103 protein-coding genes, 1 tRNA gene and 1 pseudogene (1 of these 105 cut by a window edge) are annotated in these 114,847 nt (G+C 60.4%); 40 read left to right on the top strand and 65 right to left on the bottom strand.

What is annotated here, in order from left to right; translation table 11 throughout:
• The 11 genes from rpsA to ccoN all read right to left on the bottom strand — a co-directional run.
• Positions 1–1,336: the 5' portion of a 30S ribosomal protein S1 gene (gene rpsA / locus UF78_RS07325; RefSeq protein WP_019339331.1), read on the bottom strand. It extends 350 nt beyond the left edge of the window; the window shows 1,336 of its 1,686 coding nt (coding positions 1–1,336); it begins with the start codon at positions 1,334–1,336; the stop codon falls past the left edge of the window.
• 173 nt (positions 1,337–1,509) lie between these two features.
• Positions 1,510–2,196: a (d)CMP kinase gene (cmk, locus tag UF78_RS07320; RefSeq protein ID WP_045161430.1), complete on the bottom strand. Its 687-nt coding sequence runs from the start codon at positions 2,194–2,196 to the stop codon at positions 1,510–1,512.
• Positions 2,193–4,439, bottom strand: coding sequence for a bifunctional prephenate dehydrogenase/3-phosphoshikimate 1-carboxyvinyltransferase (locus UF78_RS07315; protein ID WP_045161429.1), 2,247 nt, complete (start codon positions 4,437–4,439; stop codon positions 2,193–2,195). The genes cmk and UF78_RS07315 overlap by 4 nt, the downstream gene beginning before the upstream one ends.
• A complete protein-coding gene (hisC, locus tag UF78_RS07310) occupies positions 4,436–5,545 on the bottom strand; it encodes a histidinol-phosphate transaminase (RefSeq protein WP_045161428.1) in 1,110 nt (369 codons plus the stop codon). The genes UF78_RS07315 and hisC overlap by 4 nt, the downstream gene beginning before the upstream one ends.
• A gap of 104 nt (positions 5,546–5,649) precedes the next feature.
• Complete coding sequence (pheA, locus tag UF78_RS07305; protein WP_045161427.1) at positions 5,650–6,747, bottom strand: prephenate dehydratase; 1,098 nt, start codon at positions 6,745–6,747, stop codon at positions 5,650–5,652.
• Positions 6,747–7,832, bottom strand: a complete 1,086-nt coding sequence (gene serC, locus UF78_RS07300) for a 3-phosphoserine/phosphohydroxythreonine transaminase (RefSeq protein ID WP_045161735.1) — start codon at positions 7,830–7,832, stop codon at positions 6,747–6,749. The genes pheA and serC overlap by 1 nt, the downstream gene beginning before the upstream one ends.
• Before the next feature lie 146 nt (positions 7,833–7,978).
• Complete coding sequence (gene gyrA / locus UF78_RS07295) at positions 7,979–10,786, bottom strand: DNA gyrase subunit A (protein WP_045161426.1); 2,808 nt, start codon at positions 10,784–10,786, stop codon at positions 7,979–7,981.
• 123 nt (positions 10,787–10,909) lie between these two features.
• Positions 10,910–11,986, bottom strand: coding sequence for an S-methyl-5-thioribose-1-phosphate isomerase (gene mtnA, locus UF78_RS07290; protein WP_045161425.1), 1,077 nt, complete (start codon positions 11,984–11,986; stop codon positions 10,910–10,912).
• A gap of 237 nt (positions 11,987–12,223) precedes the next feature.
• Complete coding sequence (locus tag UF78_RS07285) at positions 12,224–12,865, bottom strand: peroxiredoxin (RefSeq protein WP_045161424.1); 642 nt, start codon at positions 12,863–12,865, stop codon at positions 12,224–12,226.
• Positions 12,866–12,933: 68 nt separating this feature from the next.
• Positions 12,934–13,515 (bottom strand): RBBP9/YdeN family alpha/beta hydrolase, encoded by a 582-nt coding sequence (locus tag UF78_RS07280; protein ID WP_045161423.1) that lies wholly within the window; start codon positions 13,513–13,515, stop codon positions 12,934–12,936.
• A 141-nt stretch (positions 13,516–13,656) separates the two neighbouring features.
• Positions 13,657–15,093 carry a cytochrome-c oxidase, cbb3-type subunit I gene (gene ccoN / locus UF78_RS07275; protein ID WP_045161421.1) on the bottom strand — a complete coding sequence of 479 codons (1,437 nt, stop codon included), beginning with the start codon at positions 15,091–15,093 and terminating at the stop codon, positions 13,657–13,659.
• Positions 15,094–15,436: 343 nt separating this feature from the next.
• Between ccoN and imuA the strand changes: the two genes are divergently transcribed.
• The 4 genes and pseudogenes from imuA to UF78_RS22555 all read left to right on the top strand — a co-directional run.
• Complete coding sequence (gene imuA / locus UF78_RS07270) at positions 15,437–16,054, top strand: translesion DNA synthesis-associated protein ImuA (RefSeq protein WP_045161420.1); 618 nt, start codon at positions 15,437–15,439, stop codon at positions 16,052–16,054.
• Between the two features lie 7 nt (positions 16,055–16,061).
• Positions 16,062–17,474 (top strand): Y-family DNA polymerase, encoded by a 1,413-nt coding sequence (locus UF78_RS07265; RefSeq protein ID WP_045161734.1) that lies wholly within the window; start codon positions 16,062–16,064, stop codon positions 17,472–17,474.
• The gene (locus UF78_RS07260; protein ID WP_045161419.1) at positions 17,471–20,554 is read left to right on the top strand and encodes an error-prone DNA polymerase; all 3,084 of its coding nucleotides are present in this window, start codon (positions 17,471–17,473) and stop codon (positions 20,552–20,554) included. The genes UF78_RS07265 and UF78_RS07260 overlap by 4 nt, the downstream gene beginning before the upstream one ends.
• A 30-nt stretch (positions 20,555–20,584) precedes the next feature.
• A pseudogene (locus UF78_RS22555) lies at positions 20,585–20,757 on the top strand (Rieske 2Fe-2S domain-containing protein); the annotation flags it as partial.
• Positions 20,758–20,768: 11 nt separating this feature from the next.
• On the opposite strand, the gene UF78_RS07255 reads toward UF78_RS22555, so the two are convergent.
• Entirely contained in the window at positions 20,769–22,919 is a 2,151-nt protein-coding gene (locus tag UF78_RS07255; RefSeq protein WP_045161417.1) for an FAD-dependent oxidoreductase, read from the bottom strand.
• 490 nt (positions 22,920–23,409) lie between these two features.
• Between UF78_RS07255 and dusA the strand changes: the two genes are divergently transcribed.
• Both dusA and tal read left to right on the top strand, forming a co-directional pair.
• Positions 23,410–24,420 carry a tRNA dihydrouridine(20/20a) synthase DusA gene (gene dusA, locus UF78_RS07250; RefSeq protein WP_045161416.1) on the top strand — a complete coding sequence of 337 codons (1,011 nt, stop codon included), beginning with the start codon at positions 23,410–23,412 and terminating at the stop codon, positions 24,418–24,420.
• Between the two features lie 124 nt (positions 24,421–24,544).
• Positions 24,545–25,471: a transaldolase gene (gene tal, locus UF78_RS07245; RefSeq protein WP_045161415.1), complete on the top strand. Its 927-nt coding sequence runs from the start codon at positions 24,545–24,547 to the stop codon at positions 25,469–25,471.
• On the opposite strand, the gene rssC is transcribed toward tal, so the two are convergent.
• Both rssC and rssB read right to left on the bottom strand, forming a co-directional pair.
• Complete coding sequence (rssC, locus tag UF78_RS07240) at positions 25,472–25,954, bottom strand: anti-sigma factor antagonist RssC (protein ID WP_025241276.1); 483 nt, start codon at positions 25,952–25,954, stop codon at positions 25,472–25,474. It lies immediately after the preceding gene.
• Positions 25,951–27,135 (bottom strand): two-component system response regulator RssB, encoded by a 1,185-nt coding sequence (gene rssB / locus UF78_RS07235; protein WP_045161414.1) that lies wholly within the window; start codon positions 27,133–27,135, stop codon positions 25,951–25,953. Before rssB ends, rssC begins: the two co-directional genes overlap by 4 nt.
• Before the next feature lie 204 nt (positions 27,136–27,339).
• On the opposite strand from rssB, the gene UF78_RS07230 reads away from it, so the two are divergent.
• Positions 27,340–27,639 (top strand): PilZ domain-containing protein, encoded by a 300-nt coding sequence (locus tag UF78_RS07230; protein ID WP_045161413.1) that lies wholly within the window; start codon positions 27,340–27,342, stop codon positions 27,637–27,639.
• 79 nt (positions 27,640–27,718) lie between these two features.
• On the opposite strand, the gene UF78_RS07225 is transcribed toward UF78_RS07230, so the two are convergent.
• Entirely contained in the window at positions 27,719–28,420 is a 702-nt protein-coding gene (locus UF78_RS07225; protein ID WP_045161412.1) for an MlaA family lipoprotein, read from the bottom strand.
• 218 nt (positions 28,421–28,638) lie between these two features.
• On the opposite strand from UF78_RS07225, the gene UF78_RS07220 reads away from it, so the two are divergent.
• Positions 28,639–28,905, top strand: coding sequence for a DUF4404 family protein (locus tag UF78_RS07220; protein ID WP_045161410.1), 267 nt, complete (start codon positions 28,639–28,641; stop codon positions 28,903–28,905).
• Between the two features lie 68 nt (positions 28,906–28,973).
• Here the strand turns inward: UF78_RS07220 and queF are convergent, their stop codons facing one another.
• The 3 genes from queF to UF78_RS07205 form a co-directional block, all read right to left on the bottom strand.
• Positions 28,974–29,804 carry an NADPH-dependent 7-cyano-7-deazaguanine reductase QueF gene (gene queF / locus UF78_RS07215; protein ID WP_045161409.1) on the bottom strand — a complete coding sequence of 277 codons (831 nt, stop codon included), beginning with the start codon at positions 29,802–29,804 and terminating at the stop codon, positions 28,974–28,976.
• Positions 29,805–29,918: 114 nt separating this feature from the next.
• Entirely contained in the window at positions 29,919–30,698 is a 780-nt protein-coding gene (locus UF78_RS07210; protein ID WP_045161408.1) for an ABC transporter permease, read from the bottom strand.
• Positions 30,695–31,627 (bottom strand): ABC transporter ATP-binding protein, encoded by a 933-nt coding sequence (locus UF78_RS07205; protein WP_045161407.1) that lies wholly within the window; start codon positions 31,625–31,627, stop codon positions 30,695–30,697. The genes UF78_RS07210 and UF78_RS07205 overlap by 4 nt, the downstream gene beginning before the upstream one ends.
• A 273-nt stretch (positions 31,628–31,900) precedes the next feature.
• On the opposite strand from UF78_RS07205, the gene UF78_RS07200 reads away from it, so the two are divergent.
• A complete protein-coding gene (locus tag UF78_RS07200; RefSeq protein WP_045161406.1) occupies positions 31,901–34,348 on the top strand; it encodes an acyl-CoA dehydrogenase in 2,448 nt (815 codons plus the stop codon).
• Between the two features lie 186 nt (positions 34,349–34,534).
• A complete protein-coding gene (locus UF78_RS07195) occupies positions 34,535–34,942 on the top strand; it encodes a PA2817 family protein (RefSeq protein WP_045161405.1) in 408 nt (135 codons plus the stop codon).
• Positions 34,943–35,061: 119 nt separating this feature from the next.
• Here the strand turns inward: UF78_RS07195 and UF78_RS07190 are convergent, their stop codons facing one another.
• The 7 genes from UF78_RS07190 to UF78_RS07160 all read right to left on the bottom strand — a co-directional run bounded on the left by UF78_RS07190 (position 35,062) and on the right by UF78_RS07160 (position 42,315).
• Positions 35,062–36,051: a TRAP transporter substrate-binding protein gene (locus tag UF78_RS07190; protein ID WP_045161404.1), complete on the bottom strand. Its 990-nt coding sequence runs from the start codon at positions 36,049–36,051 to the stop codon at positions 35,062–35,064.
• Between the two features lie 57 nt (positions 36,052–36,108).
• A complete protein-coding gene (locus UF78_RS07185) occupies positions 36,109–36,936 on the bottom strand; it encodes an HpcH/HpaI aldolase/citrate lyase family protein (RefSeq protein WP_045161403.1) in 828 nt (275 codons plus the stop codon).
• A gap of 44 nt (positions 36,937–36,980) precedes the next feature.
• Entirely contained in the window at positions 36,981–38,186 is a 1,206-nt protein-coding gene (locus UF78_RS07180; RefSeq protein WP_045161402.1) for a CaiB/BaiF CoA transferase family protein, read from the bottom strand.
• 125 nt (positions 38,187–38,311) lie between these two features.
• Entirely contained in the window at positions 38,312–39,664 is a 1,353-nt protein-coding gene (locus UF78_RS07175) for an MmgE/PrpD family protein (RefSeq protein WP_045161400.1), read from the bottom strand.
• Positions 39,661–40,077: a VOC family protein gene (locus UF78_RS07170; protein ID WP_045161399.1), complete on the bottom strand. Its 417-nt coding sequence runs from the start codon at positions 40,075–40,077 to the stop codon at positions 39,661–39,663. Before UF78_RS07170 ends, UF78_RS07175 begins: the two co-directional genes overlap by 4 nt.
• 120 nt (positions 40,078–40,197) lie before the next feature.
• Positions 40,198–41,361, bottom strand: a complete 1,164-nt coding sequence (locus tag UF78_RS07165; protein WP_045161398.1) for an acyl-CoA dehydrogenase family protein — start codon at positions 41,359–41,361, stop codon at positions 40,198–40,200.
• 132 nt (positions 41,362–41,493) lie between these two features.
• Positions 41,494–42,315 carry an FAS1-like dehydratase domain-containing protein gene (locus tag UF78_RS07160; RefSeq protein WP_045161397.1) on the bottom strand — a complete coding sequence of 274 codons (822 nt, stop codon included), beginning with the start codon at positions 42,313–42,315 and terminating at the stop codon, positions 41,494–41,496.
• 122 nt (positions 42,316–42,437) lie between these two features.
• Here UF78_RS07160 and UF78_RS07155 point away from each other — a divergent pair, with 122 nt between their 5' ends.
• The gene (locus tag UF78_RS07155) at positions 42,438–43,328 is read left to right on the top strand and encodes a LysR family transcriptional regulator (protein ID WP_045161396.1); all 891 of its coding nucleotides are present in this window, start codon (positions 42,438–42,440) and stop codon (positions 43,326–43,328) included.
• Between the two features lie 281 nt (positions 43,329–43,609).
• Positions 43,610–44,920 carry an MFS transporter gene (locus UF78_RS07150; protein WP_045161395.1) on the top strand — a complete coding sequence of 437 codons (1,311 nt, stop codon included), beginning with the start codon at positions 43,610–43,612 and terminating at the stop codon, positions 44,918–44,920.
• A gap of 109 nt (positions 44,921–45,029) precedes the next feature.
• Here the strand turns inward: UF78_RS07150 and arfB are convergent, their stop codons facing one another.
• Positions 45,030–45,443: an alternative ribosome rescue aminoacyl-tRNA hydrolase ArfB gene (gene arfB / locus UF78_RS07145; RefSeq protein WP_045161394.1), complete on the bottom strand. Its 414-nt coding sequence runs from the start codon at positions 45,441–45,443 to the stop codon at positions 45,030–45,032.
• A 135-nt stretch (positions 45,444–45,578) separates the two neighbouring features.
• Between arfB and UF78_RS07140 the strand changes: the two genes are divergently transcribed.
• Positions 45,579–46,619, top strand: a complete 1,041-nt coding sequence (locus UF78_RS07140; RefSeq protein ID WP_045161393.1) for a metal-dependent hydrolase — start codon at positions 45,579–45,581, stop codon at positions 46,617–46,619.
• Here UF78_RS07140 and UF78_RS07135 read toward each other — a convergent pair whose 3' ends face one another.
• The 7 genes from UF78_RS07135 to UF78_RS07105 all read right to left on the bottom strand — a co-directional run bounded on the left by UF78_RS07135 (position 46,620) and on the right by UF78_RS07105 (position 54,622).
• A complete protein-coding gene (locus UF78_RS07135) occupies positions 46,620–47,936 on the bottom strand; it encodes an APC family permease (RefSeq protein ID WP_045161733.1) in 1,317 nt (438 codons plus the stop codon).
• Between the two features lie 182 nt (positions 47,937–48,118).
• The gene (locus UF78_RS07130) at positions 48,119–50,068 is read right to left on the bottom strand and encodes a methyl-accepting chemotaxis protein (RefSeq protein WP_045161392.1); all 1,950 of its coding nucleotides are present in this window, start codon (positions 50,066–50,068) and stop codon (positions 48,119–48,121) included.
• Between the two features lie 160 nt (positions 50,069–50,228).
• On the bottom strand, positions 50,229–52,010 hold the full coding sequence (locus UF78_RS07125; RefSeq protein ID WP_045161390.1) for an ABC transporter ATP-binding protein: 1,782 nt from the start codon (positions 52,008–52,010) through the stop codon (positions 50,229–50,231).
• Positions 52,003–52,635: a DsbA family protein gene (locus tag UF78_RS07120; protein ID WP_045161389.1), complete on the bottom strand. Its 633-nt coding sequence runs from the start codon at positions 52,633–52,635 to the stop codon at positions 52,003–52,005. The genes UF78_RS07125 and UF78_RS07120 overlap by 8 nt, the downstream gene beginning before the upstream one ends.
• A gap of 65 nt (positions 52,636–52,700) precedes the next feature.
• Positions 52,701–53,636, bottom strand: a complete 936-nt coding sequence (locus tag UF78_RS07115) for a rhodanese-related sulfurtransferase (RefSeq protein WP_045161388.1) — start codon at positions 53,634–53,636, stop codon at positions 52,701–52,703.
• 146 nt (positions 53,637–53,782) lie between these two features.
• On the bottom strand, positions 53,783–54,082 hold the full coding sequence (locus tag UF78_RS07110) for a BolA family protein (RefSeq protein ID WP_045161387.1): 300 nt from the start codon (positions 54,080–54,082) through the stop codon (positions 53,783–53,785).
• A gap of 15 nt (positions 54,083–54,097) precedes the next feature.
• Positions 54,098–54,622: a DUF2059 domain-containing protein gene (locus UF78_RS07105; protein ID WP_045161386.1), complete on the bottom strand. Its 525-nt coding sequence runs from the start codon at positions 54,620–54,622 to the stop codon at positions 54,098–54,100.
• A gap of 147 nt (positions 54,623–54,769) precedes the next feature.
• On the opposite strand from UF78_RS07105, the gene UF78_RS07100 reads away from it, so the two are divergent.
• A complete protein-coding gene (locus UF78_RS07100) occupies positions 54,770–56,161 on the top strand; it encodes a class II fumarate hydratase (RefSeq protein ID WP_045161732.1) in 1,392 nt (463 codons plus the stop codon).
• Positions 56,162–56,242: 81 nt separating this feature from the next.
• On the opposite strand, the gene UF78_RS07095 is transcribed toward UF78_RS07100, so the two are convergent.
• Both UF78_RS07095 and pap read right to left on the bottom strand, forming a co-directional pair.
• Positions 56,243–57,427: a thiolase family protein gene (locus UF78_RS07095; RefSeq protein WP_045161731.1), complete on the bottom strand. Its 1,185-nt coding sequence runs from the start codon at positions 57,425–57,427 to the stop codon at positions 56,243–56,245.
• Positions 57,428–57,572: 145 nt separating this feature from the next.
• On the bottom strand, positions 57,573–59,054 hold the full coding sequence (gene pap / locus UF78_RS07090) for a polyphosphate:AMP phosphotransferase (RefSeq protein ID WP_045161385.1): 1,482 nt from the start codon (positions 59,052–59,054) through the stop codon (positions 57,573–57,575).
• Between the two features lie 178 nt (positions 59,055–59,232).
• Between pap and mnmC the strand changes: the two genes are divergently transcribed.
• Positions 59,233–61,206: a bifunctional tRNA (5-methylaminomethyl-2-thiouridine)(34)-methyltransferase MnmD/FAD-dependent 5-carboxymethylaminomethyl-2-thiouridine(34) oxidoreductase MnmC gene (mnmC, locus tag UF78_RS07085; protein ID WP_045161384.1), complete on the top strand. Its 1,974-nt coding sequence runs from the start codon at positions 59,233–59,235 to the stop codon at positions 61,204–61,206.
• A 57-nt stretch (positions 61,207–61,263) separates the two neighbouring features.
• On the opposite strand, the gene UF78_RS07080 is transcribed toward mnmC, so the two are convergent.
• The gene (locus UF78_RS07080) at positions 61,264–61,500 is read right to left on the bottom strand and encodes a DUF1127 domain-containing protein (RefSeq protein ID WP_045161382.1); all 237 of its coding nucleotides are present in this window, start codon (positions 61,498–61,500) and stop codon (positions 61,264–61,266) included.
• A 93-nt stretch (positions 61,501–61,593) separates the two neighbouring features.
• Here UF78_RS07080 and UF78_RS07075 point away from each other — a divergent pair, with 93 nt between their 5' ends.
• From UF78_RS07075 to UF78_RS07050, 6 genes are all read left to right on the top strand, one after another.
• Positions 61,594–62,448 (top strand): LysR substrate-binding domain-containing protein, encoded by an 855-nt coding sequence (locus UF78_RS07075; protein WP_045161381.1) that lies wholly within the window; start codon positions 61,594–61,596, stop codon positions 62,446–62,448.
• 323 nt (positions 62,449–62,771) lie between these two features.
• Entirely contained in the window at positions 62,772–64,544 is a 1,773-nt protein-coding gene (locus UF78_RS07070) for an N-acetylglutaminylglutamine amidotransferase (protein ID WP_045161380.1), read from the top strand.
• Between the two features lie 89 nt (positions 64,545–64,633).
• A complete protein-coding gene (ngg, locus tag UF78_RS07065) occupies positions 64,634–66,376 on the top strand; it encodes an N-acetylglutaminylglutamine synthetase (RefSeq protein WP_045161379.1) in 1,743 nt (580 codons plus the stop codon).
• A 111-nt stretch (positions 66,377–66,487) separates the two neighbouring features.
• Complete coding sequence (locus tag UF78_RS07060) at positions 66,488–67,687, top strand: osmoprotectant NAGGN system M42 family peptidase (RefSeq protein ID WP_045161378.1); 1,200 nt, start codon at positions 66,488–66,490, stop codon at positions 67,685–67,687.
• A gap of 210 nt (positions 67,688–67,897) precedes the next feature.
• Entirely contained in the window at positions 67,898–70,657 is a 2,760-nt protein-coding gene (locus tag UF78_RS07055; protein ID WP_045161376.1) for a hybrid sensor histidine kinase/response regulator, read from the top strand.
• Positions 70,658–70,666: 9 nt separating this feature from the next.
• Positions 70,667–70,897, top strand: coding sequence for a YheU family protein (locus tag UF78_RS07050; RefSeq protein WP_045161374.1), 231 nt, complete (start codon positions 70,667–70,669; stop codon positions 70,895–70,897).
• A 3-nt stretch (positions 70,898–70,900) separates the two neighbouring features.
• On the opposite strand, the gene UF78_RS07045 is transcribed toward UF78_RS07050, so the two are convergent.
• From UF78_RS07045 to UF78_RS07025, 5 genes are all read right to left on the bottom strand, one after another.
• The gene (locus tag UF78_RS07045; protein WP_045161373.1) at positions 70,901–71,323 is read right to left on the bottom strand and encodes a hypothetical protein; all 423 of its coding nucleotides are present in this window, start codon (positions 71,321–71,323) and stop codon (positions 70,901–70,903) included.
• 126 nt (positions 71,324–71,449) lie between these two features.
• Entirely contained in the window at positions 71,450–72,595 is a 1,146-nt protein-coding gene (locus UF78_RS07040) for an MFS transporter (protein WP_045161372.1), read from the bottom strand.
• A 110-nt stretch (positions 72,596–72,705) separates the two neighbouring features.
• Complete coding sequence (locus UF78_RS07035; protein ID WP_045161370.1) at positions 72,706–73,512, bottom strand: SDR family oxidoreductase; 807 nt, start codon at positions 73,510–73,512, stop codon at positions 72,706–72,708.
• 180 nt (positions 73,513–73,692) lie between these two features.
• Entirely contained in the window at positions 73,693–75,348 is a 1,656-nt protein-coding gene (locus UF78_RS07030; RefSeq protein ID WP_045161369.1) for a cation acetate symporter, read from the bottom strand.
• Positions 75,348–75,662, bottom strand: a complete 315-nt coding sequence (locus tag UF78_RS07025) for a DUF485 domain-containing protein (protein ID WP_045161368.1) — start codon at positions 75,660–75,662, stop codon at positions 75,348–75,350. The genes UF78_RS07030 and UF78_RS07025 overlap by 1 nt, the downstream gene beginning before the upstream one ends.
• A gap of 255 nt (positions 75,663–75,917) precedes the next feature.
• On the opposite strand from UF78_RS07025, the gene UF78_RS07020 reads away from it, so the two are divergent.
• The 4 genes from UF78_RS07020 to UF78_RS07005 all read left to right on the top strand — a co-directional run bounded on the left by UF78_RS07020 (position 75,918) and on the right by UF78_RS07005 (position 79,659).
• On the top strand, positions 75,918–76,142 hold the full coding sequence (locus UF78_RS07020) for a DUF2061 domain-containing protein (protein ID WP_045161367.1): 225 nt from the start codon (positions 75,918–75,920) through the stop codon (positions 76,140–76,142).
• A 521-nt stretch (positions 76,143–76,663) separates the two neighbouring features.
• Positions 76,664–77,956 carry a serine/threonine protein kinase gene (locus tag UF78_RS07015; protein ID WP_045161366.1) on the top strand — a complete coding sequence of 431 codons (1,293 nt, stop codon included), beginning with the start codon at positions 76,664–76,666 and terminating at the stop codon, positions 77,954–77,956.
• 7 nt (positions 77,957–77,963) lie between these two features.
• On the top strand, positions 77,964–78,719 hold the full coding sequence (locus tag UF78_RS07010) for an MlaA family lipoprotein (protein WP_045161730.1): 756 nt from the start codon (positions 77,964–77,966) through the stop codon (positions 78,717–78,719).
• 94 nt (positions 78,720–78,813) lie between these two features.
• Positions 78,814–79,659: a pirin family protein gene (locus tag UF78_RS07005; protein WP_045161365.1), complete on the top strand. Its 846-nt coding sequence runs from the start codon at positions 78,814–78,816 to the stop codon at positions 79,657–79,659.
• Here UF78_RS07005 and UF78_RS07000 read toward each other — a convergent pair.
• Positions 79,649–80,599 carry a lipid A biosynthesis lauroyl acyltransferase gene (locus UF78_RS07000; RefSeq protein WP_045161364.1) on the bottom strand — a complete coding sequence of 317 codons (951 nt, stop codon included), beginning with the start codon at positions 80,597–80,599 and terminating at the stop codon, positions 79,649–79,651. The genes UF78_RS07005 and UF78_RS07000 overlap by 11 nt on opposite strands.
• A gap of 160 nt (positions 80,600–80,759) precedes the next feature.
• On the opposite strand from UF78_RS07000, the gene minC reads away from it, so the two are divergent.
• From minC to UF78_RS06965, 7 genes are all read left to right on the top strand, one after another.
• The gene (gene minC / locus UF78_RS06995; protein WP_045161363.1) at positions 80,760–81,491 is read left to right on the top strand and encodes a septum site-determining protein MinC; all 732 of its coding nucleotides are present in this window, start codon (positions 80,760–80,762) and stop codon (positions 81,489–81,491) included.
• 92 nt (positions 81,492–81,583) lie between these two features.
• Complete coding sequence (minD, locus tag UF78_RS06990) at positions 81,584–82,399, top strand: septum site-determining protein MinD (RefSeq protein ID WP_045161362.1); 816 nt, start codon at positions 81,584–81,586, stop codon at positions 82,397–82,399.
• A complete protein-coding gene (minE, locus tag UF78_RS06985) occupies positions 82,396–82,653 on the top strand; it encodes a cell division topological specificity factor MinE (protein WP_019341568.1) in 258 nt (85 codons plus the stop codon). The genes minD and minE overlap by 4 nt, the downstream gene beginning before the upstream one ends.
• An 82-nt stretch (positions 82,654–82,735) precedes the next feature.
• On the top strand, positions 82,736–83,371 hold the full coding sequence (locus tag UF78_RS06980) for an RluA family pseudouridine synthase (RefSeq protein WP_045161361.1): 636 nt from the start codon (positions 82,736–82,738) through the stop codon (positions 83,369–83,371).
• Between the two features lie 91 nt (positions 83,372–83,462).
• Positions 83,463–84,752, top strand: coding sequence for a M18 family aminopeptidase (locus tag UF78_RS06975; RefSeq protein ID WP_045161360.1), 1,290 nt, complete (start codon positions 83,463–83,465; stop codon positions 84,750–84,752).
• 446 nt (positions 84,753–85,198) lie between these two features.
• Positions 85,199–87,295, top strand: a complete 2,097-nt coding sequence (locus tag UF78_RS06970) for a carboxy terminal-processing peptidase (RefSeq protein WP_045161729.1) — start codon at positions 85,199–85,201, stop codon at positions 87,293–87,295.
• 97 nt (positions 87,296–87,392) lie between these two features.
• On the top strand, positions 87,393–89,189 hold the full coding sequence (locus UF78_RS06965) for a bifunctional diguanylate cyclase/phosphodiesterase (RefSeq protein WP_045161728.1): 1,797 nt from the start codon (positions 87,393–87,395) through the stop codon (positions 89,187–89,189).
• Here the strand turns inward: UF78_RS06965 and UF78_RS06960 are convergent.
• The 18 genes from UF78_RS06960 to UF78_RS06875 all read right to left on the bottom strand — a co-directional run bounded on the left by UF78_RS06960 (position 89,156) and on the right by UF78_RS06875 (position 104,826).
• Positions 89,156–89,623: a tetratricopeptide repeat protein gene (locus tag UF78_RS06960; RefSeq protein ID WP_045161359.1), complete on the bottom strand. Its 468-nt coding sequence runs from the start codon at positions 89,621–89,623 to the stop codon at positions 89,156–89,158. The genes UF78_RS06965 and UF78_RS06960 overlap by 34 nt on opposite strands.
• Positions 89,623–90,018: a hypothetical protein gene (locus UF78_RS06955; RefSeq protein WP_045161358.1), complete on the bottom strand. Its 396-nt coding sequence runs from the start codon at positions 90,016–90,018 to the stop codon at positions 89,623–89,625. The genes UF78_RS06960 and UF78_RS06955 overlap by 1 nt, the downstream gene beginning before the upstream one ends.
• Positions 90,000–90,326: a helix-turn-helix domain-containing protein gene (locus UF78_RS06950; RefSeq protein WP_045161357.1), complete on the bottom strand. Its 327-nt coding sequence runs from the start codon at positions 90,324–90,326 to the stop codon at positions 90,000–90,002. Before UF78_RS06950 ends, UF78_RS06955 begins: the two co-directional genes overlap by 19 nt.
• A 142-nt stretch (positions 90,327–90,468) precedes the next feature.
• A complete protein-coding gene (locus tag UF78_RS06945) occupies positions 90,469–90,936 on the bottom strand; it encodes a YkvA family protein (RefSeq protein WP_045161727.1) in 468 nt (155 codons plus the stop codon).
• Between the two features lie 486 nt (positions 90,937–91,422).
• Positions 91,423–91,737 (bottom strand): ComEA family DNA-binding protein, encoded by a 315-nt coding sequence (locus UF78_RS06940; RefSeq protein ID WP_045161355.1) that lies wholly within the window; start codon positions 91,735–91,737, stop codon positions 91,423–91,425.
• Positions 91,738–91,866: 129 nt separating this feature from the next.
• Positions 91,867–93,132, bottom strand: a complete 1,266-nt coding sequence (gene flgL / locus UF78_RS06935; protein WP_045161354.1) for a flagellar hook-associated protein FlgL — start codon at positions 93,130–93,132, stop codon at positions 91,867–91,869.
• 11 nt (positions 93,133–93,143) lie between these two features.
• The gene (gene flgK, locus UF78_RS06930) at positions 93,144–95,132 is read right to left on the bottom strand and encodes a flagellar hook-associated protein FlgK (protein ID WP_045161353.1); all 1,989 of its coding nucleotides are present in this window, start codon (positions 95,130–95,132) and stop codon (positions 93,144–93,146) included.
• Between the two features lie 2 nt (positions 95,133–95,134).
• Positions 95,135–96,328, bottom strand: coding sequence for a flagellar assembly peptidoglycan hydrolase FlgJ (flgJ, locus tag UF78_RS06925; protein ID WP_045161352.1), 1,194 nt, complete (start codon positions 96,326–96,328; stop codon positions 95,135–95,137).
• A 10-nt stretch (positions 96,329–96,338) separates the two neighbouring features.
• A complete protein-coding gene (locus UF78_RS06920) occupies positions 96,339–97,442 on the bottom strand; it encodes a flagellar basal body P-ring protein FlgI (protein ID WP_045161351.1) in 1,104 nt (367 codons plus the stop codon).
• Between the two features lie 13 nt (positions 97,443–97,455).
• The gene (flgH, locus tag UF78_RS06915) at positions 97,456–98,151 is read right to left on the bottom strand and encodes a flagellar basal body L-ring protein FlgH (RefSeq protein WP_045161350.1); all 696 of its coding nucleotides are present in this window, start codon (positions 98,149–98,151) and stop codon (positions 97,456–97,458) included.
• A gap of 29 nt (positions 98,152–98,180) precedes the next feature.
• The gene (gene flgG / locus UF78_RS06910) at positions 98,181–98,966 is read right to left on the bottom strand and encodes a flagellar basal-body rod protein FlgG (RefSeq protein ID WP_045161349.1); all 786 of its coding nucleotides are present in this window, start codon (positions 98,964–98,966) and stop codon (positions 98,181–98,183) included.
• 45 nt (positions 98,967–99,011) lie between these two features.
• Entirely contained in the window at positions 99,012–99,752 is a 741-nt protein-coding gene (flgF, locus tag UF78_RS06905) for a flagellar basal-body rod protein FlgF (RefSeq protein WP_045161348.1), read from the bottom strand.
• Between the two features lie 192 nt (positions 99,753–99,944).
• On the bottom strand, positions 99,945–101,225 hold the full coding sequence (flgE, locus tag UF78_RS06900; protein WP_045161347.1) for a flagellar hook protein FlgE: 1,281 nt from the start codon (positions 101,223–101,225) through the stop codon (positions 99,945–99,947).
• Positions 101,226–101,256: 31 nt separating this feature from the next.
• Complete coding sequence (gene flgD / locus UF78_RS06895; RefSeq protein ID WP_045161346.1) at positions 101,257–101,937, bottom strand: flagellar hook assembly protein FlgD; 681 nt, start codon at positions 101,935–101,937, stop codon at positions 101,257–101,259.
• Between the two features lie 18 nt (positions 101,938–101,955).
• The gene (flgC, locus tag UF78_RS06890) at positions 101,956–102,399 is read right to left on the bottom strand and encodes a flagellar basal body rod protein FlgC (protein WP_045161344.1); all 444 of its coding nucleotides are present in this window, start codon (positions 102,397–102,399) and stop codon (positions 101,956–101,958) included.
• A gap of 14 nt (positions 102,400–102,413) precedes the next feature.
• Positions 102,414–102,818, bottom strand: a complete 405-nt coding sequence (gene flgB, locus UF78_RS06885) for a flagellar basal body rod protein FlgB (protein WP_045161343.1) — start codon at positions 102,816–102,818, stop codon at positions 102,414–102,416.
• 213 nt (positions 102,819–103,031) lie between these two features.
• Positions 103,032–103,856, bottom strand: coding sequence for a protein-glutamate O-methyltransferase CheR (gene cheR / locus UF78_RS06880; protein ID WP_045161342.1), 825 nt, complete (start codon positions 103,854–103,856; stop codon positions 103,032–103,034).
• A gap of 37 nt (positions 103,857–103,893) precedes the next feature.
• Positions 103,894–104,826, bottom strand: coding sequence for a chemotaxis protein CheV (locus UF78_RS06875; RefSeq protein WP_045161341.1), 933 nt, complete (start codon positions 104,824–104,826; stop codon positions 103,894–103,896).
• Between the two features lie 96 nt (positions 104,827–104,922).
• On the opposite strand from UF78_RS06875, the gene flgA reads away from it, so the two are divergent.
• The 4 genes from flgA (at position 104,923) to UF78_RS06855 (ending at position 107,436) form a co-directional block, all read left to right on the top strand.
• A complete protein-coding gene (flgA, locus tag UF78_RS06870; RefSeq protein WP_045161340.1) occupies positions 104,923–105,663 on the top strand; it encodes a flagellar basal body P-ring formation chaperone FlgA in 741 nt (246 codons plus the stop codon).
• Between the two features lie 103 nt (positions 105,664–105,766).
• A complete protein-coding gene (gene flgM / locus UF78_RS06865; protein ID WP_045161339.1) occupies positions 105,767–106,096 on the top strand; it encodes a flagellar biosynthesis anti-sigma factor FlgM in 330 nt (109 codons plus the stop codon).
• A 46-nt stretch (positions 106,097–106,142) separates the two neighbouring features.
• On the top strand, positions 106,143–106,613 hold the full coding sequence (locus UF78_RS06860; RefSeq protein WP_045161338.1) for a flagella synthesis protein FlgN: 471 nt from the start codon (positions 106,143–106,145) through the stop codon (positions 106,611–106,613).
• A gap of 73 nt (positions 106,614–106,686) precedes the next feature.
• Entirely contained in the window at positions 106,687–107,436 is a 750-nt protein-coding gene (locus UF78_RS06855; protein WP_045161337.1) for a flagellar brake protein, read from the top strand.
• Between the two features lie 176 nt (positions 107,437–107,612).
• Here the strand turns inward: UF78_RS06855 and UF78_RS06850 are convergent.
• Positions 107,613–107,689: transfer RNA gene (locus UF78_RS06850), tRNA-Arg, on the bottom strand.
• Here UF78_RS06850 and UF78_RS22550 point away from each other — a divergent pair.
• From UF78_RS22550 to UF78_RS06835, 3 genes are all read left to right on the top strand, one after another.
• Positions 107,662–107,850 (top strand): hypothetical protein, encoded by a 189-nt coding sequence (locus tag UF78_RS22550; protein WP_080890565.1) that lies wholly within the window; start codon positions 107,662–107,664, stop codon positions 107,848–107,850. The two genes, UF78_RS06850 and UF78_RS22550, sit on opposite strands and share 28 nt — an antisense overlap.
• Before the next feature lie 353 nt (positions 107,851–108,203).
• On the top strand, positions 108,204–108,386 hold the full coding sequence (locus UF78_RS23230) for a PA3371 family protein (RefSeq protein WP_045161335.1): 183 nt from the start codon (positions 108,204–108,206) through the stop codon (positions 108,384–108,386).
• 220 nt (positions 108,387–108,606) lie between these two features.
• On the top strand, positions 108,607–108,933 hold the full coding sequence (locus UF78_RS06835; RefSeq protein ID WP_045161334.1) for an Arc family DNA-binding protein: 327 nt from the start codon (positions 108,607–108,609) through the stop codon (positions 108,931–108,933).
• Between the two features lie 215 nt (positions 108,934–109,148).
• Here the strand turns inward: UF78_RS06835 and UF78_RS06830 are convergent, their stop codons facing one another.
• The 4 genes from UF78_RS06830 to mgtE all read right to left on the bottom strand — a co-directional run bounded on the left by UF78_RS06830 (position 109,149) and on the right by mgtE (position 113,934).
• A complete protein-coding gene (locus tag UF78_RS06830; protein WP_045161333.1) occupies positions 109,149–110,285 on the bottom strand; it encodes a sodium ion-translocating decarboxylase subunit beta in 1,137 nt (378 codons plus the stop codon).
• Positions 110,286–110,295: 10 nt separating this feature from the next.
• Positions 110,296–112,077 carry a sodium-extruding oxaloacetate decarboxylase subunit alpha gene (gene oadA / locus UF78_RS06825; RefSeq protein ID WP_045161332.1) on the bottom strand — a complete coding sequence of 594 codons (1,782 nt, stop codon included), beginning with the start codon at positions 112,075–112,077 and terminating at the stop codon, positions 110,296–110,298.
• Between the two features lie 22 nt (positions 112,078–112,099).
• Positions 112,100–112,348, bottom strand: a complete 249-nt coding sequence (locus UF78_RS06820; RefSeq protein WP_045161331.1) for an OadG family protein — start codon at positions 112,346–112,348, stop codon at positions 112,100–112,102.
• Between the two features lie 137 nt (positions 112,349–112,485).
• Positions 112,486–113,934 carry a magnesium transporter gene (gene mgtE / locus UF78_RS06815; RefSeq protein WP_045161329.1) on the bottom strand — a complete coding sequence of 483 codons (1,449 nt, stop codon included), beginning with the start codon at positions 113,932–113,934 and terminating at the stop codon, positions 112,486–112,488.
• A gap of 315 nt (positions 113,935–114,249) precedes the next feature.
• Between mgtE and UF78_RS06810 the strand changes: the two genes are divergently transcribed.
• The gene (locus UF78_RS06810) at positions 114,250–114,738 is read left to right on the top strand and encodes a DUF4124 domain-containing protein (protein WP_045161327.1); all 489 of its coding nucleotides are present in this window, start codon (positions 114,250–114,252) and stop codon (positions 114,736–114,738) included.
• Positions 114,739–114,847: the final 109 nt, after the last annotated feature.

The following is a 114,847-nucleotide window of genomic DNA, read 5'->3' as shown; positions in this document are numbered from 1 at the left end:
CGGCGTAGTTGGAGAACGGATCGTCTTCCAGCTGCTTGATGCCCAGGGAGATGCGCTCACGCTCTGGATCGACCGACAGGATGACGGTGTCCAGCTCGTCGCCCTTCTTGAAGCGACGCACGGCTTCTTCGCCAGCTTCGTTCCAAGAGATGTCGGACAGATGAACCAGACCGTCGATGCCGCCGTCCAGACCAATGAAGATACCGAAATCGGTGATCGACTTGATGGTGCCGGAGATGCGGTCGCCCTTGTTGAACTGGCCAGAGAAGTCTTCCCACGGGTTGGACTTGCACTGCTTGATGCCCAGGGAGATACGACGACGCTCTTCGTCGATGTCCAGAACCATGACTTCCACTTCGTCGCCGACCTGTACGACCTTCGACGGGTGAATGTTCTTGTTGGTCCAGTCCATTTCGGAAACGTGTACCAGGCCTTCGACACCCTCTTCCAGCTCGGCGAAGCAGCCGTAGTCGGTGAGGTTGGTAACGCGGGCCATGACACGGGTGTTTTCCGGGTAACGGGCCTTGATGGCAACCCATGGGTCTTCGCCCAGCTGCTTCAGACCCAGCGATACGCGGTTACGCTCGCGGTCGAACTTCAGCACCTTGACGTCGATCTCATCGCCAACATTGACGATTTCCGACGGATGCTTGATGCGCTTCCAGGCCATGTCGGTGATGTGCAGCAGGCCATCGACGCCGCCCAGATCGACGAATGCGCCGTAATCCGTGAGGTTCTTGACGATACCCTTGACCTGCTGGCCTTCCTGCAGCGATTCCAGCAGCGCTTCGCGCTCGGCGCTGTTCTCGGCTTCCAGGACGCTACGACGGGAAACGACAACGTTGTTGCGCTTCTGGTCGAGCTTGATGACCTTGAACTCGAGTTCCTTGCCTTCCAGGTGGGTGGTATCACGCACTGGACGAACATCAACCAGGGAACCTGGCAGGAACGCACGGATGCCGTTAACGTCGACAGTGAAGCCGCCCTTAACCTTACCGTTGATAACGCCCTTGACCACTTCCTCAGCTGCGAAAGCCGCTTCCAGAACAATCCAGCACTCTGCACGCTTGGCTTTTTCGCGGGACAGCTTGGTTTCGCCAAAGCCATCTTCAACCGCGTCCAGCGCAACGTGAACTTCGTCACCCACGCTGATGGTCAGCTCGCCCTGCTCGTTGTAGAACTGCTCGACCGGGATGACGCCCTCTGACTTCAGACCGGCATGGACAGTGACCCAGTCACCATCGATGTCGACCACGATGCCGGTGATGATCGCACCCGGCTGCATGTCGAGGGTTTTTAGGCTTTCTTCAAAAAGTTCTGCAAAGCTTTCGCTCATGTTTATTCCTGCTGTTTTCGGGCGAGGATCCGCCCAATCTCCACATCCCAGATAGAAGTGGGTTCATTCATATAAAAAAAGGCCTGCGGGACTAGATCTGGTCTCCCACATGCCTCCTTGTTAACAGCCCTGAACCTCAGGAACCGTCATGGCCGCCTCGCGGCGGCCGATCATCAGGCGAAATCGCGCTTGGCGACTTCGCTCAGAATCTGTCCTAACACCTGCTCGATGGAAAGATCCGTGGAATCCAGCTGTACCGCATCGTCTGCTGGCTTCAGCGGAGCCACTTCACGCTGGGTGTCGCGCTCATCGCGAACCCGTATCTCATCAAGAAGACTCGCGAGATTAACATCATCACCCTTGTCCTTCAACTGCAGGAAACGGCGACGAGCTCTTTCCTCCGCACTGGCAGTGAGAAATATCTTCAAGGGTGCGTCAGGAAAAACCACGGTCCCCATGTCTCGGCCGTCCGCGACCAGCCCGGGCGGTTCGCGGAACGCCTTCTGGCGCTGCAACAGCGCCTCACGCACCACCGGTAATGCAGCGACCTGCGAGGCTCCGGCGCCGACCTGCTCGTTGCGAATCGCGAGGGTGACGTCTTCGCCCTCGAGAATGATCTGCATGCCATGGCCGCTTTTGGCTGCACCGAACTGCACATCCAGGTGAGCTGCCAGCAGCTTGAGCGCCTCCTCGTTGGTCAGGTCGACACCATGATTACGGGCAGCAAAAGCCAGCAAACGGTAAAGCGCACCGGAATCGAGAAAGTTCCACCCCAGTTTCGCCGCCAACAACGCCGCAACCGTACCCTTGCCGGACCCGCTCGGGCCGTCGATGGTGATGACTGGGATCTGGCTGATCATGAATTACCCTCCACACCCACCCGCATTCCGGCCCGCTCGGCCAGCGCAAGGAAGTTCGGGAACGAAGTCGCCACGTTAGCGCAGTCATGAATGCGGATCGGTGCGCTGGCCCGAAGCGCAGCAACGCTGAAGGACATTGCTATCCGATGATCACCGTGCGCCCAGACTTCGCCACCCGCGATGGGGCCGCCGCCCTCAATGATAATCCCATCCGGCGTCGGTGTGGCCTTCACGCCCAGCGCCAGCAGACCATCGGCCATTACCTGAATACGGTCGGACTCCTTGACCCGCAACTCTTCGGCACCCCGCAAGGTGGTCCGACCCTCTGCGCAGGCGGCAGCTACGAACAGCACCGGGAATTCGTCAATCGCCAGCGGGACGAGACTTTCCGGAATGTCGATACCCTTGAGCTGCGCCGCACGCACACGGATATCGGCAACCGGCTCACCGCCCACTTCACGCAGATTGGTCAGCTCGATGCTGGCACCCATCAGCTTGAGAATATCGATAACGCCGGTACGCGTCGGGTTGATCCCGACATGTTCCAGGGTAATGTCCGAACCCGGCGCGATGCTGGCTGCCACCATAAAAAAGGCCGAGGAGGAAATATCGGCTGGCACCTCGATATGAGTCGAACGCAACGTATGACCCGATTCGACCGTAGCGGTATTGCCTTCTACCTGTACCGGATAACCGAAACCTCGCAACATCCGCTCGGTATGGTCCCGCGTCGGTGCTGGCTCGGTGACCGAGGTTTTTTCTGCCGCATACAAACCTGCCAGGAGCAGGCAGGATTTGACCTGAGCGCTGGCCATCGGCATTACGTACTGCATTCCTGAAAGTTTCTGGCCGCCACGGATGGTCACCGGTGGGCGCCCCTCGGCTGCGGTCTCGATCACCGCGCCCATTTCGCGCAGCGGCTTGGCCACACGATTCATTGGTCGCTTGGATAGCGAAGCGTCACCGGTCAGGGTGGTGTCGAACGACTGGGCGGCGAGCAAGCCGGACAGCAGACGCATCGAGGTCCCGGAATTGCCGAGGTAGATCGGGCCTGGCGGCGGCTTCAAACCATGCAGGCCAACGCCATGGACCGTCACGCGCCCCTGATTCGGCCCTTCGATGACCACGCCCATGTCGCGGAATGCCTGGATGGTTGCGAGGGCATCTTCACCCTCGAGAAACCCCTCTACCTCGGTGGTGCCTTCAGCAAGCGAGCCGAGCATGATCGAACGGTGGGATATGGATTTGTCGCCCGGCACACGCAGTTGACCGCTGAGGCTGCCGCCAGGGTTGGCAAGGAAGATCAGATCTTTGGAATGCATAACGTCCACATAGGCTCTGCGAGCCAGTATTTTGCTGAAATGTTCTCGGGCTGCCCTGGCGCGCGTAAACACGCCCAACAAGGTATGCCCGTCTCCTTCATCGACCGCAGCGCGCAGCGCATCGAGGTCGGCACGAAAATCGTCCAGCGTATGCAGCACCGCCTCACGATTGGCGAGAAAGATGTCATGCCACATCACCGGATCACTACCCGCTATTCGGGTGAAATCACGAAATCCACCCGCCGCGTAGCGGAATATTTCGAGATTCTCGTTGCGTTTCGCCAGCGAATCCACCAGCCCAAATGCCAGCAGGTGCGGCAGATGGCTGGTAGCCGCCAAAACTTCATCGTGATATCGAACCTCCATGTGTTCGACATCAGCCCCCAGTGCACGCCACAGACTGTCGACAAGTTTCAGCGCAGCTGGATCGGTTTCCGCCACAGGTGTCAGGATCACCTTGTGACGTCGAAAAAGCGTGCTTTGGGCAGCCGTGACACCGCTCTGTTCCGAGCCGGCTATCGGATGGCCCGGCACGAAGCGCGGCGGCATCCGTCCGAACTGCTCGCGGGCACAGCGCACCACATTACCCTTGGCGCTGCCGACGTCGGTCAGCACTGCATCTCCGAGATCGAGCGCCGCAAGCTCCGTGAGTAGACGTTCCATTGCCAGGATCGGGACTGCGAGCTGAATGACGTCCGCCCCCTGGCAGGCATCAACGAGGTTGGCTGCACAGCGATCCACCACACCGAGCTCGACAGCCAACGCCCGGGAGCGGGGATCGAGATCGAAGCCAACCACTTCAGCGCAGTGGCCGGCTTCACGTAGCCCCTTGGCGAACGAGCCTCCGATCAGCCCCAACCCGATCACGACCAGACGCCGTACCTTTGGCGCATCGGAGAGCCGCTCGACATTTCGGCTCAACGTCCGAGCGCCTTGCGCAGGGCATCTAGAAAACGGGTATTTTCCGCTTCGGTGCCGATGGAAACCCGCAGAAATGTCGGCATTCCGTAGCTTGCAACCGGCCGCACGATGACGCCGTCGCGCAACAAAGCCTGGTTGATCGGCGCTGCATCGCGTCCGAAATCGACCGCGATGAAATTGCCTTTCGAGGGAATCCAGTCCAGCCCCAGCTGCCTGAAGCCCGCTTCGAGCTGGAGCATGCCAGCCGTGTTGCAAGCCCTGCTCTGGGCCAGATAGCGATCATCGTCGAGCGCGGCACAGGCGGCCGCAATCGCCAGGCTGTTGACATTGAACGGCTGACGCACGCGATTGAGCACATCGGCGATCCGCGCCGAACAGATCGCATAGCCTACCCGCAGCGCCGCCAGCCCAAAGGCCTTTGAGAAGGTTCGTGAAACCAGCAAGTTGGGATGCGAGGCCAAAAACGTCAATCCATCCGGCAGTTCACCGCCGTCGGCGTACTCGATATACGCCTCGTCCAGCACGACCAGAACGCGCTCGGGAACGCAGGCAAGAAAGCTACCCAACGCATCCGCGTCGAACCAGGTACCGGTGGGGTTGTTGGGGTTGGCGATGAATACGACACCTGTATTTTCGTCGATAGCCGCCAGCATGGCCTCGAGATCGTGTCCCCATTGACGGGCCGGAACAGCCTTCGCTCGTGCACCCACGGCCTGTGTAGCAATCGGATAGACCGCAAACGCATGTTCACTGAAGACCGCATTGAGGCCAGGCGCCAGATAGGCGCGCGCGACCAGCTCGAGAATGTCATTGGAACCGTTGCCGAGCGTCACCTGCTCGATGCCGACGCCATATCGCTCGGCCAGCTTTTGCTTCAGTACGAAGCCGTTGCCGTCGGGATAGCGGGTCAGCTCGCCGAGCTGCGCCTTGATCGCCTCGATGACCTTGGGGCTGGGGCCCAGCGGGTTTTCGTTGCTGGCCAGCTTGACGATCGTTGCAGGATCAAGATCGAGCTCGCGCGCCAGTTCGTCCACCGGCTTGCCCGGCACGTAAGGCGACAGCTTTTGTACACCTGGCTGAGCCAGGGCGAGGAAATCACAGGACATGTTCAGCTCCGCTGGAGCTGAAAGCCTGAGCCTGAACTCGAAACCTGAAGCACTCGGCGTTGCTCACGGCTTCCAGCTTTCGGCATCCGGCTTCCAGCTGCTTTTTAAAGTACCGCCTTCGGATAAGAGCCCAGCACCTTCAATGCCACCGCTTCGCGCCCGATCTTCTCCAGCACATCCTTGATCAGCGGATCCTGGTGATGACCGATGCAGTCAATGAAGAATACATAGGTCCATTTGCCGCTGCGTGAAGGGCGAGTTTCGATCCGCGTGAGATCGATGCCATTGGAATGGAACGGCATCAGCAGCTCATGCAGCGCACCCGGTTTGTTGCGCATGGAAACGATGATCGAAGTCTTGTCGTCGCCGGTGGGCGGCACTTCCTGGTTGCCAATGATCAGGAAACGCGTGGAGTTATCCGGGCGGTCCTCGATCTTCTCGGCAATCTTGCTCAAGCCGTAAAGCTGAGCGGCCATGTCCCCCGCGATCGCAGCGGAGTTCCACTCGCTCTTGACGCGCTTGGCTGCATCGGCATTGCTGGAAACCGCGACACGCTCGACGTTCGGATAATGCGCATCCAGCCATTTGCGGCACTGCGCCAGCGACTGGGCGTGCGAGTAGATGCGAGTGATGCGGTCGGTCTTGGTCGTCTCACCCACCAGCAGGTGATGATGGATTCGCAGCTCGACTTCACCGCAGATGACGATGTCATGCTCGAGGAAGCTGTCGAGGGTGTGGTTGACGGCGCCCTCGGTGGAGTTTTCCACCGGCACCACGCCGAAATTGACCGCACCGGCCACCACTTCACGAAACACCTCGTCGATCGCCGCCATCGGTTTGCTGATCACCGAATGCCCGAAGTGCTTGAGCGCTGCCGCTTGCGAAAAGGTGCCTTCCGGGCCGAGATAAGCGACCCGCAGCGGCTGCTCCAGCGCCAGGCAGGACGACATGATTTCGCGAAAAAGGCGCGCCATCTCCTCGTTGTCCAGCGGTCCCTTGTTCAGCTCCATGATGTGCTTGAGCACCCAGGCTTCACGCTCGGGACGATAGAACACTGCCTCCTCGCCTTCGGCCAGGGAGGCAGTCTTGACCCGAGCCACGTCCTGAGCGCAGCGGGCACGCTCGCTGATCAGCTCGAGAATTTTCTCGTCGAGACTGTCGATGCGTACACGCAGCGCCTTCAGTCGGTCGGCATCGCTCATCAGCCGTGCTCCTTCTCGAACTCACGCATGTAGGCCACCAGCGCCTCGACGGCATCCAGGCCAACCGCGTTATAGATCGAAGCACGCATGCCGCCCACCGAGCGATGGCCTTTCAGGTTGAGCAGTCCACGGGCATCGGCACCGGCCAGGAAAACCTTGTCTAACTGCTCATCGGCCAGCCTGAACGGCACATTCATCCACGAGCGGGCATTCGTGGCGATCGGGTTGGAATAGAAATCACTGGCGTCGATAGCACCATAGAGCAGGTCTTTCTTGGCGCGATTGATCCGCTCCATCGCCTCGACACCGCCCTGCTCCTTCAGCCACTCGAACACCAGCCCAGAGAGGTACCAAGAGAAGGTTGCCGGCGTGTTGTACATGGAGCCGTTGTCGGCGGCGATCTTGTAATCGAGCATGGTCGGGCAGCTGGAACGCGCACGACCCAGCAAGTCCTCGCGAACGATGACCACCACCAACCCCGACGGGCCGATATTCTTCTGCGCGCCAGCGTAGATCAGACCGAATCGCGACACGTCCAGCGGACGCGAAAGGATGTCCGAAGACATGTCGACCACCAGCGGAGTGTCGCCAAGTTCCGGTATCCAGTCGAACTGCAGCCCACCGATGGTTTCGTTGCTGGCGTAGTGCACATAGGCCGCATCGGCGCGCAGATTCCACTCGTTCTGCCCGGGGATGGCGAAGTAATCGTAGGATCTGGCGCTGGCAGCCACATTGATATGCCCGAAGCGCTTGGCCTCTTCGATACTCTTGCGCGACCAGATGCCCGTATCGATGTAATCGGCAACGCCGTCTTCAGGTAGCAGATTCAGCGGGATCTCGGCGAACTGCTGGCTGGCACCGCCCTGGAGGAACAGCACCTTGTAATTCGACGGAATGCTCAGCAGGTCGCGCAGGTCCTGCTCGGCCTTTTCGGCAATCGCCGTGTATTCATCGCTGCGATGGCTCATTTCCATCACAGACAGGCCCCGCCCCTGCCAATCCAGGAGTTCGGCCTGGGCGCGCTGCAGCACGACCTCAGGGAGCGCGGCGGGACCTGCGCAGAAGTTAAAGGCGCGTTTGCTCATCTTCGTACTCTCAAAAACGGTCGATACCATGCTCGCTCCGCCCGTCGCCAAGGCGCTCAGGTACAGCGCTTGCAATCCCTTCACCCGCAGCGGGTTTCCGTTCGATACCGACATGCGAAGACCGAAGGCTTCGCATGTCGTCCGAATCAGTTTTCGTCGTCGGTAGGCACCACGTCCGGCGGTACGTCTCCGCCTCCGCCAAGCAGCTCGTCCTCGCTGGGCTCGGTGCTGACGACAGGCATTTCCTTGTCCAGCGCCTCGTCATCGAGAACCGCCTCGATGTCTTCCAGTACGTCTTCCTCGGAGGGCTCCTGAACCCTTTCGAGGCCAACCAGATGCTCGTTCTTGCCCAGTTTGATCAGCGTCACGCCCTGGGTATTACGGCCCAGCGACGACACCTCATCGACACGGGTACGCACCAGCGTGCCCTGGTCGGAAATCAGCATGATCTCCTCGCCCTGCTGCACCTGAACGGCGCCGACCAGCGGGCCGTTGCGCTCGTTGGTCACCATGGCGATTACGCCCTGACCACCGCGACCGCGGCGCGGGAACTCATCGATCACAGTGCGCTTGCCGTAGCCGTTGAGGCTGGCGGTGAGAATTTGCGCATTAGGCTCAGGGATTAGCATGGAGATCAGACGCTGCCCTTCAGGCAGACGCATGCCTCGAACGCCACGAGCAGTACGGCCCATGGTGCGGACATGCTTCTCCTTGAAGCGAATCACCTTTCCGCCATCGGAGAACAGCATGACTTCACGCGCCCCGTCGGTAACCGCAGCAGCGATGAGGGTATCGCCCTCCTCCAGGCCGAGCGCGATCAGACCGACACTGCGCGGACGGCTGAACTGGGAAAGCGGAGTCTTCTTCACTGTGCCCTTGGCTGTCGCCATGAAGATGTAGGTGCCGGTCGGCTCGTCTATCGACTCGTCGGATTCTTCGCCGTCGAGCGACTCTTCCGCCTCATCGGCTTCGCTGATGATTTCCGCATCCTCGACATCGTCCTCGCCATTCAGCTGCTGCTGACGTGCAGCCTCAATGTCGACTTGGAGCATAGCGGTGATGTGCTCGCCTTCGGAAAGCGGCAGCAGGTTGACCAGCGGACGTCCGCGCGAGGTGCGCGAGGCTTCCGGAATCTCATAGGTCTTGAGCCAATAGACCTTGCCCTTGCTGGAAAACAGCAGCAGGGTCGTGTGGCTGTTGGCAACCAACAGATGCTCGACGTAATCCTCTTCCTTGACGCCGGTCGCCGCCTTGCCGCGTCCGCCGCGGCGCTGCGCCTGATAGGCGGCCAGCGGCTGGGACTTGGCATAGCCGCCGTGGGAAATGGTGACGACGCGCTCTTCCTCGGTGATCAGATCGGCCAGGGTCAGATCCAGTCGCGCCTCGAGAATTTCGGTGCGACGCGCATCGCCGAAATCGCGCTTGACGCCTTCGAGCTCCTCGCGGATGACCTCCATCAGGCGCACGGGATCGGTAAGGATACGGATCAGCTCACCGATCTGGGTCAGGATCTCCTGATACTCGCTGAGCAGCTTCTCGTGCTCCAGCCCCGTCAGACGGTGCAGGCGCAGATCAAGAATGGCCTGAGCCTGTTCCGGCGACAGGTAGTACTTGCCATCACGCAGACCGTACTGCGGATCAAGCCCCTCTGGGCGGCAGGAGTCGGCACCAGCACGCTCGACCATCGACTCGACGGCGCTCGATTCCCAGGCCTCGGCAATCAACGCTTCCTTCGCCTCGGCCGGGGTCGGCGAGGCCTTGATCAGGGCGATCACCGGGTCGATGTTGGACAGCGCGACCGCCTGACCTTCGAGGATATGCCCACGCTCGCGCGCCTTGCGCAGCTCGTAGACGGTCCGGCGGGTGACCACTTCGCGGCGATGGCGAACGAAGGCCTCGAGCAGTTCCTTGAGATTCAGCGTGCGCGGCTGGCCGTCGATCAGTGCCACCACGTTGATGCCGAACACGCTCTGCAGCTGGGTCTGGGCGTAGAGATTGTTGAGGATGACCTCAGGCACTTCACCGCGACGCAGCTCGATCACCACGCGCATGCCGTCTTTGTCGGACTCGTCGCGCAACTCGGTGATGCCTTCGAGCTTCTTCTCTTTAACCAGCTCGGCGATCTTCTCGATCAGACGCGCCTTGTTCAGCTGATAAGGCAGCTCGGTGATGACGATCTGCTGACGCCCACCGACCTTGTCGATGTCTTCGATGATCGAGCGCGCCCGCATGTAGATGCGTCCGCGACCGGTGCGGTAGGCCTCGACGATACCGGCGCGGCCGTTGATGATGCCGGCGGTGGGGAAGTCAGGACCCGGGATGAACTGCATCAGTTCGTCGATGGTGATGTCGGCGTTCCCGATCAGCGCTAGGCAGCCATCGATGACTTCGCCGAGGTTATGCGGCGGAATATTGGTCGCCATACCCACGGCGATACCGCTGGAACCGTTAACCAGCAGGTTCGGGATCTTGGTCGGCATGACCGCCGGAATCTGCTCGGTGCCGTCGTAGTTGGGCACCCAATCGACGGTTTCCTTGTCCAGATCGGCCAGCAGTTCGTGCGCCAGCTTGGCCATCCGCACTTCGGTGTAACGCATGGCGGCGGCATTATCGCCGTCCACCGAACCGAAGTTGCCTTGGCCATCGACCAGCATGTAGCGCAACGAGAAAGGCTGCGCCATCCGCACGATGGTGTCGTATACCGCCGAGTCGCCGTGAGGATGGTATTTACCGATCACATCACCGACCACACGGGCGGATTTCTTGTATGGCTTGTTCCAGTCGTTACCCAGTTCGCTCATGGCAAAAAGCACACGGCGATGTACGGGCTTCAATCCGTCGCGCGCATCCGGCAGCGCCCGTCCGACGATTACGCTCATGGCGTAGTCGAGATAGGACTGCTTGAGTTCGTCTTCGATATTGACCGGGAGGATTTCTTTGGCCAGTTCGCCCATGGAAGCCTGGTTCCTTGTAGTCAGCAGGGTCCTGCGATTAAGCGCGGGATGGTATCACAGCTGGCGAGCCAGAGGCTCCAGGATGCACACCCGAGAAGAGATCCCCGGGTTTGCCTAAAGTAATCAATGGAGTCGTTTGCGGCTCATCAAAGCGGCGAGCTTGGCCGCATTCGGTCGTTCGACCACACCCTTTTCGGTCACGATGGCGTCGATGAGGTCCGCCGGCGTCACATCGAATACCGGATTGAACGCATCGACTTCCGCCGCGAACCGCTGGCCGTTGACTTCCAGCAACTCGCTGCCGGCACGTTCCTCGATGGGAATGTCGTCGCCGGCTTCCAGCTCCATGTCAATGGTCGAACTGGGCGCCACCACCATGAACCGCACGCCATGATGCATGGCGAGCACGGCGAGCTGATAGGTGCCGATCTTGTTGGCAACGTCGCCGTTGGCCGTGATTCGGTCGGCCCCCACGATTACCCAGGTAATGCCACGCGTCTTCATAAGATGCGCAGCGGCCGAGTCGGCATTCAATGTGACCGGCACGCCCTCTCCAGCAAGCTCCCAGGCGGTCAGACGCGAGCCTTGCAACCAGGGACGGGTTTCATCGGCATAAACGCACTCGACAAGCCCCTCCAGATGCGCCGCACGGATCACACCGAGCGCGGTTCCGAAGCCACCAGTAGCCAGTGCACCGGTATTGCAGTGAGTGAGTAGGTTTTGCGGATTGCCCTGATGCTTGCGGATCAGATCGACACCGAATTGCGCCATGGTTAGATTGGCTTCGCGATCGCTGTCGTGAATGGAGACGGCTTGTGCCTCGGCAGCTGTCAGCGGATCCTCGCCCGGCTTCAAACGGTCGAGTCGCTCGCGCATCTGATTCAGCGCCCAGAATAGATTGACAGCAGTCGGACGCGAATCTGCAAGCACTTCAAAGTCCGCTTCCAACGCCGTACGCCAGTCGCCGCCTTCGGTGAGCCGAGCCTTGAGCCCCATTACCAAGCCATACGCCGCGCTGATGCCGATCGCCGGAGCGCCCCGCACGACCATCTCGCGGATGGCCGTGGCTACAGCAGCAGCGCAATCGTAGGAATGCCATATCTCTTCCAGCGGCAACTTGCGCTGGTCGAGCAAACGTAACTGCCCGTTCTGCCACTCGATAGCCTTCACTTTTTCCGCGGCCAGCAAGCGTTCGCGCATGGCAATCCCCTCATTGTTCACTGATCCCCTGACATTCAGGGGCGGAACCGGTCCGTACAGATTGCGGGCCGGCACAAAAAAGCCCGGTCGTCTCCGAACCGGGCTTCAACATTCGAAAGGGTCATGCGGAGTGATATGACACTCACGCCCCATACCCGGGCGCGAATCCTAATCGACTGATTTTTCCAGCACAAGCAAAGGCCGATCGAGGCAGCCGATTGCTGTGATGTGGCGTACCTATTCGCGATTCGGTTGTGGGGTGAGACGTAGATAAGGCTTCACCGCGCGGTAGCCCTTCGGGAAGCGCTGCTTGAGCTCTTCCTCGTCCTGCAGCGAAGGCACGATGACCACCTCGTCGCCGTCCTGCCAGTTGGCCGGCGTCGCGACCTTGTGGTTATCAGTCAGTTGTAGGGAGTCGATCACACGCAGAATTTCGTTGAAGTTGCGCCCAGTGCTAGCCGGGTAGGTAATGGTCAATCGCACCTTTTTATTCGGATCGATGACGAACAGCGAACGAACCGTCAACGTGTCGTTGGCATTGGGGTGAATCAGGTCGTACAGCTCGGACACCTTGCGGTCGGCATCAGCCAGGATCGGAAAGTTGACTCGCGTGTTCTGGGTTTCGTTGATGTCATCGATCCACTTCACATGCGAATCGACCGGATCCACTGAAAGCGCAATGGCTTTGACGTTGCGCTTGGCGAACTCGTCTTTAAGCTTGGCGGTGAAACCCAGCTCGGTGGTGCAGACTGGCGTAAAGTCGGCCGGATGAGAAAACAGCACGCCCCAACTGCTGCCAAGCCATTCATGAAAGCGAATGCGGCCTTCGCTGGAATCCTGTTCGAAGTCGGGGGCGATGTCGCCGAGACGGATGCTCATGTCTTTTTTCCTCGTATGCATGCTACTGATGGCGGTCGCAATGGGCGACCGGGTTCCTGCTACCAGCGTCAGGCCGTTTTGCGGGCCTGCTGAGCGATTCGATTTTGCAGGCGGTACAGGTAGGCGAAACCCGACGTCCAATGGGTATGGCCCGATTGCGTATTGATGTGCCCGACGCCACGGAGAATGACGGTATCACTTGCCCAATTCTGGCCCAGCTCGATGGCTCGGTCGGCTGTCGCTGCGGCATCGCTGTCGGAGCCGACCAGCAGGCTGGGAAATGGCAATGCTTGACGGGAAATCGGCGCGAAATCGCGCAGGGCGTCGGGGCATCCCTCACGCTGCACATCCGCTGGCGCGACCAGCAACGCGCCACGAACCCGCTGCAATGTATCCATCGAAGCTTGTGCGGCCCAGTGGGCGACGGTAACGCAACCCAGACTATGCGCGATGAGGATGATCGGCTGCGTGCTCATTGCCACGCTGCGATCCAGCTCGGCGATCCAGTCTTCGCGGCGAGGGTGTAGCCAATCGGACTGCTCCACCCTGGCGCTGTTTGGAAGGCTGCGTTGCCAATGGCTTTGCCAGTGAGCGGCGGGCGAGCCTTTCCAGCCCGGCACTATCAGATAACGGATCGATTCGCTGCGCATCGAGGTGTGCCTCCGAAATGATGGAAGCCAGTCTAGCCACTCGCGCAGCTCACATAAAAGAATAAGAAATTATTTATTTATAACCTAATTAAATTTCTTCTCAAGCAACGTCAATGATCGATCAACGGAAGAAGCTGCCCATTAGACGACCTGCATGACAGTTACCTCGACTGCACGCCGGTCCGCTACGCGCACTGTGCGCCAGGCGTTATAGGCCATCAGCAGCATGCCCAGAACGAAGGTGCCGCCGCCAATCAGTCGCACCACATAGCCGGGATGGCTGGCCTCCAGCGCCTCGACGAAGGAATACGTCAGCGTGCCGTCTTCATTGATCGCACGCCACATCAGACCCTGAGTGATGCCATTGACCCACATCGAGGCGATGTAGAGCACGGTGCCGATGGTGGCCAGCCAGAAGTGCGCATTGATCAGCCCGACGCTGTGCATCTGCTCGCGGCCCCAGAGTTTTGGAATCATGTGGTAGAGCGTGCCGATGGAGATCATCGCGACCCAGCCCAGCGCACCGGCATGCACGTGGCCGATGGTCCAGTCCGTATAGTGCGACAATGCGTTGACCGTCTTGATGGCCATCATCGGCCCCTCGAAGGTCGACATGCCGTAGAACGCCAGGGAAACCACCAGAAAGCGCAGGATCGGATCAGTGCGCAATTTATGCCAGGCACCGGAGAGCGTCATCATGCCGTTGATCATGCCGCCCCAGCTGGGCGCCAGCAGCACCACCGACATCGCCATACCGAGGCTCTGCGCCCAATCCGGCAATGCGGTGTAGTGCAGATGGTGCGGGCCGGCCCAGATGTACAGGCTGATGATCGCCCAGAAATGCACGATGGACAGCCGATAGGAATACACCGGCCGCTCGGCCTGCTTCGGCACGAAGTAGTACATCATCCCGAGAAAGCCCACCGAGAGGATGAAGCCCACCACGCTATGCCCGTACCACCACTGGATCATGGCATCCGTGGCGCCGGAGTAGGCCGAGTAGGATTTGAACAGGGTCACCGGGATGGCAATGTGGTTGATCACATGGACCATCGCCGTCACGACGATGAAGGCGCCATAGAACCAATTGGCAACATAGATGTGCTGGGTTCGCCGCCGCGCGATCGTGCCGATGAACAGATAGGCATAGGCCACCCAGACCAGCGTCACCCAGAACGCAATCGGCCATTCCATCTCAGCGTATTCCTTCGAAGAGGTAATACCCAACGGATAGCTGACCAGCATTGCAATGATCGCCGCCTGCCAGCCCCAGAACACGAAGTTGGCCAGCCCGTCGGAGATCAGTCGCACCTTGCAGGTCCGCTGCACCACATAGAAGGAGGTCGCGAACAGCGCGCCGCCGCCGAACGCGAAGATCACTAGATTGGTGTGCACCGGGCGCAGGCGCCCGAAAGTGGTCCAAGGCAACCCGAAATTGAGTTCTGGCCAGACCAATTGGGCGGCGATGAACGCACCCATCCCCATTCCAACCACACCCCAGAACAGGGTCATCAAGGTGAAGCGACGGACGACTTCGTAGTTGTAATCGGGTGTATCGAGCACTGCAGCATCAGCCATGACATTTCCTGGAGACAGATGAATAAAGCTCGTCCATCAGCGGCGGGCGTCGCCGGCCAGAGCGAGCGACAAACAGTGTGTCGCATCGATTTAAATACTTATAACGAATATTCATCATCGTTAAGTGCATTTATATTTATACAAATAGAAGCACGTGTCGCGCACACCAAGCCGCGCATTCGTCTTGCGCGATCCACGTCGTTTCTCTGGCCATTGATGCAACCTCGACACTGACAACAGACGCCGATGCCTGGCGCTGCGCTTTTCATCGCCCGCAACTTGACCGGCATTTGGCGAACCCAAATACTGTATCCATATACAGTATTTGGAAGATCCCATCGTCATGGCATCTGTGGTTGCCCTCAATCATCTGCTCGATGCGCGCCGCCTATGGCGCGGCCAGTCCAGCTTCGTCTCGACCAGCAGTCAGCCGACCGGACATGCCGCGCTGGATGCCGCCCTGCCCGGCGGCGGCTGGCCGGAATCGGCACTGAGCGAGCTGTTGATTGCCACGAGCGGTATCGGCGAATTGCGCCTGCTCTGGCCGACCCTGGCGCGATTGACCATGGCCGGTGAACGCGTGGTGCTGGTGGCGCCCCCATATGTGCCCTATCCCCAGGCCTGGATGGCAGCCGGTGTCGACCTGCGCCAGCTGACGATCGTCAATACTCAAGGCCGTGACGCCTTATGGGCTGCCGAGCAATGCCTGCGTTCGGGTAGCTGCGGCGCAGTATTGTGTTGGCCGCAACAGGCCGAAGACCGCGCCCTGCGTCGCCTGCAGGTGGCCGCCGAGACCGGTCAGACACTGGCTTTCGCCTACCGTCCACTGCGCGAGGCGATCAACCCCTCGCCAGCGGCACTGCGCTTGGCGGTCGAGGCTCAGCCAGCGCAGTTACGGATACTCAAGTGCCGTGGCGGTCTGGCTCCGGCACGCCCGATTCCTGCCACAGCGTGGCATTGAAATGGTCATGCTCTGGGCCTGCATATTGCTGCCGCAACTGGCCATAGATGGCGTGCTACGCAACCGTAGCGATGCCGACGCACCGCTGGCCCTGTTGAGCGGAACGCCGCAGCGTCGAGTGCTGCAGGCAGTCAATCCGATGGCGCGGTCGCTCGGCCTCAAACCGGGTCAATCGCTGATTGCCGCCCAGGCGCTGACCCGCGACTTCACCACGGCTGAATATGACCTGGCTTCGATCGAGCGCTGGCAGCAATTCCTCGCTGCCTGGGCCTACGGCTTCAGCTCCCAGGTGAGCCTGCATTATCCGCGCTGTCTGCTCCTGGAAGTGCACTCCAGCCTTGCTTTGTTCGGTCCCTGGCCGCGTCTGGAAGCGCGCCTGCGCGAGGAACTGCATGCCTTGGGCTTTCAGCACCGTATTACGCTGGCACCGAACCCCGCCGCTGCGCGGGTACTGGCCAACGCACATGATGGCCTGGCCGTGACGGATACCGAGACGCTGCAGAGCGTGCTGGCCCCATTGCCGGTCGAGCGTATCGGTCTGCCGCGCGAAGTGACGACCGCCTTTGCGCGCATGGGCCTGCGGACTCTGAGGCAGGTGCTCGCGCTACCACGAGCGGGTCTGGCGCGACGCTTTCCGGCAGAAGTGCTGAAGCACCTCGATACCCTGCTCGATCATCGTCCCTTGGCGCTGGACTTCTACCGGCCGCCAGACCGCTTCGATGCCCGGATCGAGTTGAACTTCGAAGTCGAGTCCCACCAGGCATTGCTATTCCCGCTGCGTCGCCTGACCGCCGATCTTGCCGCCTACCTAGCCGGTCGCGACAGTGGAGTGCAACGCTTCACCCTGCATCTGGAGCACCGCAGCCTGACCGATAGCCAGATACCGGTTGGCCTGCTCAGTGCCGAGCGCGATCCGGCCATGCTGTTCGAGTTGACGCGTGGTCGGCTGGAACATATGCAACTGCCGGCGCCGACACTGGCGATACGCCTGGTCGCGCATGAATTGCCAGCGTTCGTCCCTGAGCACCGCCAGTTATTCGAAGAACGACCGCAGCAGTCGCTGCCTTGGGAGCAGCTACGCGAGCGCCTGCGGGCCCGCCTGGGAGACGACGCCGTGCAAGGGCTCTGCACGCGTGCCGACCATCGCCCCGAATGCGCCTGGCAACCGCAACACACCACTCGGAATGAGTTGCCATCAGACATCGGCCCGCGCCCCAGCTGGCTATTGGCCGAACCGAAGCCATTGTATGAGGCATCCCTGCGCCTTCTCGCCGGCCCCGAACGCATCGAGTCGGGCTGGTGGGATGGCGGCGATGTGCGCCGCGACTATTACCTGGTGGAAACCCGCACCGGCCAGCGCGGCTGGGCCTTCCGCTCAACGGATGGAGGGCCGTTGCTGTTGCACGGCTGGTTCGCATGATGACCGCTTACGTCGAGCTGCATTGCCTATCCAACTTCAGCTTCCAGCGAGGTGCCTCCAGTGCCCGCGAACTCTTCGAGCGCGCCGCCCGCCTCGGCTATCGAGCGTTGGCCATCACCGACGAATGCACCCTGGCCGGCATCGTACGGGCCTGGCAGGCTTCGAAGGATATCGGTCTGCCATTGATCATCGGCAGTGAGATTCAGATCGAAGACGGGCCCAAGCTGGTTTTGCTGGTGGAAAACATCACCGGTTATCAGGCCTTGTGCCGCTTGATCACCCGCGCCCGCCGTCGCGCCGAAAAAGGTCGCTACCGGCTTCTAGCCGAAGACCTGAGCGAGCCACTGGATGGACTACTGGCCATCTGGATTGCCGGTCAACCCGAGGCTGATCTCGAGGGCCGCTGGCTACGCGAACGATTTCCGGAGCGCCTCTGGCTGGGCATCGGACTGCACCGTGGGCCAGACGACATGCTACGCCTGCGCCAATGGAAGGCACTGGCCACCCGCCTGAACCTGCCTGCGGTAGCCTGCGGCGACGTGCATATGCATGCCCGAGGACGCCGTGCGCTGCAGGACTGCATGACCGCGGTCCGTCATCACTTGCCGGTAGTTGAGGCCGGCCGCTACTTGTTCCCTAACGGCGAACGCCATCTACGCCGATACGAGGAACTGCTTGAGCTGTATCCGCCAGAGCTGCTCACAGAAACGTTGCGCATCGCTGAGCGCTGTCAGTTCGATCTCAGCCAATTGGAATACCGATACCCACATGAGCTGGTGCCTGCGAGCCATAACGCTACTTCCTGGCTGCGCAAACTGGTCGAAGATGGCGCGCGCTGGCGCTGGCCAGATGGCGTAACGCCGAAGAACCGTGCGCAAATCGAGCATGAGCTGAAACTGATCGCCGAACTGAAGTACGAAAATTACTTCTTAACCGTGCATGACCTCGTCCGGTGGGCCCGTAAACAAGGAATCCTCTGCCAAGGCCGTGGCTCGGCAGCCAATTCCACTGTGTGCTTCGCGTTGGGTATCACCGAACTCGACCCCGCACGCGCAGGCAGCCGGCTACTGTTTGAACGCTTCCTATCTCGTGAGCGCAAGGAGCCACCGGACATCGACGTCGATTTCGAGCACGAACGCCGCGAGGAAGTCATTCAGTATGTATTTCGCCGCTATGGCCGTGAGCGGGCCGCGCTCACCGCCGTCGTCAGCACCTACCACGCCACCGGCGCCTTGCGCGACGTTGCCAAGGCGCTCTGCCTGCCACCGGATCAGATCAACGCGCTGGCCGATTGCTGCGGACGCTGGAGCGACCGGATTCCTGACGACGCGCGTTTGCGTGAAGCAGGCTTCGACCCGCGCAGTCCGGTGCTGCACCGGGTATTGGTGCTGACTGGCGAATTGATCGGTTTCCCCCGCCACCTTTCACAGCACCCGGGAGGGTTCGTCATTTCCGAGCACGCGCTGGAAACCTTGGTGCCGGTGGAAAATGCCAGCATGGCCGAGCGCACCGTGATTCAGTGGGACAAAGACGATCTGGATGCCGTAGGTCTGCTCAAGGTCGATGTCCTCGCCCTCGGCATGCTCAGTGCGCTGCGCCGCTGTTTCAATCTGATCGAACGCTATCGCGGCACATGCTGGACGATTGCCAGCCTGCCGCAGGAAGACCGTGCGACCTACGACATGATTAGCCGTGCCGATACTGTCGGCGTGTTCCAGATCGAATCACGGGCCCAGATGGCCATGCTTCCGCGCCTGCGCCCCAGGGAGTTCTACGATCTGGTAATCCAGGTCGCTATTGTGCGCCCAGGGCCGATTCAGGGCGATATGGTTCATCCCTACCTGCGTCGACGTAATGATGAAGAAGAGGTGAAATACCCTTCCGATGAATTGAAACCGGTCTTCGAGCGCACACTCGGTGTGCCGCTGTTCCAGGAACAGGTGATGGAGCTGGCAATCGTTGCCGCCGAATATACGCCCGGCGAAGCCGACGAGTTGCGCCGATCCATGGCCGCCTGGAAGCGTCATGGCGGCCTGGAGCCCCATCGCCAGCGACTGACCGAACGCATGCTCGCCAAGGGCTACGAGGCAGACTTCATCGCACGAATCTTCGAACAGATCAAAGGGTTCGGCAGCTATGGCTTTCCCGAATCCCATGCCGCCAGCTTCGCCCTGCTCACCTACGCCAGCTGTTGGCTCAAATGCCACGAACCGGCCGCCTACGCCTGCGCCTTGATCAATAGTTGGCCGATGGGCTTCTACAATCCCGACCAGATACTGCAAGACGCCCGCCGTCACGGTCTGGAAATTCGCCCGGTTGACGTCCAGCACAGTGGCTGGGATTGCAGCCTCGAACCGACTGCCAACGAGCAACCGGCGATCCGCCTGGGCCTGCGACTGGTGCGCGGCTTTCGTGAAGCGGATGCGCGGCGTATCGAGGCAGCACGACAGGTTGAACCATTCGCCGCTGTCGATGACCTGTGTCTGCGCGCCGAGCTGGATGCCCGCGCCCGCGAACGACTGGCCGATGCCAGCGCCCTGCGCGGCCTCGCTGGACATCGTCACCGGGCACGCTGGGCAGTAGCCGGGGTCGAGCCACAGCTGCCACTGTTCGCTGGCCAGGGCGCGCAACAGGAAGCGCCGATCCCCCTCCCATTGCCTACGGTCGGCGAGGACCTGCTGACCGACTACGCCACCCTCGGCACCACGCTCGGCCCGCACCCGCTGGCCTTGCTACGCGAACAGCTCCGAAGCCGGCGCTGTCGCAGTTCACGCGAGCTGGCAGACATTGAGCATGGCCGTTTGGTCAGCGTGGCCGGTCTGGTGATAGGCCGTCAACGTCCGCAAACCGCCAGCGGCGTGATCTTCGTCACCCTGGAAGACGAGTTCGGCATGATCAACGTGGTGGTTTGGCACGATCTGGCCGAGCGCCAACGGCGAGCCCTGATCCATTCGCAGCTGCTGCGAATCGACGGTCATCTGGAGTCGGCGAGCGGCGTACGCCACGTCATCGCTGGGCGCCTGAGCGACCTCACGCCACTGCTGACCGGCCTGGATGTACGCAGTCGGGATTTCCAATAATCCGACGTTTCTCGACACCCGCCGATAAGGCTGCACGGTGTATCCGCGGCCTGCACGCACATGGGCTGTACCGTGACCTGGAACAATGCCGACCGCACCTGGGACTGTCCCTGCCATGGCTCGATTTCCAGCTCGACGGCGAAGTGATTCACGGCTCAGCCCATGAGCCCCTGAGCAAACGACAGATCTGGTGTTCTCACTAAGCTGGCGCCGTTCAACGCCGACTGCCTCCGAGTCGCCATCGATTAAAACGCTCGGCCCAGCCGAGTGTACGTGCCGGCCGGCGCTGCTGCCGCCAGGCTTCGGCCACTACCCGGCTGGCCTCACCCAAGGTGGCCCCGAGCTGTACGGTATCGGCAAGCTTGTTCAGCCCGAGCTTGTGCTTCATCGCCACGACGAATCCGGCCAGAGTCTCGCTGGCCTGCTCGCCAACGATGGTGACCCCAAGGATGCGATCCTCGCCCGGTTCGGTGAGCACCTTGACGAAGCCTTCACCGGTGCCTTCGGCGACTGCACCAGCCAGCGATCCCAGGTTCAGCCGGATCACGTCGAACTCTATCCCAAGCGTTCGGGCCTCGGCCTCGGTCAGCCCCACCGACGCAATCTCAGGGGCGGTGAAGACAGCATGCGGTATGACCCGCTCGCTAACCGCGAACCGCCTGAGTCCGCCGAACAAAGCATTGACCGCGGCGTACCAGGCCTGATGCTCAGCCACATGAGGCGCACCATACGGCCCAGCAACGCTGCCTACCGCATAGATGTTCGGATAGCGGGTCGCCAGGTATTCATCGACCTCGAGACTGCCATCATCTCCGCAGCGCAGACCCAACGCGTCCAGCCCTAGCCCCTCGACATCGGCGCTTTGCCCCAGCGCCAGCAACACGCGATCGAACGGCAGCGCCAGCTCGCCCTCGTCTCTCGCACCGCAAATCAGGCGGCGCTCGCCCTCGACCACCTCGACGCGCAGCGGCGACAAGCCGAGCCGCAACTCGACACCATCGGCATTCAGTGCGGCGGTCACGGCCTGTGCCGCTTCCGTATCCTCCTGTTCGAGCAAAGCCTCGCGCTCGCTGGCCAAAGTGACCTGGCAACCTAGCCGCTGGAAAGCCTGGGCGAACTCGCAGGCGCCAGCCCCGTTGCCCAGTATCAGCAGCCTCTCGGGGCGCTCGTGCAGACTCCAGAGAGTATCGCAGGTCAGCGGCTCCACCGCGTCAAGGCCGGGAATCGGCGGGGTCCACGGCCGGCTGCCGGTGGCGATGACAATGGCGCGGCTGGTCAGGGTGCGGCCTTCCACGTCGACCGCCCATGGCGAGCTCAACCTGGCCTCGGCCATGACAACTTCCACTCCCAGGCGAGTGTAATGTTCGACCGAAGGGCATCCCATCGCCTTATCGGCGAGCCGCCTCACCCGACCCATTACCTCAGCGAAATCCGCCGCCTCGACTCGTTGTCCGCTCTCCTGCCGCTGACCTTGGCGTAGCGCGTGGGTGAGATTTGCCGAGCGACTCAACGCCCTGGCCGGCACGCTGCCTTCGTGCACCGCCACGCCACCCAGACGCTGCCGCTCGAACAGACTCACTCGCGCTTTCATGGAAGCGGCGATCCGCGCCGTCGCCAGCCCGCCGGTACCGCCACCGATCACGACCAGATTGCGCTCGAAGCATTTCGGCTTGTGCCAGCCGCGGTACGCCTGGCGCGCCTTGTACAGCGTCAGCAGCCGAGTGGCCAGCAACGGAAACACAGCCAGCAGCACGAGCGTACCGATCATGCTCGGCGACAGAATGCCGGACAGCGATTGCAGCCGGACCAACTGCTGCCCGGCGTTCACGTAGATGGCATTGCCCGGCAACATACCCAGCTGGGTGGTCCACCAGAACGTCCAGATGCTTACCCGGGTCAGGCCTAGCGCCGGGTTCAACAGCACAAAAGGCACCAGGGGAATCAGCCGCAGCGAGACCAGATAGAAGGTGCCCTCACGCGCCAGCCCCTTGTTGATCCCAGTGATCTGCGAGCCGAAGCGTTTCTGTATCCAGTCGCGCAGCATGAAGCGGCTGATCAGCATCGCCATTACCGCACCGACATTCGACGCGAAGGACACCAGCAGTGTGCCTTCCAACAGCCCGAACAGGGCACCGGCGAGCAACGTCAGCACTACCGTGCCTGGAAACGACAGTGCAGTCAGCGCGACGTAGACAGCGAAGAACGTCCCACGGGCCCACCACGGATGGGCCTGCACCTGCCCATGCAAGGCACCGCTGTGCGATTTGATCGATTCGAGGGTGAGATATTCGCCGAGATCGAAGATGAAAAAGCACGCCACCGCCGCGATGAGCATGGCCAGGATTATGAGTCGACTGACTTTCATCCGCGCCCGGTCCTCGACGGAGCAGACGCGAATTGAGACAGGGCGTAATGGAGACTGGCGGTACTGCTGAAGAAATGCATCGATGAAGCGCTCTCATGGCTCACGCATTGGAGCTTTGACGCGCCTAGACGTTCCGATAGGGGTCAGCATGCGAGCACAACGGCCTAACAGACGATGCGGTCCTGGCGAGACAGTGCCAGCCGGAGTTGCATGCATTGATCAAATGCGCTGCGAGATCCCGATGCCGCATTGCCGGCCGTCTGGTCGTTGGCGGCCAGAGCGACGTCTGCCAATGCAATGAGACTTTCTTGATAAACTAGCCGACCCTCGCGCTTGACCTGATCGGCGCGATGTATCCGATACCGCCGCCTTTAAGCGGCCGTGCCGTCATGGGTCCCCATCACAGCTCCGTTGCGACACAGCCGCACCACAGTGCACGAGAGGCAACAACGGGCGAAACAGGCCGACAGGCCGACTAAAGACATCGACTATGCTGCTGACATCTGCACCAAACCTGGCAACCATGCGCCCCTCACCGTCCCGTCGCTTCTCCGTGGCACCGATGATGGATTGGACAGACAGACATTGCCGGTATTTTCTGAGGCAGCTTTCCCGCAATGCCCTGCTCTACACCGAAATGGTTACCACCGGCGCGCTGATCAATGGCGATGCCGAGCGCTTTCTGCGTCACGACGAGGTGGAGTACCCCCTCGCGCTACAGCTCGGCGGGAGTGTACCGGCGGAACTGGCGGCCTGCGCGAAAATGGCCGAAGCGGCGAATTACGACGAAGTGAACCTCAACGTCGGCTGCCCCAGTGACCGCGTGCAAAACAATCTGATCGGTGCCTGCCTCATGGGGCATCCGGCATTGGTCGCCGACTGCGTAAAGGCGATGCGAGATGCCGTCGGGATCGAGGTAACGGTCAAGCACCGAATCGGCATCAACGGACGCGACAGCTATGCCGAGCTCTGCGATTTCGTTGGTCAGGTACGCGAGGCTGGCTGCCGCAGCTTTACCGTGCATGCGCGAATTGCCATTCTCGAAGGGCTGTCGCCAAAGGAAAATCGCGAAGTCCCGCCCCTGCGTTATGACGTCGCGGGCCAGCTCAAAGAGGATTTCCCGGATCTGGAAATCATCCTCAACGGCGGGATCAAAACACTGGATGAATGCGAAGCGCATCTGCAACGCTTCGATGGCGTGATGCTCGGCCGCGAGGCATATCACAACCCCTATCTGCTGGCGCAGGTGGACGCCCGGTTATTCAACAGCCAGGAACCTGTCATCAGCCGCGCCGATGCGCTGCGGCGGATGCGACCCTATATTCAGCGGCATCTAGATGCTGGCGGTTCGATGCATCACATCACTCGTCATGTATTGGGCCTCGGCCAAGGCTTCCCCGGCGCACGGCGTTTTCGCCAACTGCTCTCAGTCGATATCCACAAAGCCAAAGAGCCTTTGGCCCTGCTGGATCAGGCGACCAGCCTGCTCGAAGGCCACTGATAATATTCAAGGAACACCCGGGTACATTTTCAATCCAAGTGCAGTCCGCCCGAACCATCCGCTTATTGAGCGGCTCGGTGGCCTCGGGTTAAGGTCATGCCAACTCAGAGGATAGAGCGCCCCCATGACATCCAAGCTGGAACACCTCAAGCAGTTCACCACCGTTGTCGCCGACACTGGCGATCTCGATGCCATTGCCCGTCTGCAACCGGTAGACGCCACCACCAACCCATCGCTGCTGCTCAAGGCCGCTGCCCTGCCCCGCTACGCCGAACATCTGCACTCAGCAATGTCGCGCTGCGCTGGCGATATCGGTCTGGGCTGCGACCTGTTTGCCGTTGCGGTCGGCCAGGAAGTGCTCAAGCTGATTCCCGGGCGCATTTCCACCGAGGTCGATGCACGGCTTTCCTTCGATACCGAGGCGATGGTCCAGCGCGGCGAGCGCCTGATCGGTCTGTATGAGCAGGCGGGCGTATCCCGTGATCGCGTACTGATCAAGCTGGCCTCTACCTGGGAAGGTATCCGTGCCGCCGAACACCTGGAAAAGTCCGGCATCCAGACCAATCTGACCCTGCTGTTCTGCTTTACCCAGGCCGTGGCCTGCGCCGAAGCCGGTGTGTTTCTCATCTCGCCGTTCGTGGGTCGCATCTACGACTGGTACAAGAAGAACGAAGGTCGAGACTACACAGGCAATGAAGACCCAGGCGTGCAGTCAGTCAGCCGTATCTACGACTATTACAAGGCGCACGGCTACAAGACCGTGGTGATGGGGGCGAGCTTCCGTAATACCGGTCAAATCGAAGCCTTGGCGGGCTGCGACCGCCTGACGATCAGCCCCGAACTGCTCAGCCAGCTGGCTCAGGACGAAGGGCCGCTGGAGCGCAAGCTCTCGCCGGATCGCGCATCGGAGCCGCGCATCGCATTGGATGAAAACGGCTTCCGCTGGGGATTGAATGAGGATCCGATGGCGACAGAGAAACTAGCCGAGGGTATTCGCCAGTTCGCGCGCGATCAGGAGAAGCTCGAGGCGCTGCTGAAGGCAAAGCGCTGATCAGGAGCGTTCCAGCGCCGTCACGAGGTCGCGAAACGCCTCGCGATTGGATTCATTGAGGCTCATCAGGATGCGGTGAGCCTCAAGTACCTTGTTCTTCACCACTTCTTCCGACTGGTCCTGGCTCGGCAGATCAGCGAGCTGTTCAGGCGATGGCAGCGGCTGGTCGACGATATTGAATACCTGATCGAAGCCCATCGACTGCAACAGACGGGTGATGTCGGCGTGCGTGGTTACCAGCGTCGGCAACATGCCGACCTTCTGTCGCGAGAGAATCGAGAGTTTGGCCAGCAGTCCAAGCGTCGTGCTGTCGATGCTACGGCTCTCGGTGAGATCGATAACAATCGATGAGAAATCCAGCGACGAAAAAATCTTCTCGATCGTTGCATCCAACGCCGAGCAGAGTGTCAGGCGGATTTCGCCGACGAACTTGAGAACGAACGTACCGTCCTGCTCAGCGAACTGGATTTTACCAGTGCTCATGCAAGGTTCCTGCTCAATACCAGCAACGCGATGTCATCAGGCATATCCTCTAGATCGGCCAAGCCAAATACTCGCTGAAGTCCTTCCAGCGTACCGCCTGCTTCGCAAATCAGGCCGGGCAATCCTGCTTCCTTATCTTTGAGGGCGTCGCCCGGCAAAAGGTCCAGGATGCCATCGGAAAGCAGCGTCAGGCTGAACGACTCCGGGAGTTCGATTTCATAATTATCGTAGGTCGCCTCGACGAACAGGCCAACCGGCAAGCCCCGCCCTTCGAGATATTTAGCCTTTTCGCCGGTGTAGAGCACCGGCATCGGAAGGTGCCCACCGATGCTGTAATGCAACACGTTGCGCTCTTGGTCGATCACTCCACCCAGCATCGTCACGTGCTTGCCAAGCTTGCAGTTGATCAGCCCACGGTTGATGTGATCGAGCACCTCGGACGGCTTGAACGCACGCAGAGTTCCGCCCCGCCGAGACTCGTACAGCAAGCGCGTGGTCATGAACTTCAGCAGGACCGTGACGAATGCCGAAGAGGCTCCATGGCCAGAAACGTCGGCCAGATAGAAGCCGATGCGGTGCTCGTCGACGCGAAAGTAGTCGACGAAATCACCGGAAAGGTAAAGCGACGGAATGATCTGATGGGCGAAGTTGAAATCGTCGAGGCTGCACGGCGTCACCGGCAGCATGTTCATCTGTACCTGGCGACCAGCATCCTGATCTTCCTGTAACAGGTGCAAGCTGGCCTGCAGATCGCGATTGGCCGTTTCCAGCTGCTCACGATAGCGTCGGTTCTCCAGGCGCAAGCGTGAGCGATCGAGCGCCCGGCGAACCGAATGTTCCAGCATCGCCAGGTCTTCGAGAGGCTTGATCAGGTAATCGGCCGCACCCAGACGCAGGGCTTCCACCGCATCGCTCATCACACCGGCGCCGGACACGACGATAACCGGAAGGTCGACCTGACGCTCGCTGATCAGCCGGATCAGCTCCAGGCCATCCATCTGCGGCATACGCAGATCGCAGATCACCAAGTCAGGACGCTCGGCGTCAAACAGCTCCATGCCCCGCCGCCCATTGGGCGCCTGCAGGACCTTGAAACCACTGTCATCCAGATAGGCGGCCAAACTGGCTCGTACCACATCGTCGTCATCTATGATCAGCAGGGTCGCGCTTGGGTTGTGCATGTTCCTACCAGGCGGTATCGCCAGGATGATTGGCGAAAGCATCGGCCCCGCGCGGGCGCTGGGCAAGGGATCTTTTCAAGGCGCAGACGGTACTCCCATACGAACTGCGTTTCAAGCCGAGCACCGCCGCTCCGTCTGTGCTTTACAGGCCGAATTGGCGGGCGTTATAAGAACGAGCGCAAGCAGAACTCAGAGGACGAAACAATGACCCAGAGTGATCGGGACTACAGCGAAAAACGCGATTTCATCCGCATGCAGATCGAGACCGCGATCACCCTCACCCATAACGGGCACCACTACGACGCGATCGGCCAGGATCTTTCAAGCACCGGCATGCAGGTGCTTGCAGCGACACACCTGCAAATCGGCGACAAGGTTCAGGTGCACATCCCTTCCGAACACAAGGAGCTGAAGGGTCTGGAGGCGGAAACCGAGGTGGTACGGGTCGACACCCACGAAGACGGGCGGCAGAGCCTGGGGCTGGCCATCCTTTCGATGAGCTAAGCGGGTCACGAATTGTATGATTCAGGCCCCACAGCCCAATGCGTGGGGCTGGCAGAGCGGGCCAGGATGCCCGCCTCGATCAGAAGTCGTCTTCGACCTGGCCGTCCATTGTGCGGAATTCACGGTTCTGCAAATAAGCATTGCGGACGAAGACGTATTTGTCGCCAGTAATCATCTTCTCGGCCGAGAGCAGACCGGCGCGCAGGTCAACCACGTTCACCGCGCGCGTCACGTTGCGGGTCGGGATGTGATCCATGTAGGGATAGGGCTGCAGGAAAGAATCGGGTACACGCCCCGCCGCGTCGCGCACAGTGCTCGGCCCAAGCAGTGGCAGCACGACGTAGGGGCCGCTGCCCAGCCCCCAGGCGCCCAGGGTCTGGCCGAAGTCCTCGTCGTTCTTCTGCAGGCCCATGCGGGTCGCGACGTCAAAGAAGCCCAGCACGCCGAAGGTGCTATTGAACAGGATGCGGCTCGTGTCGATGCCGGCATCACGGACTTTGCCTTGCAGCAAATCGTTGGTCAGCACCACCACGTCGCCAAGGTTGCTGAACACGTTGCCTATACCGTCTTCGAGAAAGTTCGGCGTGACCTTCTGGTAGCCCTGCGCAAGCGGCTTGAGGGTATAGGTGTCGAGCGTGTCGTTGAACCTGAACACCACACGGTTGACGCCCTCCCAGGGATCTTCCTCAGCTGCCTGGAGAGACGAAGCGCCAACCAGCGTCAGCGCCGCAACGAGGGTCATTCTGAAATATCCGATCCAGTCCTTATCGATCAGTCGCATCACGGCCTTCCCCTTATTCGAATGGTGGCGTCTGCCCATCAAAGCGCAGCAGTATAAATCCTTTCCATCCGTTTCCGGCAGCGCCCGGACATGCGGAACGGCAACGAACTTCACGGCTTTGTGTGTCATCAAAGAAAAGACAATGCCAAACCGCTGGTTTACCCTTCATTTATCGATTGCTGGCGACTCGTCGCCCCGAAACCACAGAGGGATGCAATATGCCGGAACATGATCTGCAGTCGCAGCTTGCCGAGTTGCGTAGTCAGCTGGCCCAGGACACACCGCTGACCGAAGACGAGCGCGCATCGCTACAGGCGATCGCCCACGACATCGAGCTTCGCCTGGCGAACCAGGGCGTAGTGGACCAGAACGACTCGCTGGTCGATGGCGTCAACCTGGCGGTGGAGCGTTTCGAGGTCAGCCATCCCAATACCGCCATGACATTGCGCAACATCATGCAGACGTTGGCCAATATGGGAATCTGAGCGGAAACGCAGCCAACCACCCCGAAGCCATCGAGGAGCGTGGAGAACCACGCTCAAGCGTTCGCCTGTTATTGCCGGACCAGCCGTCCATTGCTCGGCGCGTCGAAATCGGTGCTGCGGTAGGGGTTGATATCCAGCCCACCGCGGCGGACATAGCGGGCATGGACGCTCAGCTGTTCCGGCGTCAGCAACCGCTGCAAGTCGAGGAAGATGCGCTCCACGCATTGTTCATGAAAGTCCGCGTGTTGGCGGAAGCTCACCAGATATGCAAGCAAACTGCCGTGATCCAGCGCCGCGCCACGGTACTGGATGACCACCGTCCCCCAATCTGGCTGACCGGTAACAGGGCAGTTGGATTTCAACAAATGGCTGAAGACGCACTCCTCGACCCGGCGGCCCGGGTCACAGCTCAACAGATCGGCTCGTGGCGAGTCGTAATGTTCGATGGCGATATCCAACTCATCGATGCAGCGCCCCGCCGGCGATGCAATCCCCTCCCGGGCAACCTCCTCCAACGTCCGCAAGCGCACGCCGACCGGCTTGCCGGCCGCGGCCGACAGATCCCTCGTCATGACCTCCACAAGGGCCTCTCGGCTGTCGAACACCGACTGGTTCAGTGAATTCAGATAGAGCTTGAACGACTTGGATTCGATGATATTCGGCGAGTCCGCTGGAATGCTGAACTCACCGATGGCGACCACGGGCTTGCCGGACGGCAGCAGCCAGGACAGCTCGTAGCAATTCCAGATGTCCACGCCGCGATAGGGCAAGGTGTCGGCTGTCAGCCCCAATTCAGCCCACTTGGGCGCGCGGGGAATCGGAAATAGCTGCTCCGGGCTGTAAGTCGCGACATAAGCGCTGGACTTGCCCAGCGGCGAGAGTTCGGCGGGGTGCTGCATGAAAGGAACCTGTACGAAAAATGACCGCAAGTGTATCGGTTCCCGCCACGTTTATCACCGCGCAATCCCCCCGCTGGCATCGTCACGGGCCAGGCGGGAGCCCAGCCTCATGAGTTATTGACGCATTCCACGGCCGCTGTTGAGCAAGCGGATGCACCACAGGTACATCACTACCGCAGCCACCGCCATAAAGCTGATCGCGATCCCAATGCGGATGTCCGATACCCCGAGAATGCCGTAGCGGAACGCATTGACCATATGCAGGATGGGGTTGGCCAGCGACAAGGTCTGCCAGAACGGCGACAGCAGCGTGATCGAATAGAAGACACCACCCAGGTAGGTCAAGGGCGTCAGCACAAAGGTCGGAATGATCGAGATGTCATCGAAATTGCGCGCAAACACCGCGTTGATGAAACCGCCCAGAGCGAAGATCGTCGAGGTCAGCGTGATCACCAGCAGCGTCACGCCCAGATGATGGACCTGCAGGTCAGTGAAGAACATCGATAGCAACGTGACGATCAACGCAACCGCTAGCCCGCGGGTGATCCCGCCCAGCGCAAAACCGATGAGAATCACATGCGGCGACACCGGCGAAACCAGCAGTTCTTCGATAGAGCGTTGGAATTTACTGCTGAAAAAGCTCGACACCACATTGCTGTAGGAATTGGTGATCACCGACATCATGATCAGCCCCGGCACGATGTATTCCATGTAGGTGAAACCGCCCATCTCACCGATCCGTTCGCCGATCAGATTTCCGAAGATGACGAAGTACAACACCATGGTGATCGCGGGAGGCAGCAAGGTCTGCGGCCAGATGCGCGTGTAACGACGAATCTCGCGATGGACGATGGTTTGCAGAGCAACCAGATTGGGCCGGAATTCCGCGTTCATTTGGCCACCTTGGGCAGGTTGTTTTCCACCATCGAAACGAACAACTCCTCCAGCCGATTGGTCTTGTTGCGCAAGCTCAGCACCTCGATGCCCTGGGCCGAGAGCATTCGAAACAGGTCGGTAACGCCTTGGCTTTTATCCACCTGTACCTCAAGCGTATGGTGATCGACCAACCTCGCCGGGTAATGGCCCAGCTCCGGCGGCACGAGCTGCGATTCCTTGAGATCCAGCAGGAAGGTCTCGACGTGCAGCTGCTTGAGCAGCTCGCGCATGCTGGTGTTCTTGACGATCTGGCCGTGGTCGATGATGCCGATATTGCGGCACAGCTGCTCGGCCTCTTCCAGATAATGCGTGGTGAGAATGATGGTGATGCCTTCGCGGTTGAGCTCGGTGAGGAACGACCACATCGAACGGCGCAACTCAATATCCACGCCAGCGGTGGGCTCGTCGAGGATCAGCAGACGCGGCCGGTGAATCAGCGCACGGGCGATCATCAAACGCCGCTTCATACCACCGGATAGCATGCGCGAAGACACATCGCGCTTGTCCCACAGGCCCAGCTGGTTGAGGTATTGCTCGGCACGCTCCTTGGCCACCTTGGATGGAATGCCGTAGTAGCCGGCCTGCGTGACGAGGATGTCGAACGCCTTTTCGAACTGGTTGAAATTGAATTCCTGCGGCACCACGCCCAGGCAACGCTTGAGCCCGGAGGGATCGCGATCCAGATCATGGCCAAACACGTTGACCGTTCCGCCCGTCTTGTTCACCAGCGTGGAAAGGATGCCGATGGTGGTGGACTTTCCGGCGCCATTGGGGCCCAACAATGCAAAGAAATCGCCTTCAGCCACATCCAGGTCGATACCCTTGAGGGCCTCGAAGCCATTTCCGTAAATCTTGGTCAACTGCCGAATGGACAGAGCAGTACTCATAAAAAATGCACACAACGCGGAGAGATTCAGATTAGATAAGGGCACCGCGGCGCAATTGCAACCGATGGATCACTCCAACCAGAACGAACGAGAGCAATCACCGCCAGCACAGAGGCTGATATCCTGATCGCCGTGCCCCACTCCAGTCATTCCGAACTCGCCTTGTCCGCTCCGGTCATTATCTGATACCCATCGCGTCAACCGGTCTCTTTTCCGGGTTACATCCAGAGCCTATGCTCAAGTAAGACGCCATTCGCTGAACAAGGAAACCACATGACCCTGCTCTGGTTGCTCGTGTTACTGCTCGGCATCGCCGTGATCGCCCATCTGCGTGTCTCACCCGTCCCCGCGTTGGCCATCGTTGCGGCGTATTTGGTGCTCATGGGCGCAGCCGACGAAACCCCAACCTGGCTGATGTTGATCCTCTGGCTCATGCTGATCGCCGTCGCGGTGCCGCTGCTGGTCACCGACCTGCGCATCAAATATTTCAGCGGTCCGATGTTCGACTGGTTCAAGAAGGTCCTACCGCCGATTTCCGACACCGAACGCGATGCCATCGACGCCGGTAGCGTTTGGTGGGACGGTGAGCTATTCAGCGGTCGGCCCAACTGGGACACCCTGCTCCGCTATCCCAAGGCGACGCTCACCGAGGAAGAACAGGCCTTCATCGACGGGCCCACGGAAACGCTGTGCGCCATGGTCAATGACTGGGACATCGGCCAGCGTCTGGACCTTCCGCAAGAAGCCTGGGACTACATCAAGGCCGAAGGCTTCTTCGCCCTGATCATTCCCAAGGAATACGGTGGCAAGGGCTTTTCAGCCTTTGCCCACTCGCAGGTCGTGATGAAGCTGGCCACCCGCAGCGGCGATCTCGCCAGTACCGTGATGGTGCCCAATTCGCTCGGCCCGGCCGAGCTGCTGCTGCACTACGGTACCGAGGAGCAGCGCAACCATTACCTGCCGCGCCTGGCCAACGGCACGGACATCCCCTGCTTCGCGCTGACTGGCCCCTATGCCGGTTCAGATGCCGGAGCGATGAACGACAGCGGCGTGATCTGCAAAGGCCTATGGCAAGGTGAAGAAGTCATCGGCCTGCGCCTGAATTGGGAAAAACGCTACATCACCCTCGGCCCGGTCGCGACGCTGCTGGGCGTCGCCTTCAAGACCTACGATCCCGAGCATCTACTCGGCGATGAGGAAGAACTCGGCATCAGCCTGGCGTTGATTCCAACCGACACCGGCGGCGTCGAGATCGGCCGCCGTCATCTCCCGCTGGGCGCGGCCTTCATGAACGGGCCGAACTGGGGCAAGGACGTATTCGTACCGCTGGAAGCCATCATCGGTGGACGCGACATGATCGGCAAAGGCTGGATGATGCTGATGAACTGCCTGTCCGTCGGTCGTTCCATCTCGCTGCCGGCGACCGGTGCCAGTGCCGCCAAGACGTGCAGTTACGTCTGTGGCCGCTATGCGCAGATTCGCGAGCAGTTCAACGTGCCGCTGGCGGCATTCGAAGGTATTCAGGAACCCCTCGCCCGCATTGGCGGCAACGCCTGGCTGATGGACAGCGCCCGGATCCTGACGGCCAATGCGGTCGACCTGGGCGAAAAGCCGTCAGTGCTCTCGGCCATCCTCAAATACCACCTGACCGAACGTGGCCGCGAGTGCGTCACCGACGCCATGGATATTCACGGCGGCAAGGGCATCATCATGGGACCGAGCAACTACCTCGGCCGCCTGTGGCTTTCGGCACCGATCTCCATCACCGTCGAAGGCGCGAACATCCTATCGCGCAACCTGATGATCTTCGGCCAGGGCGCGATCCGCTGCCATCCCTTCGTGCTGCGCGAGATGGAGCTGGTTCACGAACCCGATCGTGACGCCGCGGTGAAGAAATTCGACAGCCTGCTGATGCAACACATCGGCTTCGCCGTCAGTAACACGGCCAGCACGTTGGTGCTCGGGCTGACCTTCGGCCTGTTCGGCAAAGCACCGGGCACCGACCTGACCCGGCCGTATTTCCGCGCGCTGGACCGTATTGCAGCCGCTTTCGCCATGCTCGCCGACCTTTCCATGATGCTCCTGGGCGGTGAACTCAAGCGCCGCGAACGCCTGTCGGCACGACTCGGCGACGTGCTCAGCCATCTGTATCTGGCCTCCGCCGCGCTCAAGCGCTATCACGACCTAGGCCATCCATCCGAGCAAGCACCGCTGCTGCGTTGGGCATTGGAGGATTGCTTGTGCAAAGCGGAGCAGGCGTTGGCCGGCACATTGGCCAACTTCCCCAACCGTTTGCTCGGCGGTGTGCTGCAGGTCCTGATCTTCCCGTTCGGCGCGCGGCACAAAGGCCCTTCCGATGCGCTGGCAGCCGAGGTGGCGGCTATCCTCGGACGTCCCGAAGGCGACCCGGCTCTCGAGCAGATCCTCGAAGGGGTCTACCGCCCGCAGGGCACCGATCAGGCCCTCGGCGCGCTGCGGGACGCCTTCGACACACTGGCTAGCGCGCAACCGCTGCAGAAGAAGCTGCATGCGGCGCTCAAGAAAGGCGAATTCAAGCCCACCGCCGGACAAGACCCGATCAGCGCGGCCCTGGCAGCCGGAGTGCTCGACGAGCAGGAAACACAGCTACTGACCCGCGCCGAAGCGGCGCGGCGCAAGGTCATCAGCGTCGACGACTTCGCCAAGGAGGAGCTGGAGCCGAGCCCCGGAAAAATCCGCTGAGCCATCACCGCACGGGGAGCCTAATCTCCCCGTAACACCGCAGCGGACCGCACCGTAGACACCTTGCAAGGCAGCCATTCCATCGCCTGCACCGAACCCAGCCGATGCTGTCGAGTCAATTGGACAGGCCCCCAATAACTCGCGCGGCGCCTTATAATCCCGCGCCCAACCCGACACAGGTGAACCATGGCCAACCCCTATCACGATCACAACCTGGCACTGCTGGCCCATCTGCGTGGCATTTTGCTTGCCATGGGTGAAACCGAGCAGGTATCGGAAGAAAGCCATGCGCTGTTCCTCGAGCGCTTCGACGAGCTGATCATGAACCTACAGAACGTGCCGGAAGAACGGCACATGGGCCAGGACATGATCTGCCAGGTGTTCCACCGTTACCCACAGATCGCCCATCTGGTCCCACGCGATCTGCTGTGGTACTTCGGCGGCGATTGCCTGCACTTCATGCCGGACGAGGAGATCGAAATCTTCCAGAAGCTGGAAGAGCGCCGTTACGACGCCGAGCAGAACGACGAGCCGTTCGACTGGAACATGGAAAAACAGCTGCTGAGCATGCCGGAAGAGAGTCCACGGCACTGAGTTATCCGCCATCGCCGCTCGGCGCGACCTCGACGCACATTGGGCGGACCGCACGAACGTCAAGCCATCTGTCGACCCGAATCGGAGCCGCATGTCTCAGCATGCGGCTCCGATTCGATTTACGGCTGGTTGGCCGCCTCGGCTGCCTTGATCAAATCGGCACCGATTTCGTTTTCGAACTTCTTCCACACCGGTCGCATCGCCTCGCGCCACTGGCCGCGCTCTTCCGGGGTCAGTTGGATGATTTCGCTCTTGCCTGATGCGGCAATGGTGCGTTTGGCCTTCTGGTTGAGTTCATCCGCCTGACGATTCACCTCGGCGGTAACCTCGACCATGACCTGCTCCAGTTCGCTGCGCACGTCATCCGGTAGACCTTTCCAGAACTGCGTATTGGTAATGACCATGTAATCGATCAGGCCGTGATCGGACTCGGTGATGTACTTCTGTACTTCATGCACCTTCTGGCTCTCGTAGTTCGACCAGGTGTTCTCAGTGCCATTCACGACCCCTGTCTGCAAGCCTTGATACACCTCAGCGAAGCTCATCTTGCGCGGGTTGGCGCGCACCGCCTTGAACTGCTCCTCCAGCACCTGCGACGCCTGCACGCGGAATTTGAGTCCGCGTGCATCGCTCGGTTCGCGCAGCGGTTTGTTCGCCGACATCTGTTTGGTTCCGTTATGCCAATAGGCTAGGCCCGTGATGTTTTTGTCCTCCATCGCGGTCAGCAGCGCCCGGCCCTGCGGACTGCTCTGGAAGCGGTCGGCAGCGGCCAGGTCATCGAACAGGAACGGCAGATCGAAGATCTGGATTGCCTTGGCGTAATGCTCGAACTTGGCCAGCGACGGCGCCAGCATGTGCACGTCGCCGAGCAGCAACGCCTCCATCTCCTTGCCGTCGCCGAACAGCGACGAGTTGGGGTAGACCTCGACCTTCACCTGGCCCGGCAGGCGTTCTTCGGCGAGCTTCTTGAACAGCAGGGCGCCCTGCCCCTTGGGCGTATTGTCCGCTACGACATGAGAAAACTTGATGGTGATCGGCTCCGCCTGAACAAGGCCGACGAAAGAGACGGAAAGCGCGCATACGAGCGCCTTGAGACTGATTTTCAACATTTTGCGAGTACCCCTTTTGTTTTTGTCGGTTGGTACGTTTGCAGGCGATGGCGACGGTCAGGGAACCGCCCGCCCGGCACGTTGCAGCAGGCAGCGGGCACGGCCGACCACCGGAGCATCGACCATCTGCCCGTCCACCACGAAGACCCCGCCGTCGGACGCACCGGCCGCGAGGACGCGTTGAGCCCAGGCCAGTTCGTCGGCGCCGGGCATCAGCGTGTCGTGCACCACAGCCACCTGGCTGGGGTGGATGCACAGCAGCCCGCCGAAGCCCATGTCGCGGGCGTCGGCGACAGCCTGGGCGAGGCCGTGCAGGTTCTTGATATCCGGAAATACGCTGTCCAGCGGTGGCGCCAGATTCGCCAGACGTGAATGCAGCAGCAGCGCATAGCGCGCCTGATCGAGGATGCGCTCAGCGGCCGGCGTGCCGCTGGCAAGACCAAGGTCCAGCGCCAGATCCAGCGCCCCGAAAGACAAACGCTCGACACCGGCGGCCGCCGCTATTTCAGCCAGCCCAGCCAGCCCACGGGCACTTTCGACGATCGGCCAGACCGGCTTACCAGCGGCCGCAATCGCCGCGACCTGATCAGCGCTCTCTACCTTGGGCAGGAGCATGCCGATAACACCTGGGTGCGCGGCGCATAGCTTCAGATCCTCGGCTTGCTGCACATGTCCCGGCGCGTTGATGCGGACCAGCACCCGCGCAGACGGATCGGTCGCGAGAAAAGCCTCCAGATCGGCCCGCGCCTGAGCCTTCAGACCTTCAGCGACGGCGTCCTCAAGATCGACGATCACCGCATCGGCCCCCGTCGCCAGCGCCTTGGGGATTCGATCCGGGCGAGTGGCCGGGACGAACAATGCGGAACGGATGATGCCTGGGTTCATGGAAAGGTCTCGTAGTCTGAAAGTTCTGACGGCTATACGCAGCGCTACACCGCACCCTGCTCATGGAGTCGCTGGATATCGGCTGGCGCATAGCCGAGTTCGGCGAGCAGTGCATCGGTGTGCTGGCCGAGCGCGGGAATCGGATCCATGCGCGGCGTGAATGCGGTATTGCGACCCGGCGGCAGGAGCGCCGGCAACCGCCCGGACGGGCTTTCCACCTCGCTCCAACGCTGACGGGCCTTGAGCTGCGGATGCGCCCAGACGCTCGCCATGTCATTGACGTGGGCGTTGGCGATGGAAGCCGCTTCGAGGCGCTCGATCACCTGTTCGGCACTCAAGGACGAGAACGTCTCGACAATGATCGTGCGCAGCGCCGAGCGGTTTTCCGAACGCTTGAAATTGGCGGAAAAGCGCTCGTCGACGGCCAGTTCAGGGCGCAGCAGTACCTTGTCGCAGAACATCTGCCATTCGCGCTCGTTCTGCAGGCCAAGCATCACGGTACCGCCATCCCCGGCGGGGAACGGTCCGTAGGGATAGATGGTGGCGTGGGCGGCACCGGCACGCGGTGGCGGCGGTGCGCCGTCGTAGGCGTAGTACAACGGGTAGCCCATCCATTCCACTAGGCTTTCCAGCATGCTCACATCCACCCGGCTGCCCTCGCCCGTCTTGTCACGCAGCATCAATGCCGACAGCACCCCGGTGTAGGCATACATGCCGGCGGCGATGTCGGCGATTGAACAACCGGCCTTGGCCATCTCGGTCTCGCCTGGGCCACCCGTGACCGAGAGAAATCCCCCCTCACTCTGGATCAGCAGGTCGTAGGCCTTCTTCTGTTCGTAAGGGCCGCCTTCGCCGTAGCCGGAGATGTCGCAGACGATCAGCCGTGGAAAGCGCTCGTGCAAGGATTCGAACGACAGTCCCATGCGCGCCGCAGCGCCAGGTGCGAGGTTTTGCACCAACACATCAGCATTGTTCAACAGTTGTTCGAGAACCTCGCCGGCAGCATCCTGTTTCACATCGAGCGTTAGGCTTTCCTTGGAGCGGTTGGTCCAGACGAAATGTGAGGCCAGGCCATCGACGCGTTCGTCGTAACCACGGGCGAAATCTCCAGCCCCTGGACGCTCGATCTTGATCACCCGAGCACCCAGGTCCGCCAATTGACGCGTACAGAACGGCGCGGCAATGGCGTGCTCGAGGCTAACCACGGTGATGCCATCGAGTGGGCGGGGTTTGGCTTGGGTGTCGTTCATGTTCGGTTCCTGCAAATTCGGCGTAGGGTGGAAAACGGCGAAGCCTTTTCCACGCGTCGGTTCAATTCTCTGCGAAGCTGGCGCTGCACTGGTGGGTGAGGCCTCGCCATCACCCACCCTACGATTCAGGCCAGCGCGTCCAGCCGCTGCAGCTCGCGCAGCCGCCAGACCTTGTCGATCAGCACGCCCGCCTCGTCATCGCTTCGCGCACCGGAGAACTGCACCAGGCGGCGAAACTTGTCTTCCAGCTCGTCGCGGCTGAGGGTGTTTCCCGGATCGCCCTTGGGTTCGTCGATCGCCCCGTTCAGGGTGCGGCCGTCCGTGGTCTGCACCGTCACGCGGCCTAGCCAGCGCGACGGATAGGCACCATCGACTTCGGGATCGAGCAGCATCGAAACCTTCTCGCGAAACTCGCCGACACGCGTGTCGCTGAGCGCGTGAGTATGGAATTCGGTCAGCCCGGCCTTGCCGTACAGGGCAATCAATCCGAGCACGGTGCCCATGCTGAACTTGGCCTGGTGCACCGTCTGCGGCACCACCACCCGGCCGAGCACGTCGATAGCACCCTGATGCACGCGGGTGGTGACGCTGGCGATGTCCTCTGCCTTGAGCCCTTCTCGCTGCATCAGCTCTAGCAAAGCATCGGCGGCCGGATGGGTATGACGGCACGAGGCGTGATATTTGAAGGAGGTTTCCGCCAGCGCCCAGCGCGTGCCGAGGCGGTCCGACAGCTTGCTCGGGTCGGCATCGCTGGACATTCCGGCCCCCATTCCCTGCTCGCCTTCGAGGATGTCCTGCGCCCCCGTCAGGCCGTCGGCGGTCAGGTAGGCGGCCAGCAGACCGTCAGCGGCCGCCTTGGCCGTATGCAGCTGTTTGGAGTCGGCAGCATCACGGAGGAACTCCCAGAGCCCGGCGGCCAGGGTGCCGGCGCTTCCTAGCAGGTGGTTGAACTGTCGCTGATCGAAATTCAGCAGCTTGCCCACTGCCACGGCCGCCGCAAGGGTGCCGACGGTCGCGGTGGTGTGGAAGATCCGGTAGTGCGAGCGACCGAGGAACTCACCGATGCGAATACCGGCTTCGTAGCCTGCGATCGACGCCAGCAGCAGCTCGCGGCCGGACTTGCCGAGATCCTGGGCGGCGGCCAGTGCAGCGGGAAACACCACCGTTGCCGGGTGCAGCACCGAGCTGTTGTGCAGGTCGTCCTGCTCGACGAGGTGCGAGCTGGCCCCGTTGACCAGTGCGGCGAAATAGGCAGAACTGCCGCGGCGATTGACGAAGATCCGTGCCGGGCCATCAGCCGGGCCCATGCAGGCAGCATAACTCTCGAACAACGGAATCGGATGCGAGCCCGCGCTGGCCAGTGCTGAACCGAACCAGTCGAGGAATAGGTCTTCGGTGCGCGCCAGCACCGCATCGGGAATTTGCTCGTAGCGCAGCCCGGCAAGGAATTCGGTGAGCGCCTGGGTATGCTGACTCATGACGCAGCCTCCAGTGGGTTGGTCGAGGAATTGGCCAGTCGGTTGGATAGCTCGATGAGATTGAGATCGGGATCGCGCACATATACCGAGCGGATAGGCCCGGTTGCGCCGGTGCGCTGCACCGGACCCTCGACGATCGTTACGCCCTGGCGTTCGAGGTGAGCAACAACTGCATCCACCGGCGTGGCGACGATGAAACAGAGATCCGCTGATCCAGGGGTGGGCCGTTCCGCCTTGGGTTCGAACTCGCGCCCGGCCTGGTGAAGGTTGATCTTCTGCTGACCGAACGAGAGTGCTTTGCGGCCTTCGCCGAAAATCACCACCTGCATGCCGAGCACGCGGGTGTAGAAGTCCAGCGTGGCCTCGATATCGGCGACGGTCAGGACCAGATGGTCGAGGTGGTCGATTTGCATGGCATGACTCCTTCGCGTGCCCTCTGGCGGAAATGGTCGTAAGGCCTTTTCCGCCACCGTGTCGCCTGTTCGAAACGCGTGGAAAAGGCTTCGCCGTTTTCCACGCTACGTTCGGCTCGGTTAAAACGAGCGTGGCAGTTCGAGCAGATGCTCGGCCACGTAAGACAGGATCAGATTGGTGGAAATCGGCGCCACCTGGTACAGCCGGGTCTCGCGAAACTTGCGCTCGACGTCGTATTCATTGGCAAAGCCGAATCCACCGTGGGTCTGCAGGCAGGCGTTGGCCGCCTCCCAGCTGGCTTTCGCCGCCAGGTACTTGGCCATGTTCGCCGCCGCTCCGGCGTTGAGCCCGGCGTCATATTCCTCGCAGGCGCGCCAGCGCATCAGGTCAGCGGCCTCGATCTCGATATGCGCCTCGGCGATGGGGAACTGCACGCCCTGGTTCTGCCCGATAGGCCGGCCGAAGACCACCCGATCGCGAGCGTAAGCGGCGGATTTCTCGATGAACCAACGACCGTCACCGATGCACTCAGCGGCGATCAGGGTGCGCTCGGCGTTGAGCCCGTCGAGGATATAGCGGAAGCCCTTGCCCTCTTCGCCAATCAGGCTGCTGGCGGGAATCTCCAGATTGTCGAAGAACAGCTCGTTGGTCTCATGGTTGACCATGTTGGCGATCGGCTGGACGGTCAGGCCGTTGCCGATGGCCTCGCGCAGATCGACCAGGAAGATCGACATGCCCTCGGATTTCTTCTTCACCTCGGCCAGCGGCGTAGTGCGCGCCAGCAGGATCATCAGATCCGAATGCTGTACGCGTGAGATCCAGACCTTCTGGCCGTTGATCACGTACTTGTCGCCTTGGCGCACCGCGGTGGTCTTGATCTTGGTGGTGTCGGTACCGGTGGTGGGTTCGGTGACGCCCATCGACTGCAGGCGCAGCTCGCCGCTGGCCAGCTTGGGCAGGTAGTAACGCCTCTGCTCATCGCTGCCGTTTCGTAGCAGAGTGAACATGTTGTACATCTGCCCATGCACGGTGCCGGAGTTGCCGCCGCAACGGTTCACTTCTTCAAGGATGACCGAGGCTTCGGCCAGGCCAAGCCCCGAGCCACCATATTCTTCCGGGATCATCGCCGACAGCCAGCCTGCTTCGGTCAGGGCGCTGACGAAGGCTTCCGGGAAGCCCTTCTGCTCGTCGATCTTGCGCCAGTATTCAACCGTGAACTCGGCGCAGAGTGCGCGTACGCCTTCACGGATGAAATTCAGTTCTTCGCTCTTGTTCGGCGTCATCTCGGTTCTCACTACTTCTGGTTGTCGCGGCAGACGGAGGGTGGATCACGCTTTACCGATCCACTGCCCAGGGCCTTCGGTGGATGTAAAAAGCGACGACTGCGCGTCCCGATCCACCCTACGATTCGTTACTCAGTCGAATTCCACGTCGGCTTTTTGCGCCAGGCCCTTGTGATCGCCGGCCCAGAGTTCGGCCTTGCCCGGCGCGACGATGCGCCCGCCCACTTCGAAAGGATGTGGTGCGATCAACGGACGCAGACCGCGATAGGAAAAGCGCTTGAGACGTGCCTCTGGATGAGCGCGACAGAACGCACGCAAGCTAAGTGTGGCGATCAGCGGGCCATGCACGACCAGCCCCGAATAACCTTCGGCTTCGGTGACATAAGGCCAGTCGTAATGAATGCGGTGGCCGTTGAAGGTAACGGCCGAATAGCGGAACAGCAGCGTCGGCGTCGGCGTCACCGCCTCACGCCAATCGCCGGCTACCATCGGCTCGCCGCTGCGGGTCTTCGGCGGACTGGGTTCGCGGTAGACGATGTCCTGCTCTTCCCGGATTGCCAGCCGCCCGTCCTGTAGATAGTCGTGCTGCACAGTGACGAACAGCAGCGCGCCGGTGCGACCCTGCTTCTCCTCGACCTGTTTGATGGTGGATACACGCGTGGCTTCGGCACCCGCCGCGAGTGGTTCGATGAACTCGACACGGCCACCGGCCCACATGCGATTGCGGTTGTCAGCCGGCGGCAGGAAGCCCCCTCTTGCCGGATGACCGTCCTCGCCAAGGCCGCTTTCAACAACCGGTTCCTGAAAAAAACACCATTGCCACAGCGCCGGCAGCGGCTCGCCATGGGCCGGAGTCGGCTCTCCCAGAGTCGCGGCAATGCGCATCAGCAGATTGCGGCTGAGTTGGTCATGCACTTCTTCGGTACGGCCTACCCAGGCATTTACATCGGTCATTACCGGCTCCGGCTGTCTTGTTTCGCCGTAGCATGCAACTCAGCTGGCGTTCCGAGAATCTGCATTTAACAAAACCACCGTTCGGCTATGCTGAACGCCGAACTTTCGCCGAGTCCCTCAAAATGCACTTCGATCTGGCCGATCTTCGCCTGTTTATCCATATCGCCGAGTCGCCTAGCCTGACTCAGGGCGCGCGGCGCGCACACCTGTCACCGGCGGCCGCCAGCGCGCGTATCAAAGCGTTGGAAGGTCAGCTGGAAAGCCGTCTGCTCTATCGCGACAGCCGGGGCGTCGAACTGACGCCAGCCGGACACAAGCTGCTGCAACACGCCCGGCTGATCATGCGCCAGGTGGAGTACCTCAAGAGCGAATTCACCGAGTACAGCACCGATTCGACTGGGCATATCCGTATCTTCGCCAATACCACGGCGGTCACCGAGTTTCTACCCGAGATACTGGCCGGTTTTCTCTCGCAGCGCCCCGGTGTAACCGTCGACCTGCAGGAACGGCTGAGCCGTGACATCGTGCGTGGCGTGCTCGATGGCAGCACGGACATGGGCATCATTGCCGGGCCGGTACAGGCTGAAGGCTTACAGATTCTGCATTTCAGCACTGACCGTCTGCTGCTGGCGGTGCCACTCGGACATCCGCTGGCGGTGGAAAAACGGGTCACGCTGCGACAGACGCTGAGCTATCAGCACATTGGGCTTCATGAAGGCAGCACATTACTGGCCTTTCTTCGGGATCAGGTAGAGAAGCTCGGCGGCACCCTTTCACTGCGCATCCAGCTCTCCAGTTTCGAGGCTGTGTGCCGGATGATCGAGGCGGGAGTCGGTGTCGGTATCATTCCGGAATCGTCCGCGCGCCGTCACAGCCGCACCATGCAACTGGCGCTGATCGAGCTCGACGAACCCTGGGCCATCCGCGAGCGCAGCATTCTGGTTCGCGATCTAGACGCCCTGCCGGGAAACGTTCGTGCGCTAATCGCAACGCTTCTACCAGGACAAAGCTGAAAGTTTGAGCCAAGCTTTACGCATCAACGGCGAGTCTGGACCTGCACCCAGCCGCAATTGCGACCGTGGGACAGCAAGCTGGACGCGATCGACGTAACGGTTTGAGGCGCTTCGCTGGAAAATGCGCCTCGTGTTGAATCCTCGGACAAAAGCGCTGCCCAAGCTGCATGCGTTGAAACCATCAATGATGGATTAGCCGAGGTTTTTCAGAAGCTTATAACGGCAAGCTGCCCTGGCCGGGCCGCCTGCCCTCACGGATTTTTTGCTTAGGGTTGTTTGCCATGACGTCCTTGTTTGCCCCCATCAGCTCGCTGCTGGGCGGCGTTGCATTACTACTGCTCGGCCACGGACTGCTGAACACGCTGCTAACGCTGCGCGGCATCGCCGAGGGTTATTCCACCGGAATGATTGGTCTGCTGATGTCGGGGTACTTCGCCGGCTTCCTCGTCGGCACCTGGCTCGCACCGTCGTTGATCCGCCGCGTCGGCCACATTCGTACCTTCGCCTTCTACGCGGCCCTGGCATCGGTCGCCGTGCTGATGCACGTGCTGATCGTCAATCCTTGGGTGTGGCTGGTGTTGCGCCTGCTCTATGGCGTAGCCCTGGTCACGCTGTACATGGTCATCGAGAGCTGGCTCAACGCCCAGGTCAGTGGCGAAAAACGCGGCCAGGTATTCGCCTTGTACATGGCCGTCAACCTCGGTGCGCTGGCTGCCGCCCAGCAGCTGTTGAGCCTCGACAGCCCGATGAATTTCACCCTGTTCGCGCTGGCGGCCATCCTCATTTGCGCTGCGTTGATGCCGATCACCCTGACCCGCCAGGCGCAACCCGCGCAACCGGACATGCCGGCTACCGACCTGCTGCAACTGGCACGAATCGCCCCACTCCCCCTAATGGCTGCCGGGGTCTCGGGACTGACCCTGGGCGGCTTCTGGGGACTGGCACCGGTCTATGCATCGCAAAGCGGTTTCGATGCATCCGGAGTGGGCCTGCTGATGAGCGTGACCATCCTCGGGGGCGCCGTGCTGCAATGGCCGATCGGGCTGTTTTCCGACAAACATGACCGTCGCCTGGTGCTGCTCTGGGTCGTGGCCATCGCCGCGATCCTCGGCGGCCTGATCACACCTCTGACGTCCGGCCCGTTGCTGTTGGGGATGATGTTTCTCTGGGGCGGCCTGGCTTTTTCGATCTATTCCATTGCCGTGGCGCAGATGGTCGACCAGTTGCACCCGGACGAAATTCTCTCCGGCTCCAGTGGCTTGCTGCTGGCCAACGGCTTCGGTGCCGCCTTCGGTCCGGTGGTCGCTGGTGGCTTGATGAGCGTCTTCGGGCCCAAGGCGCTGCCGGTATTCTTCGCCGTGACCCTGGCATTCCTGGCTATCTATTCCTACTTCCGCTCACGCCGGGTGTTCGACCTGGTAACCGAGCCGCACGGTCACTTCACACCGATGCTGCGTACCAGCCACACGGTGTTGGAGCTGATGCCGGACACGCCGGAGGGCGATACCACCGAGACCGCAGCCACCGAGTCGGACATCGACGACGACCTGCCCGAGGAAACCATCGTCGAGCCACGCACCGGCACCCATTGAATGACGGCGAGGCCAGCGCCAGCCGGTACCCGGACGGTTAGCGCCAGGCCACCATCCTGGCAAACCGCAGGTACCCACACGCCGCGCCTGCCCACAATGCCGGCTCCTTTTAGAAATCCACCTTGCCGCGCCCGGCCTTGATCGCGCCGCGCTTGCTCTTGCCTTCGAGACGGCGCTTTTTCGAGCCCAGCGTCGGCCGCGTCGGGCGCCGCGCCTTTTCGACTTTCGCCACGCTGCGGATCAGTTCCGCGAGGCGCTCCAAGGCATCGGCGCGGTTCTGCTCCTGGGTGCGGTACTGCTGCGCCTTGATGACGATGACGCCGTCCCCGGTTATCCGGCTGTCACGCAACGCCAGCAGGCGTTCCTTATAGAAATCGGGCAACGAGGACGCGTTGATATCGAAGCGCAGGTGCAATGCGCTGGAGACTTTGTTGACGTTTTGCCCACCCGCGCCTTGGGCGCGAATGGCGGTCAGTTCGATCTCGCTGTCGGCTAGCTGCACGCTGTTGGATATCTCGAGCATCGGCCCATCGCTGGTTGAGGTGAGCGGGTATTGTCCATCAGCCAAGCCGCACGGACATGTTTTTATAAGATTTTGAGCCGCTGCAAGTGGGCCGGTTCGGCTACTGTAGCGTGCTCGCAGCCGATGGAAACCCGCATGGACTCGATTACCCAGGCCCTTCTCGGTGCCACCGTTCAAGCGTCGTTGCTTGGCCGTTGGCAGGGCCGCAAGGCACTGCTGTATGGCGCAGTACTGGGCACGCTGCCCGATCTGGACGTGGTGATCGACTACGGTGATGCCGTCGCCGACATGACCTATCACCGGGGCTTCAGCCACTCGATGTTCGTTCTCAGCCTGCTCGCCGTCGCATTAACCTGGCTGGCCCGGCGAATACGACCCGACCCGGGCTACAGCGGCATGCGCCTGTTTCTAACGGTCTGGCTGGTGCTGGTGACCCATGTCCTGCTCGATGCCTTCACCAGCTACGGCACCCAGCTGTTCTGGCCGTTGACCACGCCGCCGGTGGCCTGGTCCAGCGTGTTCATCATCGATCCGATGTACAGCGTGCCCCTGCTGCTGGCGGTGCTGGCCGGGGCGATCGTCGGCTTGAAGGGCCACAGTCCTCGCGTGCCTGTCCTGGCCTTGGTCGTGACGTCGCTGTATCTGGCCTTCACGCTAGCCGGCAAACAGATGGCCGAGCAGCGCGTGGAAAAGACGATGGCCAGTCACGGTCTCCAGGCGAACCAGCTGTACAGCGCGCCCACGCCGTTCAACAGCCTGCTCTGGCGCGTGATCATCATCCAGGATGACGACTACTACGAAGCGCTGGTGAGCTGGTTCGACGACCAGCCGCCAGAGCTGGTGCGCATCGACCGTGACGCGCGGCTCGCCGACGTCCTGCGCGATTCGCCGCAACATGCCCGGCTGCAGTGGTTCACTGGCGGCGTACTGCGTTACGACGAGATCGACGGTCAGTTGCTGGTGACCGATCTACGGCTCGGCATGACCGGCTTTCACCCCTTTCGCTTCGCCCTTGCCGAGCGCAGCGGCGAAGACTGGCAGTTGATCCCCTTCGTCGAGCGGCTGCCCGCCGAGCGCGGCGATATGAGCCGGCTCGAGCTGATCTGGCAACGTATATGGCAGCAGCAACCCGCCCTGCCGTTAGCCGAGTGGGCCGCGGAACTGAATCGGCATTAACTAGCGTCGACGCCGCTTCTGCCAGTGGCCGATCCCGTAGAGCGAGGCGCCAAGCGCCATCAACAGCCCAGCACGCAGCCAGGTACCCGCGCTTTGCTGGGACAACAGCAGCACACAGGAAAGGATCGCCAACAGGGGCAGGACGGTCGGGGTGCGAAAATGCGGCTCGGCGATCTTGTCCTTGCGCAGCACCAGCACCGCCACATTGGTGCTCATGAAGACGAACAGCAGCAACAGCACCACGGTCTCGGCGAGTGCCGTCAGCGTACCGGTCACGGTGAGAAGCATGGCCAGCAAGGTCGTTCCCATTATCGCCAGCCAGGGCGTGCGCCGCTTTGGCAGAACGCGGGTCAGCGGCGCAGGCAGCAGCCCTTCGTCGGCCATACCATAGGCCAACCGGCTGGACATGATCATGGTCAGCAGCGCGCCGTTGGCAACGGCCACCAGCGCCACGGCCGCGAAGAGCCAATCCGGCACGGCATAACCGGTGGCTCGTACCACGTCCAGCAAAGGCGCGGATGAATCGGCCAGCGTTGCCGGAGAAAGCACTGCCGTCGCGGCCATGCCGACGCCCATGTAGACCAGCCCGGCCGCCAGGAGCGCGCCGAACAAGGCACGAGGATAGTTGCGCCGAACGTCTTTGACCTCTTCGGCGACATTGGCGGACACCTCGAAACCGACGAACGAATAGAACGCGATCAGCGCCGCCCCCAGTACGGCAATGGCAGGCGAAACACCGGGCGTAAATTCCAGTACGCGCGACGGCTCACCTTGCCCGCCCAAAAGGAAACGGCCGGCCAGTACCACGACGAACAACAGGCCCGACACCTCGATGACGGTCATAACCGCGTTGGCCCCCAACGACTCCTTGATGCCACGCGCATTGAGCAACGCGACGATGGCCAGGAACGCCAGTGCGGTGGGCACCGCCGGTGTATCGACGAAGGCACCCAGATAATCGCCAGCAAACGCCAGAGACAACCCGGCGGCGCTGGTCACCCCAGCCGCGAGCATGCAGAAACCCACGAGAAAGGACAGCAGCGGCTTGCCGAATGCGCGCTCCACGAACACCGCTGCGCCACCGGCTTTCGGGTATTTGCTGACCAGTTCTGCGTAAGACGCCGCGGTCAGCATCGCGAACCCCAAGGCGACCAGCAATGGCACCCAGACCGCGCCCCCCGCTTCGCCGGCAATCTTGCCCACCAGCGCGTAGACGCCAGCGCCCAAGACATCCCCGAGAATGAACAGAAACAGCGCCGGCCCGGTGATCGCCTGTTTCAGACGAGACTCGCCAGCGGCCCGTGCAGTGATTTTCATGGGCTGATCGCTCCGGCGCCGGAACGGACAGCGAGGAATGACGCGACCTTCATCGAGCATCTCCACAGCGTGCGACCAGGGCCGCGTTCCTGTTCTAGATAGGTGGAGCCTCGAAGGAGTTCAGCGCCATAAACGACGAAGCCCCGACATGATCGGGGCCTCGCTGCAACAAGACGCGGATATCAGGTGCGGAAACGCGCCACCATTCCCTGCAGTTCGACACCGAGACGCGCCAGCTCGGCGCTGGCGCCAGCGGTCTGCTCGCTACCGCTGGCACTCTGCTCACCAATATCGCGCACACGGGTTACGCTCTCGGTGATGTTTTCGGCCACCGCACTCTGCTCCTCGGACGCCGCGGCGATCTGCTGGTTCATCTGCTCGATGGTGGACACCGAGTCGGTGATACGACCGAGTGCGATACCGGCTTCGCTGGCCAATTCAACAGTACGCTGGGTCAGCTCACGGCTGGTCTGCATCTGCTCCACGGCCTTCTGCGCGACCCGCTGCAGATTGCCGATCAGGCCTTCGATCTCTTCGGTGGAGTCATGCGTACGACGGGCCAAGGCGCGCACCTCGTCGGCCACCACGGCGAAGCCGCGGCCTTGCTCACCTGCGCGGGCGGCTTCGATCGCCGCGTTCAACGCCAGCAAGTTGGTCTGTTCGGCAACCGCGCGAATCACCTCGAGCACACTGCCGATGCGCCCACTCTCGGTGTTCAACTCTTCGATGGCATGCGCGGAATGCTCCACTTCGCCGGACAGGCTGTCGATCTGGCCGATGGCTTCCTTGACGACCAGATCTCCCTGGCGAGCCTGTTGATCAGCCTGACGTGCCGCCAACGACGCCTGCTCGGCATTTTGTGCCACTTCCTGCACGGTCGCGGCCATTTGATGCATCGCCGTCGCGACCTGATCCGTCTCTTCACGCTGCTTCTGTACACCGACACTGGTTTGCGCCGTGACCGCCGACAGCTGCTCGGCGGCGGAGGCGATCTGCCCTACGCTACCGCCGATGCGGCCGATCAAGGTACGCAGACTTTCCGTCATGGCGTACATGGTTTGCTGCAGCTGCCCAAGCTCATCGCGGCGCGTGACCTTAGCCGACTGCGTGAGATCGCCGTCGGCGACCCGTTGCGCCAGCTGCACGGTGTAGCGTAGCGGCAGGACGATCATGCGGGAGATGGCGATAGCCGCTCCCAGCCCGAGAATCACGGCCAAGGCAGTGATCACTGCAAGCAGCAAGTAAGCGCTGGTGCGCTGAGCCTGCATCGCTTCGTTGGCACCCGCCAAAGCCTGGTCGGCGGTATCCAGCACACGCTGCGCCTGAGCGACCATGGTGCCTTCCAGGGCGATCCTCTCGGAGCGGTTGCGACGGAACTCGGCAAAGGCCCGTTCGTAGGCGGCGAGCGCTGCGAGTGCGCCATCCATGGTGGCTTTCTGATCGTCGTTGAGCCACGTCTTCAGCCCTTCGCCGGTCCTGGTCACATCGCCGTAGGTCTCGTTCCAGCTATCGACGGCCTCCTGGGCGTTATTGCTGAGGAAAACGTTCTCGAATGTGCGCAGATCGAGGATGCGCTTGGTCAAGCCGGAAGCGGCTTCAGCAAGGGTCAACGGGTCGCTGCCCTTCAGATGATCGCCTTCAAGGCGCAGCACCCGGACCGCGTCGTACATGTCCAGCTCGATGTATTCGAACTCCTCGCGACTCTTCTGCGCGGCATCGCCCATGCTCCCGCGCAACTCGACGCCCTTGCCGATCAGCGCGCGATAGTTGTCGAATTGCTGAGCGTAGTCTGCTGCATCGCTTCGAATCCGCTGCAGCAACGCCTGCTCGTCAGTATCAGAAATCGCGGAAAGCCCATCCAACCGTTGATTGAGCTGGTCCAGCGTGGCGCGCAGCGCCGCAGCGGATGCGTCACTGCGGGTCAGGGCGTAATCACGCTCCTGACCGCGCGCAGCGAGGATCGCGGCGTTGATGGCGGCGAGCTGATTCGTCTGAGAAGAGCGGATCAGAATCGAATCCACGGCGAAGAAACCGGTACCGGCGACGCCCAGGGTCAGCAGCAGCACCATGGCAAAGCCGAACAGCAACTTTTTGCCCACGGAAAGGTTGGTGAATATATCGACAGACTGCATCAGAGAATTCCCTTGAAAATACGCGCACGTCATGAAGTCGGCCGTGATCGACCAAAGTTGAGCGCGAAAACAGCGCGATTTAACCAGGCGTCGATAGCCAATAGCCAGCTATGAGGCCATCTAATCGCCAGAACGTGCAGTGGTTTTCAGGAACACCCATTCAGTGCTGTTGCAGATGCCCATAAAGCTTGGCGTAAAGCCCGCCGTCGGCGATCAGCTGCAGATGGTCGCCCTGCTCGGCGATGCGGCCACCATCGAACACCAAGACGCGGTCGGCCTGCTTCACCGCAGATAGGCGATGGGCGATGATCAAAGTGGTGCGCCCTTGCAGAAAACGGTTCAGCTCCTGATGCAGCGCATATTCGGTGGCGGCATCCAGGGCGGAGGTCGCCTCGTCGAGAATCACCACTTTGGGCTCAGCCAACACCATCCGCGCCACCGCCAGCCGTTGCCGCTGGCCACCTGACAGGCGCACCCCGGAACGACCGACAATGCTGTCGAGCCCCGCCGGCAACTGACGGATGGTTTCGGCCAGTTGCGCGATCTCCAGCGCCTGCCAGCAAGCCTGATCGTCGCGTTCGCGCCCCATCAGCAGATTGGCGCGCACCGTGTCGTTGAACAGCGCAGGGTGCTGCAGCACCACCGCAACATTGTCGCGTACCGTGCCCAGGCCGATGTGCTTGATATCGATTCCAGCAAAACAGATCTGTCCCGCTTGCGGCTGATACAGGCCCAGCAGCAGCTGCACCAAGGTGCTTTTTCCGCCACCGCTGGCGCCGACGATGGCGACCTTTTCACCCGCGGCGATCGAAAGGTCCAGACCTTCGAGTACCGGTTCGTCCTGATAGGAGAAGCGCAGCCCACGAACATCGATGTCAACGGTGTCCCGCCCCACGAACGGGTCCTGTCCGCCGACATATTGGGGTTCATCGGCACGTGCCAGCAGCTGATTGATGCGGCTGAGCGCGCCGCCGGCGGCATAGAAGGCGTATTGCAGATTGAGCAACTGTTCCACCGGCCCGATCATGAACCAGAGGTAGCTGAACACCGCCAGCATCTGGCCGATCGACAGGTCGGAAAACAACACGGTGAGCATCGCCGCGGCACGGAAAATGTCGATGCCGAACTGGAACAGCAGGCCACTGGCGCGGTTGGAGGCGTCGGTCTTCCATTGCGAGGCCACGGCGTAGTCGCGCACTTCACGCGCGCGCAGCCCAAGCCGACCAAGAAAGAAACCCTGGCGATTACCGGCCCGCACTTCCTGGATTGCATCCAGGGTTTCGGTGAGCGCTTGGGTAAACAGTGAGGTGCTGTCGTTCTCCAGCTTCTTCAGGTGTTTGACGCGTTTACCCAGTTGCACCGTGGCGTAGATCACCAGCGGATTGAACAGCAGGATCAGCAGCGCCAGTTGCCAGTGCATCCAGAGCAGGATCGCCGCCGTACCGGCAATTGAAAGCAGCGCTACCAGCAGCCGGCTGAGGGTCTCGCCGATGAATTTGTCGATGGTCTCCAGATCGGTGACCAGATGCGCGGCGACCGTCCCGCCGCCAAGGCTTTCATACTCGCTCAGCGCGATACGTTTGAGCCGTTCGATCAACCGCACCCGAATGCGGTAGACCAGGTCCTTCGACAGCCGCGCGAATAATCGCGCCTGCAGCACGTTGAAAATCAACGCCGAGGCGCGCAGCAGCAGCGTCGCGCAGAGCATCAGGCCGATATAGCCAATCGCCGTCTGCCAGCCCGTCGGCAGAAACCTGTCCATTATCTGCAGCGCCGTATCGCCCTGCCCCAGCAGCACCTCGTCGACCAGCAGCGGCAACAGCAAGGGAATCGGCACACTGCACAGCGTTGCCAACACAGCAACTAGATTGGCGAGGATCAGCGCCTTGCGATGATGCAGCGCGAGACGGCGGATCTCCGCCCAGCTGAGCTGATCAGGCATGGGCGTTATGGTCCAGCCAACGCGCCAGCAGAGGTGACAGCACGTCGAGCGGCTGGAAGCCATTGGTCAACAGCGCCAGCTGACCGTTGTGCTCGGCAAGCAAGGTCGGGAAGCCGGCGATGCCGAGGTTCCGCGCCCAGTCGAAGTCAGCCGCCGTGGCATCGCGCACCGCCTGAGAGTCGAAACGGTCGGCGAACTCGATACGGGGTATGCCTGCCGCCTCAGCCAGATCAACCAATTCCGGCGGCATCGTGACGTTGCGCCCGTCGACATAAAACGCCCGCTGAATCAGCCCAACGAGTGGCCAGACCAGCTGCCGATCGAGACTGCGCGCCGCCACAAGCGCTCGGCAGGCGGGCTCGGTGTCGTAGACCAGACCGTCCGGCAGCCCCGCATCGAAGTTGAACGGCTGCCCGCTCGCTTCGTGCACCGCCTGCCAATAGGACAGGGTGCGTTCACGGCCGGCCTGATCCATGGCGATGCGCTCCTGGCGCAGGCCGCCGACCACCAGATCGGCACCCACACCCTGAGCCTGCGCCTGGGCAATCAACGCCTGCACCACCGGCGCGAAGCCCCAGCACCAGGAGCACATCGGGTCCATCACATAGATCAGTCGGGTGCGCATAGGGGCTCCGGTTCTATCGGGTGGAGCGCAAACTGCGCACCGTCATCTGGCCCAAGCGGCTTTAGCTACGCGCCTTGTTTGCGGTAGTTGTGGCCGATCGGGTGCGGCTGATTGCGCTTGAGCGCCAGTTCGATCTGCTTCTGCCGCTCGCGCGCGCTGGTGCGCGTCTTCTCGCTGAGCGTATTCCAGCAATGCGGGCAGCTGATACCTGGAGCGTAGTGCTCCGATTGCCGGTCCTCCAGCGATATCGGTGTGCGACAGGCATGGCACTGGTCGAAATCCCCCTCGCTGAGGTCGTGGCGCACGGTCACGCGGTTATCGAACACGAAGCAGTCGCCACGCCAGCGCGTCTCCTCCTGCGGCACTTCTTCGAGGTATTTAAGGATGCCGCCCTTGAGGTGATAAACCTCCTCGAACCCCTCGCCCAGCATGTAGCTGGAGGCCTTCTCGCAGCGAATGCCGCCAGTGCAGAACATCGCGACCTTTTTGTGCTTGGTCGGGTCGTAGTGCGCCTTGATGTAGTCGGGGAATTCACGGAAGGATTTGGTCTGTGGATCGATCGCGCCTTCGAACGTGCCGATGGCCACTTCGTAGTCATTGCGAGTGTCGATCAGCAGCACTTCGGGGTCGTCGATCAGTGCGTTCCAGTCCCGCGGCTCGACGTAGGTGCCAACACGCTGATTGGGGTCGACGCCCTCCACGCCGAGGGTGACGATTTCCTTCTTCAGCTTGACCTTGGTGCGATAGAACGGCTGTTCGTCGCAATAGGATTCCTTGTGGTCGATGTCAGCCAGGCGCACATCGGTGCGAAACCAGGCGAGTAGCGCATCGATACCTTCGCGGGTACCGGAAACCGTGCCGTTGATGCCTTCTTCGGCGAGCAGCAAAGTACCCTTGATGCCATTGGCATTGAGGGTTTCGAGCAAGGGCTCACGCAACGCGACGTAGTCCGGCAGGGAGACGAACTTGTACAGCGCCGCGACGACGATGTTCTGGGTCATGCGGGGAATTTCCTCCAGTGGTCACCCACGTAAAGGGCGGACCGGGAATGCGAAAACGACAACGCCGGCGTGAGCCGGCGCGGCGCGCATTCTATCAATAAACACGCATCAGGCACCAAGCGAAAGCCAGGTGGGTTGCTCAGCGCTTATTTGTGTCCACCGGCGCAGACCGGAGAGTCCGGTGCTGCGCCCTGCTTCGCCCACTCCTCGGGGGTATAGGTGTGCAGCGCGAGCGCGTGGATCTGCTGCATCAGTTCGCCCATGGCGGCGTACGCCTTCTGATGGCGCTTGACCGCATTGAGGCCGGCGAATTGCTCGCTGACGATCACCGCCTTGTAGTGCGTCTCCTGCCCACGGCTGTGCATGTGGCTTTCATCCAGCACCTGCAGATACATGGGCTGCAGGGCTGCCTGCAGGGTATTTTCAATGACGAATAGTTTGGACATGCCTGACAGGCTCCCTCAAGGCTTCTTCTGGGTATCGAGTTCGGCTGTCATTTCAGCCAGCAATTTGTTCACTTGGGGCACGGCATTCTGCAGCTTGGTCTGGGTCACCTGCGCCGAACGCGCGTTGAGCTGCGGCAGCTGCGTAAGCATCTTCTTGCCCAGTTCGGATTCGTAGAATTCATTCAATCGAGTGAGCTCCGGCTCGCTGAACGTCTCGGTGTACAGTGCCACCAGATCAGGCTTGACCTCTTCCCAGCCGATCGCCTTATCCAGCGCCGCGTCGGCCTTGGACTGGTAACTTTCCAGCAACCCTCGCTTGCTTTCCGGCGCCTGGGTCTGGGCGAACCGCTCGGCGAACATCTGCTGAACCTGGGCGTATACCGGTACCGCGATGCGATCGGCATTGACCAGTTCGAGAAAGCGCTCAGCCTGAGCCGCATGGCTGCGGCTGTCAGCGCTGGCATGCCCCGCGAGCAGTGTGATCGACAGGACGCCACAAAGGCCGAAGGCACGAAGCCCGGAAGTATGAAGAGCGCGCATTGGATGATCCTTGCCGAACGATGGATGAGCTCAATGGACACATTCTGCGCGCGGAGTTCCAATCGCTCAAGGAACAGTCAGGCTACCCATTGAACCAGTGCCATCAGCTGACGACCTAACAGGAAGACCTCATAGATGGAGTACGGCATGACACGCACCGAAACCGATAGCCTAGGTCCTGTAGAAGTACCGGAACAGGCTTACTGGGGCGCACAGACACAGCGTTCACTGATCAACTTCGCCATCGGTGATCAGCGAATGCCACTTGCCGTATGCCACGCGCTGGCATTGATCAAGAAGGCTGCGGCGCGGGTCAACGACCGTATCGGTGATCTGCCGCCGGATATCGCACGCCTGATCGAGCAGGCGGCCGATGAGGTGCTCCATGGCCAGCACGACGACCAGTTTCCACTGGTGGTCTGGCAGACCGGCAGCGGTACCCAGAGCAACATGAACGTCAATGAGGTGATCGCCGGACGCGCCAATGAGCTCGCCGGCGGAGCGCGTGGAGGCAAGAGCCCGGTGCATCCCAACGACCACGTCAATCGCGCGCAGAGCTCCAACGACTGTTTCCCGACCGCCATGCACATCGCCATCGCGCGGGCCGTCCATCACGACCTGCTGCCGGCCATCGCCGAGCTGTCTGGCGGTATCGCCGAGCAGGCGGCGCGGCACGGCCAGTTGGTCAAGACCGGCCGCACGCACATGATGGACGCGACACCGGTGACCTTCGGTCAAGAGCTGTCGGCCTTCGTCGCCCAGCTGGATATCGCCGAGCAGGCGATTCGCCACGCCCTGCCCGCAGTGTTCGAGCTAGCCCAGGGCGGCACGGCTGTCGGCACCGGGCTTAACGCGCCGCACGGGTTTGCCGAAGCGATCGCCGCCGAGCTGGCCGCACTGTCGGGCCTGCCCTTCGTCTCAGCGCCAAACAAGTTCGCCGCGTTGGCCGGGCATGAACCGCTGGTCGCTCTCTCCGGCGCGCTGAAAACCTTGGCCACCGCGTTGATGAAGATCGCCAACGACCTGCGGTTGCTGGGCTCGGGCCCACGCGGCGGTTTCGCTGAAGTGCGGCTGCCCGCCAACGAGCCGGGCAGCTCGATCATGCCGGGCAAAGTCAATCCGACCCAGTGCGAAGCGTTGTCGATGCTCGCCTGTCAGGTGATGGGCAATGACGTGACGGTGGGCTTCGCCGCCAGCCAGGGGCATCTGCAGCTCAATGTGTTCAAACCGGTGATCGTGCACAACCTGCTCGAGTCGATCCGGCTGCTGGCCGACGGCTGCCGCAACTTCAATACGCACTGCATCGTCGGAATGGAGCCGGACGCCGCGCGCATGGCCGAGCATCTGGAGCGTGGGCTGATGCTGGTGACCGCGCTGAACCCGCATATCGGTTACGACAAGGCAGCCGAGATTGCCAAAAAGGCTTACGGTGAAGGGACCACGTTGCGCGAAGCTGCGTTGGCGCTAGGCTATCTCACAGACGAAGAGTTCGATCAGTGGGTGCGCCCGGAAACCATGCTGGAATCCAGTCGCAGCTAGACGCTGACCAGCGAGCCGATCAGCCATAAAAAAACCCGCGCTATCTGGCGCGGGTTTTTTGTTGGCGCTTGCGGAGAAGACTCAGCGCACCGCTTCGAACAGCCCCGCGGCGCCCATGCCACCGCCAACGCACATGGTCACCACGCCGTAACGCAGGTTGCGGCGCTGCAGTTCGCGCACGAGGTGCCCCGCTGTGCGCGAGCCGGTCATGCCGAACGGGTGGCCGATGGAGATCGAGCCGCCGTTGACGTTGAACTTCGCGTTGTCGATTTCCAGCGTGTCGCGGCAATACAGGCACTGCGAGGCGAAGGCTTCGTTGAGCTCCCAAAGGTCGATATCGCTGACTTGCAGGCCGCGCGCCTTGAGCAGACGCGGCACCGAGAAGACCGGGCCGATGCCCATTTCTTCCGGCTCGCAGCCGGCCACGGTGAAGCCGCGGAAGAACGCGCGGGGTTTGAGGCCGAGTTCGAGGGCCTTGTCCAGGCTCATCACCAGCGTCATCGATGCGCCATCCGACAGTTGCGAGGCGTTGCCAGCCGTCACCGATCCGTCGTCAGCAAACACCGGCTTGAGGCCTGACAGGCTTTCCAATGTGGTATCCGGGCGGTTGCAGTCATCGCGATCGACCACACCCTCATGCTCGGTGCGCTCGCCTGTGTTCTTGTCTTCGGTGTAGTAACGGACGTTCATCGGCACGATTTCGTCCTGGAACAGCCCTTCGGCCTGAGCGCGTGCAGTGCGCTGCTGGCTCTGCAGCGAATAGAGGTCTTGCTGCTCGCGGGTCACGTTGTAGCGGCGCGCCACCAGTTCCGCGGTCTGGCCCATGCTGTGATACAGGCCAGGTACCCGCTCCTGCAGGATAGGGTTGTACAGGTTGTCGGTGTTCTTGCTCTTGGCCGTCATGGTGATCGATTCGACCCCGCCGGCAACGATGATGTCGCTGCAGCCGGAGGCGATCTGGTTGGCGGCGATGGCGATCGATTGCAGGCCGGACGAGCAGAACCGGTTGAGCGTCATACCGGCGCATTGAATGCCCAGATTCGACAGAACCGCGACGTTGCGGCCGATGTTGTAGCCCTGCGCGCCTTCGTTGGAGCCGGCCCCGACGATGCAGTCCTCGACCAGCTTGGGATCCAGGCCGTTGCGCGACAGCAGCGCGTTGACGCAATGCGCCGCCATGTCATCAGGGCGGGTCATGTTGAACTTGCCGCGGAAGGACTTGGCCAGGCCGGTCCGTACGCTGTCGACGATCACTACTTCACGCATGGCATACCTCGAATGGTTGGGCGGACCGCGACGACGGCGGCCGGCCTGTTGACGATGGCCCGAGCATAGTTCCAGCCATTTGCCGAAGGCGACGACCATTCAGCGGGGATATGGTCGACCATCGTGCGCCCCGCTCGCCGCCCGCTCAGCGGATCGCGGCGTCCAGCGCGTCATTGAGGGTGCGCAATACCTTGACCCGGGCGAAGCGCTTGTCGTTGGCCTCCACCAGGGTCCAAGGCGCGATTTCGGTACTGGTGCGGTCGACCATGTCCGCCACCGCATGACCGTAGTCGTCCCATTTGTCCCGATTGCGCCAGTCCTCCTCGGTGATCTTGAAGCGTTTGTGCGGGGTCTTCTCGCGCGCCTTGAAACGCTCCAGCTGCGTCTCCTTGTCGATCGACAGCCAGAACTTCACCACCACCACGCCAGCCTCCACCAGTTGCTCTTCGAAATCGTTGATTTCGCTGTAGGCACGCAACCATTCGTCCGGCGAGCAAAAGCCTTCGACCCGCTCGACCAATACCCTGCCGTACCAGGACCGGTCGAAGATGGTGAATTGCCCGCGCGCCGGCACGTTACGCCAGAATCGCCACAACCACGGCTGGGCACGCTCATCCTCGCTGGGCGCCGCGATCTGCACCGTGCGATACAGGCGCGGATCCAACGCGCCGGTGACACGCCGGATGGCGCTGCCCTTGCCCGCAGCATCGTGGCCCTCGAACAGTGCCAGCACGCCGCGCTTGCGCAGGCGATGATCGCGTAGCAGCCGGGAAAGGCGTGCCTGTTCTTCTACCAGCTGTTCCTTGTACGCCTCCTTGTCGAGCTTCTGATCGAGATCGAGACTACGGAGCAGGCCCAACCGATCGATGTTCAACTCGACCGGCGCGGTGTGTGGCTGCACGGGCTGCTGAGCGGCCGCATCCAGCGCGGCATTGAGGCCTTCGAGCAGCAACCGCCCAGCGGTCAGGCTACGATAACGCTCGTCGCTGCCCTCGATGACGTACCAGGGTGCAAAGTCCCGACTGCTACGGCGCAGGATCAGCTCACCGTATTTGACGAACCGGTCGTAGGTCTTCGATTGTTGCCAATCCAACGGGCTGATTCGCCAGCTATGCAAGGGGTCGTCCTTGAGCGAGTCGAGGCGCTGACGCATGCGGTCCTTGGACAGGTGAAACCAGAACTTGAAGATCAGCATGCCCTCTTTGCAGAGCATGCGTTCAAAACGCTGGGCCCGGTCGATCGCCAGTTCGAGATCGGGCTTCTTGATCCGACCGTGAACCCGATCCTCGATCATCTTGCTATACCAGTTACCGAAGAAAATGCCGGTTTGTCCCTTCGGCGGCAAACGGCGCCAATAACGCCAAGCTGGCGGATGCGAGAGTTCTTCATCGGTCGGCACGTCGAAGCTGTCGACGCGGATCAAGCGCGGGTCCATCCATTCATTGAGCAGCTTGATCGTCTCACCCTTGCCCGCCCCTTCGATGCCGTTGATCAGGATCAGCACTGGAAAGCGCGCCTGCTCCCGCAGCCGATATTGGGCTTCGAGCAATGCTTCGCGCAGGGCGGGCACTTCCGCGTTATAGGTCGCCTTGTCGATGGTGTGGCCGATTTCCGCGGACTCGAACATCGTGTTCTCCAAAATGACTGCAGCAACCCCGAAGGGCTCCGTTCGGAAGACGCAGCCAAGCGACTTACAGCCCGTCATCCAATAAAGCATCGTATATCGATGCGACAAAGCGTACCCGCAATGGGTTTCCCGCCACTGCTAGAATCGCGCCTTTCGCATCCTTCCTAGGAACCGCCTGATGCCCGCCCCTGACACTCCCGGCTTCCAGCCCGCCGAGCTCGATTGGGATGAGAACGGCCAGCCGCAATCGCGCCTGTATGGCGATGTGTACTTTTCACGCACCTCCGGCATGGCAGAAACCACCCATGTATTCCTGCAGCCAAACCGACTTGCCGAGCGTTTCGCCGCGCTGCAGGCCGGGGAAGGATTCGTCATCGGCGAAACAGGTTTTGGCACAGGACTGAATTTTCTCTGTGCCTGGGCGCTGTTCGAGCGTACCGCGCCAGCGGGAACCAAGCTGCATTTCGTCAGCGCCGAAAAGCACCCTCTCGCACCCGACGACCTTCAGCGCGCCCTGGGCCTGTGGCCCGAGCTGCAGACGCAGGCGCGGCAACTACTGGATCAGTACGTGGCGATCAACCCGGGCTTTCAGCAGTTTCGCTTCGGCCGGGTGGTGCTGACCTTGCTGGTGGGCGATGCACTCGAGTGCCTGAGCGCGTTGGATGCGCAGATCGACGCCTGGTTTCTCGATGGCTTCGCCCCGGCCAAAAACCCGGACATGTGGCAACCCCCGCTATTTACCCAACTGGCGCGGCTGTCGGCCCCGGGCGCGACCTTAGCGACCTTCACCAGCGCCGGTAGCGTGCGTCGGGCGTTGAAGGATGCCGGCTTCGAGATCGAGCGAATCCCCGGTTTCGGCCAAAAATGGGAAAGCCTGCAAGGCCACGTCATCGCGGTATCGCAAGAATCGGACAAGCCCTGGTTCGCGCGCCCCTCGTACAAACCGGCACAACGCAGGGCTCTGGTCATCGGTGCCGGACTGGCTGGCTGCGCGAGCGCCGCCAGTCTGGCGGCCCGGGGTTGGCAGGTCACGGTGCTGGAGCGACACGGCGATATCGCCCAGGAGGGTTCTGGCAATCCTCAGGGGGTGCTCTATCTCAAGCTATCGGCTCACGGCACGGCGCTTTCGCAATTGGTGGTCAGCGGTTTCGGCTATACACGCCGGCTATTACGCAACCTGCAACGAGGGCAGGATTGGGACGCCTGTGGCGTATTGCAGATCGCTTTCGACGACAAGGAAGCCGCGCGACAAATCGCACTCTCCGACGCCTTTTCGCCCAGCCTGCTGCACGCCGTCGAGCGCTCGGAAGCCGAGCGGCTGGCCGGAGTGGCACTGGATCATGGCGGCCTGTTCTACCCCGAAGCTGGCTGGGCGCACCCGCCGGCATTGTGCCGGTGGATGCTCGATCAACCCGCCATCGAACTGCTGCGGCATCGACACCCCGTCGAACTACGCCGCGCAGAGGATTGCTGGCAGGCATTGGATGGCGAACAGATACTGGCCGAAGCGCCGGTGGTGGTGCTGGCCGGCGCAGCTGACGTGGCGCGCTTCAGCCAGAGCGCCTGGCTACCGCTCAAGCGCATCCGCGGTCAGATCACCGGACTGCCGGCGACCGAGCAAAGCGCTGAATTGCAAACTGTGCTCTGCGCCAAGGGCTATGTCGCCCCGCCGCGCAACGGCATGCACACCCTGGGCGCGAGCTTCAATTTCGCCGACAGCGATCCCGCGCCAAGCGAAGCGGAACATCGCGCCAATCTGGAGATGCTCGAGGAAATTTCAGCCGATCTGTGTCAGCGCCTGCAGGCCGGTGCCAGGCCGATCGATCAGTTGCACGGCCGCGTAGCCTTCCGCTGCACCAGCCCGGACTATCTGCCGATCGTCGGCCCTTTGGCCGATCCCGCACCATTCGCCGATGCCTACGCGGTACTGGGCAAGGATGCTCGCCAGGTGCCCGACACGCCTTGTCCTTGGCTGGACGGCCTTTACGTCAACACCGCCCATGGCTCCCGCGGCGTGATCACCACGCCGCTGGCCGGCGAACTGCTGGCCGCCTGGCTCGATGGCGAACCACTGCCCGTGCCACGCGCCATCGCCGAGGCCTGCCATCCGAACCGATTTCTGCTGCGCAAACTCATCCGCCGGACGGAGTGAACAGGCCTGAGCGGGCGCGCGCTCGAGCGTGCGATCAAAGTCGAGGGATCAGCTGCATCACCGCTGATAGGGTTCGTCCCAGAACGGACGGTTCGCTTCCGTTTCGATGTCGGCACGGCTCAGCCCGATGTCCTTGAGCATATCGTCGCTGAGCGCGGCGAGTTGCTGCCGCTGCCGATACAGCGCATGCCAGCGGCTTACTCGCTGCCAGACCGCACGCAGCAGCGCGGTAAGCGATACGCTGCGGCTGGCAGATAGATGAGCGGTTTTATCGAACTCGACATGGCTTTTCATGATGTACCTCCTGGTGGATGGCATCAGTGTCCAGCCAGCGTTATGATCAATCCAACGAATGTTGATGATGACATCCATCTCGGAGATTGATGAATGGCCAACTATCCCAGTATCGACGCCGAGCTGTTGCGCAGCTTCGTCGCCATCGCTGATCACGGGGGGTTCACCCGCGCGGCCGACGCTGTCAATCGCACCCAGTCGGCCATCAGCATGCAGATGAAACGGCTCGAAGAGGATGTCCTGCAACGCGCGCTTTTCGAGCGCGATGGTCGACAGGTTCGGTTGACTGCCGAGGGCCAGGTTCTGCTCGGTTACGCCCGGCAGATACTCAAGCTGCACGGCGAAGTACTGACCACTTTTCGTGAGCCGCATATGGTTGGGTCGGTGCGCATCGGCACCCCGGACGACTACGTGATGCGTTTTCTGCCCGGCATCCTTTCGCGCTTCGCGCAGGCCTATCCGCTGGTCCAAGTGGAGGTGCATTGCGAACCGTCGTTCCAGTTGCTGCAACGCAGCGATCTGGATCTGACCATCGTCACCCGCGAGCCAGGGTCCGAGATCGGTCAGTTGCTGCGGCGCGAACGGGTGGTCTGGGCCGAGGCGGCCGGCTTCAACGCCCACGAGCAACGGCCGATTCCGCTGGCGGTGTTCAATAGCGAGTGTTTCTGCCGCGCCTGGGCCTGCAATGCGCTGGACAGCCTGCGTATTCCGTTCCGAATCGCCTACACCAGCCCGAGCCTATCGGCATTGATGGCCGTGGTCGGCGCAGGCCTGGCCGTCACCGCGCAGATGCAGAGCCTGCTGACTCCGGATATGCGCCTGCTGGGCCCGGCCGAAGGGTTTCCGGAACTGCCGATCAGCAGCACGGTGCTGCTGCGCAACGATCGTAGCCAGTCGCAGGTCAGTGAAACATTGGCCGAGCATATCGTTGAAGGTTTCCGTCTCTAGTCGCACCGCCGCGACATCGAAGCGCAAACGGGCCTGGATCGCGAGCAACGGGCATCGCTGTCTCGGCCTGATCGATTGTCATCACGGCATGTTTTTCTCTCCTAAGCCGCGGTTTGCGCAAGCTTCGGGGTTTGACCTCACCGCATTTGTTTGTTTTGGTGTAAAGCCAAACTGACCGGACAGAACTCGATTCAGGCGGCGTCTGCAGCGCACCTGTTGTGCTGCAGACAGCGATCCAGAGCGGTACGCGCTGGTCTGAAAACCTGAACTTCAGGTTCCGTGCGTCAGTCACACTCCCCAACGGCAAAACCGGTAAGGACCTTATGTGCGGCATAGCTGGCGAACTTCGCTTCGACAATCAACCGGCCGATCTGGCCGCGGTTGAACGTATCACCCATCACCTGACGTCACGTGGACCCGACGCGTGCGGTTTCAACAGCCAGGGCCCTCTGGCGCTCGGCCATCGCCGTCTGAAAATCATGGATCTGTGCGAGGCGTCTGGCCAACCAATGATCGATTCGGCGCTGGGCCTTTCGATGGTCTTCAACGGCGCCATCTACAACTACCCCGAATTGCGCGCCGAGCTCGAGGCGCTGGGTTACAGCTTCTTTTCCGAAGGCGATACCGAGGTGCTGCTCAAGGGCTTCCATGCCTGGGGGGACGCTCTGCTGCCGCGGCTCAATGGCATGTTCGCCTTCGCCATCTGGCAACGCGACAAGCAAGAACTCTTCATCGCCCGCGACCGCCTGGGCATCAAGCCGCTCTATTTGTCGAAAACCGGCGACCGCCTGCGTTTCGCCTCCGCCTTGCCGGCATTGCTCAAAGGCGGCGATATCGCCGGTGTGCTGAATCCGGTGGCGCTCAACCACTACATGAGTTTTCACGCGGTGGTGCCGGCGCCGGACACGCTGATCGCCGGCATCGAGAAGCTGCCTCCGGGCACCTTCATGCGCGTCGATGCCACTGGCAAAACCAGCCAGCATCGCTGGTGGCAGTTGCAGTTCGGCGCGACGGAGGAGGAACAGCAATACAGTTTCGAGGACTGGCAGGAGCGGACGCTGACGACATTGCGCCAGTCCGTGGCGCTTCGCCAGCGGGCCGCCGTCGACGTCGGTGTGCTGCTGTCCGGTGGCGTCGACTCCAGCCTGCTGGTCGGCCTGCTGCGTGAGGCGGGCGCGGCGGACAATCTGCTGACATTCTCCATCGGCTTCGAGGATGCCGGCGGCGAGCGCGGCGACGAATTCAAATATTCCGATCTGATCGCCGAGCATTACCAGACGCGCCATCATCAACTGCGCATCCAGGAGAAAGAGATTCTCGAACGCCTGCCTGCCGCCTTCCAGGCGATGAGCGAGCCCATGGTCAGCCACGATTGCATCGCCTTCTACTTACTGTCGCGTGAGGTCTCCAAGCATTGCAAGGTGGTGCAGAGCGGCCAGGGTGCCGATGAGCTGTTCGCTGGTTATCACTGGTATCCGCAGGTCGACGGCGCGCAGGACCCGGTCGCCGCCTATCTGGAAGCGTTTCGCGATCGCAGTTACGAGGAATACGCCGAGACCATGCAGGAAAAATGGGTCAAGGGCGACTTCTCCGGCGATTTCGTGCGCCAACACTTTGCACAACCGGGCGCCGACGCCGCGGTCGACAAAGCCCTGCGGATCGACAGCACCGTGATGCTGGTGGACGATCCGGTCAAGCGCGTCGACAACATGACCATGGCCTGGGGCCTGGAGGCGCGGGTGCCGTTCCTCGATCACAACGTCGCCGAGCTGTCGGCGCGCATTCCTGCCAAGTACAAGCTGCCCGACGGCGGCAAATATGTGCTCAAGGAGGCGGCACGCAAGGTCATCCCAGCCGCCGTAATCGATCGACCGAAGGGCTATTTCCCGGTGCCCGGGCTCAAGCATCTGCAGGGCGAAACCCTGAACTGGGTGCGCGAGCTGCTGACCGATCCGAGCCAGGATCGCGGCCTGTACAACCCGGCGATGCTCGAAAAGCTGTTCAGCGATCCCGAGGGTCAGTTGACTCCGCTACGCGGATCGAAACTGTGGCAACTGGCGGCAGTCAACCTATGGTTGACCGAGCAAGGCTTATAAATTCCCAATCGTGACGGCGCGCGTCCTGTGCAGGTTTTTATTGTTTCGCCTGCGTTGCGCGACGTCACGGCAGCTTCAAGGAAAGCACCATGCAGAAGTCTCAAGCCTACGGACAGCGGCTGTTACGCGGCCAGACGCCGACCTATGAGCGCTTGCAGCAACGCCTCGCCGAGGACGGCCAGGAAGAGCCACAGGCGCCCGTCACGCTGCACTGTGGTTGGGGGCGGATCCTGATCGGCAACACCTATTCGGACCCAGCGGACCTGGCCGCCGACCTGCTTCATGAGCAGGCCGGCGAACGCGACATCGCACTGTATGTGGCGGCACCGCACCAGGTGCTGGCCCACGCGCCGCAGCAGCTGTTTCTCGACCCGTCCGACACCTCGCGTATCTGGTTCACCGACTACCGCCCCGCCCGCCGCAGTTTCCGTGGTTTCGCGATCCGCCGCGCGCAGAGCGAAGCGGACTGGAACGCGATCAACTGCCTGTACCAGTCGCGCGGCATGCTGCCGGTCAACCCTGAGCTGTGCACACCGCGTGAACAGGGCGGTCCGGTGTACTGGCTGGCCGAGGACGACGACTCCGGGCAAGTCATCGGCAGCGTCATGGGCATCAACCACCACAAGGCGTTCAACGATCCCGAGAATGGCTCCAGTCTCTGGTGCCTGGCGGTCGCACCCAGTTGTACCCGCCCAGGCGTGGGCGAGGCGCTGGTTCGCCATCTGATCGAGCACTACAAGGGACGGGGATTGGCATATCTGGACCTGTCGGTGTTGCACGACAACAAGCAGGCCAAGGCGCTGTACGCCAAGCTCGGCTTCCGTGACCTGCAAACCTTCACCGTCAAGCGCAAGAACACCTTCAACCAGTCCTTGTTTCTAGGTCCCGGCCCGGAAGCGGAGCTGAACCCCTACGCCAGAATCATCGTCGACGAGGCACGCCGGCGTGGCATCGAGATCAGTGTCGATGACGCCGAGGCCGGCCTGTTCACCCTCACCCAGGGGGGGCGAAAGGTGCGCTGTCGCGAGTCGCTGTCTGACCTGACCTCTGCCGTCAGCATGACGCTGTGCCAGGACAAATGCCTCACCCACCGTACCCTGGCAAGGGCTGGGCTCAAGCTTCCGGCCCAGCAGCTGGCGGGGTCGGCAGAAAGCAACGCGGCGTTTCTCGAGGAGCACGGCAGCGTGGTGGTCAAGCCGGTCGACGGCGAACAGGGCCACGGCGTATCGGTGGACCTGCGCAACGTCGAGGATCTGGAGGACGCGATTACCCAGGCACGACAGTTCGATCAACGGGTGCTGATCGAGAGCTACCACGCGGGGCTCGATCTGCGCATCGTGGTTATCGGCTACGAAGTGGTCGCGGCCGCCATCCGCCGCCCCGCCGAAGTGGTGGGCGACGGCAGCCATAGCATCCGTGAGCTGATCGAAGCCCAGAGCCGCCGCCGCCAGGCCGCCACCAGTGGCGAAAGCCGCATCCCGCTCGACAAGGAAACCCAGCGTTGCATCGAAGATGCCGGTTTCGACTACGAAAGCGTCCTGCCGCGCGGGCAGCATCTCGTGGTGCGTCGCACGGCGAACCTGCATACCGGTGGCATCCTCGAGGACGTCACTGACCAGTTGCACCCCGAACTGATCGACGCCGCCGTTCGCGCGGCGCGGGCGTTGGACATCCCAGTGGTCGGGCTGGACCTGCTGGTGCCCGCTGCGGATCAACCGGACTATGTATTCATCGAGGCCAACGAGCGTGTCGGTCTGGCCAACCATCACCCTCAGCCAACCGCGGAGCGATTCATCGATTTGCTGTTTCCGCTAAGCCACAACACCCTCTAGACAGAAGGCAGTAAGGACTTGGCGGCCATCGCCGCCTCCTTCGTGACAGGCCTCACTCGCATTCATTCAACCGCATGGCGGCATCCATCCATTGCCCCACAAGGATCGATCATGACTGCAAAGCTTCCCGAACCCGATCTCAATTACCTGCAACGCGTGTTGTTGGAAACGCTGGCGATCCCCAGCCCTACCGGCTTCACCGACACCATCGTGCGTTACGTTGCCGAACGCTTGAAGGAATTGGGTATCCCCTTCGAGCTAACCCGCCGCGGCACGATCCGCGCAACGCTGAAAGGCCGTCGGGACAGCCCCGATCGAGCGATCGCCGCGCACCTGGATACCATCGGCGCCAGCGTTCGTGAAATCCACGAAACCGGCCGACTGGGGCTGTCGCCGGTCGGCTGCTGGTCCAGCCGTTTTGCCGAAGGCAGCCGCGTCAGCGTGTTCACCGACACCGGAGTGATTCGCGGCAGCGTGCTGCCGTTGCTCGCCTCTGGGCACGCGTTCAATACCGCAATCGATGAAATGCCGATCAGCTGGGACCATGTCGAGCTACGCCTGGATGCCCTTACTACCTGCCGTGCCGACACCGTTGCGCTGGGTGTCCACGTCGGCGACTTCGTCGCGTTCGATCCGATGCCGGAGTTCACCGACAGCGGCTACATCAGCGCCCGTCACCTGGACGACAAGGCTGGCGTGGCTGCGCTGCTGGCGGCCCTGAAGGCCGTGGTCGAGAGCGGCCAGGAGCTGCCGATCGACTGCCACCCGTTGTTCACCATCACCGAAGAAACCGGCTCCGGTGCAGCGGGCGCGCTGCCATGGGATGTGAGCGAGTTCGTCGGCATCGATATCGCGCCGACCGCCAAAGGCCAGGAATCCAGTGAACACGCCGTCACGGTTGCCATGCAGGATTCCGGCGGCCCATACGATTTCCATCTGTCGCGACACCTGATCAAGTTGGCCGAAGGCCACGACATCCCGGTGCGCCGCGACCTGTTCCGCTACTACCACAGCGATGCCCAGTCGGCGATCGCCGCCGGGCACGATATCCGCACCGCCCTGGTCGCGTTCGGTTGCGACGCAACCCATGGCTATGAGCGCACCCATATCGACAGCCTTGCCGCGATGAGCCGCCTGGTCTGCAGCTACCTGCTCAGTCCGCCAGTCTTCGCCAGCGACGCACACACGGGCCAGGATTCCCTGGAAAACTTCAGTCATCAGCTCGAGCACGACGCTCAGATGGAGAACGACACCCGCGTGCCACCAGTCGATTCGATCTTCGACAAGCGATCTGACGATTCGTCCGATTGAGCTTCGTGTTTCATGATGCGCCGCCAAGTTGAGGCAATTGCCGATTGCGAGGCGGCTTCGATCCGGGCAAAGTCGCAAGTGTCTGAAATATATGGATTGCCTCAGGCGAACCTGGCTTGCCATTCGCGTTACTGAAAACTGCGCGCAGTCGCGTGATCTGGCTACCGCGCCTGATCCGCCTGCGACTTTTGCACGATTCCGGGTCTCAACATGTTGCCGCGTCTTTGCCTGGCCTTCTTCCTCCTTTGCCTGTCTGTTCAGAGCTGGGCATTTGCTCCCGTCCCGGTGGACTCGGAGGATTTCCGTCAATCCCTGGGCAGCTGGACCTATTTTCTGCGCGACCCCGCCGCCGAACTGGGCGTAACCGAGGTGTTCGACCTGCCGGAGAAGACGTTCGAGCCGGTTACCGACAAGCACGTCAATAAGGGCAAGAACAGCGACACATGGTGGTTTCGCGTCGACCTGGACAACCAGCTGAGCAAGGCCATCGGCGGTTTCGTCGAGATCAACTACCCACTGCTCGACCACATCGAACTGTATGTGCGCCATCCGGACGGCCGTATAAGCCGACAGGAGTCAGGCGACAGCCAACCGTTCAGCGAACGCTCGGTCAAAGTCAGTAATCTCTGGTTTCCGATCGACCTGGAACCTGGCAACTCGACACTGCTCCTGCGCGTACAAAGCACCAGCACGCTGTACGTGCCCTTGTATTTCAGTAGCTACGCTGCGAATGCGGCGGCGGCCGAAGAGTCGATGGGCTTCGTTGGCGCCTTCTACGGCGTGCTGTTCGCGATGTTCTGCTACAACCTGTTCCTGTTTGTGTCGCTGCGCGAGCCGGCCTATTTCTGGTATCTGGTCTACAACCTCAACGTGGGCCTGTTTGCGCTGAGCTTCGATGGCCTGCTGGTCAAATGGCTGAACGATGACGGCGGCTTTGTCGCGTTGGGCATTTATGCCCTGATGCTCAGCCACTGCCTGGTCTCGATCCAGTTCAGTCGCCACTTTCTACACACTCGCGAGCATTTTCCACGGCTCGATTTCGCGTTGCTGGTGGCATTCCTTGTGTCGTTTGGCGCACTGCTGTCCGGATTGGTCCTCGATCTGCAAACCTGGAGCATTCTGGCCAGCGTCATGGTGATCAGCACGTCCATCGGCCTATTGCTAACCGGTGCGTTCGTCTGGCGCCGTGGTGTTCGGTACGGCCTCTACTACACCCTGGCGTGGGGTGTGCTGTTGATAACCTTCGTCATCGTCACGGCTGGCTCCTTGGGCTTCAACCTGCTCGGTCTGTACGGCTCGTCGATCGTCAAAGTCGGTATCGCGTTTGAGCTGATCACGCTTTCCATTGGCCTTGCCGACCGTATCAACCTGCTCAAGGAGGAAGGTTTCCGCTCGCGCCAGGCTGCCGAGCGAGCGGAAAGCGAGAACCAGGCCAAAAGCCGCTTCCTGGCGAAAATGAGCCATGAGATCCGCACGCCGCTCAACGGCGTGCTCGGAATGCTTCAGTTGCTGCGCGAAACTTCGCTGGACCGTAACCAGCGCTTCTATCTCGACACCATTTCCAGCTCCAGCGCCTCGTTGATGTCGGTGATCAATGACATCCTTGACTACGCCCGAATCGGTGCCGGCAAACTGGTTCTGGAAGATATCGAATATGACCTCGAAGCACTGGTTTCCGAGACCATCAGTCTGTTCACCGCCCAGGCCCTGGAAAAGGAGCTCCGCCTGCATGTGAGCCTCGCGACGGGCGTGCCACGGCGACAACGGGGCGATCCGACCCGGCTCAAGCAGGTGCTGCTGAACCTGCTGAGCAATGCCCTGAAGTTCACCGAGCGCGGCTGCGTCATGCTGGAAGTCACGACTCAAGGGCCGGCCGATGCCCGGAGGCTGGCCTTCTCGGTAACCGATAGCGGCATCGGCATGCGCGCCGAGGTGCTCGCACAGTTGTTCGTCTCCTTCGCCCAAGGCGACTCCAGTACCAATCGCCGCTACGGCGGCAGTGGCCTGGGACTCGTGATCAGCAAGGAGCTGGTGGAAATGATGGGCGGCCAGATTGACGTCCAGAGCACACCGGGCCAGGGCAGCCGCTTCAGTTTCTCCATTCCGCTGCACGACGCGTGCGGCAACCATGATCCGCTCACCGCACTGCTCGAAGGCCGTACTGCGGTGATGGCCTCTCAAGACGTCCATGCGCTCGACGCCATGGGTAATCTGCTGATGCGCTGGGGCATGCGGGTGGTGCGCTGCGAAGAGCCACAACGACTGCCGCGCTACCTGGACGATCACGCCACGACACCCTTGCTGGTTCTGATGTCGCCGTGGCCCGGAAGGCCTCAGGACTGGCTGGCATCGCTGAGCAACCAGCTCCAGCCGAATCAGCGCGTGCTGCTACTGTGCCCCCCGCAAACCGAATCATTGGTCCTGGCGCCAACGCTGCGGCTGGTCAATCTGCCACTACCGCTTTTGCTTGGCCCACTGCGTGATGCGCTACATCGGCTCTATCAGCCGATGGGCCGTACACCAGTCGATGCGGCCAGGCTAGACCACAACGCGGCGACATCACGTTCACGCATTCTCGTTGCCGAAGACAATCCGGTCAGTCAGATGGTGGTCACCAGCCTGTTGCGCAAGCGTGGCTACGAAGTGATGATCGCAGAGAATGGTCGCCGTGCCGTGACGGCCTATCGCGATGATCCCTCCGCCGCGCAGTTGATCCTGATGGACTGCGAGATGCCGGAGCTCGACGGCTTTGAGGCAAGCCGGCAGATTCGCCGCATTGAAGCTGAACAGGGTCTCGCACCCGTGCCAATCATTGCGCTCACAGCGCATGTCCTCGACGATCATCGCGAGCAGGGCCGCGAGGCCGGTATGGACGACTTCATCGGCAAGCCATTGGACACCGAGCAGCTGTATGCTTGTCTGGATCGCTTTTTAAGCTCCCCGATTACCGAACCCAACCATCCCACCTGAGCCGACTCCATGCTCATTCCCCATGACCAGCTCGAACCCGATACCCTCACCCGCCTTATCGAGGATTTCGTGACTCGCGAGGGCACCGACAACGGCGACGAGACGCCGCTGCAAACCCGTGTCGAACGGGTACGTCAGGCGTTGAGCAAGGGTACGGCGGTAATCGTCTTCGATGCGGATCACCAGCAATGTCAGCTGGCGCTCAGGCGCGACGTGCCGAAGGAATGGCTGCTGGACTGAGCCTCAACCCAGCACGCCGCCGTCACGCTCCCAGGCGCAGCGCATGCGCAGATCACGCTGATGCGGGCTGTGCGAACCGCTTTCGGTTTCCCAGCGAAACGTGTGCGTGCCGTTGAGCTCGGTTTCCAGATGGACCACCGCACTGGTCCAGTAGAGCTCGTCGAGCAGGGCTTCGAAGTTGCGCACCCACAGCGCCCATTCGTATTCGACTGCGCGGTAGCTGGCGCCGAAATGAATCACCTGCGTCTGATACAACCCATCGCCGGCACAGCAGGAGAACATCTCACGGCCGATGAAGGGCCAACCCTCGCCTTGCGGCAGACTGTTCAGTGCACGGCGATTGACCGTACGGCGCAGCCGGCATTGCTCGACATCGGCCGAGGGCCAGTCGCGGATGCTGCCGTAAACGATGGATTCCGGCTCCACAGGGACACTCCAGAAGAAAGCCCGACATGTTCAACCAAATCCGCTTGGCGTTCCAGGGTCTACTGCGGCTCTCGCGACTTCGCGTTATCCAGGCGGTGACGCAGGCCACACCTCGTCTCGATGACTTCAGGCGGCAGCTGCTGCCGTTTGGTCACGCCGCGGAGCCAGACGCAAGGCGAGCACCGACATTACTGCCGCCATGCTCGCGAGCACCAGGAACGGCCCGCGATAGTCGCCCGCAATATCACGACCCAGACCGGTCAGTACCGGCGTGAAGCACGCCAGGCAATAGCCGGTGCAGAGCATCATTGCGGTAAGGCGACTCACTGCCAGCGGTGTGCTTGCTTCATACATCGGCAGCACCAGCGACATGGAGAAAGTGCCGTTCAAGGCCACGCCCAACAGCATGCAGACCCCTAGCGGCTGGACCTGCGGAACCCAGGCGATGACCAGCAGACAGGCCGTAGCCAGCACTCCGCAGCAAGCCATCAGCAGGTGCCGTTTACCGAAGCGCTGGGCCAACCAGGGCATGGCGAATGCGCTGGGCAGACCGATCAGCATGAAGCCGCTGAAGAAGGCGTTGCTCTGCAACAGGCTGAAGCCGACCTCGTGGTAACGCGCAACCAACCAGGTCGCCAAGGCGTAGAACAACCCGGCCTGAAGGGCGAAGTAGATGCTCACCAGCCAGGCGCGCGGCTCGCCCCAGGGTAGCCCGGCGCGCCGCTCTACAGCGGCCTCCGGCTGATTGGGTAATTGCCACCAGAACGTCAGCGCCAGGAGCGCCGGTATTGCCCAGAGCGCAAGCCCCCAGGTCCAGCGCTCATCCAACCATTGCGTCGCGGGTGCCGTCAGCACCACACCGATGGTGCCGCCAACGGCCATGCTCAACGAATAGAAAGCAGCGGTTTTGCCCATGCGATCGAGAAAATAGCGCTTGATGAAGCCCGACAGCAGCGGCCCTGCGACCGCGATCCCGGCACCAACCATGGCGGCCGTGCCGATCAGCACCGCCGCACTTTCGCCCCACAGTCGCAGCACCAGCGCCACACCGATAAGGCCCAGGCACAGGCTTATGGTCCGCTCCAGACCGAAACGCACGGCCAGCCGCGGTGCCAGCGGTGCCAGCAAGCCCATCAGCAGCACAGGCAACGCCGTGGTCAGGCTGATCAGGCTTCGGCTGAGGTCAAGTTCCGCCGCGATGCGTTCGATCAGGGGCGCAAAAGAAGTGATACCGGGACGAAGATTGATGGCGGCGAGCACCAGAGCCAGCATGAGCAGCCAGCGAGATGGGTTTTTCACAGTGAATCCACGAGTCGGACTAGGATCGGACAGGCAACCCTACTCCCGACCCCAGGTCACGGCAAGCAAAACGGACCGAACAGTCAGGTTTTGCTCTTGTTGCGCTTCTTCACCGCCAGCGCGGCCATCTCGTCGTAGATGGCCTGCGGGTTCTGCTGTTTGATCTTCCAGGCCATGCGGCCTTCCTCGTGCGGCAGGATCATGAATGCGCCTTCGGCCACCTGCCGATAGATGTAATCGGCGATATCGGCGGCAGTGATGGGCGATGCCTCGAGCAACTTGCTGATTTGCGCCTTCATGTTGGGCGTCGGACCACGATAGGAATCCATCAGGTTGGTCTGAAAGAACGAGGGGCAGACCACGTGAACGCCGACTTCCTGCTGTCTGAGTTCGACCAGCAGGCTCTCCGACAGCGCCACTACGCCGGCTTTGGCCACGTTGTAATTACTCATGCCCGGTGCTTGCATCAGCGCGGCCATGGAGGCGATGTTGATGATCTTGCCGCGGCTCTTCTGCACCAGCGGCAGGAAGGCCTTGCAGCCTTTGACCACGCCCATGAGGTTGATCGCGATCTGCCAGTCCCAGTCTTCCAGCGACAGCTCATCGAAGAAGCCACCGGACGCGACGCCGGCATTGTTGACTACCACGTCGATGCCGCCGAGCTTGGTTTCACAGGCCTGCGCCAGCGCCGTCAGCTGGCTGTAGTCACGCACGTCGCAGCGCTGGGTGAAACCGTCGCCGCCGGCCTCACGAACCATTTTCAGCGTTTCAGCCAGACCGGCCTCGTTGACATCCGAGAGCGCCAATTGCCAGCCCTCGCGAGCCCAGCGTAAAGCGATTTCGCGACCCAGACCTGAACCGGCGCCAGTGACCATCATGCGGTTTTGCATCGTTTGTAACCTTTTGTTCGTTGAGTTGCCACGAGTCTAGCGAAAGCCGGCCTGGGCTCCGGCCTCTATCGAAATGCTGAATGACGGCCATGTCCCGAGCCCGATTGACAGCCAGCATGGCCATCGCCAGACACAAAAAAGGCAGCCCTGAGGCTGCCTTTCGGTACTGCGAGTTCGCGATCAGTGAGCAACCGCTCCGCTGGAACCCAGTCCGGTCTGCGAGCGAACGAACTGCGAGAAGAAACGTTCGCGCTCGAGACCCGCCGACTTGGACTTGTCGGTGACCGAGAAGAACCAGATGCCCACGAACGCGACGACCATCGAGAACAGCGCCGGGTACTTGTAGGGGAAGATGGCCTCGGCATAGCCGAACACATCGACCCATACGGTTGGGCTGATGATGGTCAGGATCAGCGCAGTGGCCAGGCCCAACGAGCCCCCGACCAGTGCGCCCCGCGTGCTCAAGCCCTTCCAGTACATGGAAAGGAACAGCACCGGAAAGTTGCAACTGGCCGCGATCGAGAAGGCCAGCCCCACCATGAAGGCGATGTTCTGCTTCTCGAAGATGATGCCCAGCAGGATCGCCACGACGCCGAGCGTCAGGGTGGTGATCTTGGTGACGCGCATCTCGTCCTCTTCCTTGGCCTTGCCCTTCTTGATCACGCAGGCATACAGGTCATGGGAAACCGCCGAGGCGCCCGCCAGGGTCAGGCCGGCCACAACGGCAAGAATGGTCGCGAAGGCCACCGCGGAGATGAAGCCGAGGAACAGGTTGCCGCCGACGGCGCTCGCCAGGTGGATGGCGACCATGTTGGTGCCACCAATGATGGCGCCCGCTGCGTCCTTGAATTGGGGGTTGGTGCTGACCAGCAGGATGGCGCCGAAACCGATGATGAAGGTCAGGATGTAGAAATATCCGATGAAGCCAGTGGCGTAGAACACGCTCTTGCGGGCTTCCTTGGCATCGGCCACGGTGAAGAAGCGCATCAGAATATGCGGCAGACCGGCAGTGCCAAACATCAGGGCCAGACCGAGAGAGATCGCAGAAATCGGGTCAGACACCAGGCCGCCCGGACTCATGATCGCAGCGCCCTTCTCGTGTATGTTCACCGCTTCGGCGAACAGACTGCCAAAGTCGAAGTCGACCGCCTTCATCACCATGATCGCCATGAAGCTGGCGCCGGACAGCAGCAGGACCGCCTTGATGATCTGCACCCAGGTGGTTGCCAGCATGCCGCCGAACAGCACGTACATCACCATCAGTACGCCAACCAGCACCACGGCGACGTAATAATCGAGACCGAACAACAGCTGGATCAGCTTGCCGGCACCGACCATTTGGGCGATCAGGTAGAAAGCCACCACGATCAGCGAGCCGAAGGCCGAGAGGATGCGGATCTGCGTCTGACCGAGACGATAAGACGCCACGTCGGAGAAGGTGAATTTGCCCAGGTTGCGCAGGCGCTCAGCCATCAGAAACAGGATGACCGGCCAACCGACCAGGAAACCGATGGAATAGATCAAGCCGTCGTAGCCGCTGGTATAGACCAGTGCTGAAATACCCAGGAATGATGCTGCGGACATGAAATCGCCGGCGATTGCCAGGCCGTTCTGAAAACCGGTGATGCTACCGCCGGCGGTGTAATAGTCGGATGTCGACGTGTTGCGCTTGGCCGCCCATTTGGTGATGCCCATCGTGAACGCGATGAAGGCAACGAACATGGCAATGGCCGTGTAGTTGACCGCCTGTTTCTGCACGTCGCCAGTGAGGGCGTCGGCCAGTAGCAAAGGCGAGGCAACCATTAGCGCCACTGCCATCAATAAACGCACAATCATTATTGCTGAGCCTCGTTGAGGATTTCCTGGTTGATACGATCGAATTCGCCGTTGGCACGCTGGACGTAGACGCCAGTCAAAATGAACGCCATGAAGATCACGCCGACACCCACCGGAATGCCCCAGGTGGTCACGGTATCGGCGGCAAGCGGGATACCCAGGACTGCTGGCTCGAATGCAATCAACAGAATAAAGGCGAGATAAGCGCCGAGCATGACGGCCGACAGCAGCCAGGCGAAGCGACCACGTTTTGCAACCAGTTCCTGGAAGCGCGGGTTGGCATAGATCTGCCGGTAAACATCTTCATTTTGCATTTCTGTCTCCACCGTATCTCCGCCCACTGATGAGGGCAGGCGGCTACTTTAGGGCCCGCCAGACCGAACACCACTCGACCATAGTCTGGTTTTTATTTTGTAGAACCGCCGGGCTAGAGCCTTTCCAATCAGTTCAACAGAGATAGAGCGGATTTATCCCGACCATCAAGCGCGACGATTTCCAATAGAGGCATGACGAAGCGAGACTCCCAACCAGCAGAGAACAATTCTCAACTCTGTTCTGAAGGGGGCTTCATGACCAAGACAATCACATTCACCCTGATGCACTTCTGCATCGCCTTTACGGTGACCTACGCCCTGACGGGAAGTGTGGCTGCCGGCGGTCTGGTGGCTGCAATCGAACCGCTTTGCAATTCGGTTGGTTTCTACTTCCACGAGAAGGTCTGGCAGCGGCTGGAAAAGCGCCAAACCGTGCATGAAAAGATTCCCGCTCACGCCTGGCTACATCATCAGGCCTGAAGTTGGCCGCTCACAGGCAGACTCGCCGGCAGTGTCCCGCCTCGCCCATAGCGATGCAGCGGCTAGCAAAAGCCCGCCGGGTGCCGGTGCATATCCTCAGGGCTCACCATCCCGAGCCTGCAGGTTGTCGCCGAACGGGCACGACGCAACCAGCTGGTCCCTTTGTGGTCAATGTTTGACGCGCTGCGCTTCGGTGGCATCTTGTCATCAGCGTCCGCTAGGAGATGCAGGACACGCAACGACAAAGCTGAGCGCCAGATCGGCAATCGCACGTTTCAACACCCAGCCACCGGTCGCAGAGGCCTGATAAGGATGTTCCCTCATAACAATGCCATCGCCACGGAATCGAGCCTTCATCGCAGCGCCAGCTCCACCTTCCCGGTCATGACCACATCCGCAGCTTCGGCACGAAGACAGCACCGGGCGCGACAGCCGTATTCCATGCCAGCATCGATCAGCAGCGAGCTGCAGTTATCATGAGTTCGCTGATCGTCCAAGCCAGTCCCAGGAGTGCCCCTTACATGCGATTGCTGCTGTGCCTGAGCGCACTGTTCACTCTGGTCGTAGCGCCTGCCCAGGCCGCGAATGTCAGTGTCGAACAATATGGCTATCCCTTGAACAACCCGTTCGAGGCAACGATCGCCACGACTCCGGCCGCGTTGCGCGCCGTCGTGCCTAGTGACGACGATATCGATCAGGCCGACTACCAACTGCGGCTGCGCCCCGAGCGCGAGTTCACCTTGCCGGATAACTTCTGGGCCGTTAAACGCCTGACCTATCGCCTGGCGCGGCAACCCGGCCCTGCCCCGCTGATGTTCATCATTTCCGGCACCGGCGCGAGCTATTCGGCGGAGAAGACCGAATCGCTGAAGCGGCTGTTCTACGGGGCTGGCTACCATGTGGTGCAACTGTCCTCTCCCACCAGTTTCGACTTCATCGCCGCCGCCTCACGCTACGCCACCCCCGGCTACAGCCCTGACGATGCCAAGGACCTGTATCGGGTAATGCAAGCGGTCCGAGCCCAGCAGCACAACCTGCCCGTGACCGAATTTCATCTCATCGGCTACAGCCTCGGCGCGCTCAACGCCGCCTTCGTCAGCAAGCTGGACGAGACACGCCAGAGCTTCAACTTCAAACGCGTGCTGATGATCAATCCGCCTGTGAATCTGTACACCTCGATCAACAACCTGGACAAGTTGGTACAGACCCAAGTCGAGGCGATCGACAGCACCACGACCTTCTATCAGGTCATCCTGGACAAGCTCACCCGCTACTACCGTCAGAAAGGCGCAATCAATCTCGACGAGGCCATGCTGTTCGATTTTCAGCAGTCGGCGTTGCGGCTGACCGACGAACAGATGGCGATGCTGGTCGGTTCGGTATTCCGCTTCTCCGCCGCTGACATCGTGTTCACTTCCGACCTGATCAACCGCCGCGGCCTGATCGTGCCACCCGGCTATCCAATAGACGAAGGCACCAGCCTGGAGCCCTTCTTCCGGCGCGCCCTGCTGTGCGATTTCGACTGTTACATCACCGAGCAACTGATCCCCATGTGGCGTGCTCAGCAGGATGGTGGCAGCCTAACGCAGCTGGTGCAGCAGGTCAGTCTCTACGCACTGGAGGAATACCTGCATAACAGCCCGAAAATCGCGGTCATGCACAACGCGGACGACATCATTCTCGGCGCGGGCGATCTGGGCTTCCTGCGCAGGACCTTCGGTGAGCGGATGACGCTTTATCCGCGTGGAGGCCATTGCGGCAATCTCAATTACCGGGTCAATGCTCAAGATATGCTGGAGTTTTTCCGTGGCTAGACGTTATCTGCTCACGCTGTTGTTGCTGTTCAGCGGTATCGCCTGCGCCCAGACGCCGATTCCCGACGCAGACGGTTTCACCTATCCGCTGCGCAATCTGAAGTTCAATCCCGGACTGGATCAGCGCGAGTTCGAGCGCGCCACTTTCGACGCCCTGGACATCTACGACCCCTGGGAGTCACTGAACCGACGCATGTACTACTTCAACTACCGCCTGGATCAGTGGGTGATGCTGCCGGTGGTGCGCGGCTACCGCTATGTCACACCGCGGGTCGTCCGCACCGGAGTCAACAACTTTTTCAGGAATCTCGGCGAGATACCGACGCTGTTCAACAGCGTCGCGCAGTTCAAGGGCAAGCGTGCTATGAACACCACCGCTCGCTTGCTGTTCAACACGATCATTGGCGTTGGGGGGATCTGGGACCCGGCCACCCGCATGGGACTGCCCCGCTACAAAGAAGATTTCGGCCAGACACTGGGCTTCTATGGCGTTCCGCATGGGCCCTACCTCATCCTACCGGCGCTGGGTCCGTCCAATCTTCGCGATACCGCCGGGCAGGCGATGGACTTCGGCGTCGAACGGCAGGTCGACTATTTCAGCTACGCCGAAGCCAGCGGTGGCGAGTTCGGCCTCACCGCGCTGCGGCTGATCGATCTCCGCGACAGCACCAGTCTTCGCTACGGCCAGCTCAATTCTCCGTTCGAGTATGAAAAGGTCCGTTACGTCTATACCCGCGCGCGGGAACTGCAGATCACGGAATGATCCGATTATTCGATAGCAAACACAGGAAATTCTCACCCTTTGATCGAACAGCCAGCAGTACGCTTCTCTCGATACGCAACGAGGGCGACCTGCCATGTCCACACGTGAAATTCTTGCCATCAGCAGCGGCCGCGCGACGTCCGACGGAGCCGGTGTCCGTCTGACCCGTCTGTTCGGCGGCGCCGCTCCAGAGCGATTCGATCCTTTTCTGATGCTCGACGAATTCGGCTCGGACAATCCCGACGAATACATCGCCGGATTCCCACCGCATCCGCATCGAGGTTTCGAAACCATCACCTACATGATCGAAGGCCGCATGCGCCACGAGGATCACCTTGGCAATGTCGGCCTGCTGGAAAGCGGTGGCGTGCAATGGATGACGGCCGCACGCGGCGTAATCCACAGTGAGATGCCGCAGCAGGAGCGCGGCGCAATGCGTGGTTTCCAGCTGTGGCTGAACCTACCGTCGAAAAGCAAGCTGGGCGATCCGGATTACCGCGACTTCGCACCCGCGGAAATTCCGCGCATAACACTGCCTAGCGGCATCGAAGCGGTGATCATCGCCGGGCAGTTTCGAGCCGAAGGCATCGACCAGGCAGGCGCCGTGCAACGACCCGATACCGAACCGCAGCTGTTCGATTTGCGGCTCCCCGCCGGCAGCAGCATCGAGCCGCAGCTGCCCGACGGCCACCGGTTGATGCTGTACGTATTCGACGGTGAGATTTCGGTGGCCGGGAAGCGGCTCGGCAAAAACCAGCTGGCCCGTCTATCCGATCAAGGCGAGCTGCAATTGGCGTCCAGCGCTGGCGCCCAGGTTCTCTTGCTGGCGGGACGCCCCCTTGGCGAGCCGATCGTTCAGTACGGCCCGTTCGTGATGAACAGCCGCGAGGAGATCGAGCAGGCCCTGCGTGACTTTCGCGACGGCGTTCTTACGGACTAATCGGCTTTTTGGGCAGTTTGCGGTAAAGGCTCGGCTCGCCAGCGGGACGGGTCTTGAAGCGCCGATGCGCCCAGAGATATTGCTCAGGATGCTGCCGTACCGCGTCTTCCACCCACTCGTTGATGCGAAGGCAATCGGCTTCCTCGCTTTCACCAGGAAAATCCACCAGCGGCGGATGGATCACCAGCCGGTAGCCTGAGCCATCGGCAAGACGTTCCTGCGTGTAGGGAATGACCCTCGCTTTACCCAAGCGGGCGAACTTGGTCGTCGCTGTCACGGTTGCCGCGCTGATGCCGAACCAGGGCACGAAAAGGCTCTGTTTGCGGCCGTAATCCTGATCCGGCGCGTACCAGATCGCCCGGCCGGCCCGTAACACCTTGAGCATCGCCCGTACGTCCTCACGCTCGATCGCGCTGGCGTCCAGGTTATGCCGCTCTCGCCCGCGCCGCTGCACGAAATCGAATACCGGATTCTTGTGCTCACGGTACATGCCATCGATCGTGTGCAGCTGGCTCAGCAAGGCCGCACCGATCTCCAGCGTAGTGAAGTGAAGCGCCATGAGAATCACCCCCTGACCCTCGGCCTGGGCCTGCTGCAAGTGTTCGAGACCCTTTACCTGCGCCAGCTTCTGCAAGCGATTCTTGGACCACCACCAGCTCATGGCCATTTCGAAGAAGGCGATGCCCATCGAGGCGAAGTTTTCGCGTAGCAGCCGCTCCCGGTCCTTGTCGCTCAACTCGGGAAAACACAGCTGCAGGTTGCGCCGAGCGATATGCCGTCTCGAGCGCGCAGTTCGGTACATTACGACACCGAGCCCACGCCCCAGGAGCAGCAAAACCCGATACGGCAGCTGCACCACCAGCCACAGCAGACCCAGGCCTAGCCATAACAACCAAAACCGTGGATGGAGAAAGGATGCGTGGAAAAGAGATCGATCCATTGGCAAGCTCGAACCGGTAAAAGCGCGCATTCTAGCGATAAATCGCCTCTGTATGCGGCGGCGTCTCGATGCATGGCGCCCACCCGATCGGCCCGGCGAGACTTGCAGGCAGCGGTTTGCCCCGCTATAAGTCCTCGCCATTTACCGCAGCAGGCAGACCATGAGCCAAGCCGATTCTCCTGACCAGCCCCCCGTATTCCAGCTCAAGGGCAGCATGCTTGCCATTACCGTCCTGGAGCTGACGCAGAACGACCTGGAGCGTCTCGATCGGCAATTGGCCGTGAAGGTCGCGCAGGCCCCGGATTTTTTTAACAACACGCCTCTAGTGCTCGCACTGGACAAGCTGCCCGCCGAGTGTGGTCTCGACCTTCCGGCGCTTATTGCACTGTGCCGCAAGCACGGCCTGCGCACGCTGGCGCTGCGAGCTGCCGACCCGCAGGTGGTCGAGGCGGCTTCGGCGCTGGATCTGCCGATACTGCCGCCGTCCGGAGCCAAGGAACGTAAGCTCGACCTCTCCAACAAGAGCCCGGCCGAACCATCCAAGCCGGCTGAACCGACTTATCGACCCACTCGCGTGGTGACCACACCGATTCGCGGCGGTCAGCAAGTCTATGCCCAGGGTGGCGATCTCATTGTGCTGGCCGCCGTCAGCCCGGGCGCGGAACTTCTCGCCGATGGAAACATCCATGTGTACGGTCCGCTACGCGGGCGTGCCCTGGCCGGCATCAAGGGCGACACCAATGCGCGAATATTCTGTCAGCAGCTCGCCGCTGAAATGGTTTCCATTGCTGGTCATTACAAGGTTGCCGAAGACTTGCGCCGCGATCCGCTGTGGACCGAAGCCGTACAGATGAAGCTATCCGGCGACGTGTTGAACATCACCCGCCTTTAACGGATACTGCCGCGAATTTTCAAGCACCAAAACGGGCCTCCTGACGCCGACTCGGCTGAAGGTCCCGACTTCCATATTTAGGGTGAATCACCTTGGCCAAGATCCTCGTAGTCACTTCCGGCAAGGGTGGCGTCGGTAAAACCACTACCAGCGCCGCCATCGGTACCGGCCTCGCTCTGCGCGGCCACAAGACCGTCATCGTCGACTTCGACGTTGGCCTGCGTAATCTGGACCTGATCATGGGCTGCGAGCGCCGTGTGGTGTATGACTTCGTTAACGTCATTCAGGGCGACGCTACCCTGACCCAGGCGCTGATCAAAGACAAGCGCCTCGAAAACCTCTACGTGCTGGCCGCCAGCCAGACCCGTGACAAGGACGCCCTGACGCTCGAAGGCGTTGGCAAAGTGATCGACGAGCTGGCCAAAACCTTTGAATTCGTCATCTGCGACTCTCCGGCCGGCATCGAGAAAGGCGCACACCTGGCGATGTACTTCGCCGACGAAGCCATTGTCGTGACCAACCCGGAAGTTTCCTCGGTTCGCGACTCGGACCGCATGCTGGGCCTACTGGCCAGCAAGTCCCGCCGTGCCGAGAACGGCGAAGAGTCGATCAAGGAACACCTGCTGCTGACCCGCTACAACCCCGAACGCGTAGTCAAGGGCGAGATGCTCGGCGTTGAAGACGTCGAGGAAATCCTGTCGATCCGTCTGCTCGGCGTCATTCCGGAATCCCAGGCGGTGCTGAAGGCATCCAACCAGGGCGTACCGGTGATCCTCGACGACCAAAGCGATGCTGGCCAGGCCTACAGCGATGCGGTAGATCGCCTGCTGGGCAAGGAAGTGAATCATCGCTTCCTCGACGTGAAGAAGCAGGGCTTCCTGCAACGACTGTTCGGAGGCCGCGAATGAACCTTCTCGACTTCTTTCGTGAGCGCAAGAAGAAGGAAACGCCCGCCAACATCGCCAAGGAACGTCTGCAGATCATCGTCGCCCACGAGCGCGGCCAGAGGACTCAGCCGGACTACCTTCCCGCCCTGCAGAAAGAGTTGGTCGAGGTGATCCGCAAGTACGTCAACATCGACAGCGACCAGGTCCAGGTCGCCCTGGAAGACCAGGGCAGCTGCTCGATCCTCGAGCTGAACATCACCCTGCCGGATCGTTGATCGAGCGGGCAGAGGCCCGCTCGCTTGCCACGGCAGAATTATCGGCGACTTCGGTCGCCGATTGCGTTTGCGGAATCCCAAGATGCCCCTAAGCAACATCCAGATGATCCACCAGGACGCCGCCCTGCTGGTGATCAATAAACCCACCCTGTTGTTGTCCGTGCCCGGTCGCGCCGATGACAACAAGGACTGCCTGGTGACGCGCCTGCAGGAAAACGGCTACCCCGAGGCACGTATCGTCCATCGCCTGGACTGGGAAACCTCCGGCCTGATCGTGCTCGCGCGCGATGCCGATAGTCACCGCGAGCTGTCGCGGCAATTTCACGACCGCGAAACCGAAAAGACCTACACCGCGCTGTGCTGGGGCGAGCCCGAACAGCAGAGCGGCAGCGTCGACCTGCCGCTGCGCTACGACCCGCCGACCAAACCGCGGCATGTGGTCGACCATGAGCTGGGTAAGCATGCCCTGACTTACTGGCGCGTGCTCGAGCGTTGCGGCCACTACAGCCGAGTCGAACTGACACCGATCACTGGGCGCTCGCATCAGCTGCGTGTACATATGCTTTCGATTGGCCATCCGCTGCTCGGCGATCGACTGTACGCCCATGAGCAGGCGTTGGCGGCCCATGACCGGCTTTGCCTGCACGCCAGCATGCTCGCCCTGACCCACCCCCAGACGGGTAAGCGCATGCGCTTCGACTGCCCGGCTCCCTTTTAAATGCTGCATTCGCGCGCCCGGTTGTGAGTGACCATCGAGTCAGTCCCCGTCAATACGGTAAACTCCTTGGCCTTGCAGTCAGGAGCTCGTCATGCGCGAAGAACTCAACCAGGGTCTGATCGATTACCTCAAGGCTTCTCCAACGCCGTTTCATGCCACCCGCAGCCTAGCGCGGGGCCTTCAGGCTGCCGGTTACAAGTCGTTGGACGAAAGCGAGACGTGGCATACCGAGCCAGGTGGCCGCTACTACGTGACCCGTAACGACTCCGCGATCATCGCCTTTCAACTCGGCAGCAAATCGGTCATCGAGCACGGCATGCGCATGGTCGGTGCCCACACCGACAGCCCCTGCCTGCGGGTCAAACCCCAGCCGGAGCTGCAGCGCCAGGGCTTCTGGCAGCTGGGTGTGGAAGTGTATGGGGGTGCGCTGCTGGCGCCCTGGTTCGATCGGGACCTGTCGCTGGCCGGACGCGTGACCTATAGCCGTGACGGCCGAATCGAAAGCCAGCTGATCGATTTCAAACTGCCGATCGCGATCATCCCCAGCCTCGCCATCCACCTCAACCGGGACGCCAATCAAGGCTGGGCAATCAACCCCCAGAACGAGCTGCCACCGATTCTGGCGCAGATCGCCAGCGAAGACCGCCCGGACTTTCGTGCTTTGCTGGCCGACCAGCTAAGCCGCGAGCATGGGCTGGTAGCGGACGTGGTACTGGATTTCGAGCTGAGTTTTTACGACACCCAGAGCGCGGCCGTCATCGGCCTGAACGGCGACTTCATCGCAGGTGCCCGTTTGGACAACCTGCTGTCGTGCTTCGCCGGGCTGCAGGCCCTGCTACGGGCCGCCCCGGAAGAAACTTGCATCCTGGTCTGTACCGATCATGAAGAAGTCGGCTCCGCGTCGATGTGCGGTGCTGATGGGCCATTCCTCGAGCAGGTATTGCGTCGGGTGCTGCCTGAAAGCGAGGCCTTCCAGCGCAGCATCAACCGCTCATTGCTGATTTCTGCCGACAATGCACACGCCGTGCATCCCAACTATGCCGACAAACACGACGGCAATCACGGCCCGAAACTCAATGCCGGGCCGGTCATCAAGGTCAACAGCAATCAGCGTTATGCCACTAGCAGCGAAACCGCTGGTTTCTTCCGTCATCTCTGTTTGGAAAATGAGGTGTCGGTTCAGAGCTTCGTTACCCGAAGCGACATGGGGTGCGGTTCGACCATCGGACCTATCACCGCCAGTCAGCTTGGCGTGCGCACAGTGGATATTGGCCTGCCGACCTTTGGTATGCACTCGATTCGCGAGTTAGCGGGCAGCCAGGACCTGGCGCATCTGGTCAAGGTACTCACTGCGTTCTATTCAAGCGCCGAGCTGCCTTGATTGCATGAAGCAGTCGTGGTGTGCGCCTGGAACCCAGGCGCAAGGGACTGCAGCCGTGACCCGGACCCTTACCTGCCATCGCCACGGCTTGGAGCGGTGCGCTTCATCCACCCCCAGGCCCTCAACGCCTTGCAATGCCTTCTTGCTGCCTCCATAGTGGGTCAGACCTGTGCCCGCTCGGCCGCTATTCTGGCAATGCAGGCCGCTGATAATTCTCTGTTCAGGCCACATAGCGATACACCCGCCCCAACCATCGATAACCAAATCGGTATGGTGGTGTTGTGCGGGACTCGCCCTGGCATCCTGATGTGATTCTTTGTCACGGCGTACTAGCCCGTCAGATTCCACCGGGCTGTTGTTATTTTCCGCCGGGCGGATCCCGCCCCCGGCGCCTGATTTGATGGCCTAATATGCGTTATTACCCAGCCTCGTGTCGCTCCTTCGAAATGAAACGATCATTGACTACGGGCTTTCTAGCCCTGTTGCTCGGCCTTCAGGCCAGCATCGCCCAGGCCAAACCGGCAGCCGGACACGACTGGGACTACCTGCAGCCCGACCGCGATCAGGTAATTGCCAGCCTCAACATCGTCGAGTTGCTCAAGCGCCATCATTACAATAAGCCACCCCTCAATGACGCCCGCTCGTCGAAGATTTTCGACAGCTACATCAAGATGCTCGATCCGTCGCGCAGCTATTTCACCGCAGGCGATCTGGCCGAGTTCGAACCCTGGCGCAACGAATTCGACAACTTCCTTAAAAACGGCAACCTCGAGCCCGGCTTCGCGATCTACAAGGTTCACCTTGAGCGCCTGCAGAGCCGGCTTCAATACGCGCTGAGCCTGCTGGAAAAAGGGGTGGACAGCTTCGACTTCACACTCGACGAAGAATTGCTGGTCGATCGCGAGAACGCCGCCTGGCCCAAGGACGAGAAAGAGCTGGATGATCTCTGGCGTAAACGCGTCAAGGATGAGGTGTTGCGACTGAAGATAGCCGGTAAGGAGCCAAAGGCGATCACGGAGCTGCTGACCAAGCGCTACAAGAACCAGCTGTCGCGTCTTGAGCAGACCCGTGGCGAAGACGTCTTCCAGGCCTATATCAATGCCTTCGCGCAATCCTACGATCCGCACACCCAATACCTGTCGCCCGACAATGCGGAAAACTTCGACATCAACATGAGCCTTTCCCTGGAAGGCATTGGTGCCGTGCTGCAAAGCGACAATGAGTACGTCAAGGTGGTACGACTGGTTCCCGCCGGCCCCGCCGAGAAGAGCAAGCAGATCGCCCCCGCGGACAAAATCGTCGGCGTAGGCCAAGGCGACGAGGAAATGGTCGACGTGATCGGCTGGCGCCTCGACGAGGTCGTCAAACTGATCCGCGGTCCGAAAGGTTCAGTCGTTCGCCTCGAGGTCGTACCAGCAAGCAACGCGCCCAACGACCAGAGCAGCAAGGTCGTCGCCATTACTCGTGAAGCGGTCAAGCTTGAGGAGCAGGCAGCCAAGAAATCCGTGCTCCACCTCAATCAGAACGGTCGCGACTACAAGCTCGGGGTCATCGAGGTGCCTGCCTTCTACCTGGACTTCAAGGCCCTTCGCGCCGGCGACAAGAACTACAAGAGCACCACCCGGGACGTGAAGAAGCTGCTGACGGAGCTGCAGCAGGAGAAGGTCGATGGCGTCGTCATCGACCTGCGCAACAACGGTGGTGGTTCGCTTCAGGAAGCTACGGAGCTGACTGGCCTGTTCATCGATCAGGGCCCGACGGTACTGGTTCGCAACAGCGACGGGCGCGTCGACGTGCTTGCCGACGAACAGGTGGGGGCGTTCTATAAAGGACCGCTGGCCGTGCTGGTCAATCGTCTATCGGCATCGGCGTCGGAGATCTTCGCCGGCGCGATGCAGGATTACCACCGAGCGCTCATCGTCGGCGGCCAAACCTTCGGCAAGGGCACCGTGCAGACCGTCCAGCCGCTCAATCATGGCGAGCTCAAACTCACACTGGCGAAGTTCTACCGGGTGTCCGGCCAGAGTACTCAGCACCAGGGTGTGATTCCGGATATCTCCTATCCAGCCGAAGTCGACACCAAGGAAATCGGCGAGAGCGCGCTGCCTGAAGCCATGCCCTGGGACAGCATTCGTGCTGCGATCAACCCTGACATGAACCCATTCAAGCCATTCCTCGCCGAACTCAAAGCCCGTCACGAAGGGCGAACCAGCGAAAATCCCGATTTCGTTTTCACCCGAGATCGCCTCGCCCTGGCCCAGGAGCTTACTCACGAGACGACCATCAGCCTCAACGAGGAGAAGCGCCGGGCGCAGCAGGAACGTATCGAGAACCGCCAGCTAGCGCTGGAGAATACGCTGCGAAAGGCCAAGGGCGAGGAACCGCTGACTAAGCTCGAAAGGGAAGACGAAACGACGCCGCATATCGAAGACAAGAAGATCAAACCCGAGGATGATGCCTACCTGTCTGAAAGCGGCAGAATCCTGCTGGACTACCTGGGCCTGCAGGACGTGATGGCCAAGAATAACTCCGTCGAGCGCTAGCCGTCCGAATGTCATCAAAATGACATCATAGAGTCGTGAAATGCGAAGGGCCGCCACTTGTGCGGCCCTTCGCATTTTTGGCCATCACGGGATCACCATGACCGTCACCGAGCAGTTGAGCACGCTGGATAACATCCTCGCTCACGGCGACATCACCAGCCTCTTTCAGCCCATCCTTTCGCTTTCCGAACGGCGCATACTTGGCTACGAAGCACTGACACGCGGCCCCTCCAATACCCCGCTGCACTCCCCTATCAACCTGCTCGCCGCCGCCCGACACGCGGGGCGGCTCAACGAGCTCGAGATGACCTGTCGTGAAAGTGCTTGCCGCCGCTACAGTCAGCAGCAGCTGCAAGGCAAACTTTTTCTCAATGTCTCGCCGGAAACCTTGCTGGACGTAACCCACAAGCCGGGCCGTACGCTGGAGCTGTTGCACAAGTACCGAATCTCAGCCGACCGGGTCGTGATCGAACTGACGGAACAGACCCCGACGGATGACTTCGAGCTACTCGATGCCGCCTTGCACCACTATCGCGACATGGGCTTTTCAATCGCGCTGGATGACCTTGGCGCCGGCTACTCCGGCCTGCGCATGTGGTCTGAGCTACGCCCCGACTATGTGAAAATCGACCGCTACTTCATCGACGGCATTCACCGGGACGCGATCAAACGTGAGTTCGTCGAGTCGATCATGAAAATCGCACGAGCCTCGCGAGCGCAGGTCATCGCAGAAGGCATCGAGCTGAGCGAAGAACTCCGAATCCTCTCGGACATGGGCATCGACCTTGTTCAGGGCTATTTGCTGGGACGCCCGGAAGAAGAACCCAACATCGACGCAACCGTGCTTCTGCCAAGCAACGGCAATCGCGACGAAACACCCAACGAGGAGCATCCCGACCTGACCCCGCTGGTGCTGAAGCAATCCGCGGTCATTGCCTCTCATCCGGTTGGGCATGTGCTGGAACTGTTCCGCCTGCAGGCGAATCTGAACTCCGTCGCGGTGCTCGATGCGATGGATATACCCGTCGGCATCGTTCATCGAAGCCTGCTGTCCGACGCCCTGCTCAAGCCGTTTGCGACCGACCTGCTGGCGCGCAAACCCATCAGTAGGTTGATGAGCGATGACTTTCTCGCGGTAGAGCTTGGCCAATCTTTGCAGCAAGTCAGCCGACTGTTGACCAGTCGAGCCCGGCAGCGCATCGACGAAGACTTCGTAATTACCGTCAATGGCCGCTATCACGGGCTGGGCCGGGTAATCGACGTGCTCAAACTGATTACTGAAATGAAGATCCAGCAAGCGCGCCATGCCAACCCACTGACGTTGCTGCCTGGCAACGTGCCGATTCAACAATGCCTGACACGCCTGTTACGACAGGGCCGGGAAGCTGTGATCTGCTACGTGGATATCGATCATTTCAAGCCCTTCAATGATCTTTACGGTTACGCCAAGGGAGATGAGGTTCTGCTATGTCTGGCCCACTGCCTCGATGAGCAGATCGATTCGAGCTGTGATTTCGTCGGCCATATAGGCGGCGACGACTTCATGCTGGTAATGAAATCAGACGAGTGGGCGTCGAGAATTAGCCAATTGTTCGAAGCATTCGAACAGCGTTGCCGATCGTTCTACCGCAATGAACATCTTGTTGAAGGATGCTTCATCGCTGAAGGAAGGCAAGGTGGTCAGCAACGCTATCCCCTGCTTTCGCTCTCGGTTGGTGCCGTCCAGCTGAAGCCAGGTTGCGGCGCCGAACTCGATGCGGCATGTCTTGCCGCATTGGCCTCGGAAGCCAAGCGGCAAGCTAAGCAAGAAGCAGGGTTCAGCCTGTACACGATTGACACGCAACGGCAGCGGCTGAGAAATCAGAGCCCGAGCTTGGCGGCGCGAGCCTTGTAACGTTCAGCCTGTTGCTTATCAGGTGCCAGCCCATGGCCGCCAGCGGCATACAGCTGGGCCAGACGGGCCGCAGCGAGCGGATGCCCTCTCTCGACTGCAAGCGTCCACCAATGAGCAGCCTGAGCGCCGTCGGGACCATGAGTGGCGTCCTCGCCAAGGCAGACGATACCCATCTGGTATGCAGCCTTGGCGTCGCCACCCTGGGCAGCCAGGCGAAGCAAGCGTATGCCTTCCTGCCTTGCGCCAAATCCCTGACCTCGAAACAGTAGGATGTGGCCGTAAAAGCTCTGCGCCTTCGGGTCCCCAATCGCGGCCATGCGAGAAAATTGGCCTTCCATCCAACGCCACAATTTCGGCTGCCGTACAGCCCAGCGTGTACCCATCAGTCTACGGGCGATCCAATAACCGCCTCGCGCTCGGACCTTATGCAGCATCACGGCGCCTCCGGGTAATCGAACTCGAATACGCGCGCAACCTCACCAGCGTGCCAGGACGCGGCTGCAGCTCCGTCTGCCGGACCGGAAAACCGCCCGAGACGCGTAGCGCATTCGAAAAAACCCGTTTTGGGCAAGCGACTGGCGCCCTGACTGATCACCAATGCACTACGCAACGGCCGATCAGCACGTGCATCCAGCGCTGCCAGATGCTCTAGCGCCGCCGTCAACGTCTGCATGGCCGGCACCGGGAGCTGAAGTCGCTCGACCAAGGCACGGTAGGTCACCAGATGCCGCTGGCGTCGGGCTTCGCTCAACTCATCCAGCAGCGCCTGCCAATGAGGACGGCTGATGCGAATCGACGCCGCGGTGTCTCTCAAGCTTCCGGCTGCCATCCTTCGATCTCCATTGCGCGGGCCAGCGCGCGGCGTATAGCCTCTCCGGGATCACGGTCGCCGCTTTCGATGAGCGCCAGATAAGCCGGACTGATGCCCGCAGAGCGCGCCAGCGCTTCCTGGTTCACTCCCTTGGCTTCCCGCAATGAGGACAGCTCGCTGAACCTGGGCAATGCAACCGCAGCCCCGGCTTCCGCCGCGACCGTCATGTTCTGGTTACGCGTACTCAGCAGCAGAGCCTGATATTCGTCCCACGGCAGCACGGCATACTCTGGCACACCATCGCGCATGATGACCTGGACACTCATCCGCTACCCCGCCCTTTGTCCCGTGAATAAAACCGGATCTTAACAGCACGGCAGCGATTTTTTGCCGTAACAAGCCGCACTAAAGAGTGAAAGCTGAGGCGAACTTACACACCAAAGGATTAATCCCGAACACCCCCGCCTGTCATACTCGACCGCTGCGGGCTCGGCTGACGCCTTCCGCCATGGGCTCTTCCGCCGAGGGTAGGCGATCAATATCGGCTTGCACATCCGCCGACTGGCTGTCCTTCCAGGCGCGAAATGCCTGCAACTCGCCTGACCACTTACGCATTACCCAGGCCAGCACCGCCAGATCGTCGACGAAACCAAGGCCAGGAATCCAGTCGGGGATAGCGTCCATCGGTGTCAGGAAGTACAGCAATCCAGCCACGACAGCGACTAAGGCAGGCCTGCTGATGGCCCTGTACTCTCCCCGCCACCAGGCCACGCACAAGGCCTGCAGCAGGCCGAGATCCTCTCGAAGCCCCTTGACGAGCCCGCCTCGTGCCGAACGCTTGCGGGCGACGGCGAGAAGCACCATCGGTAACCTTCCCCGAGCGAGCACTCGTTGCGCCATTGGGAAGTATTTGAAGAATTTCCAAGGTGCTTTCACCGAATATCTCCCCTCAAAGCCGCGCCGTAGAAGAGCTGCGCAATTATCCACAGATCCTGTGGATAACCTTGTGAACAGATTCTGGATGACTGGCTCAAACCCCCGTCTGGCGCGGCCTACAAACAGATCGATGGGTTTTTGCTCAGCAAACATAAACCTTTTGAAATCAGTAACTTAAGAATGTCCAGCAGATTGCTTAGCGCTAACAGAGAAACACTCAGGTTCCGGCACCAAGAATGTGCATAACCGTAACATGTCAACGCTTTTTTAAGGCAATTTCGACTTCAAAAGGGATGGACAAAGCCGACTGATCGTTCTAACAAGGACAACAGCCGGCCCCTTGGCGTTCAGGTCAGGCTAGGTCCGATTGAAAGTCTCGAGGCGGGGAAATTGGCTCCCTATGGTGAGTTCGCTATCGAGACAATGCCCATCGTAGGAACGAAAAAGCCGGTCATAAGACCGGCTTCCCTGAACGCAATCCTCCGATCAATGCAAGCTCAATTTGGCTCGGTTCTTTTCCAAGGTTGCAGCACCGATTCCTTTGATCTCCAGCAGATCTTCAACCGAGGCGAACGGGCCATGGGCTTCTCGGTACGCGACGATAGCCTTGGCCTTCGTGGCGCCGATTCCTTTGAGTTCTCGAGTCAGAGTTTCAGCATCGGCTGAATTGAGGTTGATTGCCTCAACCTGAGCTACTGCAACCTGTGTTGAGTCGACAGGCTCGGCTTTAGCGGCATAGCTGCCAACGGAAACGCTGGCGAGCAATGCGAAGATTGTTGCGGAGACAAAAGACTTAATCATTGTTCACTTCCTTATGAGTGTTGGATTAGCAACAGCGCGGTACTCCATGCGCCGCCAGGACACTCTAAGCCGCAACGAGGGCAAGTCAAATCGGGACCACTGTTCTGTGAACCATTCCCGCTGGACGGCTCAGCGCATAACGTTGAACAAGCTCAGGCCGGCAATTTTCACATAGCTCTGCTGCGCGGCTTCGAGCACCACCGTCTGCATCGACAGTCGGGACAGCGCCTCGGCGTAGTCCAGCTCACGCAGTTCGGCCTGAACGCCCTTGTTGACCAGCGCCACATCTTCGTTGTCGGTTTGCGTGGTTTCGATGACGTTCAGACGAGCCCCAATATTGCCGCGCGCCTCATCAACGCTGACCATGCCGTGATCGAGATTGGTCAAGGTGACGGCGACAGCATCACGCACTTGGCCGCCGGTTGTTCCAGGATCTTCCAAGGCCTTTCTGAAACTGGCAATGGTGTTAAGCAAGCCCTGCTTGTTAGCGTCGGGCGTCAAGGTGACTTCGATGCTCTCACCACCAACGGCAGCGCCATCTAGCTGCAAGGCGACGCCACGAAACACCAGGCTGTCGCTCTGATCCGCATCACTATCCATCTTGCCTGACGCCAGAATCAGCGGATCGGACAAATTGGTCGGGTCTGCCGGCGGAGCAGCGAGATCATAGACGACGTATTCGGTATCGGAGGTGAATCGAATGCCCACCCCTGCGGCAGGAAACGACGGGCTTCCGGCGAAAGCGACTTCATCCTGAATCAAAGGAGCCGAGACACCCAGTGTCGAGCCTGGTGTGAGGGTGCTATCGAATGTTGTCTGCAAACGCCCCGCATTGGTTACGTTCTCGAATATCGACTTGCCGTCATCACTGATCGGTATATTCAACGAGCTGGCGACCTGCAGCTTTCGCTGCCCTTCGTCACCCGCGTAGCTATAGGACCCGTCGGCAGCCCGCACGAAAGGTTGGGTTTTGCCTTGGAAGCCCGAGAATAGATACTCACCGCGCGCATTGCGCGTATTCATCAAGGACAGCAGCTCGTCCTCGCGCTGACCCAACTCGGCCGCAATGGCCTTACGATCCTGAGGATCGAGCGAGCCGTTGCCCGCCTGTACGGCCAGCTCGCGAACACGCTGCAATACAGTGTTGACCGAGTTCAGCGTCACTTCTTCCTGGGTCAGGCTGTTCTTCGCCGCCGTCAGGTTGCTGTTGTACTGGCTCAGCACACTCTGCTGCTGTTCGAGCTGAAGCAGGCGCACTGACGCAACCGGATCGTCCGCAGGAGTAAGAATGCGGTTCCCGGTACTGATCTGCTCCTGGGTACGCGTCGCATTGGCATAGTTTCGCTGGATGCCGGATACGCCATTATTGAAGGCTTGCAAGGTCGAGATGCGCATGGGCGGGCCTATTACCTGAAGGTGCTAATCAGTGTATCGAACATGGTGCGCGCAACTTGAATGATCTGAGCAGAGGCGTTGTAGTACTGCTCGAACTTGATCAGATTGGCCGCCTCTTCATCCAGATTGACTGCCGACAGCGAGTCCCGATTATCGGTGGCTTGCTTGAGAATCGCACTGGTCGCATCGCTGTCCATTCGCGCCTGAGCCGTCAGCGTCCCGACACGCTCGACGAGTTCGCCATAGCCATCGGTAAAACTTTTCCCTGAACCCGGCACGCTCGGGTCGACCCCGATCGTCTGCTTCGTCTGAAGATCCACCATTTTCAGGGCGTTTCGGTTATCCGACACGCCGTTCTGGTTGAACCCGATCGTAAAGGTGTCGCCGTCCTGAGGGCGGCCGCTAACCGTGAACGTAAAACTGTGGCCGTCGATGGTAATCGCCAGCTCGTTGGTCTGCCCGGGAGTGAAAACGGCCGGGCTCACCTGAGTCACGCCGGTGCCGGTGATGGTCGGCGGGCTGCCGGCGGCATAGGTCAAAGTGATATCCCCCGGAAGCGCAGCTTTCAGCGCGGCCATGTCTACCGTCTCGGTAGTCTCCGGCTGACTGATTTGCCCTGTACCGGCGTTCTGGAGATTGCTTTGCGCCCGCACTGGCGCCGCGAATGCCAACTGATCCGCCTGGTCCAGTACCGTTTTGATGTCCGTAGCGCCGCGTCTGGTCGGTTGTAGCGAGAACTTGTCGCCTGCATTGGGAGTGCCGCTGATGGCGACCTGAAAGCCCTGATCCTTCCCTGCGCTGTCTGCAAAGCTCAGGTAGGCAGGCGGGCCCGCATTCTGGGTAACGCTGATGCTCGCGTTATCACTCAGCCGCCTGGCCGAGTAATTCGTTCCGTCGAACTCCAGGCGATAATCACTGACCGCCAGGTTACCAGTATCGGTAATCCTCAATGACGCGTCGGCGGCCGACGTATTGTTGCTGAAAGCTGTAGCACGCAACCCCATCAGCGAGGGTGCGTTGTAGTCACCGAACAGGGCCGCTCCAACCTGCCCTTTCAGATCGAGCCCTTGGGTTTGCTGCGAATTGATCTGGTCGCTTATCGCAAGCGCCAGCCTGCCGAGCGAGTTCATCGTCGAGTCCAGCACTTCCTCGCGATAACGGATCAACCCGCCGAGCTCACCGCCGGAGATCTGCGAAGTAATACCCTGCCGCGAGTTGCCGCTGACAAACTGGATTTCGTAGCGGTTGGGATCGCTTTGCCCCGGCACCACTTCCAAACGGCTCACCGTGTTTCCCACGACCAATGGTTGGCCTGTACCAACGGAGATATTGAAGCTGTTGTCATCCTGCGGCGTTACGGTGACGCCAATATAGGTCGAGAGCTGGCGCACGGCTTCGTCCCGCGCATCGAGCAGGTCGTTGGGTTGCTTGCCGTTGGCCGACGCGGTCGCGATGGCCTGATTGAGGCTGCCGATGCTCCCCGCGAGCCGGTTGATCTGATCGGTGACGGCCGACATCTGCTTGTTGGTGAAGCTGTTCTGCTCGGTCAGGCGGTCGGAAACGGTATTGAATCGGCGCGCCAACCCTTCCGCTTCAGCCAGCACCAACTGGCGCGCGGGAATGTTGGAAGGGTCCTCCGCCGCCGTTTGCAATGCGGAGAAAAACTTCTGTAGCGAAGGCGTAATCCCGGTGGTGCTTCCCGCCAGCAAGGAGTCGAGCTGATCGATCTGGCTCTTGTAGGATTCGACGTCGCTGCTCAAGGAGGTGCTGCTGCGCAGCTGGCTGGTCAGAAACTCGCTGTATGTCCGGCGAATTTCCACCAGTGTCGTACCCGAGCCCACGTACCCGGCACCGCTGAATTGCGGTGTGCGGGTTGCCTGGGACGCATCCTGGCGGCTGTAGCCGGGCGTGTTGACGTTGCTGATGTTGTGGCCGGTAATCGACAGCTGGCTCTTGCTCGCGCTCAGGCCCGACAAGCCAATATTCAGTAGGTCAGCCATGGTTAGCCTCTAGTCCGTACCGCAGGGGCCGAACTCGCGTCGGCTATTGTCTGGTATGTCTGTACTTTGCGGGCGATCTGGTTGATCTTGCGCGCATATTGCGGGTCGGTCGCGTAACCGGCTCGCTGTAACTCTTTAACGAAACGCTCCGAATCACCTGACACGCTAGCCACCTGAATGGCTGGCTTGTAACGATCGTTGCTTTCCAGCAGCCGGACGTAATCATTGAAGCTGTGCTCGAACGAGTCATATGCACGGAAGCCTGCTACCTGCTTGGTTGCCTTGCCGTTGACATACTCGGTCGTAGTTACAGTCGCGGACTCACCTTTCCAACCCGTAGCCTTGATACCGAACAGGTTGTGACTGTTGGTGCCGTCCGTCTGCTTGATCATCGACTTACCCCAGCCGGTTTCCAGCGCAGCTTGCGCAACAAGAAAACGTGGCTCGACACCGAGACGCTTGGCCGCCTTTTCCGCCATCGGCAGCATGGTTGCGATGAACTCGGCAGGTGAGCTGAAACGCGTCTTGCTCGGTGCGCTCGGGGCTGTCGTCTCAACGCCGTTGATGGTCAACGGCGCGTCTTTGGGGGCGGCGAATGCAGTGGCCGGCTTCCAGTCGAGGTTGACCAGCGGCTGGACGCCGCCGCTCTGGTTGGGCTGTTCGGCCTGGGAGTTCGTGGCTGCAACTTCAACCGCTGCACGCTCGGCCAGACGGCCCGGCAGCGCCAGACGACGCTGGTTGAGCAGCTGGGAATCGTTGCGCGTCGGATCCACCGCAGCAATCTTCGAGTTGGGGTTGCTCGACCACTTCGCACCCTCGGTCTGTGCCACCTGAGCGAAAGGATTCGGCTTCTCGCTCGGCGCCTGCTGCTTGGCCAACTGGCGGACCAGCACGTCGGCGAGCCCGATGCCACCGCCCTCTTTGGACAGCGTGACCGATAGCTGTTGGTCGTGCATGTCCTGGTACTGCTTGCTGGCCTGACTGTTGAGCGGATTGTCTTGCGCCATGACCTCGGTGGCCGAACGCATCGACTTGAGCATCTCGTTCATGAACAGGGACTCGAACTCCTGCGCGACCTTGCGCACGTTCTCTGCGCCGTCACGATCCTTACCTACCTTGAGCTGGTTCAGGCGGTTCAGGTCGGAGTAGCTGCCACTGTCAGGCGTACGCCGCCCGAGTCCCAGTCGATTTTCCATCGGTTCGTCCTCAGATCACGATCAGGTCGGCTTGCAACGCGCCGGCTTGCTTGAGGGCTTCGAGGATAGCCATCAGGTCACTGGGCGCAGCGCCCACCTGATTCACCGCTCGAACGATTTCATCCAGCGTGGTGCCCGGGCCGAACTTGAACATCGGCTTGGCTTCCTGCTCCGCCTTCACCTTGGAGTTGGGCACGACCACCGTCTGCCCGTCCGACAGCGGGTTCGGTTGGCTGACTTGCGGATCTTCGGAAATGGTTACCGTCAGGCTGCCATGGGTTACGGCGGCTGGCTGCACACGGACGTTCTGGCCGATCACGATGGTGCCGGTACGCGAGTTGATGATCACTTTGGCCACCGCCTGACCAACGTCGACTTCGAGGTTTTCCAGGATCGACAGGTAATCGACGCGCTGGCTCGGGTCCAGAGGCGCGGTAATGCTGATCGAGCCGCCATCCAGCGCCTGGGCCACGCCCGGGCCAAGCAGCTCATTGATGTGGTCGACGATGTTCTTGGCCGTGGTGAAGTCCGGGCGGTTGAGGTTCATTGTCAGGGTCGTGCCCTGATTGAATGCGCTCGGCACCGGCCGCTCGACCGTCGCGCCACCGGGAATACGGCCGGCAGACGGAATATTGACGGTAATCCGCGAACCGTCCGCACCGCCCGCATCGAAGCCGCCCACCACGAGGTTGCCCTGGGCGATGGCGTAAACGTTGCCGTCGATACCTTTCAGCGGCGCCATCAGCAGGCTACCGCCACGCAGGCTCTTGGCATTACCGATCGACGAAACGGTGATATCGATGGTCTGTCCAGGCTTGGCGAAGGGTGGCAGATCGGCATGGATCGACACGGCCGCCACGTTCTTCAGCTGCACGTTGCCACCCGCCGGTACCTTGATGCCGAACTGCGCCATCATGTTATTGAAGGTCTGCACCGTGAACGGCGTCTGGGTGGTCTGGTCGCCGCTGCCATTGAGGCCGACCACCAGGCCGTAGCCGATCAACTGGTTGCTACGCACGCCCTGAATGGTAGCGATGTCCTTGAGCCGCTCGGCTTGCGCCGGAATGGCGACCAGGCACAGCAAGGCAACTACGATCGAGCTGAACAGTTTCATTGCCGGCACCTGCTTAGAACGGCCACAACGGGCTGATGAAGAAACGATCCAACCAACCTGGCTGGCTGGCATCGGCGAAGGCGCCAGTGCCGGAATAGGTGATGCGCGCATCGGCTATACGGGTCGAAGGTACGGTGTTGTCGGTGGCGATATCGTCCGAACGCACCAGGCCGGCAATGCGCACCAGCTCATCGCCGGTATTGAGCGTCATCCATTTCTCGCCGCGGATCGCCAGGATGCCGTTGGGCAGCACGTCCGAGACAGTCACGGTGATCGAGCCGGACAGGCTATTGCTCTGCCCCGCCTGGCCGGAACCGGAGGTGTCACGCGCCGCTTCGTACTCGGCACCGAGGCTCATGCTGTTTCCTGTCAACGGATTGGCCATCGAAACGGCGCCGCCGAACAGCGATCCGAGTCCGATATTGGCGCTGCTGTCCTTGGATATCTTCGAGTTGGAGTTCTTGCTCGCCTGCGTCCTTTCATTGAGCGTGATGGTGATGATGTCGCCAACCCGATAGGCCTTCCGATCGTCGTAGAGATTGGTCTCGAAACCCGCCTGATAGATCGCACCATTGTTCTGCGCGGCCGGCAGCGGCGTGCGCGGCAGCACCGGCGCGTAGTAAGGATCATTGGGCTTGGGCGCAGGCGCCATGCAGCCGGACAGGATCACGGCGGGCACTAGGGGAAGGACGGACAACAAGCGGCGCATATTCACCTCAATCCAGCGGCTGACAGCTGTTACAGCTGCTGGGTAACGAAAGACAGCATCTGATCGGCCGTGGAGATGACTTTCGAATTCATCTCGTAGGCGCGCTGAGTGGTGATCATGTTCACCAACTCCTCGACGACGCTGACGTTGGAGTTTTCCAATGTGTTTTGCAGGACCGTGCCCAATCCATTGAGACCGGGCGTGCTGACCTGCGGCGCGCCACTGGCAGCCGTTTCCAGGAACAGGTTGCTGCCCATGGCCTGCAGGCCGGCCGGGTTGACGAAGTCAGCGGTCTGCAGATTGCCGATAATCTGCGGCGCCGGGTTGCCGAGCGTGGTCACCGACACGGTGCCATCCTCGCCTACGGTGAATGTCTGGGTTTCCGGCGGCACGACGATGGCCGGCTCCAGGGCATAACCGTTGGAGGTTACGATCTGGCCTTCGGCGTTCAGATGGAAACTGCCGTCACGGGAATAAGAAACGGTGCCGTCGGGCAGCAGCACCTGAAAGAAGCCACGGCCGTTGATTGCCATGTCGAGCGGCTGCTCGGTGGTCTGCAGGCTGCCAGCGGTGAACTGCTTCTGCGTACCGACGATTCGCACACCGGTACCCAGCTGAAGACCAGAAGGCAGCTCGCTGTCCTGCGAGGATTGCCCGCCGGGCTGGCGGCGGATCTGGTACAGCAGGTCCTGGAATTCGGCGCGGTCTTTCTTGAAGCCCGTGGTGGATACGTTGGCCAGGTTGTTGGAAATGGTGGTCAGGTTCATGTCCTGGGCGGACAAACCCGTCTTACTCACCCACAGTGCTGGAAGCATGTTCTTCTCCTCGTACGCCGGTTTTCGGGCGCGACGCGTTAGTTACTAGCTGATTTGCAAGACTCGGGCCGCAGCGGCGCCATCTTCTTCGGCGGTGCGCATCATTTTCACGTGAAGCTCGAACTGCCGGGACAACGCCAGCATGGACGTCATCTCTGCCACCGCATTGACGTTACTGGCCTCGAGAAAGCCCGAAGTCACACGGACCGCAGCGTCGGCCTCGACGGGCTGGCCATCCTTCATCCGGATAAGCCCGTCGGTACCCTTCTGCAACTGCTTCGGATCGGGGTTGACCAGCTTGAGGCGGTCGACCGTCACCACCACGTTCGGATCCTCGCCAAGCGCTCGGATACTGATGGACCCATCGGCGCCGATTTCCACTTTCTCTTCCGGCGGCACGGCAATCGGCCCAGCATTGCCGAGCACCGGCAAACCGTCGCCGGTCCTGAGCATGCCGAGGGTGTCGATATTCAGACTGCCAGTGCGGGCATAGGCCTCACTACCATCCGGTGCCTGCACCGCGATCCAGCCGTCGCCTTCGACCGCCACATCAAGGTCTCGACCGGTTTCTTGCAGCGTGCCGGCACTAAAGTCCGTTCCCGGACGCTCCGACATCGCATAAACACGCGCTGGAAAACTGTCACCAAAAACCTGCATCGAGCGCGCCTGTTCGAAGTCGCGTCGGAAGCCCGTAGTCGAGATGTTTGCCAGGTTGTTGGCATGTGCCTGTTGGGCGCGAGCGTTCTGGCTCGCCCCCGTCATTGCTACATAAAGCATCTTGTCCATGGAACCTCCGTAACACACGAATTGACGCTAATTGAATCTGCACATAGAGACTCAGCAAGACACATGCCAACCGCACGAACGATAAGTAAGTAATTGAAAAACAATAAATTTTCTATATAAAAAAAGGCCCCGAAGGACCTTGGAAAAGCGAGGCGGCAGTTTCCCGCCACCTCGACCCATATAGCAAAACCGTTAGCGTAGATTGATGATCGTCTGAGTGATCGCACTCTCGGTTTCAATGGTTTTGGCGTTCGCCTGATAGTTGCGCTGCGCAACGATCAAGTTGACCAGCTGGTCCGACAGTTCGACGTTGGAATCTTCCAGCGCACCGGCCTGCAACGAACCCAGCGTACCGCTGCCAGGCGGATTGCGTACCGGCTCGCCAGATTCGAATGACTGCACCCATTGCGTCTTGCCGACCGGGGTCAAACCCTGAACGTTGGCGAAGTTAGCCAGAATGATCTGCCCCTGCACTTTGGACTGACCATTGGTATAGCGAGCAAAAATCTCCCCACTCTCGCTGATTTCTAGGCCGGCCAGCTCACCGGTGGTGTAACCATCCTGGCTTACGCTGTTGACTGCGAATGCGCTGGCGTATTGGGTCGAACCCCGCATGTCGAGCGCCATGTCCAACCCAGCAGCTGGCGCCGCGTTATTCAAGGACCATGTCCCGTCAGTGTTCTGGACAGCAGGCTGCCACCCAGCTATCGCGGTGCTACCGCTGGCCGGGTTGACAAGACTTCCCGAAGGGCTGAAGGCAAGCGTTGTTGTGCTAGGTGCAGTGCTGTTCACCGGATCAGCGGGATTCCGCCCATCTATTAGCACGTTCATCTGCCAGGTGTTGGCAGTACCGGTTTTGACAAAATACTGCGTCATGACGTGCGCATTACCCTGCTCGTCATAGATGTTTGTCGACGTCGATGAGTTGTAGCTCAGCGGGTCGGCTGGATCGAACGGGGTGTTGACCGGCTCGGTATTGGTCGAATTGAGGTTGAACCCCTGGGTGATCTTCGTCGTCGCCTTCGGCTCCTGACTGGCGGTCTGGATTTTCAAGTCGCTCACTTGACCCGTCTGGATATTACCGTTGCCATCAACCGAATAGCCCTGCAAGTTGTAGCCGAAGTTATCGACCAGATTGCCTTCCTTGTCGGTACCAAAATAGCCGGCGCGGGTATAGCTCAATGCACCGTTGTTGCTGACCTGGAAGAAGCCGTTGCCATTGATGGCCAGATCCAGCGCGTTTTGCGTGTAGTTGATATTGCCCTGATTGAACTGCTGCGAAACGTTCGCCAGCAGGACACCGCTACCCTGAGGATTTTTACCTGTGCCGAGCACAGACGAGGCATAGACATCGGCGAACTCGGCGCGCGATTGCTTGAAGCCCGCCGTACCGGCGTTGGCGATGTTGTTACCCGTGACATTAAGATCTTTGCTGGCGGCACGCATGCCGCTGAGGCCGATATTGAACGACATGAATTGCTCCTGTTACCGGACGCGCCGGTAGTTACTGACCGATAACCTGAACTTTAGACAGGCCGATACTGCCGATACCGGCGAGGTTGAGCATCAGCTCACCTCCGTTCTGTCCGAGCGTGACGCTGTCTACGTTGGCGGGAAGCAAGGTGTACAACCCCTTGGTTTCGCCTTGATAGGTGGCTTGTGCTTCGAATCGGTAGGTTCCCGGCGGCAAGGTTTTGCCGCTCGAATCCTTGCCGTCCCACATGAACGAAACGTTGCCCGCTTCCTGCTGGCCCATGTTGATCCGGTTCACTACCGTCCCGGAGCTGTCATAAACGTTGACCGATACGTTGCTGCTGGTCGTGGGCAATACCAGGCTGGCCTTGAAGGTTTCGCTGGTGTCGACCACCGCCTTGTCTGTCGGAACGATCACCTTGCGGCCAACCAGTGAGGAGGCCTGTAGCGCCTGGGATGACTGATATCCCGACAACATGGTTTCCATGCTCGAGTTCAGCTTCTCAACCCCTTCTACCGTGCTGAATTGCGCCAACTGAGCAATGAACTCGCCATTTTCCTGCGGCTCCAGCGGGTTCTGGTTGTTCAACTGAGTCACCAGCAATTCGAGAAACTCGTTCTTGCCGAGATCGTTGCTTTTTACTTCGCGATCCTTGATCTGATATTGGTCGAGTACCGAACCGGTACCGCCAACGCCGCCTGTTGTGCTCATGGCAATCTCTCGTAAGGGTTACTGGCCCAGGGTCAGTACTTTCTGCAGCATGGTCTTGGCCGTGTTCATCAGCTCGGCATTGGTCTGGAACGAGCGACTGGCCGAAATCATGTCGGCCATTTCTTCCACCACGTTGACGTTCGGGTAGTAGACATAGCCTTCCTCGTTCGCCGCCGGATGGTTGGGTTCGTAGCGCGCCTGCAGCTCACTCTGGTCTTCCACCACACCGAGCACCTGAACACCGGCACCTGCCTGGTCTTGCTCGGAGAACAACGACTCACTTGGCGAGCCGTTGGCCTGCTGCAACAGGGTGGCGAATACCGGATGACGCGCACGATAGGTCTGGTCGACACTGGACGACACCGTCTCGGCGTTGGCGATATTGCTGGAAATAGTGTTAAGGCGAGTGCTCTGGGCGCTCATGCCGCTGCCGGCAATATTGAATACGCTGCTAAGGGACATAGGTTTCGCTCCTTTTATTCGCCGCGCAGGGCGCTCATAAGCCCCCTGAACTTACCGTTGAGCAAGGTGAAGCTGGCTTGAAAGTCGATGGCGTTCTCGGCGTAGGCGGCCTGCTCGACCTGAGCATCGACGGTGTTCTGGTCCAGCGATGCGTGAGCAGGTGTGCGGAATCGCAGCCCCGGATCAGCGATCTCCATACCTTCGGCAGCGATATGCTTGCTGCTGGTAACGGCGACCCCAAACCCACCCTGATTTTTACTGTTCTGTGCGGCGAGGACGGCGCTGAAGTCTAGGTCGCGTGCTTTGTAATTCGGCGTATCGGCGTTGGCGATATTGTTGGCCAACACCTCGGCACGCTGCGCGCGAAAGCCGAGCGCCTTTTCGTGGATTCCCAGTGCTTTATCGAAACTGATGCTCATGATCTGGCCCTCTGCCGGATACAAGTCTGCCTAGCAAACCACCAGCAAAGGCCGTGCCACATACTCAATCTATTGATTTATAAGAAGTTTACTTGAGACCGTTACAAGCAATGCGTCAAAAGCGGCAAGCCCTTTCCAGGCTTTTGCCGCTTAGTCACTCGTAACCGACAGATTTCTGCCGCGTCGTCGCGCAGTCGCTAGGCGACTGGAGCGCTACTTCGCTTTATAGATGATGCCTGGGCTGCACTGAATCATCTGGTACAGCTCGGGCAAGCCGTTCAGCGCCTCGGATGCCCCCAGGAACAGGTAGCCGCCTGGTTTCAAAGTCGCGTGGATACGCTTGAGAATGTCCTTCTTCACATCGGCGGAAAAATAAATGAGGACGTTGCGACAGAACACCACGTCGAATTTTCCCAGCACTGCGTAACTGTCGAGCAGGTTCTGTACACGAAACTCGACGCGACTGCGAATAGCAGGCTTGACCACCCAGCGCCCAGGCGTCTTGACATCAAAATAGCGCTGCAGCCGCTCGCTTGATAAGCCTCGAGCAATAGCAAGGCTGTCATATTCTGCCGCTTTGGATGCGGCAAGCATGGCCCCCGACAATTCGGTGGCCACTATTTGTACCGCAGGCTTCGGTTGGCTAGGACTGCTGCGCTCATATTCATCGATGGACATCGACAACGAGTAAGGCTCCTGCCCCGATGAACAGGCCGCTGACCATATCCGCAAGCGCTGACCTGGAGCGCCTTTCAGCAACTCCGACAGAATACGGTTTTTGAGCACCTCGAACGGATAGGTGTCGCGAAACCATAGCGTTTCGTTGGTCGTCATCGCATCCACGACCTGCTCGCGCAAACCGCTACGTGGCTGGGCCTGAATCTTCCTGACCAGCTCTCCCAGACTCTTGAGCCCTTGCTGCTCCATCAACTTATTCAGCCTGCTGGATACTAGATACTGCTTATTTCCGCCGAGCAGGATGCCGCAAGTCTTCTCTAGGAATACTCGGAACTGATCAAAATCCGGATCACCTGACACTAATAATGCCCACCAGTCGTATTGAGAGGACGATGCCTCAATTGTTATCCGTAGTCCGGATCCGTTCTATCACTCGATTGGCCAGATCGTCCGCCTGAAATTTGGCAAGAAAATCATCTGCACCGACTCGCTTGACCATGCTCTGGTTGAACACGCCGGAAAGCGAAGTATGCAGCAGAATATGCATATCACGCATAGACGGATCCTGCCGCACCTCGGTCGTCAGCGTGTAGCCATCCATCTCCGGCATCTCGATGTCGGAAATCATCATCACGAATTCCTTGGATGGCTTCTTACCGCCCTCAACGAGCTTTCTCAGATAGTTCAACGCCTGACGACCATCGTTCTGCGCCACTACCTCGATTCCCAGATTCTGTAGACAACGAATAACCTGTTTTCGCGCAACAGAAGAGTCATCGACGACCAGAACCCGGCTAACGGACGCCTTGCTACTGGTTTCCTCATCCGCAATGCCTACCGACAGTTGCTCGGATACAGGCGCTACCTCGGCCAGGACCTTTTCGACATCGATGATCTCGACCATCTGACCGTCCACGTGGGTCACGGCTGTCAAATAATGATCATGCCCAACACCCTTCGGAGGCGGCAGGATAGCCTCCCAGTTCATGTTGACGATCCGTTCGACGGAACGCACCAGAAAGCCAAGCACTTTGGTGTTGTACTCGACAATGATGGCGAAGCTATTGGATAGATCCTGTAGCGCCGGTTTTCCGGTGGCCAGGGACAGATCGAGGATCGATAGCGTATTGCCCCGTATGTTTGCGACTCCACGAACGACTGGACTCGACCGAGGCATGACGGTCAACCGAGGGCACTGCAGGACCTCTTTGACCTTGAATACGTTGATGCCATAGAGCTGCTTGTCATCCAGACGGAATAGCAGCAGCTCCAGGCGATTTTGCCCGACCAGCTGGGTACGCTGGTTAACCGAATCCAATACACCGGCCATGCCAGTTTCCTCTTGCGCGCAAAATGGACGTTCAGATGCCATGAAAGCTTGGACTAACGGCACGTCCCTTGCTTCTCTCATGTCATGAGCAAACAGATGACTTTTTTCCGGCGTCCATGCAATACGCTTTTCCGAGCGATCCTGCTATCGGTTTTATGCGGGCTGAGCCAGTTTGCTGTCTCAGCGAGCGTGACACGACCTGAACAGCTTATCGACGCGACCCGCGAATTTCTTGAGCGGGAAGTAACCGACTATTTGCAGCGTAGCCAAATTCGAGCGCGCCACGAGATCGAGATCAACAGGCTCGATCCACGCCTGCGCCTGGCGGCCTGTGATCGTCCTCTGACGGTCAAGCTCGAAAGCCCCGCGCAGCCGATCGGCCGCACCACATTGCGAGTCAGTTGCGAAGGTGCCGCCCCCTGGTCCGTTTTCGTCCCGGCACAGGTCCATTTGTTCCGCGAGGTTATTGTCGCCCGGCGCCCGCTGGCCCGTGAGAGCGTTGTGGAACAGGCCGATGTTGCACTTGCCGAGCGTGACGTCAGCGTACTGACTCAAGGCTACTTGACAGCATTCGATCAGGTGCTGGGCAACAAGATCACCCGTAGTGCCCTCCCGGACCAGGTGCTTGCCCCTACGTACATTTCTGCTGCCGAGGTCGTTCGTAAAGGCGATCAGGTAGTAATCAGCGCGAAAAATTCAACGATAAATGTGAGAATGCCTGGAGAAGCATTGTCCGATGGCGCACTCGGTACCCAGATTCGGGTCAAAAACCAGCGATCCGGGCGAACGATCAAGGCCCGCGTCGTCGGTCCCGGCCAGGTGGAAGTTGATATGTAGCGGAGATGAGATCGACGCCGCCGCCATCTGCAAAAAAAGCTAAAGTTTTCTGAGGCATTGCCGAAAAGCAGGCAAGCGTCCTGACTTATTCGAGGTTTCGATCATGGCTATCGATTTCAACCGGCCCAACAGCGCCGTCAATTCACCCACTAGCGGACGCAGCCCCAACGTCCAAAACACCGAACGCCCCGGAGTTCAGCAAACGCCTACCGATGCAGCGAAGAGTACTGGCAGCGCATCGGTATCCGGCGAAAGCGTCCAGCTGAGTCCCGAAGCACAGCGCCTTCAGCAGACGTCGGAGAAACTGAATCAGCAGCCCGTCGTTGACCAAGAACGTGTAGCTCAGATCAAGCAGGCCATCGCCGATGGCAGTTATCAGGTAGATAGTCAGCGAGTAGCATCGAAGCTACTGGCGTTCGAAAGCCAGCGTTGAGTTTTGGCAGTTAAGGTAGCCAAGCGTCAACGCGTTAGAGGCCACTATGCAAGACACTGAATTGCTTCAGCAGCTCGTCGAAGATATCGGCACCGCCCGGAAGCTTCTTGAGCTCACCGATGCAGAATACCAGGCGCTCGCTGAACGCGACCTCTCAAGGCTCGAACAGCTGCTCACACAGAAACAAGCGCTGCTTGCGCTACTGAATCAACATGGTGCCCTTCGCAGCCAGACGCTAGCCACGGCACAGCTAAGCGCCGACAGGAGCGGTCTGTTGGCATTTGCCGCAAGTTCGGCACTCGGCACGGACATTGTCGATCAGGCAGAGCAACTCGACGGAATTCTTGAAGCCTGCCGAAACGCCAACGAGCGCAACGGTAAGCTGATCCGCGCCAATCAGAATGCAGTGGGAAGCATGCTGAAGGTGCTGCAGGGCACCAACCAGGCACCCGACCTTTACGACCGTCGCGGCGCTGCTGCCAGGAGCGCCAATCATCGTCCGCTCAGCCAGGCTTGAAACACACGCAGCCCGATAAAGGCAAAGTGCTATCATGCAGCCGACGTCGTTACATGCCGGAGAGCAGAGCTAAGTGTCTAATCCCTTCGCTGAGGATGAAGGTCCCCAGCCTCCTCAAATACTTAAGACCGCAGTTGAGGTCCATGCGAACCTGCGATTGCTGCTGGAAAACCGCATCCCGTTATTGGTTCGCTTCACCGAACGCAATCAGCGCTATCAGACCTATCTGATCGAGATAAACCGCGAAAAGGGTTGGATTGCCTTAGACGAACTCATTCCGAACGACGGTGAGAGAATGATGACCGCCGGAGAGCCGTTCCAGATCGAGGGCTACTACGAGGGTGTACGCGTCGCCTGGAATAACGAGCACGCCGTGCACCTTGGCGAACTGGACGACGCACGCTGCTACTGGACTCCGCTGCCCGGCCAGATCATTTATCATCAGCGGCGTAACGCTTACCGAGCCCAATTGAGCGGGCAGCCTATCGCCGTCGAACTAAGCGGTAAATCAATCAAAAAACCCCTGGAAGGCAAAGTGCTGGACATGTCGGCCACCGGCTGCAAGCTGAGCTTCCAGGGCGACGTACAGCACGGTCTCCAAGCGGGTCGGGTATATGAGCAACTTTCCGCCAAATTGCCCTTCGGCACCATCACAACCGCAGCCGAGCTACGCCACGTTATTTTTGATGAGAAGCTGGACTTGACCTTCTGTGGGATGCGCTTCTATCGCATCAGTGGCCTGACGCAGCGACAGATCGAGCGATTCGTCTACCAGCTCCAACGCGAAGCACGACGAGACCAGGCAAGCGACCGTTTTAGCTGACAGTAGATTTCCGCGCGCTATCGCTGAACATGCAGCACAACGAAACAACCGCAACAAGCGCCTCGCTATCCCGACAAGCCGAGCCGGCGTACAGCCTCGGCGCCTTGCACCTTGTCCTCTCCAGCCCTAGCGGCTGCCATACGGCACTGACCGTCGTTTCACGCATGCGAAAAAACTGGCGTCCCAGGCGAGGTTCGAACTCACAACCTTCCCCTTAGGAGGGGGATGCTCTATCCAATTGAGCTACTGGGACGCATGGCGGGCAGCATGTTAGCGGGCCTTGGCTCGTTTGTCATGCTTGCTGCGGCACCCATGGCATCAACCAGACATCAAAATACCGAATACAAATTCATCCCCCACTCGGTCATTGCAATCTGCACGACAGTATTTGACCGCATCATGCAAAGCGCATGAGATCGGCTTATTGATGAACCGTAAGCCATTGAAATAACACAGTTTTTTGTGAGCAAATCCTGGCACGGCGAATGCTTAAGTCATCCAGACCATTTATGCGAAGGAGACGCCGATGCTACGCCCAGCCTTTCTGTTCAGCACCGCGGTTCTGGCTGCTATCACTTCGATACAAGAAATGCCAGGCCCGGATCGCTTTCCAGCCGCACTACCACAACCCAGCGCACTAACCACACCAAGGCTGTCAGCCCCGGCGCAGACCATCAGCCAGGAAGTAAGCAAGCCTGTGCAGCCGCAACGCTGGGTCTTTTAAGAGATAAGTTTTAATCGCCACAGGTTCCACACGGAGATAAAAAATGTCTGTCTATGGTTGCTTGTTCCTTTTACTCGGCGTTGCTTGCGGTGTTTTGAGCATAGGGGCTAGCCTCCCGGGACTTTGGGATACGCTTGTCGACTGCGGTACCGTCCTTTTCGGGACGCTTTTCGTCATATCCCTAGCCCTCGGTCGGCGGATCAAGTTCGACCCCGTCCTACGCTAGGATGAACGGTTTTAAAGGGCCAGATCAGCGGTAGATCACAGTAAAGGCTATTGGCCACCACCCAAAACCTTTACTGTTCATTTTGTCGTCGTATAATTGACGTCATTAAGTCGTCTAGCATCTTTTTCCTAGGTCGTGGAACAGCAACCGCTGTTTGGTGTCAGACCGGTGACTAGAACGGCAATAAGCCACCATCGCCCACCTGACTAACCGGTTTACTATGCGCCCTATGAAGCAGGCAGTTTATTCCAGCCGCACGGCTGACAAATTCGTGGTTCGGCTACCAGACGGGATGCGCGAGCGTATCGCCGAGGTTGCGCGCAATCATCATCGCAGCATGAACTCTGAGATCATCGCCCGTCTGGAGCAAAGCCTTCTCCAGGAAGGCGCACTTGACGATGATTCGGCTATGCGCCTAGATAGCCCGGAACTGACGCTTCACGAGCGTGAACTCCTTCAGCGCTTCCGCCAACTCGCCCACCGACAGCAGAACGCCTTGATTTCCCTGATTGCACAAGATACCGAAGCCGCAAAAGACGAAGGCTGACAATACCGGTAGCCTGCGGAAGGGTCCAAACGCCTCGGTTCAGCCGGGGCGTTGTCGTTTGCCATTCTTGCCGGTGATCATCCTATCCAACTTTCTGGCTACTTCGTTCCATCCGATACTGACCGAGCGACATCTACGCATCCGCAAAAAAAATGCCCTGCATCTCATCGATACAGGGCCTTATTCTTTAGCGCGACCAGCGAAGCGGCCGCTGTCTAGCCTACAAAACTCAGCAATATTCCTGCCGCAACTGCCGAGCCAATCACGCCCGCCACGTTAGGCCCCATGGCATGCATGAGCAGGAAGTTCTGAGGATTTGCCTCGAGTCCTACCTTATTCGACACCCGTGCAGCCATCGGCACGGCCGATACGCCTGCCGACCCAATCAGAGGATTGATCTTGTTCGTACTGAACATGTTCATCATCTTGGCCATCAGCACGCCTGCTGCAGTGCCGCCGCAAAAGGCGAGCATTCCGAGCAATAGAATCCCAAGCGTCTTTAGCTGTAGAAAGGCTTCGGCCGACAACTTGGACCCAACCGTCAGTCCCAGCGCGATGGTAACGATGTTGATCAAGGCATTGCGCGAAGTATCAGCCAGGCGATCGACCACGCCGCACTCACGCAACAGGTTACCAAAGGCAAACATGCCCACTAGCGGAGCTGCATCGGGCAGCAAAAAGCCAACCATCAAAGCAAGCATGAGCGGGAAGACTATTTTTTCCGCCTGCCCGACATGACGCAGCTGCGTCATGACGATGGCGCGCTCCTCCTTAGTTGTCAGCGCACGCATGATGGGCGGCTGAATCAACGGGACCAGCGCCATGTAGGAGTAGGCCGCCACGGCGATTGGGCCCAACAGATGCGGCGCGAGCTTCGCAGTGACGAAGATCGATGTCGGGCCGTCAGCCCCCCCGATGATAGCGATTGAAGCCGCCTCGCGCAGGGTGAACTCCATGCCCGGAACCCCCATCGCCGCCAGCGCCAAGGCACCGAGCAAGGTGGCGAAGATACCGAACTGCGCCGCCGCACCGAGCAACAAGGTCTTGGGATTGGCGAGCATCGGACCGAAGTCGGTCATTGCTCCCACACCCATGAAAATCAACAACGGAAACACGCTGGTCGGCAGACCGACTTCGTAGAACAGATGAAGAATGCCGGCACCCTCGGCCATGTTGGCGACCGGAATGTTGGCAAGCACGCCACCAAACCCGATCGGGATCAGCAGCAAAGGCTCGAACCCTTTGCGAATCGCCAGATAGATCAATGCCAGGCACACCACGATCATCAGCAGCTGACCGGGCTCCAGGTGATACAAGCCGGTGCTGTGCCATAGCTTGAGCAACTTATCCATGCAGCACTCCTTAAGCGATGGTCAGCAGGCTGTCGCCTACGGACACCGCATCGCCGACCTTGACGTTCACACCGGAGATGGTGCCGGCCTTGAATGCACGGATTTCAGTTTCCATTTTCATGGCTTCGAGGATGATCACGAGATCGCCCTCCTGCACCAACTGACCGGGCTGTACGAGCACCTTGAAGATATTGCCAGCCAGCGGTGCGGGTTGAGGCTCGCCAGCGCCAGCGGCAGGCGCGGAAACGGCTGCGGACGTCGCGCCCGGCATATCACCGAGCGGCTTGAGCCCTTCGATGTCGCCGCCTTCGTTGACCTGCACGACGAACGACCGGCCATTGACCTCGACGGTATAGACCTCGGGGGCGCCAGGCTCGCGTGGCGCCTGCTCGTTACCAGTTGGCATTGGCTCGAAAGCGGCAGCATTGCCCCGGTTCTTGAGAAACTTGAGACCAATCTGAGGAAACAGCGCATATGTCAGAACGTCGTCAATTTCATCCTTAGCCAGCGTAAGGCCTTTGTCCTTCGCCAACCCTTTCAGCTCTGCAGTCAGCTTGTCCATTTCCGGTTGCAGTAGATCGGCAGGACGGCATGTGATGACTTCGGAACCATCTAGCACGCGCTGCTGCAGTTCGGTATTGAAAGGGGCCGGAGCAGCGCCATACTCGCCCTTTAGGATGCCTGCAGTTTCCTTTGTAATGGACTTGTAACGCTCGCCGGTCAGCACGTTGATCACCGCCTGAGTGCCGACGATCTGCGACGTCGGCGTTACCAGCGGGATGAAACCGAGGTCTTCGCGAACACGAGGGATTTCCGCCAGGACCTGATCGAACTTATCGAGGGCGCCCTGCTCCTTCAACTGGCCTTCCATGTTGGTCAGCATGCCACCTGGCACCTGCGCCACAAGAATTCGTGAATCGACCCCCTTCAGTGTGCCTTCGAATTTGGCGTACTTCTTGCGCACCTCGCGGAAATACGCAGCGATCTCTTCCAAAAGCTGCAGATCGAGTCCCGTGTCCCGCTCGGTGCCCTGAAAAATCGCTACCACTGATTCGGTCGGCGAGTGTCCATAGGTCATCGAGAGCGAAGAGATGGCGGTATCGACGTTATCGATTCCAGCCTCAACGGCCTTGAGGATTGCCGCGGTCGACAGGCCCGCCGTCGCATGGCATTGCATATGGATCGGAATGGATAGGCTCGCCTTCAGCCGCGTGACCAACTCATAGGCCGTATACGGCGTAAGAATGCCGGCCATATCCTTGATCGCCACCGAATCCGCGCCCATATCTTCGATCTGCTTGGCCAGATCGACCCACATCTCCAGGGTATGCACAGGACTGGTGGTATAGGAAATGGTGCCCTGGGCATGCTTGCCCTGTCGCTTGACGGCGCGTAGTGCTGTTTCCAGGTTGCGCGGATCGTTCATCGCGTCGAACACACGGAACACGTCGACCCCGTTGATCGCCGCCCTCTCGACGAATTTTTCCACTACGTCATCGGCGTAATGCCGATAGCCCAGCAGGTTCTGACCACGCAACAGCATCTGCTGGCGGGTATTGGGCATCGCTTTCTTCAGTTCGCGAATACGCTCCCACGGGTCCTCACCAAGATAGCGAATACAGGCATCGAAGGTCGCGCCGCCCCAGGATTCAACCGACCAGAAGCCAACCTGATCGAGTTTGCCGGCAATCGGCAACATGTCTTCGAGGCGCACGCGGGTGGCAAGAATGGATTGGTGAGCATCACGTAGCACCACGTCGGTTATACCGAGCGGCTGTTTTGCAGAAATCATGAGCGGAACTCCCTGTTCTGAGTCAACCGCGACGCGCGCGGTGCTGATGAATGGCGGCCTGAATGGCTGCAAGAAGGTCGGCGTCCATTTCAGCCGTGACAGCGGCAGACTTAATGGAGGCAGGCTGAGTTGTCGGCGCGCTATCAAAGCGGCTGATCAACAAAGACATCAGGCGAATGCAGACAATCAACAAAACGAGGAAGATGAAGACGGAACCTAAGCCGAACAGCATAAGTTCGACACCTTCGAGCAGGAGTTCGCTGGGGGTCATCGGGTTTCCCTTTCAATCAGCAGCTCGGGCCGCCTGTTATTCGCATCGGGTTCAGGGCTTCGCCGGAGCGAAACCCGCGAACATTAGCCCGAATAACAGGCGCAAGGCAAACGCCAAGTCGCCGCAGTTGGAAGGGATCAGAGCAGAAAAACAGTCGCCAAACCGAGGAAAATAAAGAAACCGCCACTGTCGGTCACTGCGGTGATCATGACACTGGCCCCCAGCGCAGGGTCCCGCCCCATCCGAGCCAGCGTCACGGGAATAAGCACACCCATCAAGGCCGCCAGCAACAGGTTTAGCGTCATCGCTGCAGTCATTACGACGCCCAGGGACCAGCTACCATATAGCCAATAGACCACGATGCCGATAACGCCGCCCCATATCAGGCCATTCAGCATCCCGACGCCCGCTTCCTTGCGCAGCAAGCGAGCGCTGTTACCGGTCCCCATCTGATCCAGCGCCATCGCACGAACAATCATCGTGATGGTCTGGTTACCGGAATTACCACCGATGCCGGCCACTATAGGCATCAATGCAGCTAGCGCGACCAGCTTCTCGATCGAGCCGTCGAAAAGGCCGATTACCCGCGAGGCTATAAAAGCCGTGATCAGATTGACCGCCAACCAGGCCCAGCGGTTGCGCAAAGACTTCCAGACCGATGCGAAGATATCTTCTTCTTCACGCAGACCCGCCATGTTGAGCACTTCGCTCTCGCTTTCCTCGCGGATCAGGTCGACCATTTCGTCAATGGTCAAACGTCCGATGAGCTTGCCGCTCTTGTCCACTACCGGCGTGGAAACCAAGTCATAGCGCTCAAACGCTTGGGCCGCCTCGTAGGCATCCGCGTCCGGATGGAATGTCACCGGATCGCTAGCCATGACTTCAGAGACGTGCCGCTCCGGGTCATTGACCAGCAAGCGCTTGATTGGCAGAACGCCTTTGAGCACGCCGTCGTAATCGACGACGAACAGCTTGTCAGTATGTCCAGGCAATTCCTTCAGGCGTCGCAAATAGCGGAGAACCACTTCAAGGCTCACGTCCTCGCGGATCGTGACCATCTCGAAGTCCATCAGCGCACCTACCTGGTCCTCTTCGTAGGACAGCGCCGAGCGGACACGCTCACGCTGCTGCGCATCGAGGGTTTCCATCAACTCATGCACGACGTCGCGAGGTAGCTCTGCAGCTAGGTCCGCCAGCTCATCGGCGTCCATTTCCTTGGCCGCCGCCAGGAGCTCATGATCATCCATGTCGGCGATGAGCGTTTCGCGCACCGCATCGGAGACCTCAAGCAGAATATCGCCATCGCGGTCCGACTTGACCAACTGCCATACCGTCAGACGATCATCGAGCGGTAGCGCCTCGAGGATGTGCGCAATATCCGCGGGATGCAGCTCTTCCAGCTTGCGCTGCAGCTCGACAAGGTTCTGGCGATGCACCAGATTTTCGATCACAGCCTGATGCTGCCCGTCCTGGCTCTGACGATGAGCCAGGTCTTCCACGATCTTGTGGCGATGGAGCAGCTCGACGACTTGCGCCAGACGATCCTGGAGACTTTCTTGCGGTTTTTTTGCTTCTACTTCAGTCATGGCGCACTCCACCCCCAGCGGTCGGAGCGCGCCAGGGATCAATCATTCGAAACGTGATTGGCAAGCGAAAGTTTTATACGACTACTGGGCAAGTCCATGAGGGGGATCCAGAAGCCCAAAAGGGCGGACCACGTGATAATACCATCGCAACCGTTAAGCCAGACCACAAATGCAGGCAATACAATTGCTTGCATCATGGCCTTACGGAGGATTGCTTGTTATCAGTGTCGACGCATTCACGTTACGGGAAGGCACGACTGCGAGGCGATAAATTATTAGCTAGGCTGGTCCGACCCATCGTCAAGGAGGACGACCGTGAACAAGCTACTCGCCGCGGGCTGTTGCGCCCTGCTTTTCGACGCCACTCCATTGCTCGCCGCAAACGTCTATCGCTGCGTCGATGGAGCAGGCAATCTCACGTTCAGCCAACAGGGCTGCCCAGCAAATCAAACCGCTCAGATCCAAGAGGCGCTCAACCCAACGCCAAGCTCTGGCAAAGCCGTACCCATGGCCAAGCCACTGGCGCAACGCAAGCGCACCAAGAAGGAAGCAACAAGATCGCTTACCGTGGTGGGAGAGCAGGACGATGGATGCGGAAACCGTATCACTGGCAATGCGAGGCGTAGCGCGATGATCAGTCAGCAAATCCGCCCCGGCATGACCCGCGCCGACGTCGAAAGCACCTTTGGCGCACCTGACACCGTCACCAGCCGCAATGGACAAGTGCAATATCGCTACAGCGGCAAAGGCCGGACGCGAACCATCAGCTTCGACGAACACGGCTGCGTTCGTGGCAAGCGTTGACCGCATACGAAAAAGGGCCTGCATTGCTGCAGGCCCTTTTCGATTCTGGTGCACTCAGGAGGATTCGAACCTCCGACCGCTCGGTTCGTAGCCGAGTACTCTATCCAGC

It is taken from the genome of Stutzerimonas stutzeri (assembly GCF_000952685.1).
Taxonomy (GTDB): domain Bacteria; phylum Pseudomonadota; class Gammaproteobacteria; order Pseudomonadales; family Pseudomonadaceae; genus Stutzerimonas; species Stutzerimonas stutzeri_E.
The sequence above is the reverse complement of the archived record's forward strand: the minus strand, read 5'-3'. Positions and strand labels throughout refer to the sequence as shown.

What these genes read in the sequence shown, in the direction of transcription:
- cmk (WP_045161430.1), bottom strand. Translation starts at nt 2,196, where the DNA reads ATGATCAGCCAGATCCCAGTCATCACCATCGACGGCCCGAGCGGGTCC.
- hisC (WP_045161428.1), bottom strand. Translation starts at nt 5,545, where the DNA reads ATGTCCTGTGATTTCCTCGCCCTGGCTCAGCCAGGTGTACAAAAGCTG.
- pheA (WP_045161427.1), bottom strand. Translation starts at nt 6,747, where the DNA reads ATGAGCGATGCCGACCGACTGAAGGCGCTGCGTGTACGCATCGACAGT.
- serC (WP_045161735.1), bottom strand. Translation starts at nt 7,832, where the DNA reads ATGAGCAAACGCGCCTTTAACTTCTGCGCAGGTCCCGCCGCGCTCCCT.
- gyrA (WP_045161426.1), bottom strand. Translation starts at nt 10,786, where the DNA reads ATGGGCGAACTGGCCAAAGAAATCCTCCCGGTCAATATCGAAGACGAA.
- mtnA (WP_045161425.1), bottom strand. Translation starts at nt 11,986, where the DNA reads ATGCGCGAACGCTTGCTGGCCGCGGAAAAAGTGAAGGCTATCGAGTGG.
- UF78_RS07285 (WP_045161424.1), bottom strand. Translation starts at nt 12,865, where the DNA reads ATGAGCATCCGTCTCGGCGACATCGCCCCCGACTTCGAACAGGATTCC.
- UF78_RS07280 (WP_045161423.1), bottom strand. Translation starts at nt 13,515, where the DNA reads ATGCGCAGCGAATCGATCCGTTATCTGATAGTGCCGGGCTGGAAAGGC.
- ccoN (WP_045161421.1), bottom strand. Translation starts at nt 15,093, where the DNA reads ATGGCTGATGCTGCAGTGCTCGATACACCCGATTACAACTACGAAGTC.
- imuA (WP_045161420.1), top strand. Translation starts at nt 15,437, where the DNA reads ATGGCATCTGTGGTTGCCCTCAATCATCTGCTCGATGCGCGCCGCCTA.
- UF78_RS07265 (WP_045161734.1), top strand. Translation starts at nt 16,062, where the DNA reads ATGCTCTGGGCCTGCATATTGCTGCCGCAACTGGCCATAGATGGCGTG.
- UF78_RS07260 (WP_045161419.1), top strand. Translation starts at nt 17,471, where the DNA reads ATGATGACCGCTTACGTCGAGCTGCATTGCCTATCCAACTTCAGCTTC.
- UF78_RS07255 (WP_045161417.1), bottom strand. Translation starts at nt 22,919, where the DNA reads ATGAAAGTCAGTCGACTCATAATCCTGGCCATGCTCATCGCGGCGGTG.
- dusA (WP_045161416.1), top strand. Translation starts at nt 23,410, where the DNA reads ATGCTGCTGACATCTGCACCAAACCTGGCAACCATGCGCCCCTCACCG.
- tal (WP_045161415.1), top strand. Translation starts at nt 24,545, where the DNA reads ATGACATCCAAGCTGGAACACCTCAAGCAGTTCACCACCGTTGTCGCC.
- rssC (WP_025241276.1), bottom strand. Translation starts at nt 25,954, where the DNA reads ATGAGCACTGGTAAAATCCAGTTCGCTGAGCAGGACGGTACGTTCGTT.
- rssB (WP_045161414.1), bottom strand. Translation starts at nt 27,135, where the DNA reads ATGCACAACCCAAGCGCGACCCTGCTGATCATAGATGACGACGATGTG.
- UF78_RS07230 (WP_045161413.1), top strand. Translation starts at nt 27,340, where the DNA reads ATGACCCAGAGTGATCGGGACTACAGCGAAAAACGCGATTTCATCCGC.
- UF78_RS07225 (WP_045161412.1), bottom strand. Translation starts at nt 28,420, where the DNA reads ATGCGACTGATCGATAAGGACTGGATCGGATATTTCAGAATGACCCTC.
- UF78_RS07220 (WP_045161410.1), top strand. Translation starts at nt 28,639, where the DNA reads ATGCCGGAACATGATCTGCAGTCGCAGCTTGCCGAGTTGCGTAGTCAG.
- queF (WP_045161409.1), bottom strand. Translation starts at nt 29,804, where the DNA reads ATGCAGCACCCCGCCGAACTCTCGCCGCTGGGCAAGTCCAGCGCTTAT.
- UF78_RS07210 (WP_045161408.1), bottom strand. Translation starts at nt 30,698, where the DNA reads ATGAACGCGGAATTCCGGCCCAATCTGGTTGCTCTGCAAACCATCGTC.
- UF78_RS07205 (WP_045161407.1), bottom strand. Translation starts at nt 31,627, where the DNA reads ATGAGTACTGCTCTGTCCATTCGGCAGTTGACCAAGATTTACGGAAAT.
- UF78_RS07200 (WP_045161406.1), top strand. Translation starts at nt 31,901, where the DNA reads ATGACCCTGCTCTGGTTGCTCGTGTTACTGCTCGGCATCGCCGTGATC.
- UF78_RS07195 (WP_045161405.1), top strand. Translation starts at nt 34,535, where the DNA reads ATGGCCAACCCCTATCACGATCACAACCTGGCACTGCTGGCCCATCTG.
- UF78_RS07190 (WP_045161404.1), bottom strand. Translation starts at nt 36,051, where the DNA reads ATGTTGAAAATCAGTCTCAAGGCGCTCGTATGCGCGCTTTCCGTCTCT.
- UF78_RS07185 (WP_045161403.1), bottom strand. Translation starts at nt 36,936, where the DNA reads ATGAACCCAGGCATCATCCGTTCCGCATTGTTCGTCCCGGCCACTCGC.
- UF78_RS07180 (WP_045161402.1), bottom strand. Translation starts at nt 38,186, where the DNA reads ATGAACGACACCCAAGCCAAACCCCGCCCACTCGATGGCATCACCGTG.
- UF78_RS07175 (WP_045161400.1), bottom strand. Translation starts at nt 39,664, where the DNA reads ATGAGTCAGCATACCCAGGCGCTCACCGAATTCCTTGCCGGGCTGCGC.
- UF78_RS07170 (WP_045161399.1), bottom strand. Translation starts at nt 40,077, where the DNA reads ATGCAAATCGACCACCTCGACCATCTGGTCCTGACCGTCGCCGATATC.
- UF78_RS07165 (WP_045161398.1), bottom strand. Translation starts at nt 41,361, where the DNA reads ATGACGCCGAACAAGAGCGAAGAACTGAATTTCATCCGTGAAGGCGTA.
- UF78_RS07160 (WP_045161397.1), bottom strand. Translation starts at nt 42,315, where the DNA reads ATGACCGATGTAAATGCCTGGGTAGGCCGTACCGAAGAAGTGCATGAC.
- UF78_RS07155 (WP_045161396.1), top strand. Translation starts at nt 42,438, where the DNA reads ATGCACTTCGATCTGGCCGATCTTCGCCTGTTTATCCATATCGCCGAG.
- UF78_RS07150 (WP_045161395.1), top strand. Translation starts at nt 43,610, where the DNA reads ATGACGTCCTTGTTTGCCCCCATCAGCTCGCTGCTGGGCGGCGTTGCA.
- arfB (WP_045161394.1), bottom strand. Translation starts at nt 45,443, where the DNA reads ATGCTCGAGATATCCAACAGCGTGCAGCTAGCCGACAGCGAGATCGAA.
- UF78_RS07140 (WP_045161393.1), top strand. Translation starts at nt 45,579, where the DNA reads ATGGACTCGATTACCCAGGCCCTTCTCGGTGCCACCGTTCAAGCGTCG.
- UF78_RS07135 (WP_045161733.1), bottom strand. Translation starts at nt 47,936, where the DNA reads ATGAAAATCACTGCACGGGCCGCTGGCGAGTCTCGTCTGAAACAGGCG.
- UF78_RS07130 (WP_045161392.1), bottom strand. Translation starts at nt 50,068, where the DNA reads ATGCAGTCTGTCGATATATTCACCAACCTTTCCGTGGGCAAAAAGTTG.
- UF78_RS07125 (WP_045161390.1), bottom strand. Translation starts at nt 52,010, where the DNA reads ATGCCTGATCAGCTCAGCTGGGCGGAGATCCGCCGTCTCGCGCTGCAT.
- UF78_RS07120 (WP_045161389.1), bottom strand. Translation starts at nt 52,635, where the DNA reads ATGCGCACCCGACTGATCTATGTGATGGACCCGATGTGCTCCTGGTGC.
- UF78_RS07115 (WP_045161388.1), bottom strand. Translation starts at nt 53,636, where the DNA reads ATGACCCAGAACATCGTCGTCGCGGCGCTGTACAAGTTCGTCTCCCTG.
- UF78_RS07110 (WP_045161387.1), bottom strand. Translation starts at nt 54,082, where the DNA reads ATGTCCAAACTATTCGTCATTGAAAATACCCTGCAGGCAGCCCTGCAG.
- UF78_RS07105 (WP_045161386.1), bottom strand. Translation starts at nt 54,622, where the DNA reads ATGCGCGCTCTTCATACTTCCGGGCTTCGTGCCTTCGGCCTTTGTGGC.
- UF78_RS07100 (WP_045161732.1), top strand. Translation starts at nt 54,770, where the DNA reads ATGACACGCACCGAAACCGATAGCCTAGGTCCTGTAGAAGTACCGGAA.
- UF78_RS07095 (WP_045161731.1), bottom strand. Translation starts at nt 57,427, where the DNA reads ATGCGTGAAGTAGTGATCGTCGACAGCGTACGGACCGGCCTGGCCAAG.
- pap (WP_045161385.1), bottom strand. Translation starts at nt 59,054, where the DNA reads ATGTTCGAGTCCGCGGAAATCGGCCACACCATCGACAAGGCGACCTAT.
- mnmC (WP_045161384.1), top strand. Translation starts at nt 59,233, where the DNA reads ATGCCCGCCCCTGACACTCCCGGCTTCCAGCCCGCCGAGCTCGATTGG.
- UF78_RS07080 (WP_045161382.1), bottom strand. Translation starts at nt 61,500, where the DNA reads ATGAAAAGCCATGTCGAGTTCGATAAAACCGCTCATCTATCTGCCAGC.
- UF78_RS07075 (WP_045161381.1), top strand. Translation starts at nt 61,594, where the DNA reads ATGGCCAACTATCCCAGTATCGACGCCGAGCTGTTGCGCAGCTTCGTC.
- UF78_RS07070 (WP_045161380.1), top strand. Translation starts at nt 62,772, where the DNA reads ATGTGCGGCATAGCTGGCGAACTTCGCTTCGACAATCAACCGGCCGAT.
- ngg (WP_045161379.1), top strand. Translation starts at nt 64,634, where the DNA reads ATGCAGAAGTCTCAAGCCTACGGACAGCGGCTGTTACGCGGCCAGACG.
- UF78_RS07060 (WP_045161378.1), top strand. Translation starts at nt 66,488, where the DNA reads ATGACTGCAAAGCTTCCCGAACCCGATCTCAATTACCTGCAACGCGTG.
- UF78_RS07055 (WP_045161376.1), top strand. Translation starts at nt 67,898, where the DNA reads ATGTTGCCGCGTCTTTGCCTGGCCTTCTTCCTCCTTTGCCTGTCTGTT.
- UF78_RS07050 (WP_045161374.1), top strand. Translation starts at nt 70,667, where the DNA reads ATGCTCATTCCCCATGACCAGCTCGAACCCGATACCCTCACCCGCCTT.
- UF78_RS07040 (WP_045161372.1), bottom strand. Translation starts at nt 72,595, where the DNA reads ATGCTGGCTCTGGTGCTCGCCGCCATCAATCTTCGTCCCGGTATCACT.
- UF78_RS07035 (WP_045161370.1), bottom strand. Translation starts at nt 73,512, where the DNA reads ATGCAAAACCGCATGATGGTCACTGGCGCCGGTTCAGGTCTGGGTCGC.
- UF78_RS07030 (WP_045161369.1), bottom strand. Translation starts at nt 75,348, where the DNA reads ATGATTGTGCGTTTATTGATGGCAGTGGCGCTAATGGTTGCCTCGCCT.
- UF78_RS07025 (WP_045161368.1), bottom strand. Translation starts at nt 75,662, where the DNA reads ATGCAAAATGAAGATGTTTACCGGCAGATCTATGCCAACCCGCGCTTC.
- UF78_RS07020 (WP_045161367.1), top strand. Translation starts at nt 75,918, where the DNA reads ATGACCAAGACAATCACATTCACCCTGATGCACTTCTGCATCGCCTTT.
- UF78_RS07015 (WP_045161366.1), top strand. Translation starts at nt 76,664, where the DNA reads ATGCGATTGCTGCTGTGCCTGAGCGCACTGTTCACTCTGGTCGTAGCG.
- UF78_RS07005 (WP_045161365.1), top strand. Translation starts at nt 78,814, where the DNA reads ATGTCCACACGTGAAATTCTTGCCATCAGCAGCGGCCGCGCGACGTCC.
- UF78_RS07000 (WP_045161364.1), bottom strand. Translation starts at nt 80,599, where the DNA reads ATGGATCGATCTCTTTTCCACGCATCCTTTCTCCATCCACGGTTTTGG.
- minC (WP_045161363.1), top strand. Translation starts at nt 80,760, where the DNA reads ATGAGCCAAGCCGATTCTCCTGACCAGCCCCCCGTATTCCAGCTCAAG.
- minE (WP_019341568.1), top strand. Translation starts at nt 82,396, where the DNA reads ATGAACCTTCTCGACTTCTTTCGTGAGCGCAAGAAGAAGGAAACGCCC.
- UF78_RS06980 (WP_045161361.1), top strand. Translation starts at nt 82,736, where the DNA reads ATGCCCCTAAGCAACATCCAGATGATCCACCAGGACGCCGCCCTGCTG.
- UF78_RS06975 (WP_045161360.1), top strand. Translation starts at nt 83,463, where the DNA reads ATGCGCGAAGAACTCAACCAGGGTCTGATCGATTACCTCAAGGCTTCT.
- UF78_RS06970 (WP_045161729.1), top strand. Translation starts at nt 85,199, where the DNA reads ATGAAACGATCATTGACTACGGGCTTTCTAGCCCTGTTGCTCGGCCTT.
- UF78_RS06965 (WP_045161728.1), top strand. Translation starts at nt 87,393, where the DNA reads ATGACCGTCACCGAGCAGTTGAGCACGCTGGATAACATCCTCGCTCAC.
- UF78_RS06960 (WP_045161359.1), bottom strand. Translation starts at nt 89,623, where the DNA reads ATGCTGCATAAGGTCCGAGCGCGAGGCGGTTATTGGATCGCCCGTAGA.
- UF78_RS06955 (WP_045161358.1), bottom strand. Translation starts at nt 90,018, where the DNA reads ATGGCAGCCGGAAGCTTGAGAGACACCGCGGCGTCGATTCGCATCAGC.
- UF78_RS06950 (WP_045161357.1), bottom strand. Translation starts at nt 90,326, where the DNA reads ATGAGTGTCCAGGTCATCATGCGCGATGGTGTGCCAGAGTATGCCGTG.
- UF78_RS06940 (WP_045161355.1), bottom strand. Translation starts at nt 91,737, where the DNA reads ATGATTAAGTCTTTTGTCTCCGCAACAATCTTCGCATTGCTCGCCAGC.
- flgL (WP_045161354.1), bottom strand. Translation starts at nt 93,132, where the DNA reads ATGCGCATCTCGACCTTGCAAGCCTTCAATAATGGCGTATCCGGCATC.
- flgK (WP_045161353.1), bottom strand. Translation starts at nt 95,132, where the DNA reads ATGGCTGACCTACTGAATATTGGCTTGTCGGGCCTGAGCGCGAGCAAG.
- flgJ (WP_045161352.1), bottom strand. Translation starts at nt 96,328, where the DNA reads ATGGAAAATCGACTGGGACTCGGGCGGCGTACGCCTGACAGTGGCAGC.
- UF78_RS06920 (WP_045161351.1), bottom strand. Translation starts at nt 97,442, where the DNA reads ATGAAACTGTTCAGCTCGATCGTAGTTGCCTTGCTGTGCCTGGTCGCC.
- flgH (WP_045161350.1), bottom strand. Translation starts at nt 98,151, where the DNA reads ATGCGCCGCTTGTTGTCCGTCCTTCCCCTAGTGCCCGCCGTGATCCTG.
- flgG (WP_045161349.1), bottom strand. Translation starts at nt 98,966, where the DNA reads ATGCTTCCAGCACTGTGGGTGAGTAAGACGGGTTTGTCCGCCCAGGAC.
- flgF (WP_045161348.1), bottom strand. Translation starts at nt 99,752, where the DNA reads ATGGACAAGATGCTTTATGTAGCAATGACGGGGGCGAGCCAGAACGCT.
- flgE (WP_045161347.1), bottom strand. Translation starts at nt 101,225, where the DNA reads ATGTCGTTCAATATCGGCCTCAGCGGCATGCGTGCCGCCAGCAAAGAT.
- flgD (WP_045161346.1), bottom strand. Translation starts at nt 101,937, where the DNA reads ATGAGCACAACAGGCGGCGTTGGCGGTACCGGTTCGGTACTCGACCAA.
- flgC (WP_045161344.1), bottom strand. Translation starts at nt 102,399, where the DNA reads ATGTCCCTTAGCAGCGTATTCAATATTGCCGGCAGCGGCATGAGCGCC.
- flgB (WP_045161343.1), bottom strand. Translation starts at nt 102,818, where the DNA reads ATGAGCATCAGTTTCGATAAAGCACTGGGAATCCACGAAAAGGCGCTC.
- UF78_RS06875 (WP_045161341.1), bottom strand. Translation starts at nt 104,826, where the DNA reads ATGGCCGGTGTATTGGATTCGGTTAACCAGCGTACCCAGCTGGTCGGG.
- flgA (WP_045161340.1), top strand. Translation starts at nt 104,923, where the DNA reads ATGACTTTTTTCCGGCGTCCATGCAATACGCTTTTCCGAGCGATCCTG.
- flgM (WP_045161339.1), top strand. Translation starts at nt 105,767, where the DNA reads ATGGCTATCGATTTCAACCGGCCCAACAGCGCCGTCAATTCACCCACT.
- UF78_RS06860 (WP_045161338.1), top strand. Translation starts at nt 106,143, where the DNA reads ATGCAAGACACTGAATTGCTTCAGCAGCTCGTCGAAGATATCGGCACC.
- UF78_RS22550 (WP_080890565.1), top strand. Translation starts at nt 107,662, where the DNA reads ATGCTCTATCCAATTGAGCTACTGGGACGCATGGCGGGCAGCATGTTA.
- UF78_RS23230 (WP_045161335.1), top strand. Translation starts at nt 108,204, where the DNA reads ATGTCTGTCTATGGTTGCTTGTTCCTTTTACTCGGCGTTGCTTGCGGT.
- UF78_RS06835 (WP_045161334.1), top strand. Translation starts at nt 108,607, where the DNA reads ATGCGCCCTATGAAGCAGGCAGTTTATTCCAGCCGCACGGCTGACAAA.
- UF78_RS06830 (WP_045161333.1), bottom strand. Translation starts at nt 110,285, where the DNA reads ATGGATAAGTTGCTCAAGCTATGGCACAGCACCGGCTTGTATCACCTG.
- oadA (WP_045161332.1), bottom strand. Translation starts at nt 112,077, where the DNA reads ATGATTTCTGCAAAACAGCCGCTCGGTATAACCGACGTGGTGCTACGT.
- UF78_RS06820 (WP_045161331.1), bottom strand. Translation starts at nt 112,348, where the DNA reads ATGACCCCCAGCGAACTCCTGCTCGAAGGTGTCGAACTTATGCTGTTC.
- mgtE (WP_045161329.1), bottom strand. Translation starts at nt 113,934, where the DNA reads ATGACTGAAGTAGAAGCAAAAAAACCGCAAGAAAGTCTCCAGGATCGT.